We start from the raw sequence: 109,065 nt of genomic DNA on the forward strand, positions 1-109,065 counted from the left end.
TTACGCTTTCCCGCTTCAGAGTCAAGTGATTAATTTCGCTTTTCTCTGCTGACCCGGCGGCGTGTGTGCCGTTGTTCCGTGTCAGTGGAGGCGCATTATAGGGAGTTATTCCGACGTGACAAGAGGAAATTTAAAAAAAGTTTCCATCCGCGTTTTTTTTCACCAATAGAGGTGAAATCAAGCTACAAATTGTTCTATTTGATGTATCTGCAACCACAATCACATTCGAGGTGGCATAATTATCAGCATGAATCTTTAAGGAATAAAAGCGATGCCATTAAGCGCACAACAGCTAGCCGCCCAAAAAAACCTGTCGTACGTGCTGGCAGAAAAGCTGGCTCAGCGGATTTTAGCGGGTAAATATGCCCCAGGTAGCATCCTGCCGGGTGAGATGGAGCTGGGTGAGCAGTTTGGGGTGAGCCGTACCGCCGTGCGCGAAGCGGTGAAAACCCTAACGGCAAAAGGTATGGTGCTTCCACGCCCTCGCATTGGCACACGCGTGATGCCACAGAGTAACTGGAATTTTCTCGATCAGGAGCTGCTCTCCTGGTGGATGACGGAAGATAACTTTCATCAGGTCGTCGATCACTTTCTGGTGATGCGCAGCAGCCTTGAACCTCAGGCATGTCTGCTTGCCGCCACGCTGGGAACAGCAGAGCAGAAAGCGCAGCTTAACGCGCTGATGGAAGAGATGGTGTTCCTGAAAAAAAACTTCAACCGCGAACGCTGGGTTGAGGTCGATATGGCCTGGCATGAACACATCTATATGATGAGCGCCAATCCGTTCCTCACCTCTTTTGCCTCTTTATTTCATTCGGTGTATCACACCTACTTTACCTCTATTACACAAAACGAAGTGGTAAAACTGGATTTGCACCAGGCGATAGTTGATGCCATCCAGGAAAGCGACGGGCAGCGAGCCCTGAGTGCGTGCCAGGCATTGCTGGCCGCGCCAACCCACCAGCAGGTAAATAAATGACAACGAAAAAAGCGCGCAGCATGGCCGGATTGCCGTGGATTGCAGCCATGGCGTTTTTTATGCAGGCACTGGATGCCACCATCCTCAACACAGCGCTTCCCGCTATAGCGCAAAGCCTTAACCGCTCCCCGCTGGCGATGCAGTCCGCCATCATCAGCTACACCCTGACGGTCGCAATGTTAATTCCGGTCAGCGGCTGGCTGGCCGACCGCTTTGGCACCCGCAGAGTTTTCATGCTGGCCGTAACGCTCTTTACGCTCGGTTCGCTGGCCTGTGCGCTCTCCTCATCCTTAACGGAGCTGGTTATCTTTCGCGTATTGCAGGGCATTGGCGGCGCGATGATGATGCCGGTGGCGCGCCTTGCCTTGCTGCGAGCCTACCCCAGGAGCGAACTGCTTCCCGTACTCAACTTCGTCACCATGCCGGGCCTGGTCGGCCCGATTCTTGGCCCGGTACTCGGTGGCGTGTTTGTCACCTGGGCAAGCTGGCACTGGATCTTCCTGATTAATATTCCAATTGGCGTTGCGGGGCTGCTGTATGCCCGCAAATATATGCCGAACTTCACCACGCCAAGGCGCAGCTTCGATATGGGCGGCTTTTTCCTGTTTGGCCTGAGCCTGGTGTTATTCTCCAGCGGGATGGAGCTGTTTGGCGAGAAGATCGTCGCGACGTGGTTAGCACTCTCCGTTATCCTCGGCGGTATTCTGTTATTCCTTCTTTATATACGTCACGCGCGCCGTCACCCGACGCCGTTAATCTCCCTGGGGCTCTTTAACACCCGAACGTTTTCCGTAGGGATTGCTGGGAACATTGCGTCTCGTCTGGGGACGGGTTGCGTACCGTTCCTGATGCCATTGATGCTGCAGGTGGGTTTCGGCTACCCGGCCCTGATTGCTGGCTGCATGATGGCGCCCACGGCAATGGGCTCGATTCTGGCAAAATCAACCGTGACACAGGTGCTGCGCTGGTTTGGCTATCGTAAGACGCTGGTTGGCGTGACGGTCTTTATCGGTCTGATGATTGCGCAGTTCTCGCTGCAATCCGCCGCGTTACCCGTCTGGATGCTGATCCTGCCGCTGTTTGTGTTGGGCATGGCGATGTCGACGCAGTTCACGTCGATGAACACCATCACCCTCGCCGACCTGACTGACGAGAACGCCAGCAGCGGCAACAGCGTGCTGGCGGTAACGCAACAGCTGTCGATCAGTTTAGGGGTTGCCGTGAGTGCAGCGGTGCTGAGGTTTTATGAGGGTTTTGACAGCGCGAATACCGTTGAGCAGTTCCACTATACCTTTATCACCATGGGCGCACTTACCGTGGTATCGGCGCTGGTCTTTATGCTGTTAAAACCAAAAGACGGCCGAAACCTGATTAAAGAGCGTCACAAAGAGAAAGCTAAACCGAACCGCGTTCCATCAGAACAGGAGTAAGCTGCAGCCGTTGCTGTTGCAGCGTGGGCTGCGCCATACGGTGGATCAACACATCGATGGCCAGCTCGCCCAGTTCATCCTTCGGCTGATGAATAGTGGTCAGCGGCGGCGTCATGTAGCTGGCCAGTTCGATATCGTCATAGCCAATCACCGCCATATCGTCCGGCACGCGTAGCCCCGCCTGATACAACGCCTGATAGGCACCAAACGCCATCGCGTCGTTACCAATAAAGACCGCCTGCGGACGCGGCTTTTGCGTTAGCAGTTTCTGCATTGCCTCGAAGCCGCCGTTAAACTCAAAGTCGCCTGTGATCCGGTAGCCATCAGGAATGGCAAGCCCCGCTCGTTCCATGGCGGAAAGATACCCTTCCAGACGCAAACGCGCCGGAGTTTTATCCAGCGGCCCCGTAATACAGGCAATGCGAGTGTGTCCTTTATCAATCAGGTACTGAGTCGCCATATCGCCGCCCAGCAGGGAGTTATCCTGAATGAGATCGCTGGTTCCGTCGAACGGCGCCCAGTCCATCATCACGGTGGGAATCGAAGGATAACGCTGGATGATCTCTTTCGAGGGCTGGTGCGTTTCGGTGCAGAGCAGCAGTAGCCCGTCGACGCGTTTTTGCATCAGCGTTTCCAGGTTACGATTCATGCGCTGCTCGTCTCCCTCGGTATTGCACAGCACCAGGCTGTAGCCACGCTCGAAGCAGCTGCGCTCCACGCCGCGAACCAGTTCTGAATAAAAGGGGTTGGTACTGGCGGTGATCAGCATACCGATGGTGCGCGTCTGGTTGAGCTTAAGACTGCGCGCCAGCGCAGACGGCGCATAGTTGAGTTCTTTTACCGCAGCTTCGACTTTCTCACGAATCGCCTCGCTGACGAAGCGATCGTTGTTTATAACGTGGGAGACCGTCGAGGTAGAAACGCCCGCCATGCGGGCGACATCTTTCATTGTGGCCAAGCGTTACCCCTGCTGACTTAAGAATTCATCGATCTCTTTACGCCACGGAACGGAAGGCTGGGCGCCTTTGCGCGTCACCGCAATCGCTGCAGCAGCGTGTGCGAAGCGAATAGCGTCATCCATTCTCTTGCCTTCCAGCAGCGCGGTGACCAGTGCACCGTTGAAGGTATCTCCCGCTGCGATGGTATCAATCGCTTTGACCTTAAAGCCCGGCACGCGACGGCCTTCGCCATTGACGCTTGCCCACACCCCACGGCTACCAAGTGTGATAATCACGGTACCGATGCCCTTATCATGCAGTGCACGCGCGGCTCGCGCGGCATCGTCATCATTTTCTACGCGGATGCCCGTCAGCTTTTCGGCTTCGGTTTCGTTCGGCGTAATGATGTCCACCAGCGCCAGCAGCTCGTCTGATAATACACGGGCCGGGGCCGGGTTAAGTACGACACTGGTATGATTTTCATGCGCAATTTTCGCGGCGGCCAGCACGCTTTCAACCGGTGACTCCAGTTGCATGAGCAGGGCTTCCGCTCCGGCGATGATGGCACGTTGCGCTTCTACGCGCTCCGTCGTCAGCGCAGCGTTAGCACCCGCATGAATACCGATGACATTCTCACCTTCAGCGTTGACGAAAATCAGCGCCACGCCGGTCGATTCCCCTGCAACCACGCTGACCGGTGCGACATCAATGTTGTCGCTCGCCAGCTGTTTGCGTACGCGCTCACCGGTATCGTCATCACCCGTGCAGGCGATAAACGCAATATTCGCCCCGCTGCGACCGGCGGCGACGGCCTGGTTGGCACCTTTACCGCCAAATGCCACCTGATACTGGTTACCCGTGACGGTTTCGCCCGGTGCAGGGAACGATTCAAGGTTAAGAATGTGATCGGCATTAATACTGCCAAGGACGACGAGGTTGCCTGCGGTTTTCATGGTTGGGTTGTCCATCTGAGAGCGCCACCGGTGTTACCCGGTGGCGTATGCCACACTTTTCTTTATTGGTGTCCCTCAGGCAGCCAGCGACTGCCTGATTCGCCTTTTACTGCTTGATGACCAGCTTCAGGTCAACTGGGTATTTAGCCTGAACTTTTTCGCCCTTCAGCACTTTGTCGGCAGTTTCAACGCCAGTGGCGCCAATCTGCTCAGGCAGCTGAGCGATGGTCGCAGCCAGTTTGCCATCGTTTACTGCTTTTTCACCATCCGGCGTGCCGTCAAATCCGACAACCATCACATCAGATTTACCTGCGGTCTGCAGGGCACGCAGCGCGCCCAGCGCCATTTCGTCGTTCTGCGCGAATACCGCCTGCACGTCAGGGTGTGCGGTCAGCAGGTTCTGCATAACGTTCAGACCTTTAGTACGGTCGAAGTCTGCCGGCTGGCTGGCCAGCACGTTGAATTTGTGTGCAGCCACAGCCTGCTGGAAGCCTTCACCACGCTCGCGGGCTGCGGACGTACCGGCAATCCCCTGCAGTTCGATAACTTTCGCGCCTTCGCCGGCTTTCTTCGCGATGTAATCACCCGCGATTTTGCCGCCCAGCACGTTATCAGACGCAATGTGGCTAACAACTTCGCCTTTCGTTGCCTGGCGGTCCAGAGTAATCACCGGAATTTTCGCCTGGTTTGCCATTTTAACAGCGTTACCTACGGCGTCAGAATCGGTTGGGTTGATCAGCAGAATTTTGGTGCCGCGAACGGTTAAGTCCTGAACGTTAGCCAGCTCTTTCGCCGGGTTGTTCTGTGAATCCAGTACCACCAGGTTGTAGCCCAGTTTGTCCGCTTCTTTCTGCGCACCGTCCTTCAGGGAGACGAAGAACGGGTTGTTCAGGGTAGAGACAACCAGCGCGATGGTATCTTTCGCCATGGCGTTAGCACTTACGGTTGCGCTCAGCGCGACAGCAGAAACCAGGGTAGCCAGTTTTTTCATGTTCATATCTAAGATGTCCTGTAGTGTCGTCAGTTACTGTTTTTTGTTGTCTACCAGTACCGCCAGCAAAATCACCACTGCCTTAACGATCATCTGGTAATAGGAGGAAACACCTAACAAATTCAAACCATTATTCAGGAAACCGAGAATCAGTGCGCCGATCAATGTCCCAACAATGCGACCTTTACCGCCCGCAAGACTCGTACCGCCCAGAACCACTGCTGCGATAGCATCCAGCTCATACCCCGTACCCGCCGTCGGCTGCGCAGAAGAGAGGCGCGCCACTTCGATGATACCTGCCAGCGATGCCAGCAGACCGCACAGGGAGTAAACGATAATTTTGACTTTATTAACGCTGATCCCGGACAGGCGCGTTGCCGCTTCGTTACCGCCCAGCGCGTAAATATAACGGCCCAGACGGGTGTGGTGCAGCATGTACCACGCCGCCAGGAAGACGATAGCCATGATCCAGACCGGGGTCGGAACACCCAGCGGGCGACCGATACCGAACCAGCCAAACAGATCCGCGTTATCGGTAAAGCCGGTATTAACCGGGCTACCGTTGGTGTATACCATGGTCACACCGCGCAGCAGCAGCATCATCACCAGCGTGGCGATAAACGCCTGAACGCGGCCTTTTGCCACAATCACGCCTGTTACGGCGCCAATCGCCGCGCCTGCCGCCAGGGCAGCGGCCACGGCCACCAGCGCGTTGACTTCAATGCCGACAATCGAAGCGGCGATCGCGCCGGTGAGCGCCAGTAGGGAACCGACGGACAGATCGATACCTGAGGTCAAAATCACCAGCGTCATGCCGACCGCCATAATGGCGTTCACCGATGTTTGCTGCAGAATGTTGAACAGGTTATTAACGGTGAAAAAGTTCGGGCTCATGGTCGATACAATCGCGATCAGCACCAGCAGGGCAATCAGCGATTTTTGTTCCATCAGCCATGCCTTTGTGAAATAGCGGCGACCAGAAACAGCCTGGGTAGTCATCTTCTTACTCCTGATTCACGCGATTAAGCTTGCCCACAGCGGCAGCCATCAGAACTTCCTGGGTGGCCTGCTCGCGAGTGAATTCACCGCCGAGATGCCCTTCATGCATGACGATAATGCGATCGCTCATGCCTAATACTTCTGGCATCTCGGAAGAGACCAGAATGATGCTCAGACCGTCGGCCTTGAACTGGTTAATCAGCTGATAGATCTCTTTCTTCGCGCCCACGTCTACGCCGCGGGTTGGCTCGTCGAGGATTAACACTTTCGGGCGCGTCATCAGCCCGCGCGCAATCGCCACTTTCTGCTGATTACCGCCGGACAACAGGCCAATCGCCTGCTCCATCGACGGGGTTTTGACGTTAAAGAGACGGATAAAATCGCTGACCGCCTGCTGCTCATCTTTATGCTTCAGGCTACCGCCGCTATGGCTGAAATAGCGCAGCGCCGTCAGGGACATGTTCTCTTTAACCGACATCCCCAGCACCAGGCCGTCGCGTTTGCGGTCTTCGGAGATATAAACGATGCCGTTAGCCAGACCATCCTGCGGAGAGCGGGTGACCACTTCATGACCGTCGAGGGTGACATAACCGCTGGTGCGCGGCAGTGCGCCGTACAACACTTTCATCAGCTCGGTACGCCCGGCCCCCATCAGGCCCGCCACGCCCAGGATCTCGCCCTGGCGCAGGGTAAAGGTCACGTCGTTCACACCCGGACCGCAGAGGTTGTCCACCTTCAGGCGGATCTCACCCGGCGCTTTCTCCAGATGCGGATACTGATCTTCGAGCTTGCGTCCCACCATCATTTCGATGAGCGTATCTTCGGTCAGCGTGGCGACTTCGCGCTCGGCAATAAACTGCCCGTCGCGGAAGACGGTAACGTCATCGCAGATTTCGAAGATCTCTTTCATGCGGTGAGAGATATAGACAATCCCGCGCCCCTGCGACTTCAGCTCGCGGATCACGCGGAACAGGGATTCCGTTTCGGTATCGGTCAGGGCGTCGGTCGGTTCATCCATAATGATGACCTTCGACTCAAAGCTCAGCACCTTCGCGATTTCCACCATCTGCTGATCGCCAATGGACAGATCGCCTACCAGGCGGTCGCTCTTAAAGCGCAGGTTCAGCTTCGCCAGCAGCTTGTCCGCTTCGGCGTACATGGTTTTCCAGTCGATTTTGCCGAACCGGTTAACAAACTCGCGGCCGAGGAAGATGTTTTCCGCAATGGTGAGCTGCGGGATCAGGTTCAGCTCCTGGTGAATAATGCCGATGCCCGCCTCCTGAGAGGATTTTGGGCCATTGAAGGTGGTCTCTTTACCCAGCCAGACGAGTGAACCGGCATCGCGTTGATAGATACCGGTCAGCACTTTCATCATGGTGGATTTGCCGGCACCGTTTTCGCCAACCAGCGCCATCACGCGCCCGGGGTAGACGTTCAGCGCCGCGCCGGAGAGGGCTTTTACGCCCGGGAACGACTTATCGATCCCTTTGAGTTGCAGTAATGCGTCCATGATGGCCTCAGAATGTGACGCCAGCACAGAGAATGATATTCGCATACGGGGAACACTCCCCGCTGCGAATCACCGCCTGACTGTCTGCGGTTTGTTGTTTGAACTGTTCGTGCGTCGTGTAACGAATTTCTATGGTGTTTCCCTGGTGTTGTTGCAGTTGCTCAATATGGCTGAGCAACGTTTCGTGGAGTTGCGGATTATGTTGTTTGATTTCCGCCGCGAGAATGGCCGCCTCAACCTGCATCTCCGCGGTCACCACATCCAGTACCTGCATAAACGAGGGTACACCCTGCGTTAACGCCATATCGATACGGGTTGTGCTGCGCGGAACCGGTAAGCCTGCATCGCAAACCACCAGCGTATCGGTATGCCCAAGACGGGAAATAACCGATGAGATTTCTGAGTTGAGTACCGTGCCTTTCTTCATTTTCTTGCTCCACTAGCGAAACGTTTCGCTGACATCAGTTTAATCTCAAGAATGTTCAGAAAACCATCATGACGTAACAGATTTGTGATCGACGTCGAAACGTTTCGCTAAGTGAAATGCAGAGACAATTATTGAGGGTTGGCGAGGGGTTTGGTAGGCCGGGTAAGCGAAGCGCCACCCGGCATTTTCAGAAGGGATTAGATCTCGACCTGCGTTCCAAGCTCAATCACGCGGTTAGGCGGGATCTCAAACTGGTCAGGCGCGCGCAGGGCGTTACGCTGCAGGATGAGGTATAGCTTGCCGCGCAGGCGCAGATACCACGGGCGCTTGCCGATGATCAGTGACTCGTGCGACATAAAGAACGACGTCTCCATCATCCGGCAGCTCAGCCCTTCCAGGCCGCAGCGATGGAACACCTCTTCCACGTTTGGCGTTTCGCGCCAGCCGTAGCTTGCCACCACGCGCCAGAAGGTCGGCGACAGCTGCTCGATCTGCACGCGACGCACGTTGTGAACATACGGCGCATCTTCGGTGCGCAGCGTCAGCAGGATCACCCGCTCGTGCAGCACCTTGTTGTGCTTGAGGTTATGCATCAGCGCGAACGGAATGACGTTCAGCGCGCGAGACATATATACCGCAGTACCCGGCACGCGGACCGGCGGGGATTTCTCCAGAGAAGCGATCATCGCCTCCAGAGAATTGCCGTGCTCGTGCATGCGGCGCAGCAGGCGGAAACGCTCGCTTTTCCAGGTGGTCATGACGATGAACATCACCAGACCCAGCGTCAGCGGCAGCCAGCCACCGGAGACAATTTTATCGAGGTTCGCAGAGAACAGCGGCACGTCGATACACAGGAAGCCCACCAGAATCATCGCCACGAGGAATTTATTCCAGTGCCAGTTTCGGTACGCCACCGTGGTGGAGAGAAGTGATGTCAGCACCATCGTACCGGTTACCGCAATACCGTACGCTGCAGCCAGGTTACTGGAGTGCTCGAAGCTGACGATAACAATAACAACAGCGAAATAGAGGAGCCAGTTAACGAACGGGATGTAGATCTGGCCCGACTCCATCTCTGAGGTATGAATGATGCGCATCGGTGACAGATACCCCAGACGCACGGCCTGGCGCGTCAGAGAAAACACGCCGGAAATCACCGCCTGGGAGGCAATGACGGTCGCCAGCGTCGCCAGGATCAGCATCGGCACCAGCGCCCAGTCAGGCGCCAGCAGGAAGAACGGGTTCTTGATCGCTTCCGGGTTTTTAAGCAACAGCGCGCCCTGACCAAAATAGTTCAGCACCAGCGACGGCAGCACCACAATAAACCATGCCACGCGGATAGGCAGTTTCCCGAAGTGGCCCATGTCAGCATACAACGCTTCCACACCGGTGATGGAGAGCACGACGGCCCCCAGCGCCACGAAGGAAACCACTTTGTATTCGAGGAAGAAATGCACCGCCCAGTAAGGGTTCAGCGCATGCAGCACTTCAGGGTTCGCAATAATGCTGCGCAAGCCAAGCGCCGCCAGGATCAGGAACCAGGCCAGCATAATCGGCGCGAACAGTTTGCCCACCAGCCCTGTACCGTGCTTCTGGATCATGAATAGCAGCGTCAGGACAATAATGGCCAGCGGAACCACCCATGAATCGAGCTGCGGAGCGATAATCTCCAGCCCCTCAATCGCCGACAGCACCGAGATAGCCGGCGTTATCACCACTTCCCCGTAGAAGAAACTGCCGCCAATCAGGCCGATAATGACCAGCACAGAGGTCATCCTGGCCGAGGTATTCCGCCCGGCAAGAGACATCAGGGTCAGGATCCCACCTTCACCTGCGTTATCAGCACGCATAACGAAGGAGAGATATTTAACGGAAACCACCAGGATCAGCAGCCAGAAAATGAGGGACAGGAAGCCAAACACGGCATCGCGTTCAACACCAAAACCAAACTGGCCGGACAGACATTCACGAAGCGTATAAAGCGGGCTGGTGCCGATATCACCGTAGACAACCCCGATCGCCGCAAGCGTTATTGCGGGTAATGATTGCTTATTATCAGTGCTCATAGACTAGTCTTTTCGTTTAAATAACAAATGTGTTCCCGGTCCCTTGGCCCACAAAAAGCGCACAGTATGCACGATTCATTGCAAAATCGTACCCCTAAATGCAACCGCATTAATGTAGCGCAAAGAAAATTGCGCCGCACTTCAGTCTATTACCAGCCCTGACTGAAACGTCTATACTCGCTTCAATTGGCCGCCACGACGGCGAAAGGATGCAAAACTATTATGGCTCACTCACATTTATTAGCAGAAAGAATTTCCCGCCTCAGCAGCGCGCTGGAAAAAGGCCTTTTCGAGCGTAGCCACGCCATCCGCCTCTGCTTACTGGCGGCGTTGAGCGGTGAAAGCGTGTTTTTGCTGGGACCGCCGGGCATTGCCAAAAGCCTGATTGCCCGCAGGCTGAAATTTGCTTTTCAGAACGCCCGCGCCTTCGAATATCTCATGACCCGGTTTTCCACCCCAGAAGAAGTTTTTGGTCCGCTCTCCATTCAGGCATTGAAAGATGAGGGGCGCTATCAGCGTCTGACAGAAGGGTATCTTCCGGAGGCTGAGATTGTTTTTCTCGATGAGATCTGGAAAGCGGGGCCGGCTATTCTGAACACCCTGCTCACGGCGATAAACGAACGTCGGTTCCGTAACGGCGCCAGTGAAGAGAAAATCCCGATGCGCCTGCTGGTGGCCGCCTCTAACGAACTGCCTGAAGCCGACAGCAGTCTGGAAGCGCTGTATGACCGTATGCTTATCCGCCTGTGGCTGGACAAAGTGCAGGATAAATCCAACTTCCGCTCCATGCTGGTCAGCCAGCAGGATGAAAGTGAAAACCCGGTATCCGCTTCGCTGCAGGTGACGGATGAGGAGTATCACCAGTGGCAGCAGGACATCGGCAAAATCAAACTGCCAGACGCCGTCTTCGAGCTAATTTATCTGCTGCGCCAGCAGCTTGATCTCATCCCTTCAGCGCCCTATGTCTCCGATCGCCGGTGGAAAAAAGCGATCCGCCTGCTGCAGGCGAGCGCCCTGTTCAGCGGGCGTGATGCCGTTGCGCCAATCGATCTGATCCTGCTGAAAGACTGCCTCTGGCACGATGCAGAAGGCATGAACCTGATGCAGCAGCAGCTTGACGTTTTGATGACCGGACACGCCTGGGGGCAGCAGGCAATGCTCAACCAGCTGGGGGCGATTGCCCAGCGGCGCATCCAGCTCCAGCAGCAGCAAAGTGATAAAACCGCGCTGAAAGTGAATCGCCTTGGGGGCATGTTCGCCCGCAAACCGCACTACGAGCTTCCCGCAGATCTGACCGGCGCAACGCTAACGTTGCTGCTCCAGCAGCCGCTTAAACTGCATGATATGCAGGTGGTGCACATTACGATTGAGCGCGAGGCGCTGGCGCAGTGGCTGGATAAGGGCGGAGAGATCCGAGGAAAACTCAACGGCATTGGTTTCGCGCAGCCGCTGAATATGGAAGTGGACAGCAGCCAGCACCTGGTGATCCGCGACGTCAGCCTCCAGGGATCGCGTCTTGCGCTTCCGGGCACCGCCTCTGACAGCGTCCCCGAAGAGATTAAGCAGCAGCTGGAAGCGCTGGATACCGAATGGCATCAGCAGCACACCCGCTTTAGCGAGCAGCAAAAATGCCTCTTTATTCATAGCGACTGGTTAGGCCGCATCGAAGCCAGCCTGCAGGACGTCAGCGCGCAGATCAAACAGGCGCGTCAATGCTAACGCTGGATACGCTTAACGTCATGCTGGCCGTCAGCGAGGAGGGGTTGATCGAAGAAGTGGTCATTACCCTTCTGGCGTCGCCGCAGCTGGCGGCGTTTTTTGAAAAATTTCCAAAGCTTAAAAAGGCGATGACGGACGATCTTCCGCGCTGGCGGGAAAATTTGCGTCAGCGGTTCAGGGAGACCGAAGTTCCCCCTGAGTTAACGGAAGAGGTGTCCTGCTATCAGCAGTGCCAGCGGCTCTCCACGTCGCAGTTTATCGTCCAGCTCCCGCAAACCCTGACGTTGCTCGATAACGTCCACTCTCCGTTTGCCAGCCAGGCCCGGGCGCTGGTCACGGATAACGCCACCTTTACCCCCGCACTACATACCCTTTTCTTACAGCGCTGGCGCCTCAGCCTGGTGGTTCAGGCCACAACGCTGAACCAGCAGCTGCTGGACGAAGAGCGTGAACAGCTGCTCAGTGAAGTTCAGGAACGGATGACGCTGAGCGGCCAGCTAGAACAGGTGCTGGTGGAGAATGAAAACGCCGCAGGGCGTCTGTGGGATATGAGCGCCGGCCAGCTCCGGCGCGGGGATTATCAGCTGATCGTCAAATACGGCGATTTTCTGGCGCAGCAGCCCGAGCTGATGAAGCTTGCAGAACAGCTGGGTCGCTCAAGGGAGGCAAAGTCGGTCCCAAAGAAAGATGCCCCGATGGAAACCTTCCGCACACTGGTGCGCGAACCGGCTACCGTGCCGGAGCAGGTCGACGGGCTCCAGCAGAGCGATGACATTTTACGCCTGCTGCCCACGGAACTGAGCACGCTGGGGATGACCGAGCTGGAGTATGAGTTCTATCGTCGGCTGGTGGAAAAACAGCTTCTCACCTACCGACTGCACGGCGAAGCCTGGCGTGAGAAAGTCAGCCAACGGCCGGTCGTCCATCAGGATTTTGATGAACAGCCGCGCGGGCCATTCATTGTTTGCGTGGATACGTCCGGTTCGATGGGCGGGTTTAACGAGCAGTGCGCGAAGGCGTTCTGTCTGGCACTGATGCGCGTGGCGCTGGCCGATCGTCGTCGCTGCTTCATCATGCTCTTCTCCAGCGAGGTGGTGGGCTATGAGCTGACGAATCAGCAGGGTATCGAGCAGGCAATCCGCTTCCTGAGCCAGCGTTTTCGCGGCGGCACGGATCTGGCCAGCTGCTTTCGCAGCATTGTGGAGCGTATGCAGGGAGGCGACTGGTATGACGCTGACGCGGTGGTGATTTCCGATTTTATTGCCCAGCGGCTGCCGGATGACGTGGTGAATAAGGTGAAGGAGTTACAGCGGGTGCACCAGCACCGATTTCATGCGGTGGCGATGTCAGCCCATGGAAAACCCGGCATCATGCGCATCTTCGATCATATCTGGCGCTTTGATACCGGGCTGCGTAGCCGCCTGCTCAGACGCTGGCAGCGTTAATTACAGAAGAGAACCGACGCTTTCACGTACCTGCTGCGGCCAGACGCCACACTGAACCTGACCGATATGGGGTAATTGCAGCAGCAGCATGGTCAGACGGGACTGGCCGATACCACCGCCGATAGTCTGAGGCATTTCACCGCGCAGCAGCGCCTGGTGCCACTCGAGTTTGAGACGATCTTCATCGCCGGTGACCGCCAGCTGGCGCTTCAGCGCGTCAGCATCCACGCGGATCCCCATAGAAGAGAGCTCGAAGGCGTCTTCCAGTACCGGGTTCCACACCAGAATATCGCCGTTCAGCCCGGCAAATTCGCCCTCACCCTCAGTACTCCAGTCATCATAATCCGGCGCGCGAACGTCGTGGCGTTTGCCATCAGACAGTTTGCCGCCGATACCGATCAGGAATACTGCACCTAATTCTTTGGCGATCGCACGCTCCCGGCCTTTAGCATCGAGATCCGGGAAGCGGCTCAGCAGCGCCTGGCTGTGAACAAAGTGGATCGTATCCGGCAGGAACGGCGCCAGACCAAACTCTTTGCTCACGGCCGCTTCGGTTGCTTTGATCCCGGCGTAGATCGCCTCAACGGTGGATTTCAGCGTGCCGACGTGACGTTCACCATCACCCATTACGCGCTCCCAGTCCCACTGGTCAACGTAAACGGAATGAATCGGTGAAAGGCGATCTTCATCGGGACGAAGGGCTTTCATGTGCGTGTAAAGCCCTTCGCCCGCGCTGAAGTCGTGTTGTCCCAGGGTTTGACGCTTCCACTTCGCCAGTGAATGAACCACTTCGAACTGAGCGTCTGGCAGTGTTTTCACTTTCACCTGTACCGCTTTTTCGCATCCAGAGAGGTTATCCTGCGTCCCGTCACCCACGCGGCTCAGAATCGGCGCCTGAACTTCAATAAGGCCAAGCTTCTCTTCCAGCTGGCGGGAAAAATGGGATTTTACGAAACTGATCTGGCGTTGTTTTGCGATGTAAGCGGTTTTCATTATTTATACTCCTGCGTCCTGTTGATATTGATTAAGCAACAGAAATGGCATCATACTCAATAAGTCATCAACAAAAAGCCACCTTCACTTTTGATTCGATAAAATTAAACGCTAGAATAGAATGATTCATTAATCTTCATAAGAAAAAGCTATGGAAAATTATCAGATCGACAATCTCGACCGCGGCATTCTGGAGGCGTTAATGGCCAATGCCCGTACCGCCTACGCCGAGCTGGCGAAACAGTTTGGCGTCAGCCCGGGGACCATTCATGTTCGCGTAGAGAAGATGAAACAGGCGGGGATCATTACCGGCGCACGCATCGACGTCAGTCCTAAACATCTGGGTTACGACGTCTGCTGCTTCATCGGCATCATTCTTAAAAGCGCCAAAGACTACCCTTCAGCCCTGGCGAAGCTGAACGCGCTGGATGAAGTCACCGAGGCGTATTACACCACCGGGCATTACAGCATCTTTATTAAAGTCATGTGCCGATCCATCGACGCCCTCCAGCAGGTACTTATCAACAAGATCCAAACAATCGATGAAATTCAGTCCACCGAGACGCTGATCTCCCTGCAAAACCCGATCATGCGTACCATCCGCCCGTGATCGGGCAAATTCATTCCCACATTTTCCACAGGTAGATCCCAGCTCGTTCACAGCGTACAATGGCCGTCTCTTTATCTGGGCGAGCGATCAATGGCGGACATTACCCTTATCAGCGGCAGCACCCTTGGTGGTGCGGAATACGTAGCGGAACACCTGGCTGAAAAGCTGGAAGATGCGGGCTTTTCTACTGAAACCCTGCACGGTCCGTTGCTTGAAGATCTCCCGACTGACGGGGTCTGGCTGCTGATCACCTCCACGCACGGCGCGGGCGATCTGCCGGATAACCTGCAACCTTTATATGACGAACTGCTGGAACAGCAGCCCGACCTGTCAAACGTCCGTTTTGGCGCGGTGGGGATCGGCAGTCGTGAATATGACACCTTTTGCGGGGCAATAGAGAAAGTTGAAGCCGCTGTTACCTCTTGTGGAGCAAAACAGCTGGGTGAAACGCTCAAGATCAACATCCTCGATCATGACATTCCGGAGGATCCAGCCGAGATCTGGCTCGCGGAATGGAAAAATTTACTCAAAAACGATTAAAGATCGCGCGAACAGATGTGGATAACTCTGGTTAAAAGCTCGTATTAACCCGTAGTTATCCAAAGAACAACTGTTGTATCGTTTTTGACCTGTGCATAAAGTCGCGATCTGATCCCAGCTTATACTGTCCAGGATCACCGATCATTCACAGCAAACGATCCTTTCTAACTGCATGATCTTCTTTATGAGATCGGACTTATCCACACAGGTTCGCGATCCTAATAAGAGATCACAATAGAACAGATCTCTAAATAAAAAGATCTTCTTTTTAATAGCCCAGGATCCCAATGCTTTCTCGAAAGACTAAAGTTGAGTAGAATCCACGGCCCGGGCTTCAATCCATTTTCATACCGCTTTACGCGAGGCAGACCACCATGTTTTATCAGGATCCTTTTGACGTCATCATCATTGGCGGGGGTCATGCAGGCACTGAGGCCGCAATGGCCGCAGCGCGTATGGGTCAGCAGACCCTGCTTTTGACACACAATATCGACACGCTGGGACAAATGTCCTGTAATCCGGCGATTGGCGGCATTGGGAAAGGACACCTGGTAAAAGAAGTGGATGCACTTGGCGGCCTGATGGCGAAAGCGATCGATCATGCTGGCATCCAGTTTAGGATACTAAACGCGAGTAAAGGTCCCGCTGTGCGTGCGACCCGAGCTCAGGCAGACCGCGTGCTTTACCGTCAGGCTGTACGCACCGCGCTGGAGAACCAGCCGAACCTGATGATCTTCCAGCAGGCGGTTGAAGATCTTATCGTTGAGAACGATCGCGTTGTGGGTGCCGTGACCCAGATGGGCCTCAAATTCCGCGCGAAAGCCGTGGTGCTGACCGTGGGCACCTTCCTGGACGGTAAAATTCATATCGGTCTGGATAACTACAGCGGTGGCCGTGCCGGCGATCCGCCGTCTATTCCACTGTCTCGCCGTCTGCGTGAACTGCCGCTGCGCGTCAGCCGCCTGAAAACCGGCACGCCGCCGCGTATTGATGCGCGCACCATTGATTTCAGCGTGCTGGCGCAACAGCACGGTGATAACCCCATGCCGGTTTTCTCGTTCATGGGCAATGCGGCACAGCATCCTCAGCAGGTACCGTGCTACATCACGCATACCAACGAGAAAACCCATGACGTGATCCGCAATAACCTCGATCGCAGCCCCATGTATGCCGGCGTGATCGAAGGGATCGGCCCACGCTACTGCCCGTCGATCGAAGACAAAGTGATGCGCTTTGCCGATCGTAACCAGCACCAGATCTTCCTGGAGCCGGAAGGGCTGACCTCAAACGAAATTTACCCGAACGGCATCTCCACAAGCCTGCCGTTCGATGTACAGATGCAAATTGTTCGCTCAATGCAGGGGATGGAGAATGCGAAAATCGTTCGTCCCGGCTACGCTATTGAGTACGATTTCTTCGATCCGCGTGACCTGAAGCCAACCCTGGAAAGCAAATTCATCCACGGTCTGTTCTTCGCGGGGCAGATTAACGGCACTACCGGCTACGAAGAAGCGGCTGCACAGGGCCTGCTTGCCGGTCTGAACGCCGCGCGCTTCTCTGCTGAGAAAGAGGGCTGGGCACCAGGCCGTTCTCAGGCGTATCTGGGGGTGCTGGTTGACGATCTCTGCACGCTGGGTACCAAAGAGCCGTACCGTATGTTTACCTCTCGCGCGGAATATCGCCTGATGCTGCGCGAAGATAACGCCGACCTGCGTCTGACCGAAATGGGCCGCGAGCTGGGTCTGGTCGATGACGAGCGCTGGGCGCGGTTTAACGAGAAGCTGGAACGCATTGAACAGGAACGTCAGCGCCTGAAAACCACCTGGGTGAATCCGCAGGCGGAAACCGCTGCCGAAGTAAACGCTCACTTAACAGCGCCGCTGTCGCGTGAAGCCAGCGGGGAAGATCTGCTGCGCCGTCCTGAAGTCACCTACGAGAATCTGGTCAAACTGACCGCGTTCGCGCCTGGCCTGGAAGACGCTGAAGCAGCAGAGCAGGTTGAGATCCAGGTGAAGTACGAAGGTTACATCGCGCGTCAGCAGGATGAGATCGAAAAACAGCAGCGTAACGAAAACACGCTGCTGCCGGAAATGCTGGACTACCGCCAGGTGACGGGCCTTTCCAACGAAGTGATCGCCAAGCTGAACGATCACAAACCGGTATCGATCGGCCAGGCATCCCGTATCTCCGGCGTCACGCCTGCGGCGATTTCGATTCTGCTGGTCTGGCTGAAAAAGCAGGGCATGCTGCGCCGCAGCGCGTAATGCCCAGAACATTGCCCGGTGGCGCTGCGCTTACCGGGCCAGATGAACCCGTAGGGCGGGTAAGCGAAGCGCCACCCGCCATCTAAGTTTTCCAACAGGTATTCACCGTGCTCAACAAACTCTCTCGTCTGCTGGATCAGGCAGGTATTTCGCTCACCGATCACCAGAAAAATCAGCTGGTGGCCTATGTCGATATGCTGAACAAATGGAACAAAGCGTACAACCTGACCTCAGTACGTGACCCCAACGAGATGCTGGTACGCCATATTCTCGATAGCATCGTGGTCGCCCCCTGGCTGAAAGGTGAGCGTTTTATCGACGTGGGGACGGGACCAGGTTTACCGGGCGTTCCGCTGTCGATTGTTCGCCCTGAGAGCCACTTCACGCTACTGGACAGCCTCGGCAAGCGCGTGCGCTTTTTACGTCAGGTACAGCATGAGCTGAAGCTTGAGAACATCACGCCCGTGCAGAGCAGGGTAGAGGAGTTCCCGGCAGAGCCGCCGTTTGACGGGGTTATCAGCCGCGCGTTTGCTTCACTCAATGACATGGTGAGCTGGTGTAAGCACTTGCCTGCAGAGAATGGCCGCTTTTATGCGCTGAAAGGGCAGTTGCCAGGCGATGAGATTGAACAGCTCCCGGACGGTTTTGCTGTTGAATCCATCGAGAAATTACACATTCCTCAGCTCGATGGGGAGCGTCATCTGGTGATAATTAAGCCAAACAATTTTTAAAAAATTAATAAAAAATGTGGAATTTGTGCTGTTCTTCGCATGTTAAAAAACAGCACAAAGACAGAGGATTTACCGGCGGGCTTTTAACCTCTTTTTCACTAAGGTTTTTCTTATGGTTAACCTGGCGACTTTTATTCACCGCAAAGATAGTCATCTGTGAAAATATAAGTCTGCTAAAAGTGGAAGGCAGTAACCAGAACGCAATGTTAATTATTTATTAAGAATGTCAATAAAACGTTTTTATTGTGTACTGGGCTGTTTTGAAAATAGTTACGGCATTTTGCGTTTAATTTCATAAAGATAAATTTGCGCGATTTGCGCCTTTGATAAATACAACCTTATCGCAAATGTGTGTTTTGTGATCTCGTGCACGCTTTATCGCCAACGTTTTCGCGCTGTTTGCAGTTTTGGTCGAAGGTTGACGCTTTCAGCGAAAGTTAAAAAATAGCGGTGGGGAAAAATATTTAAACATTTATTCACCTTTTCGCTACTTAATGTTTGAAATCACGGGTGCGCACCGTATAATTTGACCGCTTTTTGATGCTTGACTCTGAGCCTTAAAGGACGTTTTATACGACACGCGGCATACCTCGAAGGGAGCAGGAGTAAAAACGTGATGTCTGTGTCGCTCTTGAGTAGAAACGTTGCTCGTAAGCTTCTGTTCATTCAGTTTCTGGCTGTGATAGCAAGTGGACTGCTGTTTAGCCTCAAAGACCCCTTCTGGGGCATCTCCGCCGTGTGCGGGGGTTTGGCGGTTGTGCTGCCAAACGTGTTGTTTATGATTTTTGCCTGGCGTCATCAGGCGCATACACCTGCCAAAGGCCGCGTGGCCTGGTCCTTCGCCCTCGGCGAAGTGTGTAAGGTGTTGCTGACCTTTGCTCTACTGGTGATGGCGCTGGCGGTTTTGAAAGTGGTCTTCATGCCGCTGATAGCAACGTGGGTTTTGGTGCTGGTGGTACAAGTTCTGGCTCCAGCTGTAATCAATAACAAAGGGTAAAAGGCATCATGGCTTCAGAAAATATGACGCCGCAGGATTACATAGGTCACCATCTGAATAACCTTCAGCTGGACCTGCGTACATTCTCGCTGGTGGATCCACATAACCCCCCGGCCACCTTCTGGACGATCAACATCGACTCCATGTTCTTCTCGGTGGTTTTGGGTCTTCTGTTCCTGGCCATGTTCCGCGGTGTTGCTAAACGAGCGACCAGCGGTGTACCAGGGAAATTCCAGACTTTCATCGAAATGATCATCGGCTTCGTCCATGGCAGCGTCAAAGACATGTACCATGGTAAGAGCAAGCTGATTGCTCCGCTGGCCCTGACCGTGTTCGTTTGGGTCTTCCTGATGAACCTGATGGACCTGCTGCCAATCGATCTGCTGCCGTTTATCGGCGAGCACATCTTCGGCCTGCCTGCGCTGCGTGTTGTACCGTCTGCGGACGTGAACATCACCCTGTCGATGGCGCTGGGCGTATTTATCCTGATTCTTTTCTACAGCATCAAAATGAAAGGCGTAAGCGGCTTTGTGAAAGAGCTTACCTTGCAGCCGTTCAACCACTGGGCGTTTATTCCGGTCAACCTGATCCTGGAAGGCGTTAGCCTGCTGTCCAAACCTGTTTCACTGGGTCTGCGACTGTTCGGCAACATGTATGCGGGTGAGCTGATTTTCATTCTGATCGCGGGTCTTCTGCCGTGGTGGTCACAGTGGATTCTGAATGTGCCATGGGCCATTTTCCACATACTGATCATTACGCTGCAAGCCTTTATCTTCATGGTTCTGACGATCGTCTATCTGTCGATGGCGTCTGAAGAGCACTGATTTTTTACCAACACTACTACGTTTTAATTGAAACAAACTGGAGACTGTCATGGAAAACCTGAATATGGATCTGCTGTACATGGCTGCCGCTGTGATGATGGGTCTGGCGGCTATCGGTGCTGCGATCGGTATCGGCATCCTCGGGGGCAAATTCCTGGAAGGCGCAGCGCGTCAACCTGATCTGATTCCTCTGCTGCGTACTCAGTTCTTTATCGTTATGGGTCTGGTGGATGCTATCCCAATGATCGCTGTAGGTCTGGGTCTGTACGTGATGTTTGCTGTCGCGTAGTAGTAGTTTTAAAACCCTAAGCCACAGAAATTAAAGAGGTATTGTGCTGTGAACATGAACGCAACAATCCTCGGCCAGGCCATCGCGTTTATTCTCTTTGTCTGGTTCTGCATGAAGTATGTATGGCCGCCTTTAATGGCTGCCATCGAAAAACGTCAGAAAGAAATTGCTGACGGTCTGGCTTCCGCAGAACGCGCTAAGAAAGATTTGGACCTTGCACAGGCCAACGCGACAGACCAGCTGAAAAAAGCGAAAGCTGAAGCTCAGGTAATCATTGAACAGGCTAACAAACGCCGTTCTCAGATCCTGGACGAAGCCAAAGCTGAAGCAGAACAGGAACGTACTAAGATCGTGACACAGGCTCAGGCAGAAATTGATGCTGAGCGTAAACGTGCTCGTGAAGAACTGCGTAAGCAGGTTGCGATTCTGGCTGTTGCTGGCGCCGAGAAGATCATCGAACGTTCCGTGGATGAAGCTGCTAACAGCGACATCGTGGACAAACTTGTCGCTGAACTGTAAGGAGGGAGGGGCTGATGTCTGAATTTGTTACGGTAGCTCGCCCCTACGCCAAAGCAGCTTTTGACTTTGCTGTCGAACACCAAAATGTCGATCGCTGGCAGGATATGCTGGCGTTTGCCGCTGAGGTGACGAAAAACGAACAAATGGCTGAGTTGCTTTCCGGTGCGTTAGCACCTGAAACTCTCGCCGCGTCGTTTATCGCCGTGTGCGGAGAGCAACTGGATGCCAACGGCCAGAACCTGATTAAGGTGATGGCAGAAAATGGTCGTCTCCGTGTGCTCCCGGATGTTCTCGAGCAGTTTGAGCACTTACGTGCCCTTAGTGAAGCAACCGCTGAAGTCGAAGTGACTTCTGCGACTGAACTGAGTAATGAACAGCTTGCGAAAATCACCGCCGCGATGGAAAAACGTCTGTCACGCAAAGTTAAGCTGAATTGCAAAATCGATAAGTCTGTAATGGCAGGCGTAATCATCCGTTCGGGTGATATGGTCATTGATGGCAGCGTACGCGGCCGTCTTGAACGCCTTGCAGACGTCTTGCAGTCTTAAGGGGACTGGAGCATGCAACTGAATTCCACCGAAATCAGCGAACTGATCAAGCAGCGCATTGCTCAGTTCAGTGTTGTGAGTGAAGCTCACAACGAAGGTACTATTGTTTCTGTAAGTGACGGTGTTATCCGCATCCACGGCCTGGCCGATTGTATGCAGGGTGAGATGATTTCCCTGCCGGGTAACCGTTACGCTATCGCACTGAACCTGGAGCGCGACTCCGTAGGTGCAGTTGTGATGGGTCCATACGCTGACCTCGCCGAAGGCATGAAGGTTAAGTGTACTGGCCGTATTCTGGAAGTGCCGGTTGGCCGTGGCCTGCTGGGTCGCGTTGTTAACACCCTGGGTGCGCCAATCGACGGTAAAGGTCCGGTTGAGCACGATGGCTTCTCCCCAATCGAAGTTATCGCACCAGGCGTTATCGACCGTCAGTCCGTAGATCAGCCTGTTCAGACAGGTTATAAGTCCGTTGATGCCATGATCCCAATCGGTCGTGGTCAGCGTGAACTGATCATCGGTGACCGTCAGACCGGTAAAACCGCGATGGCTATCGACGCCATCATCAACCAGCGTGACTCCGGCATCAAATGTGTGTACGTGGCCATCGGCCAGAAAGCGTCCACCATTTCTAACGTGGTTCGTAAACTGGAAGAGCACGGCGCACTGTCTAACACCATCGTTGTGGTAGCAACTGCGTCTGAATCTGCTGCACTGCAATACCTGGCGCCATATGCCGGTTGCGCAATGGGCGAATACTTCCGTGACCGCGGTGAAGATGCACTGATCGTATACGATGACCTGTCTAAACAGGCTGTTGCTTATCGTCAGGTTTCCCTGCTGCTCCGTCGTCCACCTGGACGTGAAGCGTTCCCAGGCGACGTATTCTACCTCCACTCTCGTCTGCTGGAGCGTGCTTCCCGCGTTAACGCGGAATACGTCGAGAACTTCACCAAAGGTGAAGTGAAGGGTAAAACGGGCTCTCTGACCGCTCTGCCGATCATTGAAACCCAGGCGGGCGACGTTTCTGCGTTCGTTCCGACCAACGTAATCTCCATTACCGATGGTCAGATCTTCCTGGAAACCAACCTGTTTAACTCCGGTATTCGTCCGGCGGTTAACCCGGGTATCTCCGTATCCCGTGTTGGTGGTGCTGCTCAGACCAAGATCATCAAGAAACTGTCCGGTGGTATCCGTACCGCGCTGGCACAGTATCGTGAACTGGCTGCGTTCTCTCAGTTCGCATCCGATCTGGACGAAGCAACCCGTAAACAGCTGAGCCACGGTCAGAAAGTGACCGAGCTGCTGAAGCAGAAACAGTACGCACCAATGTCTGTTGCTCAGCAGGGCCTGGTACTGTTCGCGGCAGAACGCGGTTACCTCGAAGATGTGGAACTGGCGAAAATCGGTAGCTTCGAAGCCGCTCTGCTGGCTTACGTTGACCGTGATCACGCTCCGCTGATGCAAGAGATCAACCAGACCGGTGGCTATAACGACGAAATCGAAGGCAAGCTGAAAGCTATCCTCGATTCCTTCAAAGCAACCCAATCCTGGTAATCGTCCGGCGGCTTGTCTCAGGACAAGCCGCCTGGCATTGAGGAGAAGCTCATGGCCGGCGCAAAAGAGATACGTAGTAAGATCGCAAGCGTCCAGAACACGCAAAAGATCACTAAAGCGATGGAGATGGTCGCCGCTTCCAAAATGCGTAAATCGCAGGATCGCATGGCGGCCAGCCGTCCTTATGCAGAAACCATGCGCAAAGTGATTGGTCACCTTGCGAACGGTAATCTGGAATATAAGCACCCTTACCTGGAAGAACGCGACGTTAAGCGCGTGGGCTACCTGGTGGTGTCGACCGACCGTGGTCTGTGTGGCGGCTTGAACATTAACCTGTTCAAAAAACTGCTGGCGGATATGAAAGCATGGTCTGAAAAAGGCGTTCAGTGCGATATCGCAATGATCGGCTCTAAAGGCGTCTCTTTCTTTAACTCCGTTGGTGGCAACATTGTCGCTCAGGTGACCGGTATGGGTGATAACCCGTCCCTGTCCGAACTGATCGGCCCGGTTAAAGTGATGTTGCAGGCCTATGATGAAGGCCGTCTGGACAGACTGTACGTTGTCAGCAACAAATTCATTAACACCATGTCTCAGGTTCCAACGCTCACTCAGATGCTGCCGTTACCGGCATCAGAAGATGACGAGCTGAAGCAAAAAGCCTGGGATTACCTGTATGAACCCGATCCGAAACCGCTGCTGGATACCCTGCTGCGTCGTTACGTTGAATCTCAGGTTTATCAGGGCGTTGTAGAAAACCTGGCCAGCGAGCAGGCCGCACGAATGGTGGCGATGAAAGCCGCGACCGATAATGGCGGCAGCCTGATTAAAGAGCTGCAGTTGGTTTACAACAAAGCTCGTCAGGCCAGCATTACTCAGGAACTCACCGAGATCGTCTCGGGGGCCGCCGCGGTTTAACCAGGTTTACGAATTACGTAGAGGATTCAAGATGGCTACTGGAAAGATTGTCCAGGTAATCGGCGCCGTGGTGGACGTCGAGTTCCCTCAGGACGCCGTACCACGCGTGTACGACGCGCTTGAGGTACAGAATGGTAACGAGAGCCTGGTGCTGGAAGTTCAGCAGCAGCTCGGCGGCGGTATCGTGCGTACCATCGCTATGGGTTCTTCCGACGGTCTGCGTCGTGGTCTGGAAGTAAAAGACCTTGAGCACCCGATCGAAGTCCCGGTAGGTAAAGCAACACTGGGTCGTATCATGAACGTATTGGGTCAGCCAATCGACATGAAAGGCGACATCGGTGAAGAAGAGCGTTGGGCTATCCACCGTGCAGCACCTTCCTACGAAGAGCTGTCAAGCTCTCAGGAACTGCTGGAAACCGGTATCAAAGTTATCGACCTGATGTGTCCGTTCGCGAAGGGCGGTAAAGTCGGTCTGTTCGGTGGTGCGGGTGTTGGTAAAACCGTAAACATGATGGAGCTGATCCGTAACATCGCGATCGAGCACTCCGGTTACTCCGTGTTTGCGGGCGTAGGTGAACGTACTCGTGAGGGTAACGACTTCTACCACGAAATGACCGACTCCAACGTTCTGGACAAAGTATCCCTGGTTTACGGCCAGATGAACGAGCCACCAGGAAACCGTCTGCGCGTTGCGCTGACCGGTCTGACGATGGCTGAGAAGTTCCGTGATGAAGGCCGTGACGTTCTGCTGTTCGTTGATAACATCTACCGTTACACCCTGGCCGGTACGGAAGTATCTGCACTGCTGGGTCGTATGCCTTCAGCGGTAGGTTATCAGCCTACGCTGGCGGAAGAGATGGGTGTTCTTCAGGAACGTATCACCTCTACCAAAACCGGTTCTATCACCTCCGTTCAGGCGGTATACGTACCTGCGGATGACTTGACTGACCCATCTCCAGCAACCACCTTTGCGCACTTAGATGCAACCGTGGTACTGAGCCGTCAGATCGCGTCTCTGGGTATCTACCCAGCCGTTGACCCGCTGGACTCCACCAGCCGTCAGCTGGATCCACTGGTTGTTGGTCAGGAACACTACGACACCGCGCGTGGCGTACAGTCCCTGCTGCAGCGTTACCAGGAACTGAAAGACATCATCGCCATCCTGGGTATGGATGAACTGTCTGAAGAAGACAAACTGGTGGTAGCACGTGCGCGTAAGATCCAGCGCTTCCTGTCCCAGCCGTTCTTCGTTGCGGAAGTATTCACCGGTTCTCCGGGTAAATACGTTTCCCTGAAAGACACCATCCGTGGCTTTAAAGGCATCATGGAAGGCGAATACGATCACCTGCCGGAGCAGGCGTTCTACATGGTTGGTTCCATCGACGAAGCCGTGGAAAAAGCCAAAAAACTTTAACGCCTTAATCGGAGGGTGATATGGCAATGACTTACCACCTGGACGTCGTCAGCGCAGAGCAACAAATGTTCTCTGGTCTGGTCGAGAAAATCCAGGTAACGGGTAGTGAAGGTGAACTGGGTATTTTCCCGGGTCACGCACCGCTGCTCACCGCCATTAAGCCTGGTATGATCCGCATCGTTAAACAGTTCGGTCACGAAGAGTTTATCTATCTGTCCGGCGGCATTCTTGAAGTGCAGCCTGGCAGTGTGACCGTTCTGGCCGATACCGCTATCCGTGGACAGGATCTCGACGAAGCGCGAGCCCTGGAATCGAAGCGTAAGGCTGAAGAGCACATTAGCAGCTCTCATGGTGACGTGGATTACGCTCAGGCGTCTGCGGAGCTGGCCAAAGCGATCGCGAAACTGCGCGTTATCGAGTTGACCAAAAAAGCGATGTAACACCGGCTTGAAAAGCACAAAAGCCAGTCTGGATACCAGGCTGGCTTTTTTTTTCGGCCTTAATTCATGATGAAAAAGATGTAGAATTTTAAGCATCAAACGTTTTTACTTCACACTCAAACTACCGTCAGGATGCGTATGTCAAACAGTGCGATGAGCGTGGTGATCCTTGCCGCTGGCAAAGGGACCCGCATGTATTCCGATCTGCCTAAGGTGCTCCACACGCTTGCAGGAAAGCCAATGGTGCAGCATGTCATTGATGCAGCGAACGAACTGGGTGCCGGTCAGGTCCACCTGGTCTACGGCCACGGCGGCGATCTGCTTAAAAAGACGCTGAGCGATGACAAGCTCAACTGGGTGCTTCAGGCCGAACAGCTGGGCACAGGCCATGCGATGCAGCAGGCTGCGCCTTTCTTTGCGGATGACGAAGACATTTTGATGCTCTACGGCGATGTCCCGCTGATCTCCGTTGAAACCCTGACTCGCCTTCGTGAAGCCAAACCGCAGGGCGGTATCGGTTTGTTGACCGTCGTGCTGGACGATCCAAGCGGTTATGGCCGCATCACCCGTGAAAACGGCAACGTCACGGGTATTGTTGAGCATAAAGATGCCAGCGACGAACAGCGCCAGATTCAGGAGATCAACACCGGTATTCTGATTGCCAATGGCGCGGACATGAAGCGCTGGCTGTCTCAGCTCAACAACAACAACGCGCAGGGTGAATTCTACATCACCGACATCATTGCGATGGCGTACCAGGAAGGACGTGAGATTGCGGCGGTTCATCCGGCGCGCATCAGCGAAACCGAAGGGGTGAATAACCGTCTTCAGCTTTCCCGCCTGGAGCGCGTTTATCAGTCCGAGCAGGCCGAAAAACTGCTGCTGGCGGGCGTGATGCTGCGCGATCCGGCGCGTTTCGATCTGCGTGGTTCGTTATCTCACGGTCGTGACGTTGAAATTGATACGAACGTTATCCTCGAAGGTCACGTCACGCTGGGCAATCGCGTTAAAATTGGCGCCGGCTGCGTGATTAAAAACAGCGTCATCGGCGACGATTGCGAAATCAGCCCGTACAGCGTGGTAGAAGATGCTCGTCTGGATGCGGCCTGTACCATCGGCCCGTTTGCGCGTCTGCGCCCGGGCGCTGAGCTGCTGGAAGGCGCTCACGTGGGTAACTTCGTGGAGATGAAAAAAGCGCGTCTGGGTAAAGGCTCGAAAGCCGGTCATCTGACCTATCTGGGCGACGCGGAAATTGGCAATAACGTGAATATTGGTGCAGGGACTATTACCTGTAACTATGACGGTGCGAATAAGTTTAAAACCATCATCGGTGACGACGTGTTCGTTGGCTCCGATACGCAGCTGGTGGCGCCTGTTACCGTGGGTAACGGGGTGACTATCGCCGCCGGAACAACCGTTACGCGCGATGTGGCCGAGAACGAGCTGGTGTTAAGCCGCGTGCCGCAGGTCAGCAAGCAGGGCTGGAAACGCCCGGTGAAGAAAAAGTAACGGATTTACCCCTCACCCTAACCCTCTCCCCACAGGGGAGAGGGGATCGTTCGGTGCGGTGTTTTTCTCCCTCGCCCCTTTGGGGAGAGGGCCGGGGTGAGGGGATAATATAATCCTCCCCCCACAAGCAGTACCCATAAAAATAACCCCACTCTCTACAAGGCTCGGGGTGCCCGGAAAGGGCGTTACCCAAAGGATTTCGCGTTGTGGCAAGGCGGCAAGCGTATGAGTCCATGGGAGCTTACTTAAGTAAGTGACCGTGGCGAGTACGAGAAGCCAACGCAGCCGCAGCGTGAAAGACGCAGGGAAAATACAGGTCAGCGACAACGCAGGCATAATGCCTAAATTCGGAATCTAAAATTATGTGTGGAATTGTTGGCGCAGTTGCGCAGCGTGATATTGCTGAAATCCTTCTCGAAGGTTTACGTCGTCTGGAATACCGTGGTTACGACTCTGCCGGTCTGGCTGTCGTCGATGCAGAAGGTCATATGACCCGTCTGCGTCGTCTCGGTAAAGTGCAGATGCTGGCCCAGGCCGCGGAAGAACATCCGCTGCACGGTGGGACCGGTATTGCGCACACCCGCTGGGCGACGCACGGCGAACCGTCTGAAGGTAACGCGCACCCGCATGTGTCTGAACACATCGTGGTCGTGCACAACGGCATTATCGAAAACCACGAACCGCTGCGCGAAGAACTGAAAGCGCGCGGCTACACCTTCGTCTCTGAAACTGACACCGAAGTGATTGCTCACCTGGTGCACTGGGAGCTGGAGCAGGGCGGTACACTGCGTGATGCGGTGCTGCGTGCTATCCCTCAGCTGCGCGGTGCGTACGGTACGGTGATCATGGATTCCCGCGATCCGTCCACATTGCTGGCCGCGCGTTCCGGTAGCCCGATGGTTATCGGTCTGGGCATGGGCGAAAACTTCATCGCTTCTGACCAGCTGGCGCTCCTGCCGGTCACCCGTCGCTTTATCTTCCTCGAAGAGGGTGATATCGCGGACGTGACCCGTCGCAGCGTGACCGTCTTCGATACCAAAGGCGAGCAGGTGAAACGTCAGGAGATCGAATCGAATCTGCAGTACGACGCGGGCGACAAAGGCGCTTACCGTCACTACATGCAGAAAGAGATTTACGAGCAGCCAAACGCCATCAAAAACACGCTGACCGGGCGTATCAGCCACGGTGAGGTTGACCTGAGCGAGCTGGGCGCAAACGCGAACGAACTGCTCGGCAAGGTCGAGCATATTCAGATCGTGGCCTGCGGCACCTCTTACAACTCCGGTATGGTTTCTCGCTACTGGTTTGAATCCCTGGCGGGCGTGCCGTGCGATGTGGAAATCGCGTCTGAATTCCGCTATCGCAAATCCGCGGTGCGTCGTAACAGCCTGATGATCACCCTTTCCCAGTCCGGCGAAACGGCGGATACGCTGGCAGCTCTGCGTCTGTCTAAAGAGCTGGGTTACCTGGGCTCTCTGGCCATCTGTAACGTTCCTGGCTCCTCGCTGGTGCGTGAATCCGATCTGGCGCTAATGACCAAAGCGGGCACAGAAATCGGTGTGGCCTCCACCAAAGCGTTTACCACTCAGCTGACCGTTCTGCTGATGCTGGTGGCGAAGCTTGCGCGTCTGAAAGGTGAAGATGCGTCCGTTGAGCACGACATCGTTCACGGCCTGCAGGCGCTGCCGAGCCGTATTGAGCAGATGCTGTCTCAGGACAAACGCATTGAAGCGCTGGCTGAAGATTTCTCTGACAAACATCACGCCCTGTTCCTGGGTCGTGGCGATCAGTATCCGATTGCGCTGGAAGGCGCGCTGAAGCTGAAAGAGATCTCCTACATTCACGCTGAAGCCTATGCGGCTGGCGAGCTGAAGCACGGCCCGCTGGCGCTGATTGACGCGGATATGCCGGTCATCGTTGTGGCACCAAACAACGAACTGCTGGAAAAACTGAAGTCTAACATCGAAGAAGTGCGTGCCCGCGGCGGCGTTCTATACGTCTTCGCCGACAAAGATGCCGGTTTCGTCAGCAACGACAACATGCACATTATCGAGATGCCGCATGTGGAAGAGGTGATTGCACCAATCTTCTACACCGTTCCGCTGCAGCTGCTGGCTTATCACGTTGCGCTGATCAAAGGCACCGACGTTGACCAGCCGCGTAACCTGGCGAAATCGGTTACCGTAGAATAATCCCTTCAGGCTCCACCTTCGGGTGGAGCCTTTTTATCCTGCCCGGCTTGTTTTTAATCAATCCTTTCTCGTTTTTAATAATGACATTTTGTCATCTTCAGCTACTTTTTTCAGTGTCACATAAAGAAAACATTTCAGAAAACGTCTTGTCATAAAAGCGGCTAACGCGATGAAAAATAAGGTTTCTTTTGCTTGTTTTTAAGTGAAATTTACGTTGTCATAAAACTGTCATAATTCGTACATTTATCTGTCACCTGTTTGTCCTATTTTGCTCATCGTAGCCACTAAACAACGATTTACGAAAATCTTGCAGGAGACATTATGAAAGTTATGCGTACCACTGTCGCAACTGTTGTCGCCGCGACCTTATCTCTGAGCGCGTTCTCTGTATTTGCAGAAGCAAGCCTGACTGGCGCTGGTGCAACCTTCCCTGCGCCGGTGTATGCCAAATGGGCGGATACCTACCAGAAAGAAACCGGTAACAAGGTTAACTATCAGGGTATCGGCTCCTCCGGTGGCGTTAAACAAATTACCGCGAACACTGTTGATTTCGGCGCATCAGACGCTCCGCTGTCTGATGACAAGCTGGCTCAGGAAGGCCTGTTCCAGTTCCCTACCGTGATCGGTGGTGTGGTTCTGGCCATCAACCTGCCGGGCGTGAAGTCGGGTGAGCTGGTGCTGGACGGCAAAACGCTGGGTGACATCTACCTGGGCAAAATCAAAAAATGGGATGACGAAGCGATCGCTAAACTCAACCCAGGCCTGAAGCTGCCTTCTCAGAACATCGCCGTGGTTCGCCGCGCGGATGGTTCCGGTACCTCTTTCGTGTTCACCAGCTACCTGGCTAAAGTGAACGAAGAGTGGAAATCTAAAGTCGGCTCCGGCTCTACCGTTAACTGGCCAACCGGTCTGGGCGGTAAGGGTAACGACGGTATCGCCGCGTTCGTACAGCGTCTGCCTGGCTCAATTGGTTACGTAGAGTATGCGTACGCTAAGCAGAACAACCTGTCCTACACCAAACTGGTTTCAGCCGACGGCAAACCGGTTAGCCCAACCGAAGAGAACTTTGCTAACGCGGCGAAAGGTGCTGACTGGAGCAAATCCTTCGCGCAGGATCTGACTAACCAGAAAGGCGAAGGTGCATGGCCAATCACCTCTACCACCTTCATCCTGGTTCACAAAGAGCAGAAGAAACCTGAGCAGGGCGCCGAAGTGCTGAAGTTCTTCGACTGGGCGTACAAAAACGGCGGCAAACAGGCTAACGCCCTGGATTACGCCACCCTGCCGGACAACGTGGTTGAGCAGATTCGCGCTGCATGGAAAACCAACGTGAAAGACAGCAGCGGTAAAGCGCTGTACTAACAGGATATATTTAACGAAGATGGCGGGTGGCGCTATGCTTACCCGCCCTACGGTTTAAGCTGTAGGCCCGGTAAGCGTCAGCGCCACCGGGCATATTCGTAAAAACGTCTCAAACAGAAGAGTAATTTATGGCTGCAACCAAGCCTGCATTTAACCCTCCGGGTAAAAAAGGTGACATGATTTTCAGCGCGCTGGTGAAACTGGCTGCGCTGATTGTGCTATTGCTGCTGGGCGGCATTATCGTGTCTCTGATTTTCTCCTCATGGCCGAGCATCCAGAAATTCGGTTTTTCCTTCCTGTGGACCAAAGAGTGGGACGCGCCGAACGACATCTACGGTGCCCTGGTACCGATTTACGGCACGCTGATGACCTCGTTCATCGCCCTGCTGATTGCGGTTCCGGTGAGCTTTGGTATTGCCCTGTTCCTGACGGAGCTGGCGCCGGGCTGGCTGCGGCGCCCGCTGGGTATTGCTATCGAACTGCTGGCGGCCATTCCAAGTATCGTTTACGGCATGTGGGGTCTGTTCATCTTTGCTCCGCTGTTCGCCACGTATTTCCAGGAACCGGTCGGTAACGTGCTTTCTGCCATTCCGTTTGTGGGTGCCCTTTTCTCTGGCCCGGCTTTCGGTATCGGCATTCTGGCGGCAGGTGTGATCCTCGCCATCATGATTATTCCGTACATTGCGGCGGTTATGCGCGATGTCTTCGAACAAACGCCGGTGATGATGAAAGAGTCGGCCTACGGCATCGGCTGCACCACCTGGGAAGTTATCTGGCGCATTGTCCTTCCGTTCACCAAAAATGGGGTGATCGGGGGCGTGATGCTGGGTCTGGGGCGTGCGCTGGGTGAAACCATGGCGGTCACCTTTATCATCGGTAACACCTACCAGCTCGACAGCGCGTCGCTCTACATGCCGGGTAACAGTATTACCTCGGCGCTGGCGAATGAATTTGCGGAAGCGGAATCCGGGCTGCACGTGGCGGCGCTGATGGAGCTGGGTCTGATTCTGTTCGTTATCACCTTCATTGTTCTGGCGATTTCCAAGCTGATGATTATGCGCCTCGCTAAAAATGAGGGGGCACGCTAATGGCAACTCTCGAAATGCAAGCTACCGCTGAACTGGCGGAATCCCGCCGCAAAATGCAGGCCAGACGCCGCATGAAAAACCGTATTGCCCTGTCGCTCTCTATGGCGACAATGGCGTTCGGCCTGTTCTGGCTGGTCTGGATCCTCTTCTCGACGGTCGTTCGCGGGATTGACGGGATGTCACTGTCGCTTTTCACCGAAATGACGCCGCCGCCGAACACTGCGGGTGGTGGCCTGGCGAATGCCCTGGCGGGCAGCGGCTTGCTGATCCTCTGGGCGACGGTCTTCGGCACGCCGCTGGGCATCATGGCGGGTATCTACCTGGCTGAATACGGTCGTAAATCCTGGCTGGCGGAAGTCATTCGCTTCATCAACGACATTCTGCTGTCTGCACCTTCTATCGTCGTGGGTCTGTTTGTTTACACCGTGGTGGTGGCGCAGATGGAACACTTCTCCGGTTGGGCGGGTGTTATTGCCCTGGCGCTGCTGCAGGTGCCGATTGTTATTCGTACCACCGAGAACATGCTGAAACTGGTGCCGGACAGCCTGCGCGAAGCGGCTTATGCGCTGGGTACGCCGAAATGGAAGATGATCTCTGCAATTACGCTGAAGGCGTCTGTTTCCGGGATCATGACCGGTATCCTGCTGGCGGTTGCGCGTATCGCGGGTGAAACGGCGCCGCTGCTGTTTACGTCTCTCTCCAACCAGTTCTGGAGCACGGACATGATGCAGCCGATCGCCAACCTGCCGGTGACGATCTTTAAATTTGCGATGAGCCCATTCGCGGAATGGCAGCAGCTGGCCTGGGCCGGAGTGCTGATCATTACCCTTTGCGTACTGTTGCTGAACATTCTGGCGCGCGTCATTTTCGCGAAGAAGAAACACGGTTAATTTTTTACGGCGCGGCAGCTCGCGGCGCCGAATGAGGAAATGAGTCAATGAGTATGGTTGATACTGCCCCGGGTAAGATTCAGGTTCGTGATTTGAACTTCTACTACGGCAAATTCCATGCCCTGAAGAACATCAACCTGGATATCGCGAAGAACCAGGTCACGGCATTTATCGGTCCGTCCGGCTGTGGGAAATCCACGCTGCTGCGCACCTTTAACAAAATGTATTCGCTCTATCCGGAGCAGCGCGCTGAGGGTGAAATCATCCTGGACGGTGAAAACATTCTGACCCAGGCGCAGGATATCGCCCTGCTGCGCGCCAAAGTGGGGATGGTGTTCCAGAAACCAACGCCGTTCCCGATGTCGATTTACGACAACATCGCGTTTGGCGTGCGTCTGTTTGAAAAACTCTCCCGTGCCGATATGGACGAGCGCGTGCAGTGGGCTTTGACCAAGGCCGCATTATGGAACGAAACCAAAGATAAGTTACACCAGAGCGGTTACTCTCTCTCCGGTGGTCAGCAGCAGCGTCTGTGCATTGCGCGCGGTATTGCTATTCGCCCGGAAGTGTTGCTGCTGGATGAGCCATGTTCAGCGCTGGACCCGATCTCAACCGGCCGTATTGAAGAGCTGATCACCGAGCTGAAGCAGGATTACACCGTGGTTATCGTGACCCATAACATGCAGCAGGCTGCGCGTTGTTCCGATCATACGGCGTTTATGTACCTGGGCGAGTTGATTGAGTTCAGCGATACGGACGCGCTGTTCACCAGGCCCGCGAAGAAACAAACCGAAGATTATATTACTGGCCGCTACGGTTGATTTGCCTTAGTGCATGTGGAGAAACCATGGACAACCTCAATCTTAATAAACACATTTCCGGCCAGTTCAACGCAGAGCTGGAAAGCATTCGCACCCAGGTAATGACCATGGGCGGCATGGTCGAGCAGCAGCTTTCTGATGCGATTACGGCAATGCACAACCAGGACAGCGAGCTGGCGAAGCGCGTCATTGAAGGCGATAAAAACGTCAACATGATGGAAGTCGCTATCGACGAGGCCTGCGTGCGCATTATCGCGAAACGTCAGCCGACGGCGAGCGACCTGCGTCTGGTGATGGCGATCATCAAAACCATCGCCGAGCTGGAGCGTATTGGTGACGTTGCGGATAAAATCTGCCGTACCGCGCTGGAGAAGTTTTCTCAGCAGCACCAGCCGCTGCTGGTGAGCCTGGAGTCGCTGGGCCGCCACACCGTGCAGATGCTGCACGATGTGCTGGATGCTTTTGCGCGTATGGACCTGGACGAAGCGGTGCGTATCTACCGTGAAGACAAGAAGGTCGACCAGGAGTATGAAGGCATCGTGCGTCAGCTGATGACCTACATGATGGAAGATTCACGTACGATCCCAAGCGTACTGACCGCCCTGTTCTGCGCGCGTTCCATCGAGCGTATCGGCGACCGCTGTCAGAACATTTGCGAATACATCTTCTACTTCGTGAAAGGTCAGGACTTCCGTCACGTGGGCGGCGACGAGCTGGACAAGCTGCTGGCGGGTAAAGATCCGAAAGAGTGATTTTTACCCTCACCCTAACCCTCTCCCAAAGGGAGAGGGGACAATTCGGTTTTCTCCCTCTCCCCTGGGGAGAGGGTCGGGGTGAGGGGAAAACTCAGCGAGTAATATCCCACCCGCGCGCCTTCCACAGCGCTGGCAGCTGCGCCAGATCGGTAAAGGTCGTCACGTTGGGATGATCGATCGGCTTGTTGTGCGGGTCGGCGCAGAAGTAAAACACCTCCATCCCCGCATCAATCCCCGACTGCGCGCCCGCAGACGAGTCATCCACCAGAATACAGTTCTCTACGTTGACGTTCATCGCTTTTGCCGCATGGAACATCAGCGCCGGGTCTGGCTTCCAGCGCTGGATATCGTAGCCGCTGAACAGTTTTTCCGGGAAATGGTGCAACATCTCAAGCTTGCCCAGCGAGTGCTGCATTTTGCTGACCGGGCCGTTAGAGACGACGCAGACTGGCACCGTCATCGCATCCAGCAACGCGTTAGCTCCGGAGATAACCTCCAGCTCGGAGTCGAACAGGCGTGCGACCTCGGTGCGGTACACCGGTTCCAGATCGGCTTTCGCCAGATCTACACCGTGTTCTTCGTTAATGATGTCGATGATCTCGTAGAGCTTTACGCCCTTAAAGCGTTTAAACACCTCTTCGAGTTCCAGCGTAATGCCAAATTCCTGGAACATGGTGACATACGCGCGGGAACAAATGACCTCACTGTCGACCAGCGTACCGTCGCAGTCGAAAAATACCGCTTCAATTCCGGACATGCCTTTCCCTTTTAACAAGTTTAACGTTTACGTACGGCAGTTCGCCGGCACGCAATCGTTGCCGTATAAGCAAAATCAATGAAAAAAGTATCACGTAACCGCCACTATTGTCGCATTTTGGTATAGGATAGCGACGAATTTTCCCTCCTTGTTCGGAATTGATGATGAGTCAACAACACACTACCCAGACATCTGGTCAGGGTCTGCTTGAGCGCGTTTTTAAACTGCGCGAGCACGGCACAACGGCACGCACCGAAGTGATCGCTGGTTTCACCACCTTCCTGACGATGGTCTATATCGTTTTTGTGAACCCTCAAATTCTGGGCGTTGCTGGCATGGATACCAGCGCCGTCTTCGTTACAACCTGTCTGATCGCGGCCCTTGGCAGCATCCTGATGGGTGTATTCGCTAACCTGCCGGTTGCGCTGGCACCGGCGATGGGCCTGAATGCGTTCTTCGCGTTCGTGGTTGTTCAGGCGATGGGGCTGCCGTGGCAGGTTGGCATGGGCGCCATCTTCTGGGGCGCGGTTGGCCTGCTGCTGCTGACCATTTTCCGCGTACGTTACTGGATGATTGCGAACATTCCCGTGAGCCTGCGCGTGGGCATCACCAGCGGTATCGGTCTGTTCATCGGTATGATGGGGCTGAAAAACGCCGGCGTTATCGTGGCGAACCCGGACACGCTGGTGAGCATCGGTCACCTGACCTCTCATAACGTGCTGCTGGGCGTGCTGGGCTTCTTTATCATCGCTATCCTGGCTTCCCGTAATATTCACGCGGCGGTGCTGGTGTCCATCGTGGTCACCACCCTGCTGGGCTGGATGCTGGGCGATGTTCACTATAACGGTATCGTCTCCGCGCCACCGAGCGTCTCTACCGTGATTGGTCACGTCGATCTGGCGGGTTCCCTGAACCTGGGCCTGGCGGGCGTGATTTTCTCCTTCATGCTGGTCAACCTGTTTGACTCCTCCGGCACGCTGATTGGCGTGACCGATAAAGCGGGCCTGGCGGATGAAAAAGGGAAATTCCCGCGCATGAAGCAGGCGCTGTTTGTGGACAGCGTCTCCTCTGTGACCGGTGCTTTTATCGGAACCTCGTCCGTTACCGCGTACATTGAATCGTCTTCCGGCGTGTCCGTGGGCGGCCGTACCGGCCTGACGGCGGTGGTTGTGGGTATTCTGTTCCTGCTGGTGATCTTCCTCTCTCCGCTGGCGGGTATGGTTCCTCCGTATGCGGCAGCCGGCGCGCTGATCTATGTGGGGGTGCTGATGACCTCCAGCCTGTCACGCGTGAAGTGGGATGATTTAACCGAAGCGGTGCCGGCGTTTATTACCGCCGTGATGATGCCGTTCAGCTTCTCGATTACCGAAGGTATCGCGCTGGGCTTTATCTCTTACTGCGTAATGAAGATCGGTACCGGCCGCTTCCGCGACCTCAGCCCTTGCGTCATCGTTGTGGCGCTGCTGTTTGTGCTGAAGATTGTGTTTATTGACGCCAAATAAACAGCAAGCCCTTTTCTTCGAAAAGGGCTTTAATGTTTGTTCCCTCTCCCTGTGGGAGAGGGCCAGGGTAAGGGCATCAGGCTGCAATAAGCTTACGCCTTCACCCGCTTAATATAATCCCCAAACGCCGTCAGCTGGCCAGACAGATGATCGCGCGTGCTCTGATCCACCACTTCACCCGTTTGTGGGTCGACCTTGTTCTGAATCACACCACCCATAAATTCCGGCTTGTTCATGACCATCGCATCCAGGAACACCAGGATCTGGCGCAGATGATACTGGCAGCGCGCGCCGCCAATCGCGCCCATTGAGCTGGTCTGGATCAGCACCGGCTTGCCTGCCAGCGGCTGCTCAGGTAAGCGGGACAGCCAGTCGATGGCATTCTTCAGGCCACCCGGAACCGAATAGTTGTACTCCGGCGTGACGATGACCACGCCGTCGGCCTGGCGGATCTGCTCTGCCAGCGCCTCAACGCTCTGCGGAAAACCCTCTTCTTGCTGTACGTCAGCGTCATACAGCGGAATATCGCCAATAGACGGCAGGGCGCTAATTTCCATTCCTGCCGGTGCCAGCTGTGGCAGCGTGCGGGCAACCATCCCGTTAAATGAACCTTTGCGCAGGCTTCCCAGTAACGTAACTACTTTCAACGTATCAGACATGATTACTCCTGTTTCATCATGATGACCCTGATTGGATCAGCTAAGGGTGAATGCTTTTTCTGCCGGTAAACTGGTTAAACGCATCAGGCGTGCGGCGGGCTCGTTGGCGCGCTCGGGCACATCAGGAAGGCTACGCCATCCCTGTTGGCTGTCAAATTCCCAGATTTTCATGCGTTCGATGGCGGGGGTAACCGCAATGGACCAAATGAGCACATCCTCTGCGTCACTGAGCGCCTCTACCAGCGTGGCCTGAGTGGCACGCAGACGTCCGGAGCCTGGCAGCAGCTGCAGCAGGCTGGCGTCGTCTGAGGCGCATCCACAGAGCTTGCGGATGCTCTGGCGCAGGGTAATGAGCTGGGCTCGGGCTTCGACAGGATCGTTCTGGTTGCGTACCCACAGCTTCTCATTGCTGGAGAGCGGATAGTCTTCATGCGCATTACCGCCATGGAAGCTACGCGTCGCGCGCTGAAGTTCCATATCCAGCCCACAATCCCCTTCGGTGGTCAGCGCGACGCCAATGATATTGCCCGCGTAGGCAATCGAAAAACGAGGGAGATCCGGGTCGGCAAAGACCGGGCGACCTTCGGGTTGGGTAATGATGTCCGGCAGCTCGCTGGTGCCGTACAGCATAAACAGCAGTTCTGCGAGAAGCGCCCGGGAAGCTAAAAACCGCGTTCTGCGGTGTTCCGGGAGAGTGAGTGCTTCATTGTGACAGGCTGAAGAAATTCTTGCCGATACGAGACGTCCTTCCGTAAGTATCCCTCTTGCAAAGTGCGTAGCCATTTTTCGCTCCTTGATAATGGTCGTAATCGGTTAAACGGTTACATGATTATCGCTTAACTTGACTCCTGTTTTAATCAGTAAATGGGAGTAAGAGAAGCCTCAGGACCGAACTTTACATTTTCTTAGGCAAAAATTGGATCGCTGGCACCGTACAGCGCCTTGATGGTTTCCCGCAGCCAGAGGATTTTCGGATTATGGCTGTTTCGTTTATGCCAGATCAGCGTGAAGGGAACGGTAAGCTTTTCAGCCTGCGCTTCGTCAATGGGAATGGGCAGCGCGATCAGCTTCCGCTGGTGGAGTTGATTGTAGTGATGGCAGTAGTGCGGAGCGGTAGCGATATAGTTATGGCCGGGCTGGGCCGCCATAAACATCGACTGCTCAAAGCCCGGCACGCTCATGGCAATGTTTCTCTCCCGACCCATCTCCTTTAGCACTTCGTCCAGTGCCCAGGTGTCGCTGCGTTCCCAGAAGATGCTGATGTGCGGGTAGCGCAGGAAGGTCTCGAGGTTCCATTCATCCTGTAGCGCGGGGTGATCCTCACGCAGATACACGCACGGACGGTCGCTGAACAGAATCTCATAGTCGATGAACCACGGCATTAGCTTCAGCAATTCACGCGAGCGCGGGTGCGTTTCGCGTCCGGTGAATCCCAGATCCACCTCTCCACGCGTAATGGCGTCCAGCGAGTCGTAATCCCAGTGACGCATCTTCACCGTAGCCTGCGGATAGCGCTGGTTCACCTGCTCCAGCAGGGCGTTAAAGCGGATCAGCATCAACGGCGTTTCGGCGGCCAGCACGAACGTTAGCCCGCCCGGGGAATCATGGTGGAATTTATCGAGGATCTGGTTGCCGATTTGCATCCAGTCAGCCAGATCCTGCTCCAGGCTTACCGTCAGCGGGGTCGGCAGCAGCCCCAACGGCGTTTTGACAAATAGCGGGTCGTCAAACCAGTCACGCAGCTTGGCCAGCGATTTACTCACCGCAGACGGCGTCACGTTCATCCGTTTCGCCGCTTTGGTGACGCTGCGCTCCTGCAGCAAAAGCTGCAGGCACAGCAACAGGTTAAGATCGAGACTGCTGATGGGCTTCTTCATAATGCGCCGCGGGCTGGATGACCATAAGTAAGGTGATGCACAGTATGCTACAGCCAATCAGAACCCCGATCAGCATATTCAGCGCGTTAAGCCCGATGACCGCCGCCAGCCAAATCCACAGCGACGAGCCGCAGACCTGCGCAATTCCCAGCACCGAGCTTGCTACGCCTGCCCGCAGCGAGAAGGGACCAAGCGCCTGACTCATCGCCACGCCAAAGCCAACCGAGAACCCGGCGCAAATGAGGGTAATGCCGGCCAGCATTACCGCATGCGAGCTGGCGGTTGCCAGGATCGCGCCTGCCGTGAGGAATAAAACCTGTGAGGTCAGCATCAACGTACGCTGGCTAAAAACATTTAGCGCAAACGGGGTAGAAAACGACACTGCCATACTGACCATGGCGGTTAATGCCATCACCGTTGAATACTCACCCCGATCGAAGCCCATGGTTTCCATCAGTAAAACCGGGGAAACGTTTACATAGGTCAGGATCACCGCCACGCTTAACGTGGTCACGGCCAGACGACTGAGAAAAAAGCGGTTAAGCAGCTTCTCGGCTGGGTGAATGGCTGCGGTATGACTGGTATTCTGCGAGCCCGGGTGGGTCTCTTTCAGCACGGCGATGGACAGGACAAACACCAGCGCGCCCATCGCCGCCATGGTCCAGAACAGGCTCTGCCACGGGAATTTCAGCATGATCAGATATCCCACGACCGGGGCCAGCACCGGGATGATGCAGGTAATACCGTTCAGCATCGAAAGCACTTTGGCGCGACGCTGGGCGCTTAAGGTGTCGCGCAAAATGGCAAACGCGACGACGTAGCAGCCACCGGCTCCAATGCCCTGAATAAACCGTCCGGCCAGGAACAAGGTGCTGTTTTGCGCCTGTGAGCAGAGAAGAGAGGCCAGGGCAAAAATGATGGCGCCGGTTATCGCGACGGGCTGACGGCCAGCCTTATCCGCGATCTTCCCGGCAAAGACCATCGACGACGCCATCCCCGCGAGGTAGGCCGAAAACGCGATGTGCAGCTGCGCTTCGCTGGCGCCCAGATCGCTGGCGATGTGCGGCAATCCCACCAGATACATATCAATGCCGGACGGATAAAGCAGAACTAATGCGAAACTACAAAACAGAAAACGCGCCATAAACCCCCCATAAATGCAGGCAAGCAGAATAGGGGGTGGAAAGGGATTAGGCGAGTTGCCATTTGGACAATGGTGATTTCCTGAAAGGAAAACACCATTGGTTAGCGGAAATTATTTGCCGATGGAGAATGTAAAGAATCTATTGGCTTCAATACGTTAGTGATTTTCCGGGGGCCGCCCGGGGTAAAGGTAACTAAAACAGCATCTTGAGAGGCCTATCACGGGTTTCTGCTATCGTGCAGCGTTCCCATATAGCCCATCCTCGATCGTGCAGCCTTCCCATATGAGGCAATGAGAGGTCATCTCATGCAATCAAAACCGCTTTTTTGGGGGGTTGTGAACATATTTTGAGCCGGCTATAGCCTGCTTGGTGCCAGGTAGACTGCTTTTACGCATCGAACTGTGCAAGGTTCCCAGATATTAGTCCTGGGAATTCGTGCAACTGCCCCATATGCGGTAATCGGACACCTGCCTTAATCCCAACCCGTTATCAGCCTAGCTGAGCGGGCTTTTAGACCCTCTAAAATGGCGCTGATGATGGTTGCAGGGAAGTCTGCCGGTAACTGCTGGCTCACGCGCACAATAACGGCATCAACGGCGCCGGCCAGTTCTGTCAGGATCTCTTCCATAGCAGAACGCTCAAATCCCACAGCTTTCGCCGTTTGGAAGAAATGACACGGGAATATCTGCTCAATGGCGTACTTCTTCCCCTTGCTGCTTGCCAGACCCATAGCGAGCTTGGCGTCCCTTCGATTGAGGCCTCGGCCACCAAACACTGGATAGACAGATAGAATATCGTAAAAAGGGGTCAGGCGAAAACGCCCTTCCGGTTCAATAAAGACCGAGAAGTTCTTTGCATGGCCATTGGTAGCCGCCAGTAGCCAGAACAGGACCTGAGATTTTATGAACAGGTAGCGATCCTGTTCTGGTGTCGCAGAGCCCAGCAAGGTTTTCATTATGTCAGTGATCCTTGGTCCTCCATGGCTCTCGTATTTCCGTGCTGACGGAACATTCAATACCTGACAGAAATCTTCTTGGGGAAAGCGCATGATCCAACTGCGATCGGCAGCGTAACGTCTGCCGAAGCGTTCCACAGCCAGTGCTTTGATCTGGCCAACCTGCATCATGAAGCAGTGAGGTACGGGTAGACCAAACGCCTTGGCAATCAGAGTGCAGAGATATTCGTTTTCTACGCTCTGGGAGAAGTCTATCGAGTAGGAGTGGCTTTCAATCTTGCCGATAGGGAGTTTGATTATGTGGGTTGTCGGTTGAGTGGCAAGTACCAACGGCCATCGAGATAGAGCAGCGCAGTCTTTTCTTGCGCCCCGGCGATAGAGATCCGGAACTCCTCTTGCTCCCTGACCATCCCCAAAGGGATTCCTGATTTTTAGCTGGTCAGGATCTGCTCGAGCTCGTCATCGGAAAGTGCCTTGTAGTCGATTCGTCTGACATCTGGAATCGTGCCCTTCGGTAACCAGCTATAATGCCCCTACGCTATCCTGGCCAATCCCTGTCCAGTTCCCCTCCACATAACTATCTATCTGGAATAATGGTTTGTTCTTTCACACGGTGAGCAGCTAATGTGCCATCCCATCCAGCCTGGATTTCGTCTTCTCCCCCCCAGGCATGATTTGCCCCATGAGCCGGTAGATGCACTCGCTATGGTTGTGCTCTCATGGCTAATAGGCCAACTGGGCGTTGTTGATTAAATCAGAGCCTGGAAAGCCCGCTCCTAAAGAGCTTGCTGCCCTTAGCTGACCTGGCGAACAGGCATGCAAAGGCCTAGCATTTTGTTCATCACCTTCACCCCAGCCAAAGCCTCTGCAACCTGACCGTTATAGTCGCGTAGACTCAGCGTTGGGCTGATGAGCTGCTTGTATCGCAACATCGCCGTTTCCGCTTTTGAGCGCTGGTGATAACCGCTTTCCCTTTTACATTCGGGCAATTGCCCGACCTTGAGTGCCGCTAACGCCTCGTTTCTCGAATGCCCTTGCTCCCAGTATCCCGCTGGTTTGCGGGGGGGATACTGGCTTTGGCCTCTTTTCTTTGGGCAGGCTTTGCTGTGATAAGCCCCATCAGCACTGACCTGAGCGATACGGCGGCGCAGAGGATTAAGCCATCCTGGCAATACCTCGCTGCCGCCAACGTTTTCCAGGCTCACTTCGGCAGCGATAGCCTCATGGGTTCGGGCATCTACAACCAGGTGCAGGTTGCGCCACACCCGGCGCTCCTCCTTACCGTACTTACGTTGCTTCCATTCGCCTTCGCCATAGAGCTTCAGCCCGGTAGCATCAATAACCAGGTGGGTAATAGGGCCCTTGCTGGGCAAGCGGTAGTGGATATTGACCGTCTTGGCGCGCTTGCTGATAGAGCTGTAACTGGGCGAAGTGAGCGGCAGTGCCATCAACTGAAAGAGAGTTGATAAAGCCTTCCAAGGCTCGCAGAGGCAGACCGAACAGGCCCTTGAGCATCAGCGCGGTTTCGATGGCAGTGTCGCTGTATTCAAAGCCACTCCCCCGGCCGCCGTGGTGCTGTTGGCAGTACCAGTGGCGAATAGCGGCGTCATCTATCCAGAAGGTCAATGAGCCTCGATTGACCAAGGCCCGGTTGTACTCTGCCCAGTTACTGATATTGTGCTTGGCCTTGCCCATCTGCTGCTCTCCTCCGATACGTCGGGGGATCGGCTCACAGCCAAGAAGAATGGTTCAATGTATTTGGGAAACAACGCCATTGTTGCAGTTCACAAGAAAATACACACAAAATTAAGCACAAATTAGCTAATTTTGCTAAGTTAGCTATCAGTTCAGGTAAAAGCTGAGAAATAGGAATGAAAGAGCAGATTTTTCTGGCGATACGTCAGGCATTAAGTGGAGCTCCACGCAACCAGTACATGGCTGAGTTACACCTGCAAATGATCAAGTATGCTGACGATCTTCAAGACATCACAGCGAGAGAGTTTTGCGAAGAGGTCGGCTTAAAGCCCAGCTATGGCACCGAATTTAGCAAAATGAGAAACCTTACCAGCCGATTGAAACAAGCTGGCTTAGACGTAGATAAAATTTGAGGATCTAAGATGCCAATTTTGAACTGGCTTAACAAAGACGAAGCTATAACAACGTCTAAAAAATGCACTTATAGGCTACTGGAAGAAGTTCCAGAACTCTCCTATGGCGATGCCGATAATGAAAACCTGCTGATTCAAGGTGATAACCTTGAAGCGCTTAAGGCTTTAATCCCTTACTATGCTGGTAAAGTGAAATGTATTTTCATTGACCCTCCATATAATACCAAAAGCGCGTTTGATCACTATGATGATAACCTAGAGCATAGTAAATGGCTTTCTCTGATATACCCAAGGTTGGAGCTTTTGAGAGAGCTTCTTTCAGAGCAGGGTAGCATCTTCGTAACTATCGATGACAACGAAAGCCACTACCTTAAAGTTGTAATGGATGAGTTATTCGGGAGATGCAATTTTGTTACATCATTTATTTGGAGAAAAGTGGATAGCCCAAATGATAATAAGGTAACAATCACTCCGGATCATGAATATGTCTTTTGCTATGCGAAGAATATAGAAAAGGCAGTTTTTGAGCGAAAATCAGATAGCTCTATTTTAGACTCCTATCGTTCACCTGATGACTCTTCAGAAAAACCATATAGAGATAGATTATTGAAAAAAAATGGAAAGGCTAGTTTGCGAGAAGATCGACCATCTATGTACTTTCCAATATCAGACCCGGATGGCAATTTAATTTATCCAGTCCATGATGATGGACGAGATGCTCGTTGGGCTCTTGGCAAAAAAGCTGTCGACGAGCTAATTTCACAAGATAAGTTGGTGTGGAAAAAGCGTGGTGATAGTTGGATTCCTTATACGCGGGAATTTGCACCAGATAATCCTACTCGTCCTTGGCCTACAATTTGGAATGATTTACACACAACAAGGCAAACGAAAGCTCATTTGACAGCTTTATTGGGATCATCATTGTCATTTGATACACCTAAACCTGAAGATTTAGTCGCACGTATTATTACTATGACGACAAAGCCAGGGGAGCTTGTTTTAGATTCTTTTGCTGGTACAGGAACAACGGGCAGTACCGCTCACAAGCTTGGCCGAAAGTGGATATTGGTTGAAATTGGAAATCATAGCCAATCCCATATCAAACCGCGTTTACAAAAAGTTATCGAAGGTAAAGATACTGGCGGTATAACTATGGATTCAAACTGGGAAAGTGGTGGCGGTTTTCGCTTCTACAAATTAGGCGAAGCTGTATTCGATGAATACGGCTGCCTCAATACCGACATTAAGTTTCCCACCTTAGCATCACATATCTGGTATTTAGAAACGAAAACACCACTTGGCAACAAAGCCGATACTCCGTTGCTGGGTGTTCATAACGATACCGCATACTACTTGCTCTACAACGGCATACTGGGTGATCGTCGTCCAGTAGGTGGCAATGTGCTGACAAGCAAAGTACTCAACAACTTACCCGACATTAACAAACATGAACGTATCGTGATCTACGGTGAATCAAGCCGTTTGGGTGAGGCTCGCTTGAAACAAGCGAACATCACGTTCAAGCAGATCCCATACGACGTCGGCACTCTTTGATAAGGAATCCACAGAATGTTTAAGTTAAAAGGTTATCAACAACGTGCCGTTGATGTGATGCAATCTTTCCTATCAAACTGCCTCAGTAGTGACAATGTTGAAGATGCGTATAAGTTAGCTCTGAAAGAACAAGACCTCCCTTCACACGCTTACCGTGATTATGGTTTCGAGCAAGTTCCGTACTTTTGTATGCGTATTCCAACAGGCGGTGGTAAAACTGTTCTTGGCTCACATGCTGTTGAGGTTGCCGCACGTCATTACCTAGAGACTGAAGCCCCTATTGCATTATGGTTAGTCCCAAGCATTACAATTCGCGAGCAAACAGTAGAAGCACTGAAAACACCGGGTCATCCCTATCGTGAAAAGCTCGACGCAGCTTTTAATCGCCAAGTACTGGTGCTCGATATTGATGAAGTGACTCAAATTAGACCACAAGACTTAGGCAATAAGGCCATTGTGGTTGTATCTACCCTAGCTAACTTGAGAGTTTCTGACACCTCTGGACGCAAGGTTTACGCTTACCACGAAAACTTTGAGCCACACTTTGCCAAGATTCCAGCAAATCACCCTTCCTTGCCGCTGTTGGAGACGGTTTCAGAGGCTGATGTACAAGAGAACGGTTTGAGTAGTCGTGAAATTGGCAGCATCAAATTCTCTTTTGCCAACTTATTAGCCCTGTATCGGCCTGTTGTGATCGTGGATGAAGCTCATAATGCTCGTACCAACTTAACCTTTGATACGTTGCGACGAGTGCATCCAGCTGCTGTCATCGAGTTTACCGCTACACCAAACACCACTAGCGCAAACGGTAGTAACGTTCTGTTTCATGTTTCGGCTGCCGAGTTGAAAGCCGAAGAGATGATTAAATTGCCGATCGTTTGACGGAACATCAGAATTGGCAAGATGCAGTTCAGGATGCTGTGATCACTCGTAACAAACTTCAGACCGATGCTCAAAAAGACGAAGACTACATCCGCCCCATAGCCTTGTTCCAAGCTGAAAACAAAAATGGCGAGGTGTCTGTTGAGTTACTTAGAGATCATCTTATAAATCAGCTTAACATTGATGAAGATAAGATTGCGGTCGCAACAGGTAGCCTGCGAGAGCTAGATGGGATTAACCTGTTTGAACAAAACTGCCCGATTGAATACATCATTACTATCGAAGCCCTTAAAGAAGGCTGGGATTGCTCTTTTGCCTACGTATTCTGTTCGGTGAAGCAAGTGTCGTCTAGTAAAGATGCTGAACAGTTACTTGGCCGTGTACTGCGTATGCCTTACGCCCGCCGTCGAACTATTGAAGATTTGAACCGTGCTTATGCGCATCTTGCGACGTCGAAGTTTGCAAAAGCAGCTCAAGAGCTGACGGATAAGCTCATCGCTATGGGTTTTGAGGAAATGGAGATCGCAGCATTTTTACGTGAGCAAGCTCCGACGGGTGGTCAAAGGGATCTATTCGGTGGCGAGCAGGAGCAAACTCAAGTAAAACCGACACCACTTCCTGCTATTGTTGTAGAGGTTGAGGATTTACCAGATCTAACAGAGCTTTCCGAGTCAGAGAAGAAGCAGATCACGATGACTCGTGATGAGCAAACTGACACTGCGGTAGTCAAAGTGACAGGCGAAGTCTCACCAAGCATACAAAAAGTGCTAACGAAGCACATAAAAGCTGGTAAAAATAGAGAGTCCTTTGAACGTGATGTTCGAGTGCACAATCAGGCTATTGAAGCCACGAAGGCACCTTCAGAACGTGGGGAAAAATTCGGCTCACTTCCTTATCTGTGCATGCTGGAGCAAGGCGAGTTGGAGCTGGTTGAATCAGAAGTTTTCCTTCACGCACACAGCTGGAATCTGCTCGACTACCCAGCAGAATTGACTAACTTTGCAATGAACGAGACTAGCAATAGTTTTGCGATTGACATGGACGGTAAGTCTCTCACTTATAAGATTGCCGATCAGAAGGAAGTCATCGCTTTCAACCAAGGCTTTATTGACGTTACAGAGCAAGATCTCGTCCGCTGGCTAGACAGGGAGTTGCGACAACCAGATGTCCTTCAGCATCAACTTGTTGGCTTCTTGGGTCGTCTAGTCAAAAATTTGCTTCAAAAGCCTAACTTGAGCCTTACAGCTTTGGTTCGCAATAAGTTCCCATTGGCCCGTGCTATACGAGATCTTATCCGTTTGTACCGAAAAAAAGCTCAGCGAGCTGGATATCAAGCGTGTTTGTTCGGTGTTGAAAGTACAGCGTGTTTATCCGATGAATTCATGTACCACTTCGAGCCGAGCCACTACCCATCTCGTCCACCATACTATTCTGGTCGCTACAAATTCCAGAAACATTACTTTCCGCAGAACCTTATTGAGGATTTGAAAGCTACAGGTGAGGAATACGAGTGTGCCAAAGCCATAGATGGCCTACCGGAGGTAAAACACTGGATTCGTAACCTTGTACGCCGAGATCAAGCTTCATTCTGGCTGCCACTGGCTCATAACAAGTTTTACCCAGACTTTGTATGTGAGCTTAACGATGGGCGAATGCTAGTTGTTGAGTATAAAGGCGAAGCTTATGTAACTAATGACGACTCAGCGGAAAAACGTGCTATCGGTGATAAATGGGCCGAACTTAGTAATGGTAAGTGTTTATTTATTATGGCGGTTGAGCAAGATGGTCAAGGTCGAGATGCTCGTCAGCAGATTAAAGCGGTTGTTGATCAAATCCGTCGTTAGATAACAGTGCCCCAACTGTACAGATCTAGTTATCACCTGACACCGGCCTCAAACCGGTGTCTCTTTAGATCGCACTTCCTTAGGTATCAATTTGAGCCTCAAAAGTACCCCAAGAGGTTACTTCGGGGTACTCTCGGGGTAAATTCTCACGAAACAAGATCAGGCAAGAACAGCCAGTAAAAATAAAGACTAATATTTACAATATCTTATGATCTCACTAGCTGTTTTTATTGCTGATTTTTCACCACTTTACTTGCCAATACAGAAGCTCGAGAAGATCCGTCCCAGCAGATCGTCCGACGTAAACTCCCCGGTGATTTCGCTCAGATTCTGCTGCGCCAGACGCAGCTCTTCCGCCAGCAGTTCGCCCGCCCACGCGCCGATCAGCTGCGCTTTACCCTGAACAAGGTGGTTCGCCGCCTCTTCCAGCGCCTGCAGGTGACGACGACGCGCCAGGAAGCCGCCTTCCATGCTGGTGTCAAAGCCCATGCTCTGCTTGAGATGGTTGCGCAGGTCGTCAACGCCTTCACCGGTACGCGCCGACAGGCGAATCAGTGAGTGACCATTCACATCGCTGATGCCCAGCGTTTCGCCGGTGACGTCCGCTTTGTTGCGTACCACGGTGATGGGCAGTTTCGCCGGCAGACGGGCGATAAAGTCTGGCCAGATTTCTGCCGGGTCAACGGCGTCGGTCGTGGTGCCGTCCACCATAAACAGCACGCGGTCTGCCTGTTCGATCTCCTGCCAGGCGCGTTCGATACCGATGCGTTCAACCTCGTCGCTGGCATCGCGCAGGCCGGCGGTATCAATGATGTGCAGCGGCATGCCGTCTATGTGGATATGCTCGCGGAGCACGTCGCGGGTGGTGCCGGCAATGTCGGTGACGATTGCCGCTTCACGGCCCGCCAGGGCGTTCAGCAGGCTCGATTTCCCGGCGTTAGGACGTCCGGCGATAACGACCTTCATCCCTTCACGCAGCAGGCTGCCCTGGCGCGCTTCGGCGCGAACGGCGTCGAGATCGGCCATCACCTGGTTGAGCTGCGCTTCGATTTTACCGTCAGAGAGGAAGTCGATCTCCTCATCCGGGAAGTCGATAGCCGCTTCCACGTAGATCCGCAGGTGAGTAAGTGCTTCCACAAGGTGATTTACGCGGGCGGAGAATGCCCCCTGCAGCGAGTTCAGGGCGGAGCGGGCCGCCTGTTCAGAACTGGCGTCGATCAGGTCTGCAATCGCTTCTGCCTGCGCCAGGTCGAGCTTGTCGTTGAGGAAGGCACGCTCGGAGAACTCGCCCGGCTTCGCAATGCGCAGGCCAGGCAGGGTCAGGATACGTTTTAACAGCAGGTCGAGGATAACCGGGCCGCCGTGGCCCTGCAGCTCCAGCACGTCTTCGCCGGTGAAAGAGTTGGGGCCGGGGAACCACAGCGCAATGCCCTGGTCCAGCGGCGTGCCGTCGGTATCTTTAAACGGCAGGTAATCAGCGTAGCGCGGCTTTGGCAGTTTACCCAGCACCGCTTCGGCCACCTCGCGCGCCTTCAGGCCGGAGATACGCAGAATGCCTACACCACCGCGTCCCGGTGGGGTTGCCTGGGCGACGATAGTGTCGTTATGGCTCATGGTTGGTCTCGTTCAATACAAATAAAAAAGGCGGTCAATCGACCGCCCTTATTTTAGCGTTAACTTACCGAATCAGGACTTTTTCTTTTCGCGGCTATGAAGGCCACGTTTTTCCAGACCACGGTAAATCAGCTGCTGCTGGATGATGGTCACCAGGTTGCTGACGATATAGTACAGCACCAGACCTGACGGGAACCACAGGAAGAACACGGTGAAGATGACCGGCATAAAGGTCATGATCTTCTGCTGCATCGGGTCGGTCACGGTGGTCGGCGACATCTTCTGGATGAAGAACATCGTCACGCCCATCAGGATCGGCAGGATGTAGTACGGGTCCTGTGCGGACAGGTCGTGGATCCACAGGGCGAACGGCGCGTGGCGCAGCTCAACGGAACCCATCAGCATGTAGTACAGCGCAAGGAAGATTGGCATCTGAATCAGCAGCGGGAAGCAACCACCCAGTGGGTTTACTTTCTCTGCTTTATACAGGGCCATCATTTCCTGGCTCTGACGCTGTTTGTCATCGCCCAGACGCTCACGCATCGCCGCAATCTTCGGCTGCAGCATACGCATCTTCGCCATGGAGGTGTACTGCGCTTTAGTCAGCGGGTACATGATGCCACGAACGATGAAGGTAATAACGATGATGGAGAAGCCCCAGTTACCCAGGAAGCTGTGGATGAACTTCAGCAGCTTAAACAGCGGCTGAGAGATGAACCACAACCAACCGTAATCAACGGTCAGATCCAGGTGCGGCGCAACAGCGGCCATTTTGTCCTGAATTTCCGGGCCGACCCACAGGGTGCTTGCCATCTTACCGGTTTGACCCGGCTGAACCAGAACCGGCTGAGATTTGTAGCCGATGGCTGCAAGACCGTTACCCAGGTTCGCGGTATAGAAGTTATTCGTACCGTCGTTGTTTGGGATCCAGGCCGTTGCGAAATACTGTTGCAGCATCGCAACCCAACCGCCTTTGGAACTAACGTTCAGGTTTTCGTTATCGGCAATGGTGTCGAATTTGTATTTCTCATACTTCGCGTCTGGCGTGGAGTACGCCGCGCCACGGAAGGTATGCAGCGCAAAGTTGCTGCTTCCGGTGTCACGGTGAGACGGCAGATTGATGGACTGCTTCAGCTGGCCAAAGGTCGACAGCTCCAGCGGTTTCGCACTGGCGTTCTGTACGCTGTAGCCCACGTTCACCGCATATTCACCGCGTTTCAGGGTGAAGGTTTTAGTGAAGGTGTTGCCTGCGGCGTCGGTGTACGTCATCGGGATCGCGAGTTCGTTCTGACCATCAGCCAGTACAAAGGTGTCGCTCTCGACGTTATACAGTGGACGCGCACCGTTAGCCGGGTTATCCGGGCCATCACGACCGGTCAGGCCGCTCTGCGCCTGGTAGATAAACTCAGGCGTGGTTTCCAGTAACTGGAACGGTTCGTTAGACTTCAGCTCTTTCGGGTAGGTCAACAGCAGCGCCTGCTCAACATCACCACCACGGGTGTTGATTGTCAGCTCAAGCACATCGGTCTTAACCGTAATCTGTTTCCCCTGGCCACTGGCCGGTACGCCCTGGTCGGCGGCGCTACCCGCTGCGGTGGTCGTAGTCTGCGTGGTCTGCTGCTGGGGTTGAGGATTTTTATCCTGCTCCCATGCCTGCCAGATCATGAAAGACACGAACAACAAAGCGATGATAAGAAGATTGCGTTGCGAATCCATCGTTAGTGTTCTCTGGTATCAAAGGGTCCTGGGGGGACGGGGTCGTCTCCACCGGGGTGTAAAGGGTGGCATTTTAATACGCGTTTCACCGTCAACCAACTGCCTTTTATCACTCCAAACCTGCGCAATGCCTCAATTCCGTAGCTTGAGCATGTTGGTGTGAAACGGCAGTGCGGCCCGAGTAGCGGACTAATCAGGCGTTGATAGACCCGAATGAGGGCTATCAGGACCCGTGAGCCAGGCGACAGTGGCGGCGCCATAATTTTTCCAACGCTTCCGAGAGAGCACGGTTATCGAGGTCGGCAACCCCTTTCTTCGCCACCACCACGAAATCCATTGAAGGCAGTTCGTGCTGACGTAAACGGAAGCTTTCACGCGTCAGACGTTTAATCCGATTGCGTTCATGCGCACGCTTAACATTTTTCTTGGCGACTGTGAGACCGATGCGGGGATGCCCCAGCGAATTTTGGCGGCCGAGGATGGTGATTTGCGGCGTGCCAGCCCGTAGTGGCTGCTGGAAGACGAAAGTGAAATGAGCGGGAGTTAACAAACGTAACTCCCTGGGAAATGCTAGCTTAACCACTCAGGGGTTAGCTTTATTACTTGGAAACGGTCAGACGAGCGCGGCCTTTAGCACGACGACGTGCCAGAACCTGACGACCATTTTTAGTAGCCATACGAGCACGGAAGCCGTGAGAACGGTTGCGCTTCAGTACAGACGGTTGAAAAGTGCGTTTCATGGCGATTTCTACCTAAACTTGAATAAATTCACTGACTTTTGCGTATACCCGAACGAGTTTCGAACGACTAACGCCTCAGCGTGGGTGATTAAAGAGGCCGGATTGTAATAATTGTACACTCCGGAGTCAATTCTCTTTCCTTATTTCCCGCGTATTTCCGCACGTTTTCGCGTGGAAAATGAGCAACGGACGACGCAGGAAGATGAGCATCACGCGCCGGGTCGAGGATTATACGGCCTCGCCAACAAAGCGCAAGGATCGTCCCGGATCTTCGTTAGATCATTTAAGCAATAAATTGTCTGTGCTCATTAATTTTTCCAATATGCGGACTAAATCGTGGGGCACTGGCGCCAGGATCGTTTACACTTATCCGGTTCCGGATCTTCCTGTGGATAAATCGGGAAGAAACTGTGAGAAACAGAAGATCTCTGGCTCAGTTTAGGCTATGATCCGCGGTCCCGATCGGGATCCAGCGATCCTGGCCGGGTATAACCGCAGATAGCGGTTCGCACATCACCCTCATTGGGTCATGTCGATGTGCGCCAACAATCATGAATATTCAATAGTTTTCTTTTATTGTTCGAGTGGAGTCCGCCGTGTCACTTTCGCTTTGGCAGCAGTGTCTTGCCCGATTGCAGGATGAGTTACCAGCCACAGAATTCAGTATGTGGATCCGCCCGTTGCAGGCGGAACTGAGCGATAACACGCTGGCTTTGTATGCGCCAAACCGTTTTGTGCTCGATTGGGTAAGGGATAAGTACCTTAATAACATCAATGGACTGCTGAACGATTTCTGCGGGTCAGATGCTCCGCAGCTGCGCTTTGAAGTGGGCACAAAGCCGGTCACCCAAACCGTTCGTGAAACCGTGAACGTAGCAGCGCCCGCTCAGGCCGCGCCTGCTCCGGCCCCTCGCGTCGCACCCGCTCGTCAGGGCTGGGATAATGTCCCTGCACCGGCTGAGCCAACCTACCGCTCTAACGTTAACGTGAAACACACGTTCGATAACTTCGTTGAAGGTAAGTCGAACCAGCTGGCGCGCGCGGCGGCTCGTCAGGTTGCTGATAACCCTGGTGGGGCCTACAACCCGCTGTTCCTGTATGGCGGCACGGGTCTGGGTAAAACGCACCTGCTGCATGCGGTGGGTAACGGCATTATGGCGCGCAAGCCCAATGCCAAAGTGGTGTATATGCACTCCGAGCGCTTCGTTCAGGACATGGTAAAAGCCCTGCAAAACAATGCGATCGAAGAGTTTAAACGCTACTATCGTTCCGTTGACGCGCTGCTCATCGATGACATCCAGTTCTTTGCGAATAAAGAACGATCGCAGGAAGAGTTTTTCCACACCTTCAATGCCCTGCTGGAAGGCAATCAGCAGATCATTTTGACCTCGGATCGTTATCCAAAAGAGATCAACGGCGTTGAAGATCGTCTGAAATCCCGCTTCGGCTGGGGCCTGACCGTGGCGATCGAGCCACCGGAGCTGGAAACCCGCGTCGCGATCCTGATGAAGAAAGCCGATGAAAACGACATTCGCCTGCCGGGCGAAGTGGCGTTCTTTATTGCCAAGCGTCTGCGCTCCAACGTGCGTGAGCTGGAAGGGGCGCTGAACCGCGTTATCGCCAATGCCAACTTTACCGGTCGTGCGATCACCATCGATTTTGTGCGTGAAGCGCTGCGCGATTTGCTGGCATTGCAGGAAAAACTGGTCACTATCGATAATATTCAAAAGACGGTGGCTGAGTACTACAAGATCAAAGTGGCAGATTTACTGTCTAAACGTCGTTCCCGCTCGGTGGCGCGTCCGCGTCAGATGGCGATGGCGCTGGCAAAGGAGTTAACCAACCACAGTCTGCCGGAAATCGGGGATGCGTTTGGTGGCCGTGACCATACGACCGTGCTGCACGCTTGTCGTAAGATTGAGCAGTTACGCGAAGAAAGCCACGACATAAAAGAAGATTTTTCCAATTTAATCAGAACATTATCATCGTGACGCTATGAAATTTACCGTTGAACGTGAACATTTATTAAAACCGCTGCAACAGGTGAGTGGCCCATTAGGTGGCCGCCCAACGCTGCCTATTCTCGGAAACCTGCTGCTTCAGGTCGCGGACGGTACGCTGTCGCTGACCGGTACAGATCTGGAAATGGAAATGATCGCGCGCGTTACGCTGACGCAGCCGCACGACGCGGGCGCGACCACGGTTCCGGCACGTAAATTCTTTGATATCTGCCGCGGGCTGCCGGAAGGCGCTGAAATCGCCGTGCAGCTGGAAGGCGACCGTATGCTGGTGCGCTCTGGCCGCAGCCGTTTCTCGCTCTCCACGCTGCCTGCTGCGGACTTCCCGAACCTGGACGACTGGCAGAGCGAAGTTGAATTCACCCTGCCGCAGGCGACGATGAAGCGTCTGATTGAAGCCACGCAGTTCTCCATGGCGCATCAGGACGTCCGTTACTACTTAAACGGCATGCTGTTCGAAACCGAAGGTGAAGAGCTGCGTACCGTAGCCACCGACGGCCACCGTCTGGCGGTCTGTTCTATGCCGATTGGCGATTCACTGCCAAACCATTCGGTGATCGTGCCGCGTAAAGGGGTGATTGAGCTGATGCGTATGCTCGACGGCGGCGACACGCCGTTGCGCGTGCAGATCGGCAGCAACAATATCCGCGCACACGTGGGCGATTTTGTCTTCACGTCTAAGCTGGTTGACGGTCGTTTCCCGGATTATCGCCGCGTATTGCCGAAGAATCCGGACAAAACGCTGGAAGCGGGATGCGATAGCCTCAAGCAGGCCTTTGCCCGTGCGGCCATTCTCTCTAACGAGAAATTCCGCGGCGTGCGCCTGTATGTGAGTGAAAACCAGATCAAAATCACTGCTAACAACCCGGAGCAGGAAGAGGCAGAAGAAATTCTGGACGTCACCTACGCCGGAACCGAGATGGAAATCGGCTTTAACGTCAGCTACGTACTGGATGTGCTGAATGCGCTGAAATGCGAAAACGTGCGCATTCTGCTGACCGACTCCGTTTCAAGCGTACAGATTGAAGATGCCGCATCACAGTCGGCTGCCTATGTTGTTATGCCAATGAGACTGTAATGTCGCTCACCCGTCTGTTGATCCGCGACTTTCGCAATATCGAAAGCGCGGATCTCGCTTTATCCCCTGGCTTTAACTTCCTGGTTGGTGCAAACGGCAGTGGCAAAACCAGCGTGCTTGAGGCCATCTATACGCTCGGCCACGGTCGGGCGTTTCGCAGTTTGCAGATTGGTCGCGTCATTCGCCACGAGCAGGAATCCTTTGTTCTGCACGGGCGTTTGCAGGGGGCGGAGCGGGAAACTGCCATCGGCCTGACCAAAGACAAGCAGGGCGACAGCAAGGTGCGCATCGACGGCACCGACGGCCATAAAGTGGCGGAGCTGGCGCTGCTGATGCCAATGCAGCTGATTACGCCGGAGGGGTTTACTTTACTCAACGGCGGCCCCAAATACAGAAGAGCATTCCTCGACTGGGGATGCTTTCACAACGAAGCCGGTTTCTTTAACGCCTGGAGCAACCTGAAGCGTCTGCTCAAGCAGCGTAACGCTGCTCTGCGCCAGGTTACCCGTTACGCCCAGCTGCGTCCGTGGGATATGGAGTTAATCCCTCTCGCGGAACAAATCAGCAACTGGCGTGCCGAATACAGCGCAGGTATCGCCGAAGACATGGCCGACACCTGCAAACAGTTTTTACCCGAGTTCTCTCTCACCTTCTCCTTCCAGCGCGGCTGGGAGAAAGAGACGGATTATGCTGAGGTGTTAGAGAGAAGCTTCGAGCGTGACCGCATGTTGACCTACACCGCGCACGGCCCGCACAAGGCGGATTTCCGCATTCGTGCAGACGGTGCGCCGGTGGAAGACACGCTGTCGCGCGGGCAGCTCAAGCTCCTGATGTGCGCGCTGCGCCTGGCACAGGGAGAGTTTCTCACCCGTGAGAGCGGAAGACGCTGCCTGTACCTGATAGATGATTTTGCCTCGGAACTTGACGACGCGCGGCGCGGGCTGCTTGCCAGCCGCTTAAAAGCCACGCAGTCGCAGGTTTTCGTCAGCGCCATTAGCGCTGAACACGTTATAGACATGTCGGACGAAAATTCGAAGATGTTTACCGTGGAAAAGGGTAAAATAACGGATTAACCCAAGTTGAAATGAGCGAGAAACGTTGATGTCGAATTCTTATGACTCCTCCAGTATCAAAGTCCTGAAAGGGCTGGATGCGGTGCGTAAGCGCCCGGGTATGTATATCGGCGACACGGATGACGGCACCGGTCTGCACCACATGGTATTCGAGGTGGTAGATAACGCTATCGACGAAGCGCTCGCGGGTCACTGTAAAGACATCGTGGTCACCATCCATGCGGACAACTCTGTCTCCGTCACCGATGATGGTCGTGGCATCCCAACCGGTATTCACCCGGAAGAGGGCGTCTCTGCTGCGGAAGTGATCATGACCGTGCTGCACGCAGGCGGTAAGTTCGACGATAACTCCTATAAAGTTTCCGGCGGCCTGCACGGCGTAGGCGTTTCCGTGGTTAACGCCCTGTCGCAGAAGCTGGAGCTGGTTATCCAGCGCGAAGGCAAAATTCACCGTCAGCTCTATACGCACGGCGTGCCGCAGGCACCGCTGGCCGTTACCGGCGATACCGACAAAACCGGTACCATGGTGCGTTTCTGGCCGAGCCATGAAACCTTCACCAACGTCACCGAATTCGAGTACGACATCCTGGCGAAACGCCTGCGCGAACTGTCGTTCCTGAACTCCGGCGTCTCTATCCGCCTGAAAGATAAGCGTGACGGCAAAGAAGACCACTTCCATTACGAAGGTGGTATCAAAGCGTTCGTTGAGTATCTGAACAAGAACAAAACGCCTATTCACCCGAATATCTTCTACTTCTCCACCGAAAAAGACGGTATCGGCGTGGAAGTGGCGCTGCAGTGGAACGACGGTTTCCAGGAAAACATCTACTGCTTCACCAACAACATTCCACAGCGTGACGGCGGTACGCACCTTGCAGGCTTCCGTGCGGCGATGACCCGTACCCTGAACGCCTACATGGACAAAGAAGGCTACAGCAAGAAAGCGAAAGTCAGCGCCACCGGTGATGACGCCCGTGAAGGCCTGATTGCCGTTGTCTCCGTGAAGGTGCCGGATCCGAAGTTCTCCTCACAGACCAAAGACAAGCTGGTCTCTTCCGAGGTGAAATCGGCGGTTGAACAGCAGATGAACGAACTGCTGAGCGAATACCTGCTGGAAAACCCGTCCGACGCGAAAATCGTGGTGGGTAAAATTATCGATGCGGCGCGTGCCCGTGAAGCGGCGCGTAAAGCCCGTGAAATGACCCGTCGTAAAGGCGCGCTGGACTTAGCAGGCCTGCCGGGCAAACTGGCTGACTGCCAGGAACGTGACCCGGCGCTGTCCGAACTGTACCTCGTGGAAGGGGACTCCGCGGGCGGTTCTGCGAAGCAGGGCCGTAACCGTAAGAACCAGGCTATCCTGCCGCTGAAGGGTAAAATCCTCAACGTTGAGAAAGCCCGTTTCGACAAGATGCTCTCTTCTCAGGAAGTGGCGACGCTCATTACCGCGCTGGGCTGCGGCATCGGCCGTGATGAGTACAACCCGGACAAACTGCGCTACCACAGCATCATCATCATGACCGATGCGGACGTCGACGGCTCGCACATTCGTACGCTGCTGTTGACCTTCTTCTATCGTCAGATGCCTGAAATCGTTGAGCGTGGCCACGTCTACATTGCACAGCCGCCGCTGTACAAGGTGAAGAAAGGCAAGCAGGAACAGTACATTAAAGACGACGAAGCGATGGATCAGTACCAAATCGCAATCGCCCTTGATGGCGCGACCCTGCACGCGAACTCGCACGCCCCTGCACTGGCCGGTGAGCCGCTGGAGCGTCTGGTGTCCGAGTTCAACGCCACGCAGAAAATGATTACGCGTATGGAACGCCGTTATCCGAAAACGCTGCTGAAGGAGCTGGTTTATCAGCCGACCCTGACCGAAGCCGATCTGAGCGACGAGCAGACCGTGACCCGCTGGGTGAATGCCCTGGTGACCGATCTGAACGAAAAAGAGCAGCACGGCAGCATGTGGAAATGCGATATCCAGCAGAACGCCGATAAGCAGTTCGAGCCTATTATTCGCGTGCGTACCCACGGCGTTGACACCGACTATCCGCTGGAGCACGAGTTTGTGACCGGTCCGGAATACCGTCGTATCTGCACGCTCGGCGAGACGCTGCGCGGCCTGATCGAAGACGATGCGTTCATCGAGCGTGGCGAACGTCGTCAGCCGGTAGCCAGCTTCGAGCAGGCGCTGGACTGGCTGGTGAAAGAGTCTCGTCGTGGTCTTGCGATCCAGCGCTATAAAGGTCTGGGCGAAATGAACCCGGACCAGCTGTGGGAAACCACCATGGATCCGGAAAGCCGCCGCATGCTGCGCGTGACCGTTAAGGACGCGATTGCCGCGGACCAGCTGTTCACGACCCTGATGGGCGATGCGGTTGAACCACGTCGTGCCTTCATCGAAGAGAACGCCCTGAAAGCGGCAAATATCGATATTTAATCGTCGTTATACCGCACGATAACTGGCCGCGCTTTTAGCGCGGCTTTTTTATGGACGCTGGAAGGTCCAGTGACATCGCTGCCGGTAAACGGCTCGCCAGCGTATCTATCGCGATTCTTACCCTCAGCGGCAGATGCGGCGTCTGCTGCCACACGGCATGAACGTTGAAATGCACATCCGGTGCCTGCTTCAGGAGCGGGACGAGTTTACCCTGGTGAATATCTTTGACGACCATCCAGCAGGGCAGCCATGCAATGCCGTGCCCGGCCAGCGCAGCGTCGCAGATCGCCTGCAAATCATCCATATTGAGCGACGATCGGGGCGTAAAGGTGTGCGACGTTCCTTCGTTATCCATCAGCTGCCAGGACAACACTCTGCCTGCGCTCAAATAGTTGATGGCCGTATGCTGGGATAAATCATTAACACTTTGTGGCTGGCCTTTCTTCAGCAGATACTCCGGCGCGGCGCACAGCACCATGCGGTGTTCTCCCAGCTTTCTGGCGACCAGCACGCTGCTGTCCTGAAGCGTGCCGTTACGCACCGCCATATCAAACCCTTCCTCGACCAGATCCACCACGCGGTCGCTGAATGACATTTCCAGCTCAAGCCCGGGGTGTTCCTGCGCCAGCGCTATCAGCAAGGGGGCGACGCACTGGCGACCAAACAGCACCGGCATGGCAACGCGCAGGCGGCCGCTGACCTGCTGTTTCCCCGTTTCAAGTAGCGATTCCGCACCCCGAATCTCCTCCAGCGCGCGCAGACAGCGTTCATAAAAAAGGGCGCCGTTATCGGTCAGACTCTGGCTGCGGGTGGTGCGCTGAAAAAGACGTACCCCCAGCCGCTGTTCGAGGCGAGCGATGCTTTTTCCGACCGCCGAGCGTGACAAATGCAGGCGAATCGCGGCCTGCGCGAAACTTCCCGCCTCAACGGCGGCCACGAAAACAGGAATATCCTTCAGCGTATCGGTCATGGATTGTATCTATTCTGGCGTCAATAAAGAGAAAACTTATCGCCACTGGCGACCTTTAGTCAACGGTAGACTGTCAGGACTAAAGCTCATCTGATGGCAGGAGAAATAAAATGACAGAGACAATGCAACGCTGGTCCATGGATGCCCTCGGGCGCGAGAACCTCAAGCTGACTCAGGCGCCCGTTCCACAGCCAGGTCCGGGTGAAGTGCGCGTAAGGGTAAATGCCGTTGCGCTTAACTATCGCGATAAAATGGTTGTTGAAGGCACAATGCCGATCCCGCTTTCCTTCCCGTTTACCCCGGCGTCTGACATGGCGGGCGTGGTGGACAGCATTGGTGAAGGCGTTACGCGCTTCCAGTCCGGCGCGCGCGTCATCTCAACCTTCTTCCCGGAGTGGATCGACGGTAAGCCGCAGGCGGACGCGCGCAATCTGCCCTATAAAACGTCCGGTGGATACTTCCAGGGCATGCTGTCCGAGTATGTGATTGTGAAGGAAGACGCGCTGGTGGCCTCTCCGGAGACCCTGGATGACGCCGAGGCCAGCACCTTACCCTGCGCAGGGCTTACCGCCTGGTTTGCGCTGGTGGAGCGCGGCCAGCTGCGCGCCGGGCAATCGGTGCTGGTGCAGGGCACGGGCGGCGTGGCGATATTCGCCCTTCAGATTGCAAAAGCGCACGGCGCGGAGGTGTTTGTCACCTCGGGGAGCGATGAGAAACTGGCGCTGGCCAAAACGCTGGGGGCCAGCCACGGCATCAACCGGCTGAAAGGCGACTGGGCTGAAAATACGCTGACGCTCACGCAGGATCGCGGTATCGACCATATTATCGAAACCGTCGGTGGAGAGAACCTGAAGCATTCCCTGCGCGCCGTTGCCGTTCACGGACGTATCTCCGTCATTGGCGTGCTCGCCGGGACGGAGATTACCCTCTCTGCTGGCGAACTGCTGCTGAAATCCCCCGTCATTCAGGGGATTGGCGTGGGGCATCGCCGGGCGCTGGAAGATTTTGTCCGCGCTGTTGACGTCACGGGGCTGAAGCCGGTGATTGAGCATCGCTATCGTTTTAACGAGCTTGAACAGGCGTTTGAACATCTGGATCGCGGCGCGTTCGGTAAAATTGTGCTCACCCGCGAGTAAGCCTTCGTTCCCCGGAATAAGCGTAAAAGGGGCATTCCTGTTGCGCAATATAGCTCTATTTTTGTGTGCTTAATCGCGTTAGCATGAGGCAGCACTCATTTATTCCGGGGAACTCATGGCTATCAAACTCATTGCAATCGACATGGACGGCACGCTGCTGCTGCCAGACCACACCATCTCTCCAGCCGTTAAAAACGCGATCGCCGCGGCGCGCGCTAAGGGCGTGAATGTGGTCCTGACCACGGGGCGTCCGTATGCGGGTGTACACAGCTACCTGAAAGAGCTGCACATGAATCAGCCGGGCGACTACTGCATCACCTATAACGGCGCGCTGGTGCAAAAAGCCGCAGATGGCAGTACGGTTGCGCAAACCGCGCTGAGCTACGATGACTATCTGTTCCTGGAAAAACTGTCCCGTGAAGTGGGTTCCCACTTCCACGCGCTCGATCGCAATACGCTCTATACCGCCAACCGCGATATCAGCTACTACACGGTACATGAATCCTACGTTGCGACCATTCCGCTGGTGTTCTGTGAAGCGGAGAAAATGGACCCGGCGACGCAGTTCCTGAAAGTGATGATGATCGACGAGCCGGAGATCCTGGATAAAGCGATTGCGCGCATTCCGGCGGAAGTGAAAGAGAAGTACACCGTGCTGAAAAGTGCGCCGTACTTCCTCGAAATACTCGATAAACGCGTCAATAAAGGCACCGGTGTCAAATCACTGGCCGATGCGTTGGGCATTAAACAGGAAGAGATCATGGCGCTGGGCGACCAGGAAAATGACATCGCGATGATCGAATTCGCCGGTATGGGCGTGGCGATGGATAACGCGATCCCATCGGTGAAAGAAGTGGCTAACTTCGTGACCAAATCCAACCTCGAAGACGGCGTGGCTTATGCCATCGAGAAGTTTGTGCTGAACTAAAAACCCGCTTGCGATACCCTGATGCGATAACTGCGCATCAGGGTATCCTCATGAAACAAATCACCTTCGCTTCCCGCAACCACCAGCTGACCAACATCAATACCTGGACGCCGGACAGCCAGTGGCTGGTCTACGACGTGCGCCCGTCCGGTGCGTCGTTCTCCGGTGAAACCATCGAGCGGGTCAATGTCGCGACGGGTGAGGTAGAGGTGGTATATCGCGCCACTGACGGCGCGCATGTCGGCGTGGTGACCGTTCATCCTGCAGAAGAGAAATATGTCTTTATCCACGGCCCGAAAAACCCGGATGCCGACTGGCGCTACGATTTTCATCATCGCCAGGGAGTGATTGCGCAAAACGGTCAGGTGAGCAACCTGGACGCGATGGATATCACCGCGCCTTACACCGCAGGCGCGCTGCGCGGCGGCAGCCACGTCCATGTCTTCAGCCCGAACGGGCAGCTCGTCAGCTTTACCTATAACGACCATGTCCTGCACGAGCGCGATCCTAAACTCGATTTACGCAACGTCGGCGTGGCTGTGCCTTACGGCCCGGTGAACCCGCAGGGGAACCATCCCCGTGAATATTCGGGAACCTTCTGGAGCGTGCTGGTTAGCCGCACCACGCCCAACCCACGGCCGGGCAGCGATGAAATCAACCGCGCTTACGAAGAGGGCTGGGTGGGCAACGGCAGACTGGCGTTTATCGGCGATACCCTCTCCGCGCAGGGCGAAAAAGTACCCGAACTGTTTATCGTAAATTTGCCGGAAGACGAGCAGGGCTGGAAGCGTGCGGGCGATGCGCCGCTACAGGGCACGACGGAGACCCTGCCAGCGCCGCCTGCGGGTGTGAACCAGCGTCGTTTGACCTTTACGCATCAGAGGGCGTACCCGGGCCTGGTGAACGTGCCGCGTCACTGGGTTCGCAGCAACCCGCAGGGGACGCAGATTGCGTTTCTGATGCGGGATGATAACGGCATTGTGCAGCTGTGGCTGATCTCTCCTGAGGGCGGCGAGCCGCGCCAGTTGACGCGTACCGGGAGCGATATTCAGTCAGCATTTAACTGGCATCCTGAGGGCGACAGTCTGGGGTTTGTGCTCGAAAATCGGATCGCCTGCTGCGACGCCCAGACCGGAGAGGTGACGTTTTTGACGTCCGATCATGGCAACCCACCGTCTGCTGATGCGGTCGTGTTTTCCCCTGACGGGCGCGTTATTGCGTGGATGGAGGAGACAGCCGGTTTCCGTCAGCTTTGGGTAACGGAAACCGCGCAGTACTAGCGTGGAGGCATGTCAGCGGGCGGGATGACGGCGTTTGTCGCCAGATTTTCCTGCTCGCTTTTCTCTACCCGCGAGCGCACGGAGTTGTCCTTACGAAACATATCCCACGGCAGCAGAAGCGTATCCGCCACGGCCGTAAACGGCATATCCAGGATAACCAGGGATTTGGTGCCCCAGTTTGTATCGTCATCGGAGAGCATCGCCGCGCTGGCGCGCGTCCCCGGATATGTTCCTTCTTTACCGCCGGTGTGAGACATCACGCTCGAACACCCGCAAAGTAAAACTACCCCGCTGAACGTCGTCAGCTTTATCAGAACATTTTTCATCATCACTCAGTCATCGTTAATGGCACTGCATAGACCTGCAACTCAGGGTTATAGCGAGCCTTATCCAAAATGGATAGCCCGATAACCCCGCACTGTGGCAGCCATCGCAATTTAACCCTTTGTGCTGTTGTCCCAGTCTAAGCGAGATGCAGGAAAGTGCAAAAAAAAGTGCAGCTGTCGTTCTTGAAAAGCCCGATTGCAGACCCATTTTAAGAATGTGGCCCGATAACGAACTCGCCTGATGGGTGTTCGGGGGTGCAAAGGCCTGTCCATGGTGGAAGGCTACAATTTCTCGCTGATTTCAGGAGTTTTATTTATGCGTAACTTCGATCTTTCTCCGCTATACCGTTCTGCAATTGGTTTTGACCGCCTGTTTAACCATTTAGAAAATAACCAAAGCCAGAGCAACGGCTACCCTCCATACAATGTTGAGCTGGTGGACGAAAACCACTACCGCATCGCTATTGCCGTCGCCGGTTTTGCAGAAAATGAACTGGAGATCACCGCGCAGGACAACCTGCTGGTGGTGAAAGGTTCCCATACGGCCGAGCAGAAAGAACGTACCTATCTTTATCAGGGCATCGCCGAGCGCAACTTTGAACGCAAGTTCCAGTTAGCCGAGAACATTCACGTTAAAGGCGCGAACCTGGTTAACGGCCTGCTGTTTATCGAACTGGAACGTGTGATTCCGGAAGAGAAAAAACCGCGTCGTATCGAAATTAACTAATTACGCGGGTCGCGTAAGCGGCCCACCCAGACTTGCTTGCCGTAACGGGAGCATATGCGAATCCATCAGGATTTGCAGGAACAACTGCGCACAAAATTACACTGTGCCGAACTCGCTTCTCAGAAGGAGATTTAGTATGCGTAACTATGATTTATCCCCTCTTCTGCGTCAGTGGATTGGTTTTGACAAACTGGCTAACGCCCTGCAAAGCACCACCGAGCAACAGACGTTTCCGCCGTACAACATCGAAAAAAGCGACGATAACCACTATCGCATTACCCTTGCGCTTGCCGGTTTCCGCCAGGACGATCTGGACATCCAGCTTGAAGGCACTCGCCTGACCGTGAAAGGTACGCCGGAAAAACAAGAGACCGAGACCAAATGGCTGCATCAGGGGCTGGTTAATCAGCCGTTTAGCCTGAGCTTTACCCTGGCAGACCATATGGAAGTGTCCGGCGCAACGTTTACCAACGGTCTGCTGCATATCGACCTGATCCGCAACGTGCCGGAAGCCATCGCGCCGCAGCGTATCGCCATTAGCGAGCGGCCTGCGTTGAATAGCTAATAGTGTGCGGGCTGATGCCATCACCCCGGCCCTCTCCTGTAGGGAGAGGGTGAAAAGATAAAGCCCTGCCCCGGCAGGGCTTTTTTGTGCGCCATCACCCATACAACCACCTCCGGCTCTGAGAGAATCCTTAGCATAACTAAGGTTATGATAAGGAAGTGGGTCATGAGTGATATCGCGTTAACCGTCAGCGTGTTGGCCCTGGTCGCTGTTGTTGGCCTGTGGATAGGTAATATCAAAATCCGTGGCGTCGGGTTTGGGATAGGCGGGGTACTGTTTGGCGGCATTTTTGTCGGGCACTTCGCCGACAAGCTCGGGCTGGTCCTCAGCGCCGAAATGCTCCACTTTACCCAGGAGTTCGGCCTGATCCTCTTCGTTTATACCATCGGTATTCAGGTGGGACCGGGCTTTTTCGCCTCACTTCGGGTTTCCGGATTGCGGCTCAACCTGTTTGCCCTCGGCATAGTGGTGATGGGCGGGCTGGTTACCGCAATTCTGCATAAAATCTTCGATATCCCGCTCCCCGTGGTGCTGGGCATTTTCTCCGGGGCGGTCACCAACACGCCTGCGCTCGGTGCCGGGCAGCAAATCCTTCGCGATTTGGGCATCGAACCCGGCATCGTCGACCAGATGGGGATGAGCTACGCCATGGCCTATCCGTTTGGGATTTGCGGCATTCTGCTTTCCATGTGGCTGGTACGCGTCCTGTTTCGCATTAACGTCGACAAAGAGGCGAAGGACCACGAAACCACGCTCACCAACGGCCATATGCCAATTAAAACCATCAACATTCGGGTCGATAACCCCAACCTGAACAATATGGCGATTCAGGACGTGCCGATCCTCAACAGCGCCAATATCATCTGCTCCCGCCTCAAGCGTGACGATATGCTGATGGTGCCCGCGCCCGGCACCGTCATTCAGCAGGGCGATCTGCTGCACCTGGTCGGGCAGCCCGGGGATTTAAACAACGCGCGGCTGGTGATTGGCCAGGAAGTGGATACCTCGCTCTCAACCCGCGGCACCGATATGCGCGTGGAACGCGTTGTGGTGACTAACGAGCACGTTCTTGGCAAGAAAATACGCGATCTGCAGGTAAAAGAGCGCTATGACGTGGTGATCTCTCGCCTTAACCGTGCGGGTGTTGAACTGGTCGCCAGCCCGGAGGCCAGCCTGCAGTTCGGGGATATCCTCAACCTGGTCGGGCGCCCGTCGTCCATCGACGCCGTGGCGGATATGGTGGGTAACGCCCAGCAAAAGCTGCAGCAGGTGCAGATGCTGCCGGTGTTTATCGGTATCGGACTCGGCGTGCTGCTCGGTTCTATTCCTGTGTACGTGCCGGGCTTCCCGGTGGCGCTCAAGCTGGGCCTGGCGGGCGGGCCGCTGATAATGGCGCTGATCCTCGGGCGTATCGGCTGTATCGGCAAGCTCTACTGGTTTATGCCGCCGAGCGCCAACCTGGCGCTGCGCGAACTGGGCATCGTGCTGTTCCTGGCGGTGGTCGGCCTGAAATCCGGAGGGGATTTTGTCGATACCCTGGTCAAGGGCGAAGGGATGAGCTGGGTTGGATACGGCATCTTTATCACGGCGATCCCGCTGCTGACGGTGGGAATACTGGCGCGTATGTTCGCCAAAATGAACTACCTGACGCTGTGCGGGATGCTGGCGGGCTCCATGACCGATCCGCCCGCGCTGGCTTTTGCCAACAACCTGCACGCCACCAGCGGTGCGGCCGCGCTCTCCTATGCCACCGTCTATCCGCTGGTGATGTTCTTGCGCATCATCACCCCGCAGCTACTGGCGGTGCTGTTCTGGGGGATGAGCTAGCAGGTCATCCGGGTGGATGCGCCGCAGATGGTAGTCCACCTGGTAATCACTGGTATTTCGAAACATCACGGAATAATTGAGGAACTCGCCACTGTCGCTGTAGGAGAGAGAGGTAATTCGCAGCAGCGGCGTCTGTTCCGGCAGGTTCATATAACCGGCCAGCGTTTTATCTGCCAGCACCGGCGTCAGGCTCTCGTAGTTGCCGCTGATGGTGATCCCGCACTCCTTCTCGATGTAATCAAACTTAGACCCCTCAAGATGCGCCAGCGACAGATTGCGGAACAGCTTCACCGGCATAAAGCTGTCCTCCAGCATCAGCGGCTTCCCGTCCACGTAGCGCACCCGCCGGGAAAAGTAGATCCGCTCATCCACCTGAATCCGCAGCTGGCTGGCGATGGCGGGCGGGGCGGGCATCACTTCAAACTGTAAGACCTTACTCTGCACCTCTTTTCCCTGCTGACGCAGCACCTCCACCAGCCCGGTCAGGTTGGTGGTTTCGTGGTGAACGTCTTTGCGTGAGACAAAGGTTCCGCTGCCGTGCCGACGCTCAACCAGCCCCCAGCTCACCAGCAGATCCAGCGCCTTGCGGATGGTCATTCGCGCCACGCCGAACTCCTGCGCCAGCGCTTTTTCGCCGGGCAGCGGGCTGCCGACGTTGTAGTCCGACGAATTCAGCCGCAGCCGCAATCTGTCAGCAATAGATTTGTAGATCACCAGTAGACCTCTCTGCCGTTATCAGGGCGTGGATTGCATTCTGACATGTCCATATTTACCGCAAAAAGTAGACCTGATTGGTCAAAATAAAACCATGAATGCGATCACGAATCGCAGCGGCACGCCATGTTCGCGCATCAGTAACTTCTTATGCTCACCTCAGGCCAGCAAAAAACCATAAAGGCCTCTACCCCTACAGGTTGTTTCATGAGGATTTAAAAATGCTCAGTCAAATACAACGTTTTGGCGGTGCCATGTTTACCCCGGTGTTGCTGTTTCCGTTCGCCGGGATCGTGGTGGGAATCGCCATCATGCTTCGCAACCCGCTGTTTGTCGGCGAAGCCTTAACCGCCCCCGATCATCTTTTCGCGCAGATTGTCCACATCATTGAAGAGGGCGGCTGGGCGGTGTTTCGCAATATGCCGCTGATTTTTGCCGTTGGCTTACCGATTGGCCTGGCGAAGCAGGCGCAGGGCCGCGCCTGTCTTGCGGTGCTGATTAGCTTCCTGACCTGGAACTACTTCATCAACGCGATGGGGATGACCTGGGGCCACTTCTTCGGCGTCGACTTCTCCGCCGAACCGACGGCCGGAAGCGGGCTGGCGATGATTGCCGGTATCAAAACGCTCGATACCAGCATCATCGGTGCCATTGTGATCTCAGGCATCGTCACCGCCATCCACAACCGCTATTTCGACAAGCCGCTGCCGGTGTTTCTGGGGATTTTCCAGGGCAGCTCGTTTGTCGTTATCCTCGCGTTCTTCGTCATGATCCCCTGCGCCTGGCTGACGCTGCTGGGCTGGCCGAAAGTGCAGATGGGCATCGAGTCCCTGCAGGCGTTCCTGCGCTCCGCCGGTGCGCTGGGCGTGTGGGTGTATACCTTCCTGGAACGCATTCTGATCCCAACCGGATTGCACCACTTCGTCTACGGTCCGTTCATCTTCGGCCCGGCGGCGGTGGAAGGCGGCATTCAGGTCTACTGGGCACAGCATCTGCAGGAATTCAGCCAGAGCACCCTGCCGCTGAAAACCCTCTTCCCGGAAGGCGGATTCGCGCTGCACGGCAACTCAAAAGTGTTTGGCTCGGTCGGGATTGCGCTGGCGATCTGGTATACCGCGTCGCCGGAAAACCGCGTCAAGGTGGCGGGGCTGCTGGTCCCGGCCACGCTCACCGCCGTGCTGGTGGGCATCACTGAACCGCTTGAGTTCACCTTCCTGTTTATCTCGCCGCTGCTGTTTGCCGTGCACGCCGTGCTGGCGGCCACCATGGCAACGGTGATGTACGCCTTTGGCGTCGTGGGGAACATGGGCGGCGGCCTGCTGGACCAGTTCCTGCCGCAAAACTGGATCCCAATGTTCCACAACCACGCCTCGACGGTATTCACCCAGATCGGCATTGGCGTCTGCTTCACCGGGATTTACTTCGTGGTCTTCAAAACGCTGATCGAACGTCTGAACCTGAAAACGCCGGGCCGGGAAGAGAGCGAAATCAAACTCTACAGCAAGGCCGACTATAAGGCGGCGCGCGGGCAAACCACCGCCCCGGCGGCGGCCAGCCAGCAGGTAGGGCAGGCCGCCGGATTCCTGCAGGCGCTCGGCGGCGCGGCCAACATCGAAAGCATCAACAACTGCGCCACCCGCTTGCGCATTGCGCTGGTGGATATGGCGAAAACCCAAAGCGATGACGTCTTCAAAGCCCTCGGCGCCCACGGCGTGGTGCGACGCGGCAACGGCATTCAGGTGATTGTCGGCCTGCACGTTCCTCAGGTGCGCGACCAGCTGGAATCGCTGATGAAAACCCCTTTAACAAATGAACAAACCACCCTGACAGAGGCTATATCATGAAAAAATTCTCAGTTGTTATTGCAGGCGGCGGCAGCACCTTTACGCCTGGTATCGTCCTGATGCTGTTAGCCAACCGTGACCGTTTCCCGCTGCGCGCGCTGAAGTTCTATGACAACGACGGCGCACGTCAGGAGACCATCGCCGAAGCGTGCAAAATCATCCTCAGGGAGCAGGCGCCGGAGATTGAATTCAGCTACACCACCGATCCTAAAGCGGCGTTTACCGATGTGGATTTTGTGATGGCGCATATCCGCGTGGGCAAATACCCGATGCGTGAAAAAGATGAAAAAATCCCGCTGCGCCACGGCGTGCTGGGCCAGGAAACCTGCGGACCGGGCGGCATCTCCTACGGCATGCGCTCTATCGGCGGCGTGCTGGAGCTGGTTGATTATATGCAGCAGTACTCCCCGAACGCGTGGATGCTGAACTATTCCAACCCGGCGGCGATTGTCGCGGAAGCCACGCGTCGCCTGCGTCCGAACGCCAAAATCCTCAACATCTGCGATATGCCGATCGGCATTGAAGGGCGCATGGCGCAGATTGTCGGCCTGAAAAACCGCAAAGAGATGCGCGTGCGCTACTACGGCCTGAACCACTTCGGCTGGTGGACGTCGATTGAAGATCTCAACGGCAACGATCTGATGCCGAAACTGCGCGAATACGTGGCGAAAAACGGCTATGTTCCGCCTTCGGAAGATGCGCATACCGAAGCGAGCTGGAACGATACCTTTGCCAAAGCCAGAGACGTACAGGCGCTGGATCCTGATACCATGCCGAACACCTACCTGAAGTATTATCTGTTCCCGGACTACGTGGTCGCGCACTCCAACCCGGAACGCACCCGCGCCAATGAGGTCATGGATCACCGTGAGAAGCACGTATTCAGCGCCTGCCGGGCGATTATTGAAGCCGGTCACTCCGCCGCCGGTGAGCTGGAAATCGACGAACATGCGTCGTACATCGTCGATCTGGCGACGGCGATTGCCTTCAACACCCAGGAGAGGATGCTGCTGATTGTGCCAAACAACGGGGCCATCCATAACTTTGATGCCGACGCGATGGTGGAGATCCCGTGCCTGGTAGGCCATAACGGCCCTGAGCCGCTTACGGTGGGCGATATTCCACACTTCCAGAAAGGGCTGATGAGCCAGCAGGTGGCGGTGGAAAAACTGGTGGTGGATGCCTGGGAGCAGCGCTCGTACCAGAAACTCTGGCAGGCGATCACACTGTCGAAAACCGTGCCGAGCGCGTCCGTCGCGAAAGCGATTCTGGATGACCTGATCGAGGCCAATAAGGACTTCTGGCCAGCGCTGCACTAATCGTCCTGACCGGCATCGCCCGATGCCGGTCTCCTTGTCCTTGTCGATTTACGCTATGCTGAAGCCTGCCTGGAGCACGACAAGGAACCTTCATGAAAATTTCCCGCCTCGGCGAAGCGCCGGACTACCGCTTTTCTCTGGCCAATGAACGCACTTTTTTAGCGTGGATCCGCACCGCGCTGGGCTTTCTTGCCGCAGGGGTCGGTCTCGATCAGCTCGCGCCCGATTTCGCCACGCCGCTGATCCGTGAAGTGCTGGCGCTGCTGCTGTGCCTGTGCGCGGGCGTGCTGGCGATTTACGGCTACCTGCGCTGGCTGCGCAATGAGAAGGCGATGCGCCTGAAGCAGGATCTGCCCTATACGCGCGGGCTGCTGATCGTCAGCACGATTCTGCTGACGGTGGCGGGCGTGGTGATGGTGCTGGTGTTCTATGGCGGATAGCCGCAAAGCGCGGCGCGAGGCGGACCCCGGCCTGCAGCCGGAGCGGACGTCGCTGGCCTGGCTTCGCACGCTGCTGGGGTATGGCGCGCTGATTGCCCTGGCGATTAAGCACAACTGGCACCGCACGGGGGTGCCATTCTGGATTTCTATTGTTGTGCTGGCGCTGGTGGCCATCATTTTATGGCGCTATACCCGCAGCCGTAACCTGATGGACGTGGCGCAGAACGATTTTGTACAGCCGAAAGCGGTTCGGGATAAGTTCCTGATCGCGCTCGCTGTTCTCTCGCTGTCGCTGCTGTTTGCAGTAACCCATATTCAGCAAATTTTGAGCCTGTAAGCCCGGTGGCGGCTACGCCTTACCGGGCCTACGATTAACGGCCTTTTGCTAAATACTTCGCCATCTCGTCTTCCGGCACCATCCCGCCGCCGGTCGCCCACACCAGGTGGGTAACGTTGGTATGCGAATGAACGCGCACCGGCCCGGCCATCCCCGCCAGCGCCGACGGCTCCAGGCGGATCCCTTCCTCCTGCGCCAGCCAACCGAGCATGTCGTACATGCTCTGGTCGGAAAGGGTGTAGAACCCGTCGAGCAGGCGCTCCATCGCGCGGCCCACGAAGCCGGAGGCGCGTCCTACCGCCAGCCCGTCCGCCGCCGTGACGTTATCAATGCCCAGGTCCTGCACCGCGATCTCATCGTGCAGGCCGGTGTAGACGCCCAGCAGCATGCACGGGGAGTGCGTTGGCTCCGCGAAGAAGCAGTGGACGTTATCGCCAAAGGCCAGCTTCAGGCCAAACGCCACGCCGCCGGGGCCGCCGCCGACGCCGCACGGCAGGTAAACGTACAGAGGATGGTCCGCATCCACCACGCGGCCCTGTTCGGCAAACTGCGCCTTCAGCCGCTCGCCTGCAACGGCGTAGCCCAGGAAAAGGGTGCGGGAGTTTTCATCGTCAATGAAGAAACAGTTCGGATCGCTTTCCGCCGCTTTTCGTCCCTGCTCCACCGCCACGCCGTAATCCTGCTCATATTCCACGACGATGACGCCGTGGCTGCGCAGTTTGGCTTTCTTCCACTCTCGGGCGTCGGCGGACATATGCACCGTCACCTTAAAGCCGATGCGTGCGCTCATAATGCCGATGGACATCCCGAGGTTGCCGGTTGAGCCTACCGCAATGCTGTACTGGCTGAAGAAGTCCTTAAAGCGCGGCTCCAGCAGAATGCTGTAGTCGTCTTCAACGCTCAGCAACCCGGCTTCCAGCGCCAGTTTTTCCGCATGGGTCAGCACCTCATAGATGCCGCCGCGCGCTTTAATCGAGCCGGAAATCGGCAGATGGCTGTCTTTTTTCAGCAGCAGCGTGCCGGGAATGGCCTTGCCGGATGCTTTCGCCAGCCGCGCCTGCATTGCCGGAATGGCGACCAGTTCGGATTCGATAATCCCGCCCGTTGCGGCCGTCTCCGGGAAGGCTTTCGCCAGATACGGCGCGAAGCGGTTGAGGCGCGCGTGCGCGTCGTCCACGTCGGCTTTGGTCAGCCCGACATAGGGCAACCCTTCCGCAAGCGTCGTGGCGCGCGGGTTAAGCCAGGTCGTTTCTTTCAGGGCAATCAGATCCTCAACCAGAGGAAACTGTGCGGTTAAAGTAGTGATAGTTGCGTTTTCCATAATACGTCTCTTCGCGCTCAGATAATGAAGGAAAGCAGGAATGTGCCGCCAAGTGCAAGCACCGAGGCGATAAACGTCGCCGTCGTATAGTATTTGAAGGTCTCATTCAGGGTCGCGCCGCAGTATTGCTTCACCAGCCAGAAGAGGGAATCGGTCACGATCGTGCAGCCAATGGCGCCGGAACCGATGGCAATGGTGATGATCTCCGGGCTCACGTTCGGATAGAGCGGCAGCATCGGCGCGACGATCGCCGTCGCGCCCATCATCGCCACCGTCGCGGAGCCGACGGCGGCATGCAGCACTAGCGCTACCAGCCAGGCGAGCAGGATAGGGTGCATGTGCAGGTTCGAGAGAATATGCGCCAGCGTGTCCGCCAGCCCGCTGGTTTTCAGGATGGCGTTGAACGCCCCGCCCGCGCCGATAATCAGCAAAATGTTGGCGATAGAGCCGAAGCCGTGCTCGGTGTGCGTCAGCATCGCGGCCATGCCCATATGCTGGCGGATCCCCAGCAGGTAGTAGGCGACAAACACGGCGATAAACATGGCGGTGATGGGGTTACCGATAAACTCCAGCAGCGTATACAGCGTGCCTTCTTTTGCCATATTCAGCTCGGCAATGGTTTTCACCAGCATCAGGGCTATCGGCAGCAGCACCGTGAACAGCGTGGCGCCCAGCGACGGCAGGGTGTGATCTTCCCGCACCTTCAGGTCTGAAAATTCCGCCGGAACCGGTTTAAACGGCAGACGGTTGCCGAGCAGTTTCAGGAACAGCGGGCCGCCGACCAGCGAGGCCATCAGGCCCACCATCAAACCGTAGACAATGACCGTTCCGACGTCCGCGCCTAATTTATTGGTCACAAACAGCGCGGCCGGATGCGGCGGCACCACGCAGTGCACCGCCATCAGCGCGGTACAGAGCGGAATGGCCAGCTTGAGCAGCGACGTGTTGGTCTTTTTGGCGATGGAAAACGCCAGCGGGATCAGCAGTACCACGCCCACTTCCACAAACAGCGTGATCCCGCAGATAAGACCCACCAGCACCATAATCACGTCCGCCGAGAGCCAGCGGCAGCGCTGCAACGCGATCCCGATGCGCTCTGCCGCGCCGGAGACTTCCATCATCTTGCCGAGAATGGTGCCCAGACCAATCACCGCCGCCAGGAAGCCCAGCGTACCGCCAATTCCGCTCTCAATGGCATTCACCATATCCAGCGGGCTCATCCCCATCATCGCGCCGACGAAAAAGCTCGCCAGCAGCAGCGCGAGGAACGGGTGAAACTTCAGCTTAACGATGGTTAAAACAATTAACACAATGCTGACCAGCAGCGTTGCCACAACCCAGACCTGAGATCCCATATCTCACCTCACCCTTATGTCATCTGTGGGTATTGGACGAAAAAACGGCGTGGGCTGACAAACGATATAAATTGGCGTTCAGATGAGCCAGATTGGATCAACTGAGTGACTGCGGTCTAAAAAGCGCACTTAATTCGTATTAGGTTCACATAAATTCACCCTTGAGCGGTATGCTGAGCGCAGAAAACCCGCGTGAGAATTGTGATGACCGATGCGAATGAAGCCAGAAACCGGCTGTTAAACGGCTGGCAGCTGTCGAAAATGTACACCTTTGAAGTGGCCGCCCGGTATGAGTCTTTCGCCCTGGCGGCGGAGGAGCTGTCGCTCAGCCCAAGCGCGGTGAGCCACCGCATCAACCTGCTGGAAGAGGAGCTGGGCATTCAGCTGTTCGTCCGCTCACACCGTAAAGTCGAGCTGACGCAGGAGGGAAAGCGCGTTTACTGGACGCTTAAGTCGTCCCTCGACACCCTGAATCAGGAGATCCTGGACATCAAAAACCAGGCACTGTCCGGCACGCTGACGGTCTACTCCCGGCCGTCGATCGCTCAGTGCTGGCTGGTGCCCATGCTGGGGGACTTTACCCGCCGCTATCCGTCGATTTCACTCACCATCCTGACCGGCAATGATTACGTTAATATGCAGCGAACGGGCGTCGATCTGGCGCTCTATTTCGACGATACGCCGCCAAACCACCTCTCTCATCACTTCCTGATGGACGAGGAGATTTTGCCCGTCTGCTCGCCGCAGTATGCCCGCGAGCATGAGCTGCTGAAAAACCCCGATAACCTCAGCCACTGCACGCTGCTGCACGACCGTCAGGCCTGGAGTAACGATTCCGGTACGGATGAGTGGCTGAGCTGGGCGCAACATTTTGCGGTGAATATGCCGCCATCGTCGGGTATTGGTTTTGATCGTTCCGATTTAGCGATTATTGCGGCCATCAACCACGTCGGCGTCGCGATGGGCAGAAAGCGGCTGGTGCAGAAACGGCTCGAACGGGGCGAGCTTATCGCCCCGTTTGGTGAAAAGACCCTGAAATGCCATCAGCACTACTATATCTCGACGCTCTCTGGCCGACAGTGGCCGAAAATAGACGCCTTTATCGGCTGGCTGAGAGAACTGGCAGGTTGAAGAATTATTACGCTTTCGCTCTACACGAAATGTGAAAAAGCGTGCTAAATACAGGTAATGCTTTCGATTTATCCAGGGTAAACCGTGTTAAAGCCTTTTATTGCCTGTGCATTACTGATCTCTTCCGGCTGGGCGATTGCCGCTGAGCCGCCGCTGACGGCTGCCCGTTATGCGCAGCAGCTGGGCGTCGGGATGGATGTGGACTGGGCGCGCACCGAGCGCGGCATACGCGAATTCGACCCGCTGGTGGTGCGCGATTTTCGTGCAAAAGGCATTACCCACGTGCGCATTCGCGTCGCCGATGAGCCGACGGAAGCGCGGCTAATTCACCTGCGCAAGCTGGTGGAAGCCTGCGAGCAGTATGGCGTGATCCCGATTATCGCTTATCAGGCTGATGAGTATAAAAACGACCCGAAAGCCGATAACGAGAAAGAGACGGTCAACTGGTGGATTGCCGTGGCGCACTATTTCGGTCAGAGCTATCCGCTGCTGGGTTTTGATCTCATTTATGAGCCCGCCGACAAGCTTAACCACAACCTCGCGTCGCTAAACCGCGTGTATGAAAAAACCATTAAAGCTATCCACGACATGGACCCGCAGCGCATGATCTTTATTGCGCCACGCCTGCGCGCCGCGCCGGAGGATTTATCCAGCCTGAAGCTGCCCGCGCACAGCCAAAACTACCTGCTGGCAGAGTGGCATATTTTCCCGTGGGGGCCGCTGAAAAATAGCGGTAAATACCCGTGGACGTCCGGCACGGCGACGGAGAAAGCGGCTATCCATAATCGCATCACTACCGCGCTGCGCTGGCAGCAAAAAACCGGGCACGTGAGCTGGGTCGGGGGCTGGGGAGTGGGAGAGTCAAACCATCTCACGCCAACCGCTTCGCAAATGGCGTTCTCCACCTTTATGGCCTGCGAGCTGCAAAAGGCGAAAATCCCGTATGCGCTGAACGCGGATTTCCAGTTTTACGACGGGGAAGAGGGGGCCTGGCGGCCCGCGCCGGAGCCGTTACTGCAGGCGATGATTGCGCCCGTCTGTGAAAAGCCCGGCGAAAAGCCGGGCCATCATGCGGTTAAACCGGCTGCTCGTGATGCGGAACACGCGACGCCAGCGGCAGCCAGCACAGTAAAATCAGCAGCCCCATCAGCGTCATCAGCAGGCCCAAACTAGCCTGCCCGGTCTGCGGCATCATCGCCGAGAGCCAGGCCAGCGCGCCGGAGCCGATATTCTGCAAACCGCCTACCAGCGCGCCAGCCGTGCCTGCGAGAAACGGGAACGGCTCCATCGCGCCGCTGGTCGCCAGCGGGAACAGCATCCCCGCGCCGAAGAAGAATAGCGCTGCCGGGATGAGCAGCGTCCAGACCGTCATCACGCCAAACAGCCCCGGTATCCACATCATCAGACCCGCCAGCAGACAGCTGATCACCGACTGCCACATCAGGGTGGAGAAGCGTTTATTTGGGCGTCCGGCAAACCACGCGCCGAAGAACGCCGCCGGGATCGGCAGAATAAACAGAATACTCACGACCATGCTGCTCAGGCCCAACCCCGCGCCCAGCAGCACGCCGGAACAGGCTTCAAACACCGCAATGCCCGCCAGGCCGCCGATCAGCATCAGCAGGTAGCAGGTAAACGACCCGTTGCCGAACAGCGTTTTATAGCTGGTGATAAGCTTCGTGCGCGGCGCATCCTGCGGGCGCGTTTCCGGCATCCAGCGCGCCATGCTGAAGGTGACAATGACGCACAGCACCAGCAGGAAGGCGTAGCAGGCGCGCCAGGACCACATCGTGTCCAGCAGGCCGCCAATCAGCGGGGCGAGAAGCGGGCTGACCAGAATACCCATATTCAACAAGCTGTTGGCATGACGGAGCTGGGTGCCCTGATACATATCGCGCGGTAAGGTTCGCGCCATCACCCCACCGACGCCGGTTCCGACGCCCTGCAGGGCGCTGGCGGCAATCAGTACGGTCAGGCTGTGCGTGGTAATGGCAATCACCGTCGCCACCATGAAAATGCTCATGCCCACCAGGATCACCGGGCGACGCCCGATTCGGTCAGACAGCGGGCCGTAGAAGAGCTGCGAAACGCCATAGGTCAGCAGGTAGGCTGCCATCACGCTCTGCACCGCGCCCTCGCGGACGTTCAATTCCTTTGCCATGTCGGCAATCGCCGGAATGTAGATGGTTTGCGCCATCTGACCGACGGCCACCAGTAACACCAGCATCAACAATAAGTTAACGTTCCTTTGTTTTTTCATGTCGCTGAATACTTTTGCCAAAATAGAAAAATGAAGAATAAGTGACTGCGCATTCCCATAAATGCGCGAGGAATCTACCACAGAGAGATGACAATTTAAGCATTGTCGTGGTGAATGAAAAAACCGGGAAAGGCAGGATTTGTAAACAAGAACGGCAACTAATGTTGCCAGTGATTTACGCCAGGCGCAGCAGAATGGCGCCGCCGGCAATACCCAGCGCCGCCGCGCTGCGCAGGCCCGCAACCTTCTCTTTTAAAAGGACAAACGCGATCAGCGCCCCGAAAAGAATCGAGGTTTCACGCAGCGCCGCGACCACCGCCAGCGGTGCCTGCGTCATGGCCCAAAGCGCCAGACCGTAAGAGCCCATGGTGCCCACCCCGCCGAGTAACCCTTTTTTCCAGTGCAGGCGCAGGTAGCCGGACGCCTCGCGCCGACGCGCCACCATCGCCCAGCTCAGCAGGCAGAAGCCGTTCATAAAGAAGGTCCACAGCGTGTAGCCCAGCGCGGTGTCCGACAGCCGCACGCCGGTGCCGTCCACCAGCGTATACCCGGCAATGAAGCAGGCGTTCAGCAGCGCCAGCCAGATCCCTTTGCGTGACTGCATGCGGCCATGCATCGCCATCGCCAGAATCGAAAGGCAAATTACCCCGATGCCGGACCAGGCGAGCCAGGAGAGACGATCGCCGAGCGCCAGCACGCCGATCAGCGCCACCAGCAGCGGGGCGGTGCCGCGCATCAGCGGATAGGTCTGGCTCATATCGGAGACCTGATAGGTTTTCGCTACCAGCACGGTGTACACCACCTGTAAGGCACAGGAGACGATCAAAAACGGCCAGCTTGCAGCAGATGGCTGTGGGGAAAACGGCAGTAAGACCAGAGCGATAAGCGTGGCGGATCCGCTGACGCTTATCGCGGAATAAAGCTTGTCCGTTCCGGCCTTAACGATGGCGTTCCAGCTGGCATGCAGCAGCGCGGCGAAGAGCAAAATGCAAAAAACGGTGGTGGTCATGGCGTATCGGGTGATGAATTGTCACTCAACTGTAACATTCACACCCTGATGCTGCCAGCCGGTTACACGGCACAAAAAAGGCGGTGCGTCACCCGCGGCTCGTCCGAGACCAGCGTAAAACCCGCCTGGCGATAGAAGCCATACGCGGTGTCCGGCGCGTGGGTATTCAGAAAATCAAACCAGATGCTGGCATCGGCCATCACCACGGTTAAAAGCTGTTTGCCAATGCCCAGCCCGCGGCACTTCTCGCTGACGTAGAGATGGCGAATACGCCCGGCGCGCGGCTGCTGGCTGAACGGATCGCGGTTGAGGCCGCATACGCCGACCAGCTTGCCGTTAAGAAACGCGCCCAGCAGCTTTTCTCCCGGCGCGTTAAAGCGGTTCTCGCCGCGCTGCCAGTTCTCTTCCAGCCTGCGCAGCATGTTGAAATTCAGTGCGATACTTTCAGCCTTCAGGGCGATATACCCCGGCTCATCCGGTGTGACAGGCTCAATTAACAGACGCGACATAGCATTCCCTCGTTATTAAAGAGGGGCGGTTGCCCGCCCCTCTCAGGTGCGACTTGAACCTGAATTACCGAAGGAATTTCAGGACAGCATCAAGCAGTTGCAGTACTGCAACAATGAGTTTGAGGATAAGTATCACCATATCCACTACGCTCATACGCGTCTCCTTTTGGTTAAAAGGAGCACGATGCTGGCGTACCTTTCCGCCGCCTGTTGCCAGCACCTGGATTGACGTAACACAGTGTGCTCACTTCAGGGGTTAAGGCACTGACGGCACCACCCGTTTCAGCCAGGACTTCGTTGCGCCGGTAAAACTGCGGCCCCCTCGCTCACTGCGAACACCCTCAGTATAGATAAATACTGTATGCATGAACAGTATTTTTTGGACAAAATCAGGAAGGCGATCCATACTCAAAAACGTCAAAATCCGTGCCGGAATTGCGCGTTCGTCTTCGATCGCGTATACTTTTTGCGTTGACGTAACACAGTGTGTTCTGCGGCGACCAACCGCAAACCCTGATAAAAACCTCGCTCCGGCGGGGTTTTTTGTTTTCTGATCTGCCTCATAAAAAACTGCTGGATGAGCGAGGGTTCTGCTGTTTGGCTTCGATGTGGGCTAGCCGGATTGCTTAAGCCGCTCTGTTTAATGGAGAGGTATTAGATTCATTTTGTAAGATAACACCACTTAATATGTAAACTAATATAACTTACTAATACCTCTCAAGTAATTTAATTACTTCGTGTATAACACTAATTAATAAAAGTGAGCCAACTTATTTTATACGTGAATGTTTAGTTGAAATAATTTCACTTGTTTGAAACTCAGCGCTTTCCAATGTATATTTTCAGAGTCGCAAATATTGTATGGATACATTATGCAAGCATCTGATTGTTTAAAGATGAAGTTCCAGAGTGACAGGCAGTTGGCTATTTATGGACAGCAAGGCGTTGCAGGGACATGGAGAGCATTAAAGGGGAACGGTTCTGATATTTACTCAGGAATGGAACGCGTAAGCTGGTACTCATCATGCTTAATCCCCAGCTATCATGATGTGTGTGATGAGCTTCTCTCAGAAGAAAAGAGGATGTATCTCTCAATTCTCTCGCTTTACCGTTATCGCGATGTAATAGAACACATGCTCTATCTTTATTTTGAACGTGTTATTACCGATTCTGAAAATGGAAATGAACAAAATCGCGTTCGTAAGATGGATTCAAAAGTCACCGGGCTTGTTAAAAACATACCAACAAACAAGGCCGCGCGTTTAGCGATAGCATTGGGGCTGGCCAAATCCCTTTCCGAATCTGGCCTGCTCTCTGAAATCGTCGTCGAACGGCTTGCACGCCGCGTACCTAACGTTGTCATGGCGCTTCAATTGATTGGAACGGAACAGAAGTGCGCTTTTGCTGCCCGTCGCCTGAAAACGTTGGACCCCAGGTATTACGCGACCCTGTATGCCGCACAACTGGAGATGCTTTACTACTTTTTTGAGCCTTTCCTGTCTGAACTCATTAAGAAGGTGCAAATGGGATTCTATAAGGATTTCGATGCAATTTATGACGACTTAAAGGACAAGGAGCATGTTTAAGAGTCTGCTATCAATTCTGTTTTCGGATGTTTTATTCCCCGTTTATATTTTTGCGTGCGCCTCTTTGTTCCTGTGGTTGATGCCTGACCACTGGGTATTACTAACATTCATTTCTATTGTTGTATTTATTATTGTGCATCCGATAATTTTCGGCCGCTTTGATAAGTACGATTAAATTTTATAAAAAGGATTTTATATGTCAAACCCAGCTTATTTGTTTCTAACAGATGAAAATGGTTCTCCCATGGTTGGACCTTGCCTTGTGTCAGGGCGTGAAGGTGCAATTGAACTCAAATCGTTCACTCATAATGTTAACATTCCAGTCGACGGGAATACCGGAAAATTGACGGGGACGCGCATACACATGCCCGTCATGTTTCAGAAGGAATTTGATCGTGTAACCCCGATTTTATTTCGGGCGCTGAGTACAGGAAGAACGCTCCAGTCAGCCACCATTAAGATGTACCAGATTAATGAGGCGGGTTTAGAACAGGAATATTTTAATATCCTCCTCGAGAATGTGAAAATCACCTCAATCACACCAGACCTGTACCCAGGCGCAAACACCGGAACACACCTTGAGACGGTTCTCATCCGCTACGAGAAAATCACCTGGAAGCATTGCGACGGCAATGTCATCTATAGTGACTCCTGGAATGAGCGAGCAACTTACTGAAACGTGATCCCTGGCGCATTTTTGCGCAGATGAAAATATTTCCATTGTCACGCCCGAAAACCTGTGTTTGTATAAATTCCATCAATGATTCCAAACACAGGTCCCCAATGACTTCATCCATCTTCACTTCGACCCTACTAAAAACTGCGCAACCAGCCGCAGTGGTCGTCGTGCGTGTGGTGGTGGTCGTCGGCAATGCGCCGTAGGGACTGGATCAACACACGAATCCAAAACCCCGCCGGCGCAAACCGGGCGGGGTTTTTCGTTTAGGACCCTCCCCGGAACGTCGGCCCAGAAGAAAAGGACTGGAGCATGGCAAGTTCGGGCACAACATCCACCACGACGCGTTTTACTGGCGCGCAGCTGATCGTTCATCTGCTGGAACGGCAGGGCATCACCACGGTTGCGGGTATCCCTGGCGGCACGGTACTGCCGCTGTACGATGCGTTAAGCCAAAGCACGCAGATCCGCCACGTGCTGGCGCGCCACGAGCAGGGGGCAGGCTTTATTGCTCAGGGCATGGCGCGTACGCAGGGCAAACCGGCGGTCTGTATGGCCTGCAGCGGCCCTGGCGCAACCAACCTGGTGACCGCCATCGCCGACGCGCGTCTCGACTCCATTCCGCTGATCTGCATTACCGGCCAGGTACCGTCCTCGATGATCGGCACCGATGCGTTCCAGGAAGTGGACACCTACGGCATCTCTATCCCCATCACCAAACATAACTATTTAGTTCGCGATATCAGCGAGCTTCCTCAGGTTATCAGCGATGCGTTCCGCATTGCGCAGTCTGGCCGCCCGGGCCCGGTGTGGATAGACATTCCTAAGGATGTCCAGACCGCTGAGATCGAAATCGACGTCCTGCCGGAGCCGGGCGAGCGTGCCCCCGCGCCGGAATTCAGCGCTGAGAGCGTGAGCGATGCCGCCGCCATGATTAACGCCGCCAAACGCCCGGTGCTCTATCTGGGCGGCGGAGCGATTAACGCTGCGGATGAAATCCGCCAGTTTGCAGAGAAAGCCAACCTGCCGACCACCATGACCCTGATGGCGCTGGGCATGCTGCCTAAAGCGCACCCGCTCTCTCTCGGCATGCTGGGCATGCACGGCGCGCGGAGCACCAACTACATCCTGCAAGAGGCTGATTTGCTGATTGTTATGGGCGCGCGTTTTGATGACCGGGCGATCGGCAAAACCGAGCAGTTCTGCCCGAACGCCAAAATCATTCACGTGGATATCGACCGCGCCGAGCTGGGTAAAATCAAGCAGCCGCACGTGGCGATTCAGGGCGACGTGGCCGAGGTTCTGGCGCAGCTGATCCCGCAGACGGACGCAGCCGACCGCGCCGACTGGCGCCAGCTGGTGGCCGATCTGCAGCGCGAGTTCCCGGGCGCCATCCCAACCGAAGGCGACCCGCTGAGCCACTACGGTCTTATCAACGCCGTGGCCGCCTGCGTGGACGACAGCGCAATTATCACCACCGACGTCGGCCAGCATCAGATGTGGACCGCCCAGGCCTACCCGCTGAACCGTCCGCGCCAGTGGCTGACCTCCGGCGGTCTGGGAACCATGGGCTTTGGTCTGCCCGCAGCCGTGGGTGCGGCGCTCGCCAACCCGGACCGCAAGGTCATCTGCTTCTCCGGCGACGGCAGCCTGATGATGAACATTCAGGAAATGGCCACCGCGGCCGAAAACCAGTTAGACGTGAAAATCATCCTGATGAACAACGAGGCGCTGGGGCTGGTGCACCAGCAGCAGAGCCTGTTCTACAAGCAGGGCGTGTTTGCCGCGACCTACCCGGGGATGATTAACTTTATGCAGATTGCCGCCGGCTTTGGCCTGCACACCTGCGATCTGAACGCCGAAGAGGATGCCCACGCGGCGCTGCAGGAGGCGATTTCTCGCCCCGGCCCGGCGCTGATCCACGTGCGTATCGATCCTGAACAAAAAGTGTATCCGATGGTGCCGCCGGGAGCGGCAAATACTGAGATGGTGGGAGAATAAGCCATGCAGAAACAACATGATAACGTCATTCTGGAACTCACCGTCCGCAACCACCCTGGCGTCATGACCCACGTCTGCGGGCTCTTTGCCCGCCGGGCGTTTAACGTGGAAGGCATTCTCTGTCTGCCGATTCAGGGCAGCGAGCACAGCCGCATCTGGCTGCTGGTCAACGACGACCAGCGTCTGGAGCAGATGATGGCGCAGATCGACAAGCTGGAAGACGTCACCAGAGTGGCGCGCAACCAGTCCGATCCCACCATGTTTAACAAAATTGCGGTGTTTTTCGAATAAATCGCTTAAGGTAAGCGCCCTGGTCGGCCTGCAGGCGTCGCGCTTGCAGGCCGGATAAGCGCAGCGCCATCCGGCGCTTTCAGACCGCAGGAAGACACATGACCACCATCGCTCTCATCGACGACCACCTTATCGTCCGCTCCGGCTTTGCCCAGCTTTTAAACCTCGAACCGGATTTTCAGGTCGTGGCCGAGTTTGGCTCCGGTCGCGAGGCGCTGGCGGGCCTGCCGGGGCGCGGGGTGCAGGTCTGTATCTGCGACATCTCGATGCCGGATCTCTCCGGGCTGGAGCTGCTAAGCCAGCTGCCGAAAGGGATGGCGACGATCATGCTGTCGGTCCACGACAGCCCGGCGCTGGTCGAGCAGGCCCTCAACGCGGGCGCGCGCGGCTTTCTCTCCAAGCGCTGTAGCCCCGACGAACTGATCGCCGCCGTGCGAACCGTCTCCACCGGCGGCTGCTATTTAACGCCGGATATCGCAATCAAGCTGGCGGCCGGACGTCAGGATCCGCTCACCCGGCGCGAGCGCCAGGTGGCTGAGAAGCTCGCGCAGGGGATGTCGGTGAAAGAGATTGCCGCCGAGCTGGAGCTGTCCCCGAAAACCGTGCACGTCCACCGCGCCAACCTGATGGAAAAACTCAACGTCAGCAACGACGTCGAACTGGCGCGCCGCATGTTTGACAGCTGGCAATGAGTTCCGCTTTTTCACGGCTGATCGCCGTTGTCGCCAGCTTTTTTATCTTCTCCGCCGCCTGGTTTTGCCTGTGGAGCATCAGCCTGCACCTGGTGGAACGCCCGGAGCTGGCGGTGCTGCTGTTTCCCTTCGGCCTGCGTCTGGGGTTAATGCTCCAGTGTCCGCGCGCCTACTGGCCCGTTTTGCTCGGTGCTGAATGGCTGATGCTGGTCTGGCTGGCGCAGGAGGTTGCCCTCGCGCACCTGCCCTTATTGATGACCGGAAGCCTGCTGACGCTTCTCCCGGTTGCCCTCATTTCCCGCTACCGCCACCAGCGCGACTGGCGCACGCTGCTGCGTCAGGGGGCGGCGCTGATGGCCGCCGCGCTGCTGCAGTCGCTTCCGTGGATCGGCGAGAAGGAGATGCTCAACGCCCTGCTGCTGACCCTGACCGGCGGCCTTACGCTCGCGCCAACCTGTCTGGTGATCTGGCACTACCTCACCAGCACCGTCTGGCAGCCGCTCGGCCCGGCGCTGGTTTCCCAGCCGGTGAACTGGCGCGCCCGGCACCTCATCTGGTATCTGCTGCTGTTTGTGGTGAGCCTGTGGCTCCAGCTTGGCCTGCCCGCCGAGCTTTCACGCTTCACGCCGTTCTGCCTGGCGCTGCCGATTATCGCCCTGGCCTGGCACTACGGCTGGCAGGGGGCGCTGATCGCCACGCTGATGAACGCCATCGCGCTGATCGCCAGCCAGACCTGGCACGATCATCCGGTGGACCTGCTGCTTTCCCTGCTGGCTCAAAGCCTGACCGGGCTGCTGCTGGGAGCGGGTATTCAGCGCCTGCGCGAGCTGAACCAGTCCCTGCAAACCGAGCTGGCGCGCAACCGCCGTCTGGCGGAGCGTCTGCTGGAAACCGAAGAGAGCGTGCGGCAGGAGGTCGCCCGCGAGCTGCACGACGATATCGGCCAGACCATCACCGCTATCCGCACCCAGGCGGGCATTGTCCAGCGCCTGGCGGCAGAAAACGCGAACGTGAAGCAGGGCGGAGCGCATATCGAACAGCTTTCGCTGGGCGTCTATGACTCCGTTCGTCGCCTGTTAGGACGACTGCGCCCGCGCCAGCTTGACGACCTGTCGCTGGAGCAGGCGGTGCGTTCCCTGATGCGCGAGATGGAGCTGGAAAGCCGCGGAATAGTCAGCCATCTCGACTGGCGCATTAACGAATCTACGCTCAGCGAAGGCCAGCGCGTGACGCTGTTCCGCGTCTGTCAGGAAGGGCTGAACAACATCGTCAAGCACGCCAGCGCCAGCGCGGTCACGATCCAGGGCTGGCAGCAGGACGACAGCCTGAAGCTGATAATTGAAGACGATGGCTGCGGCCTGCCGCCGGGCTCCGGCCAGCAGGGTTTTGGCCTGGCGGGCATGCGCGAGCGCGTCAAGGCGCTGGGCGGCACGCTGAACCTCTCCTGCACCCACGGGACGCGCGTCAGCGTCAGCCTGCCGCTACGGAGTTATCATGTTTAAAACCCCTGCCAGCGCCGCGCCGATTGGCGATAAAGCGGAAATCGACGCCCGCTACCGCTACTGGCGTCGCCATATCCTGATGACCATCTGGCTCGGCTACGCGCTGTTCTACTTCACCCGCAAAAGCTTCAACGCCGCCGCGCCGGAAATCCTCGCCAGCGGCGTGATGACGCGCACCGATATCGGCCTGCTGGCGACGCTGTTTTACATCACCTATGGCCTGTCGAAGTTCTTCTCCGGCATCGTCAGCGACCGCTCCAACGCGCGCTATTTCATGGGCGTTGGGCTGATCGCCACCGGGGTGGTGAATATCCTGTTTGGCTTCTCGACGTCGCTTTGGGCCTTTGCCCTGCTGTGGGCGCTGAACGCCTTTTTCCAGGGCTGGGGCGCGCCGGTCTGCGCCCGCCTGCTCACCGCCTGGTATTCGCGCAACGAGCGCGGCGGCTGGTGGGCAATCTGGAACACCGCGCATAACGTCGGCGGGGCGCTGATTCCGATGGTGGTGGGGGCGGCGGCGCTGCACTACGGCTGGCGCGCGGGGATGATGATTGCCGGTGGCCTGGCGATAATTGCCGGGCTGTTTCTCTGCTGGCGCCTGCGCGACAGGCCGCAAACCGTCGGCCTGCCTGCGGTGGGCGACTGGCGGCACGACGAAATGGAGATTGCCCAGCAGCAGGAGGGCGCGGGGCTGACCCGCAGGGAGATCCTCACCAAATACGTGCTGAAAAACCCGTACATCTGGCTGCTGTCGCTCTGCTACGTGCTGGTCTACGTGGTGCGCGCGGCGATCAACGACTGGGGCAATCTCTACATGTCCGAGACGCTCGGCGTGGATCTGGTGACCGCCAACTCGGCGGTGACGATGTTCGAGCTGGGCGGGTTTATCGGCGCGCTGGTGGCGGGCTGGGGCTCGGACAAGCTGTTCAACGGCAACCGTGGTCCGATGAACCTGATTTTCGCCGCCGGGATTTTGCTCTCCGTCGGCTCGCTGTGGCTGATGCCGTTCGCCAGCTACGTGATGCAGGCGGCGTGCTTCTTCACCACCGGCTTCTTCGTGTTTGGCCCGCAGATGCTGATCGGCATGGCGGCGGCGGAATGTTCCCACAAAGAGGCGGCAGGCGCGGCGACGGGCTTTGTCGGGCTGTTTGCCTACCTCGGCGCATCGCTCTCCGGCTGGCCGCTGGCGCGGGTGATCGACGTCTGGCACTGGAGCGGTTTCTTCGCGGTGATCGCCATCGCGGCGGGGATTTCCGCGCTGCTGCTGCTGCCCTTCCTGCACGCGCAGGCCCCGCGCGAGGTGAGCGAAGCGTGATGCGTCTCACCTTTTCACCCCGAATGGCGCAAAACCAGGAAATTTTCCCGGTTTTACCTGGACGCTGTCTCAGGCATCTCTCCCGGCTGATTTTTACAATGCCTGCCATTCGCAGGTAAAAATCAGCTCAGGAGCAAACCATGCTGGCCTTCCTCAACCAGGTGCGCAAGCCGACCCTGGATCTGCCGCTCGACGTGCGGCGCAAGATGTGGTTCAAACCGTTCATGCAGTCCTATCTGGTGGTCTTCATCGGCTACCTGACCATGTACCTGATCCGCAAAAACTTTAACATCGCGCAGAACGACATGATCTCAACCTACGGGCTGAGCATGACGCAGCTGGGGATGATTGGCCTGGGCTTCTCCATCACCTACGGCGTGGGTAAAACCGTTGTGTCCTACTACGCGGACGGCAAAAACACCAAGCAGTTCCTGCCGTTTATGCTGATCCTCTCCGCCATCTGTATGCTCGGCTTCAGCGCCAGCATGGGCGCGGGCTCCGTCAGCCTGTTCATGATGATCGCCTTCTACGCCCTGAGCGGCTTCTTCCAGAGTACCGGCGGGTCGTGCAGCTATTCCACCATCACCAAATGGACCCCGCGCCGCAAGCGTGGTTCGTACCTCGGCATGTGGAACATCTCCCATAACCTCGGCGGGGCGGGTGCGGCAGGCGTGGCGCTGTTTGGCGCAAACTACCTGTTCGACGGCCACGTGATCGGCATGTTTATCTTCCCGTCGATTATCGCCCTGATCGTCGGCTTTATCGGCCTGCGCTACGGCAGCGACTCCCCGGAATCTTACGGCCTTGGCAAAGCCGAAGAGCTGTTCGGCGAGGAGATCAGCGAAGAGGATAAAGAGACCGAAGCAAACGAGATGTCCAAATGGCAGATCTTTGTTGAGTACGTGCTGAAAAACAAAGTGATCTGGCTGCTGTGCTTCTCAAACATCTTCCTGTACGTGGTGCGTATCGGCATCGACCAGTGGTCGACCGTGTATGCCTTCCAGGAGCTGAAGCTCTCTAAAGAAGTGGCGATTCAGGGCTTCACCCTGTTCGAAGTGGGCGCCCTGGTCGGCACGCTGCTGTGGGGCTGGCTCTCGGATCTCGCCAACGGCCGTCGTGCGCTGGTGGCCTGCGTCGCGCTGGCGCTGATTATCGCCACGCTCGGCGTCTACCAGCACGCCAGCAACCAGTACGTTTACCTGGCGTCCCTGTTCGCGCTCGGCTTCCTGGTGTTTGGCCCGCAGCTGCTGATCGGCGTGGCGGCAGTGGGCTTCGTCCCGAAAAAAGCGATCGGCGCCGCCGATGGGATTAAAGGCACCTTCGCCTACCTGATCGGCGACAGCTTCGCCAAGCTGGGTCTGGGGATGATCGCCGACGGCACGCCGATTTTCGGCCTCACCGGCTGGGCGGGCACCTTCGCGGCGCTGGATGCCGCAGCGATCGGCTGTATCGTCCTGATGGCGATGGTCGCGGTGCTGGAAGAACGTAAGATTCGCCGTGAAAATCGTGCGCAGAAATTAAAAACAGCCTGAGTGTGCAGGTAACTTCTTTGCCCGGTGTGTGATGCCGGGCTTTTTTATGCCTGTCGCTGTCGACGCCCTGCGTTTCCCGCTATGATGAGCGGCTATTCATAGGAGAACGCATGGTCTGGATAATGCTGGCAACGCTTGCCGTGGTGTTTGTGGTGGGATTTCGCGTCCTGACCTCAGATTCCCGCCGCGCCATCAAACGTTTGAGCGAGCGTCTGGGGATCACCCCGATGCCGGTTGAGTCGATGATCGACCAGTTCGGAAAAACGCCCGGCAATGAGTTTATCCGCTACCTTGAGCGACCCGACGAGGCGCATCTGCAAAACGCTGCGCAGGTGCTGCTGATCTGGCAGGTTTGCATCGTCGACGGCAGCGAGGAGAACCTGCACGCCTGGCACCGCATGCTGCGTAAAGCCCGCCTTGCCGCACCCATTACCGATGCGCAAATTCGTCTGGCGCTTGGCTTCATGCGCGAGATGGAGCCCGATCCGCAGGAGCTAAACGCTTTCCAGCTTCGCTATAACCAGCTCTTCCTGCCGGAAGAGGGCGTGTTTTACCTGCACTGATCCCCTGTAAAAACGACAAAAGTTGTCAAATCGTTAAATCCGTCACACTTTTGATGATAAACTGCGCGACTTTTCCGCACGTTTTTATCTTCAGGTGACGCCATGACAGAACATATCCAGCCCACGACCAGACCGCAGACCAAAGAGGTTTCTCGCCCCAACTGGTCGGCCGTTTTCGCCGTGGCGTTCTGCGTCGCCTGCCTGATTACCGTTGAGTTTCTGCCGGTGAGCCTGCTGACGCCGATGGCGCAGGATCTGGGCATTTCCGAAGGCGTGGCGGGGCAGTCCGTTACCGTTACCGCCTTCGTGGCGATGTTCGCCAGCCTGTTTATCACCCAGGTGATTGGCACCATCGACCGTCGCAAGGTGGTCATTCTGTTCAGCGTGCTGCTGACGCTCTCCTGCCTGCTGGTCTCCTTCGCGGAAAGCTTCACCCTGCTGCTGCTGGGGCGCGCCTGCCTGGGGCTGGGATTAGGCGGTTTCTGGGCGATGTCGGCCTCGCTGACCATGCGCCTGGTGCCCGCGCGGACGGTGCCAAAAGCGCTTTCCGTTATCTTCGGTGCGGTCTCTATCGCGCTGGTGATCGCCGCGCCGTTAGGCAGTTTCCTCGGCGGGATTATCGGCTGGCGTAACGTCTTTAACGCGGCGGCGGTGATGGGCCTGCTCTGCATCATTTGGGTGTGGAAAGCGCTGCCGTCCCTGCCGGGCGAAGCGGCGCACCACAAACAGAACATGTTCGCGCTGCTGAAGCGCCCCGGCGTGCTGGCGGGGATGACCGCCATCTTTATGTCCTTTGCCGGGCAGTTTGCCTTCTTTACCTATATCCGCCCGGTGTTTATGACCATGGCGGGCTTTGACGTGGACGGCCTGACGCTGGTGCTGCTGAGCTTTGGTATCGCCAGCTTTGTCGGCACCTCGCTGTCTTCCCAGTTCCTGAAACGCTCCCTGAAGGTGGCGCTGGCGGGTGCGCCGCTGGTGCTGGCAGCGAGCGCGGCGGTGCTGGTGCTGTGGGGCAGCGATAAGTGGGTGGCGTCTGCCATCGCGATTATCTGGGGGTTGGCCTTTGCGCTGGTACCGGTGGGCTGGTCGACGTGGATCACCCGCTCGCTTGCCGATCAGGCGGAAAAAGCCGGGTCGATTCAGGTGGCGGTGATCCAGCTGGCGAACACCTGCGGCGCGGCCATTGGCGGCGTGGCGCTCGACCATTTGGGGCTGACGTCACCGCTGGTGATCTCCGGCACGCTGATGCTGCTGACCGCGCTGCTGGTGGCGGGGAAGGTGAAGGCGAAGTAGTGTTTTTCTCCCTCTCCCGTGGGAGAGGGTTGGGGGGAGGGCATCAGGCTACGCCGATGTCTGAACCCGTCTTCTCGAATCCATTGAAATCAACACTACCGACGACACGATCAATAGCGTCCCCAGCCAGTCCGGCAGGGTGAACGCCACCCCCAGCAACACCACCGACAGCAGCGCGCTGCTCAAGGGTTCGGCGCAGCTCAGAATGCTCGCCTTCGGCCCGCCAATCATCTGCGCGCCTTTCAGATACAGGCTGAACGTCAGCGCCGTGCCAATCACCACCAGGTAGAAAAACGCCAGCAGCAGGCTGCCGTCAATCACAAAGGTGGTCCCGCGTCCGGCGTAGAACGGCGTCAGCATTAACCCGGCAATCAACATGCTCCAGCCGACAATCGGCAGCGTGCCGTAGCGGGCGATCAGCGTTGACGGATACGTCGTGTAAAACGCGGCGGCAAACGCCGAGGCGATGCCGAAGAACAGCGCGGCAGGCGAGATGGAGAGCGAGGTTGGGTCGCCGTGGGTGACCAGCAGAAACGTACCGACAAGCGACGTCATGATGGCCGACAGCACAAACACGCCGGGGCGCTTTTTCCGCGCCAGGGCGAACCAGGCCACGATAATGGTCGGCGAGAGAAACTGCAGCACGGTAGCGGTCGCCGCGTTGGATTTCTCAATCGTCAGCAGGAAGGTGAGCTGCACGGTGAGCGCGCCGACGAGTGAGAAAATCAGCAGGCTGAGGGCGTCTTTGCGATGTTTGATGACCGAGAAAATCTTGTCGCCGTGAACGAAGGAGAGCGTCAGCAGGATCACGCCGGTAAACAGCAGGCGAACCATGGTCAGGTAAGGCGAAGAAATGTGGCTTTTCTCCATGATGTACTGCGCGCAAACGCCGGAACTGCCCCATAAAACGGCGGCGATCAGGACGTTTAGCATCCCTTTACGTGTGGAACCCATGTTCTCCCCTGCGATGTTGTCGTTAATTCGGTCAACAGCATAGCATGGTTGCGTGCGGCCTGATGCCCTCACCCCGGCCCTCTCCCACGTGGAGAGGGAGCAAACACTAAAAACGGCAACTCTCGTTGCCGTTTTGCTTCTACCTTGCCTAGAACCACGCCTCCCACATCGCGCCGACGTTGAAGTCGTCGAGCGTTTCGTCTTTGGTGTTGTTCACGCGCGCGGTGCGTTCGTTATCCACCTTGCCGCCGGTCACGTAGAAGCGCAGCATCGGGCGGAACTCCGGCCCCATGGCGATAGACATGTTCTGGGACAGGGTCAGCTTCCAGCCCTTGTTGTCGCCGCCGTTGTCGTAATCAACATGCTGCCAGCCCGCTTCCAGCCAGGTGGAGTGAACATCGTTCCACCAGTGCATCGGGCGCACGATGGCGTTGTAGTTCTTGCGGTTGTCGGTCTTATCGCGGCTGTTGTCGTAGTCGTGGAATGCGAGGATGTACTCCACCTGCGTGGCCTGGGTGAATTTGTACAGCCCTTCGAAGCTGGCGTAGACCGTGGTCAGATCCTCGGTTTTGTTGAACACGCTGTTGTCCGCGTTATCGGAGTAGCGGGCGATCACCTTGTTCACGCCGCTGTCGTTGGTGTGGCTCAACACCACGCCGCCCTGCCACGCGTTCAGACGCTCGTCGCTCTCCACCGCCTTGGAGTCAAAGCCGTAGTTGGCGTACAGCTCCATGTCGATCGGGCCAAGCTTCATGCCGTGGATTTTTGAGGTCGCGGCGTAGTTGCCTTTGTCGCCCGTGCCGGAACCGCCGGTACAGGTGATGCGCGACGGGTTGGCTTCATCTTCCATCACTTCCGGGCTACAGGATTCCACCGCCGCCACGGCGGCGACGTCAAACTGCACGCCGCCGATGTCGAAGTTCTTCACCCCGGCGCCCTGGCCGTCGTGGTTCATCCAGAAGTAATCGTTGATGCCCTGCTGCGGACGCTGGTGGAAGTCACGGCCTGCCCAGAAATAGGCGTTCGGGTTGGAGGCCATAATGTTGGTCACCCCCGCGTAGGCTTTTTTCAGGTTAACTTCGTCGCCCCAGTGGTCGATCATCACGTTAACGTCCCAGATGGCGCCGTTTTCACCCTTGAAGGCCTTGGATAGCTGGAATTCCCCGCCGTTGCCTTCGTTGCCCAGACGACCAATGGCGGACGCGCCGTTGTACGAGCCGTCCACCGCGACGTATTTCTGATCGGCAGCCTGGAAGTGCGCGCCGTAGCGGGCGTAGCCGGTAAATTTAATTCCGAACGGGATCGCCATATCCGGAGATTGCGCCGCGCTTTGCGGCTCGGTCACCACGTCCGCTTTTTTCGCGACCGCCGCATCCATTTTGGCCTGACGTTCGGCGAGGGCTTTATCCACCGCTTTCGCCACAATGGCGTCGATTTGCTCCTGGGTGAATTCCTGTGCGAGCACGGAAATTGGGCAAAGCGCGGCGATAACCGCCATGGTTAATGGAAGTTTTTTAATCGTATTCATGGTTATCTCAATATAGTTTAATTTTATTCAGACAATAACCATCCCGCTCCGATCTGACAGAGTATGTCGCTATCATCAGAACAAGTGGATCTCTATTTAGGGTACAGAGGTATTACAATAATTATTTCGCCATAGACTATCTCTGATATAAATGAATAATTTCTTCGGACAGTTCACGCGCTAATAAGGAGTTCATTAAATGATCCTGCGCGTGCACCATAATTAACGTCATCGGCTGGCGGCCTTCGCCCGCATCCTGCTCGATCAGTTTGGTCTGCATCTTGTGCGCCTGGCGCGCGTAGCCGTCGGCTTCGCGCAGCAGGCTTTTGGCTTCGTCAATGTTGCCCTGACGCGCCGCGTGCAGCGCTTCAAAGCACAGGCTGCGGGACTGTCCGGCATTGACGATAATTTCCATTACGGCTTCTTCTAATGCGATCATCATCATTACTCTTTTTCAAAACTATTATTTAACGCGGTAGCGGCAAACCACTCTCCGCTTTTCTTAATGGTGCGTTTCTGCGTCTCTAAATCGAGCTGGATAAATCCGTAGCGATTTTTATACGCGTTGCACCACGACCAGTTATCAATAAACGTCCACATATGGTAGCCGAGACAATTGCACCCTTCGCTAATACCCTTATGCAGCCAGGCTAAATGTTCGGAAATAAACTCGATGCGGTATTGATCGTTAATCTGGCCATTTTCAATAAAACGCTGCTCGTTTTCGACGCCCATGCCGTTTTCAGAAATAAAGCAGCGTGGGTTGCCGTAATTGTCGCGCAGGTTGACCAGAATATCGTAAATACCCGGCTCGTAGATTTCCCAGCCGCGGTACGGGTTCATCTTGCGGCCCGGCATCTCGTAATTATCGAAGAACCACTCCGGCATAAACGGCGCCTGCGGGTTCACCGCGCTGTCGCGACACTTCACGCGACGCGGCTGATAGTAGTTCACGCCGAGCAGGTCGATTTTCCCTTCCGCTATCAGGAAACCGTCTTCCGGTTTACAGGCGGGTAATTGATCGCAGGATTTCAGCAGCGCTACGAGATCTGCCGGGTATTCGCCGCGCAGGACCGGGTCAAGGAAGCTGCGGTTAAACATCAGATCCGCGATGTGCGCCGCCTTCACGTCTGCCGGGTTCTGCGAACGCGGGTACGACGGCGTCAGGTTCAGCACGATGCCAATCTCCCCCGCGTAATGCCCGGCGCGGTAGGCCTGAACCGCCTTCGCATGGGCCAGCACGGTGTGATACGCCACGGTGGCTGCCCGACGAAAATCCACCACGTTCGGGTAGTGGAAATCGTAGAGATAACCGCCTTCCACCGGCACGATCGGCTCGTTGAAGGTAAACCAGTGCAGCACGCGATCGCCGAACAGCTCAAAGCAAATCTGCGCATAGCGGGCGTAGGCGTCCACCACGTCGCGGTTTTCCCAGCCGCCGATCTCCTGCATCGCCATCGGCATGTCGAAATGGAACAGGGTCATAAACGGCGTGATGCCCTGTTCATTCAGCTCATCAATGACCTGATTGTAAAAATCGACCGCTTCCGGGTTCACTTCACCGATACCGTCGGGGATCAGGCGCGCCCAGCTAATCGAGGTGCGAAAGCTGTTGTGGTTCAGCTGCTTTAACAGCTGAATGTCCGTCTTCCAGTGCTGATAAAACGTGGAGGTCTGCTGCGGCCCCACGCCGCTGTGAAAACGGTTTGGCTCGCGGGCAAACCAGTAATCCCACGTGGTTTCCCCCTCTCTTGCCCCTTCCGTCTGGAGAGCGGAGCTTGCGCTGCCCCACCAGAAGTTATCGGGAAATGCGTATTTCATGACTCTTCCTCTTTGACTTAATTGCTGGCGGTCTCGGCGGCGCCGACGGTTGCCTGGGCCTTCTGCTCTTCGTTTTTGATGAGCGTACGCTCATAGGCGCGCAGGAACGGCAGGTACATCAGCGCGGACATCACCATACAGACCAGGCACATCACCACCGGGCTCAGCGCCCAGTTTGCCGCCCACGAGGCGCCAATCGGTGCAGGGGTGGTCCACGGGGTCAACGAGACGACCTGCGCCAACCAGCCGAGTTTGGTTGCCGCGTACGCCAGGCAGGCGTTGACCAGCGGAACGAACACGAACGGGATAAACAGCATCGGGTTCATGATGATCGGCGCGCCGAACAGAATCGGTTCGTTGATGTTGAAGAAGCTTGGCACCACGCCCATTTTGCCGATGGTGCGCAGGTGGGTAACGCGGCTGCGCAGCAGCAGGAACGCCAGCGGCAGCGTGGAGCCTACGCCGCCAATCAGCAGGTAGTGATCCCAGAAGCCCTGGAGGTAAACGTGCGGCAGCGCCGCGCCGGCCGCCAGCGCCGCCTGGTTTGCGGAGAGGTTCGCCATCCAGAACGGGTTCATGATGCCGGTGACGATCAGCGAGCCGTGAATACCGGCGAACCAGAAGATCTGACACAGCAGCACGGAGAGCAGAATGGCGGGCAGGGAGTCAGACGCGGACACCAGCGGCTCCAGCAGGTGCATGATCGCCTGCGGGATAATCATCCCGGTCTGCGCTTCAATGAACAGGTTCAGCGGGTGAAGCGTGCCGATCACCACCATCACCGGGATCAGGATCTCAAACGAGCGCGCCACGCCGGTTGGCACTTCCTTCGGCAGGCGAATGGTCACGTTGTTCTGCTTCAGCCACGCGTAAACGCGGGTGGCGTAAATGGCGGTGATCAGGGCGGTGAAGATGCCCTGGCCGGAGAGATACTGGGTCGAAATTTTGCCGTCGGCATACGGCGCGGCGACCAGCAGGAAGGCCATAAAGGCCAGCAGGCCGGACATCACCGGGTCGAGGTTGAACTGACGCCCCAGGCTCGCCCCAATTCCCACCGAAATGAAGAAGGTCATCACGCCCATGCTGAGGTTAAACGGCAGCATCAGCTGTTCGCGATAGGTCTGGGAGAAATCCAGCCAGCCGCGGGCAAAGCTGTTGGTGGTATCCGCCGAGAAAGGCGGGAAGATGAACACCAGCATAAACGAGCCGATGATCATAAACGGCAGCGCGGCGGTAAAGCCGTCGCGGATGGCAATCACATACTTTTGCTGGCCCAGCTTGGCGGCCAGCGGGGTAATTGACTGCTCAATCACCGCGACCATGGATTGATATAACGAACTCATGTGAACACCTTTTAGTGTGCCGCTTCGATGAGCGACAGAGCATAGTCCAGTACTTTATCGCCACGCTGCATGCCGTAGTCCATCATGTCGATGGGCTGCACCGGAATGCCTTTCGTAGCCGCCTTGTCTGAGAGTGTCTTTAACATGTATTTCACTTGCGGTCCGAGAAGGACAACCTGGTATTGCGGAAACTGCGTATCAAATTCGGAAACACCGTACGCATCAATCTTCACCGGCAAACCACGTTCTTTCGCGACATCGACCATTTTGCTGACCAACAGGCTGGTGGACATCCCGGCAGAGCAGCACAGCATAATCTTGAACATCGACAACCATCCTCTAAATGTAAAAAGTTATTGCGAGAATGATTGGACATTATACGGAAACCGGTTTCCATTCATAAAAGACAGAAGTGTGACAACCATCAAGATCCGTTACTTATGAGGCTAATTAACCGGATGTGGGTCACATAATTTGGCTGTTTTGACATCATTTTGAGTGGAAACGGAAAATCGGTTTCCATGGAAAACGGAAACGGATATACTCCGTTCTGGCTATAATGTGAGCCGAAGCGGTGATGGAATTTGCAGGCGCGAGGTAAGCCTGCCAGGGGAAAGAGATGTCGACAATCAATGATGTATCACGTCTTGCCGGGGTGTCTAAAGCCACGGTATCGCGAGTGTTGAGCGGGTCGCGTGGCGTTAAGGAAGCCAGCCGTCAGGCCGTTCTGAAGGCCGTGGATGAGCTAAACTATCGTCCCAACGTGATTGCCCAGTCGCTGCTGAGCCAGTCGACGGGCTGCATTGGAGTCATTTGCGCGCAGGAAAACATTAACCAGACCACCGGCTATCTCTACGCGCTGGAAAAACAGCTCAGCCAGCATCAAAAACACCTCCTGCTGCGCTTCGCGCACAGCAAGGCGGAAGTGATGCACGCCCTTGAAGAACTCTCCTGCGGGCTTTGCGATGACATCCTGGTGATTGGCGCCCGTTTCCCGCTGGACGTGGATATGGATAACGTCATTCTGGTGGACTGCATGGAGTCTGATAATTCCAACAGCATCCAGTTCGATCACGCCTTTGCCGCCGAAACCGCCTGTAACTACCTCACCAGCCAGGGGCGTCGCCAGATTGCGCTGATCCACCCCCACGGCAGCGGTTTTGCTGACCAGGTGCTGCTCGGCTACAAGCACGCGCTGGAGAAAAATTTCCTCCCCTTTAATCGCAGCCTGGTCTTTATGGACGCGACTTCTTCGTCCGTTGCGCTGCAGGAGCTGCTTAACAACGCCAGCACGCTGAACTTCAACGCGCTGCTGGTGGCGGACGAGCAGGAAGCCCAGCGGGTGATCCCGCAGCTGCAGGCGTTTAATAAATCGGTGCCGGACGACATTATGGTCTTCAGCCTTGCCGGATCGCTGCACCTGCCGGGCATTCCGGTGATCCCGGCGATTGAATATTCCATGGACGCGATGGCGGCGCGCATTGTGAGCTGGCTGACGGAGAAAACGCAGATGCTCGGGTCCTATGTTCTGCGCGGGGATCTCATCATTCCGGATATGCGGAAGCGTTAAACATGTTTTCCAGGCCGGGTAAGCGCAGCGCCACCCGGCGGGAATTCAATAATCCTCCATACAATCCACCTGACCAATCGCCCCCCAGTAGGCATCCAGGTTGTCGCGCTTCACGGCGGTGATGGCATTTTTAATCAGCAGCTGATTGGCCTCGGACGACAAAATCATCTCCTGCCAGGCTTTATCGCTCTGCTTTTTCTGTGGCGTACAGGTTTTCTTAATATCTTTAAGGACCTGCTGCTTTATTTGCGCCTCTTTCGCGGGGTCATCCTTTTCCTGAGCATGGACAAACGCGGCGAAGAGCAGACAAACCAGCAGGCAGACCAGGTGCGCAGCTTTCATCAACAACCCCCTTTAGAAGTCACATGCTTCCCATGAAATATATCGTTACATTCAGTGTAGCGACGCCAGCCGAAAGTATGAATTTTCTCTTCACCGCCTGTCATGAACTTCCCGGCAAGCGCTACTGAAGACCGCCCCCCAGCGACTGCCACAGCGTGATGCGGTTTTCCAGGTCGGTTTGCTGCAGCGCGATCAGCGATTCCTGCGCCGACCACAGCGACCGCTGCGCGGTCAGTACCGTCAGATAATCCCCCGCGCCCGCCTTATAGCTGCGCGTTGCCACGTCCAGCGTTTTTTGCTCCGCCGCGACGTATTCGCGCTGGGCGTCGAGCTGCTCGCTCAGGGTTTCACGCCGCGCCAGCGCGTCGGCCACGTCCTTAAACGCGCTCTGGATGGCTTTCTCATAGGTGGCGATCAGCCCCTTCTTCTCCGCTTCCGCGTAGCGCAACTGCGCCAGATTGTTCCCGCCGCTGAACAGCGGCAGGGTGATGGACGGCGCGAACGACCAGACCTTCATCCCGTGGCTGAACAGGGAGGAGAGCGAGTCGCTGCCGACGCCCGCGCTGGCGGTCAGTGAAATGGTCGGGAAGAAGTTGGCCCGCGCCGCGCCGATGTTGGCGTTGGCGCTCAGCAGGTTATGCTCCGCCTCCTGAATATCCGGACGACGCAGCAGCGTGCTGGAGCTGACGCCCGCCGGGATCAGCGTGATGGCGTTATCGCTCAGGCTCTCCAGCGTGCCGGGGAGTAGGTTGTCCGGCACCGTATCGCCCGCCAGCAGATTGAGGGCATTTTTGTCCTGCATCACCAAAGTCCGATAGCTCGCGACGCTGGCGCGCGCCTGCTGATAGACCGCCATCGCTTCACTGACGTCCGTCGCCGCCGCCACGCCCACTTCCTGCTGGCGCTTCACAATCTTCAGCGAGTTCGCGGCGCTCTCCATCGTGGATTTCGCCAGCGCCAGGTTGCTGTTATCCGCCGCCAGCGTCACCCAGGCCGTGGTCAGCTCGCTGACCATCGTCAGGCGCGTGTTCTGCGCGGTGAACTCGCTGGCAAGCCAGGTTTCACGCGCGGCGCGGGAGAGGCTCTGGTTGCGGCCAAACAGATCCAGCTCGAAGCTGGAGACCGCGCCGTTGGCTTCGTCGCTTGTCGCGACGCCGCTTGCCAGCGTGCGGCTGCGGGTATGGCTCAGCTCGGCGTCCACCGTCGGGAACAGGGACGAGCGCGTTTCACCGTACTGGGCGCGGGCGGCGTCGATANTATGGCTCAGCTCGGCGTCCACCGTCGGGAACAGGGACGAGCGCGTTTCACCGTACTGGGCGCGGGCGGCGTCGATATCGGCAATCGCTTTTTGCACGTCGCGGTTGCTGTTCAGCGCCATCGTCACCACGCTTTTCAGCCGCGCGTCGTTCATCACCTGCTGCCACTGGCTCACCACGGCGGTGGCTTCGCCGTGCGCGCCGGGCAAGGTTGCCGGGACGGGGGCGTCCGGGCGTTGATACGTTGGATCTAACGACACACAGCCTGCGCTCAGCAGGGCTAACGCTAAAATAGATACACGAAACATTATGACCTCCGGTTCGCGTGTTTACCGGAGAACAGACGTTTCACCAGTACAAAGAATAAGGGAACGAAGAAGATCGCCAGCAGCGTCGCGGCCAGCGTACCGCCGATAATGCCGGTACCAATCGCCACGCGGCTGTTGGCGCCTGCCCCGGTTGCCACGGCCAGCGGCGTCACCCCTGCGATAAACGCCAGCGAGGTCATGATGATCGGGCGCAGACGCGTCTGGGCGGCACGCAGGGCGGCGCGCGTCAGAGAGTACCCTTCAGCGACTTTGGCTTCGGCAAACTCGACAATCAGGATCGCGTTCTTCGACGACAGGCCGATGGTGGTGAGCAGCGCCACCTGGAAGTAGACGTCGTTGTTCAGGCCGCGCAGGGAGGCGGCGACGGCCGCGCCCAGCACGCCAAGCGGGATCACCAGGATGACCGAAATCGGCACCGACCAGCTCTCATACAGCGCCGCCAGGCACAGGAACACGACCAGAATAGAGAGGGCATACAGGCTCATCGCCTGACCGCTCGCCAGTTTTTCCTGCAACGACAAACCGCTCCACGCCCAGGTGCTGCCGGACGGCAGGCTGTTTGCCAGCTGCTCCATTTTGCCCATCGCCGTGCCGGAACTGGCGCCGCTGGCGTTTTCGCCCTGTATCTCATACGCCGCCGAGCCGTTGTAGCGCACCAGGCTTTCCGGGCCGTACTCCCAGCGGGTGGTGGCGAAGGCGGAGAACGGCGTCATGGTGCTGTCGCTGCCGCGCACAAACCATTTGTTGAGATCCGACGGTACGGCGCGGGTGTCGCTGTCGCCCTGGATGTAGACCTTTTTCACGCGGCCGCGGTCGATAAAATCGTTCACGTAGGTCCCGCCCCAGGCGCTGGAGAGGGTGTCGGTAACGTCGCTCAGGGACAGCCCCAGCGACACGGCCTTGTTGTTGTCGATATCCACCTGAAGCTGCGGCATCTGCGGCAGATCGTTGGCGCGCACGGCGTGCAGCGAGCTGTCCTGATTGGCTTCGCCAATCAGCTGGTTACGCAGCTTCAGCAGCGCGTCGCGGTCGGTGCCGCCGCTTGCCATCAGCTCAAAGGTAAAGCCGTTGCTCTGGCCCAGGCCGTCCACCGCGGGCGGCGTCATGGCAAAGATCGTCGCATCGCGGATGGTGCTCAGCTCCTGCGTGGCGCGCAGGGCGATGGCCTGCGCGGTATTCTCATCGCCTTTACGTTCGGACCAGTTTTTCAGGGAGACAAACGCCATCCCGGCGTTCTGGCCGCTGCCGCTGAAGCTGAAGCCTTCAATGGTGAAGATCACGTTGGTGTTGGCTTTTTCTTTCGTGAGGAACCACTCGCGCACCTGGCGGCTGACTTCGGCGGTACGTACCGTCGTCGCGCCGGCGGGCAGGGTGTACTGCACCATGATTTCGCCCTGATCTTCCGTTGGCAGGAAGCTGCCCGGCAGCTTAAGCATGGCGAAGCCCATCGCGCCGCAGAGCAGGGCATAGATGACCAGCATGCCGCCGGAACGGCGCAGGGCGCGCAGCACCTTGTTTTGATAGCCGCGCTCGGTCCTGCTGTAGAAGCGGTTAAACGCGCCGAAGAAGCCCTTTTTGTGCGGCGCCGTGTGGCTCAGGATCGAGCCGCAGAGCGCGGGCGTCAGGGTCAACGCCACCACCACGGAGAGGAACATCGCCGAAATAATGGTGACCGAGAACTGACGGTAAATCACCCCGGTGGAGCCGCCGAAGAAGGCCATCGGCAGGAATACCGCAGAGAGCACCAGCGCAATGGCAACCAGCGCGCCGGAGATTTCGCCCATCGATTTTTCGGTGGCTTCGCGGGCGGGCAGGCCTTCGTCGCGCATAATACGCTCGACGTTTTCCACCACCACGATCGCGTCATCCACCAAAAGCCCGATCGCCAGCACCATCGCAAACAGCGTCAGGGTATTGATGGAGTAGCCGAACAGCGCCAGCACGCCGAAGGTGCCCAGCAGAACGACAGGTACCGCCAGCGCCGGGATCAGCGTCGCGCGGATGTTTTGCAGGAACAGGTACATCACCACCACCACGAGGATAATGGCTTCGAACAGGGTCTGAATCACGTCCTCAACGGAGATCTTGATGAACTCGGTGCTGTCTTTCGGGTAGGCCACGTCGTAGCCTTCCGGCATCGACTTTTTGAACTCGGCAATCTTGTCTTTTACCGCCGTGGCGGTGTTGAGCGCGTTCGCGCCCGGTGAGAGCATTACCGCCATACCCGCCGCCGGGTGGCCGTTGAGCTTCGCGGTGGCGGTATAATCTTCGCTGCCCATCTCCACGCGGGCGACGTCGCTGATGCGCACGACCGCGCCGCTGGACTGGCTCTTCACAATGATTTTTTTGAACTGATCCACCGTCTGCAGGCGCGACTGGGCGCGCACGGTGGCGGTCAGCTGCTGGGCGTTCGACGAGGGCAGCGCGCCGATTTTACCGGCGGAAACCTGCACGTTCTGGGCTTCAATCGCGCTTTGCACGTCGGACGGCATCAGAGAGTAGGACGCCAGCTTCGCCGGGTCGAGCCAGATGCGCATCGCGTATTCCGCCCCGAACACCTGCAGGCTGCCGACGCCCTCCACGCGCGCCAGCGGGTCCTGCATATTGCTCACCAGCCAGTCAGCGATGTCCGAGCTGCTGGCGGTGTCGGTTTTATCGTACACGCCCATGATCAGCAGGAAGTTGCTCTGCGATTTCTCGACGGTAATGCCGGACTGCTGCACCTCGGTCGGCAGGCGCGATTCCGCCTGCTGAACTTTGTTCTGCACCTGCACCTGGGCGGTGTCCGGGTCGGTTCCCTGCTCGAAGGTGACGGTAATGCTCACCGACCCGTCCGAGCTGCTGGTGGAGGTGAAGTAGAGCAGGTTATCCAGGCCGGTCAGCTGCTGCTCGATCACCTGCGTCACGCTATTTTCCAGCGTCTGCGCGGAGGCACCGGTGTAGGTGGCGGAGATTTTGATCGACGGCGGGGCGACGTCCGGGTACTGCGCGACCGGCAGCGTACGGATCGCCAGCATCCCGGCGAGCATGATAAGAATGGCGATAACCCAGGCAAAGACCGGGCGACGCACGAAGAAGCGGGAAAACATCAGGCTTTTCCTCCCGCAGCTTTCATCTCTTCGGCCTTCACTTCCTGCCCGGGAGTCACTTTGTCGGTACCTTCCACAATCAGCCTGTCGCCCGCCTTCAGGCCGCTCAGCACCAGCCATTTGTCGCCGTAGGTGTCGCCCGTCTCCAGCTGACGCTGCTCGACCTTATTGCTGGCATTCACCACCAGCGCGGTGGCGGTGCCTTTGGCGTCGCGGGTGATGCCCTGCTGCGGGGCGAGGATCGCGTCGTTCATGATGCCTTCATCTACCCTGGCGCGAACGAACATCCCCGGCAGGAGCTGATGCTGCGGATTCGGGAAGACGGCGCGCAGCGTGACCGAGCCGGTTGATTCATCCACCGCCACTTCGGTTAACGCCAGACGGCCTTTCTCACCGTAGGTGCTGCCGTCTTCGAGGACTAAGGACACGCTTAGCGTATCGCTATTTGTGGCAAGGGTTTGCCTGCGTAAACGCAGCAGATCGGCGCTGGAACGGGTTAAGTCGACGTACATACTGTCCAGTCCGCGAACGGTGGCAAGCGCGGTATCCTGCTGGGCGGTCACCAGCGCGCCGGGCGTGACGGAGGAGATGCCGATGCGTCCGGCAATCGGCGCGGTAACGGTGGTCCAGTTGAGGTTAATGCGCGCGCTCTCCTGCGCGGCCTTCTTTGACTCGACGCTGGCCTTGTCCTGCGCGCAGGTGGACTGTGCGTCCTCTGCGTCCTGGCGCGACACGCCGTCGTCTTTCACCAGCTGCGCATAGCGCCGGGCCTTCTGGCAGTCGGCCGCTACCAGCGCCTGAGCCTGCTTCAGCGCCGCGGCGGCTTCATCAAACGCCGCGCGGTAGCTGGAAGGGTCAATTTGATACAGCGCCTGCCCGGCTTTCACGGTATCGCCTTCGGTGAACAGCCGCTTCTGGATAATGCCGCCCACCTGCGGGCGCACTTCGGCGCTCATGGCGGCGGTGGTGCGGCCGGTCAGCTCGCTGACGACGGACACCGGCTGGCTCAAGAGGGTGACAATCCCTACATCCGGAAGAGGACGCTGGGGAGCAGATGTTTGCGCATTATCGCACCCGGTCAGGAGAAATAATGCCGCGATGGAGGTTGTTATGTTTTTCATAATCTTTTTCCAGGGTGAACGACGCCAGCCCCGTTAATGGCTTAACAGGGAGGAGGACAATTTAAAGGCACAGCGATACCGCATCTCCGGCTGAGCCAGAGATGTAAAAAAGGGGAATTAATTATTCCCGCTAATTATTCATATGCGATTACTTCGCAGAGAAAAGCATATTTAAAATATCCTGATAAAGGGGTTCTAATTGTTCTGACGGGACTTTTAAGGGGGTTAATCGACGATAAATCGTCCCCTCAATCATCACGGCGGTAATCTCCACGCAGCAGCGAATATGCTCGTCGCTCAGGTGGGGAAACTGCTTTTTCAGGTGCGCGCAGGCGTTGGCGAACATGCGCGATTCGGCTTCGATCAGCATCGTCGCCACCTGCGGATTACGCGTGGCCTCAGCGGACATTTCCAGCATCAGCGCATCGTCATCTTCGTTGAGGGTCTGTCGCCAGGCGAGCGCCTGCGGCATCCCTTCCACCAGGGTTTTACCCTGCATCTCCTCAATGCGCGAGTCGATGATGCGGCGGATCATCTCTTCGATAATCGCGTCTTTGTTGCTGAAATAACGGTAAATTTGCCCGACGCTGAGCTTCGCCTCGCTGGCGATCTGCGACATGCTGGCGGCGTGAAATCCGCTGGCGCGAAAGCAACGACGCGCGGCGGTGATGATTTCGTCCTGACGTTGTTTTTGTCGTTCTTCCAGTTTCGTACTCATCGTCGGCTACCGTGTAAAAGTGAGAATGATCGTTCTCAGTATACGTTTTGGGTGCGTATTGGAAAGGCTTTTTTTATTTAGATATTGAGGGAATGTTTCCGTATTTAAAAAATGGAGGGAATGAGGAGTTTTTGTGGAGGTTAAGCTGTGAGATATTCAGATTGCATAGAAAATAAGGAGAGAAAAATGCACCTGAGCATAACAAATAATGTAACGCTCGCTGAAAAAGAAGAGTTATTTGTGGGGTTAAGAGCCTATAACGGGCAATTTTTGGATATGGCGACCTTTAGCGGCGACATTGGCGTTTACGTACGAGACGATAAAGGTATCATGCTCGGCGGGCTAATTGGGGTGCGTAAAGGCGACTGGCTGAATATCGACTATCTCTGGGTCTGCGAGACCGTGCGCGGATCCGGCGTGGGCAGCCAGCTCATCAAAACGGCCGAAGAGGAAGCCAGACGCAAAGGCTGCAAGCACGCGCTGGTCGATACCGCCAGCTTCCAGGCGCGCCCGTTCTATGAAAAACAGGGGTACCAGCTGCAAATGTCTTTGCAGGATTATCCTTATCCGGGCATGCAGCGGCATTATCTGGCGAAAGCGCTTTAAATCCTTTTCTGTGATTAGGGATTCAGCTATTTATTGCGAGTCGCATTCCTAATTTGAAGCGTGTTGCTTGTCTTCTTTTCAGGCCCTGGCGCATGCTTTGGCCTGGTCAAGTAAACCATGGAGATGGCAATGGAACGCACAGCAAAACTCTTTAAAAAGGGGCGGAATCAGGCCGTAATGATACCTGCTGAATTCGCGTTTGATACGGAGAGCGTCTACATCCGGCGGGATGAGGAGGGGAATGTCGTTTTGACTGCGAGATCGGAGAAAGAGCGGCATCGAGATAACTTTTTACGTTTATTGAAGCAGACCCATGTTCCTGATTCATTCCTCAGCAAAGAGGAACGTAATCAGAGCTATACAACAAGAGATCCCTTTGAAGGACTCTAGAATATGCTGCATATGTTGGATACAAACATGGTAAGCCATCTCGTGAGACAACATCCTGGGGTGTTGGAACAATATTCTCGCACCCCAACTGAAAAAATGTGTATTTCAAGCGTAACGGAGGCTGAATTGCTTTATGGGATAGCCAAAAAGCAAAACGACACATTACAAAAAACCATACTGGAATTTCTTAAAACCATTACGATTTGCGACTGGGACAGTGACGCCGCCGCAACGTACGGCGAACTCCGCGCAGCAATGGAGAAGAGAGGAAAAGTGATGGGCGATCTCGATCAACTGATCGCTGCGCATGCTATCAGTCGGAGAACAACGATTGTGACTAACGATCGTGCATTCAGAATGGTGCAGGAGCTTACCGTAGAGGACTGGACGACAACGTCGTGATCCCTCATGCCGGGTAAGCGCAGCGCCACCCGGCAAAACCCGCATATAACTTATCCTTCTTATTGATTCTTTTTCGGTTTTTATTTCACCGCCTCGTTGTCGATATAGTCACTACAACATTTAGCAAAAGGAACTGTCTTGTGAAACGTCGATTGGGTGCTCTGGTACTTGCTGGCCTGCTGCTAGCAGGGTGCGATCAAAGTGGCAGCGATGCCAAACACATTAAAGTGGGCGTCATCAACGGCGCTGAACAGGACGTGGCGGAAGTCGCCAAAAAGGTGGCAAAAGAGAAATATGGCCTGGACGTTGAGCTGGTCGGCTTCAGCGGCTCGCTGTTGCCCAACGATGCCACCAACCAGGGAGAACTGGATGCCAACGTCTTCCAGCATCGCCCGTTTCTCGCTGAGGATAACAAGGCGCATGGCTACAAGCTGGTGGTCGTGGCGAACACCTTTGTTTTTCCGATGGCCGGCTATTCCCGCAAAATTAAATCCGTCTCTGACCTGAAGGACGGGGCGACGATTGCCATTCCAAACGACCCGACCAATCTTGGCCGCGCGCTGTTGCTGCTGCAAAAGGAGAAGCTCATTACCCTGAAGCCGGGCACCGGGCTGCTGCCGACGGCGCTGGATATTACCGCCAACCCTAAACAGCTGAAAATTATGGAGCTGGAAGGGGCGCAGCTGCCGCGCGTGCTGGACGACCCGAAAGTGGATGTCGCCATCATCAGCACTACCTATATTCAGCAAACCGGGCTGTCGCCGGTGCATGACAGCGTCTTTATTGAAGACAAAAACTCGCCGTACGTGAACATCGTGGTGACGCGCGAAGACAACAAAGACGCGGAGAACGTGAAGGAATTTATCCAGTCGTATCAGTCGCCTGAGGTAGCGAAAGCGGCGGAGACGATCTTTAACGGCGGGGCGGTGCCGGGCTGGTAAACGATCTGACAGAAAACGGGTTGCTTAAATTGGCCCGATTCCATCGGTAATCGCCCTTTAACCCACTGCGGCAAGTGCGACGGCTGGCTATCCTCCTTATCACACCCACCGGAGGATAGTCCATGAACATTACCCACATTCGCAACGCCACCCAGCTGATTTCCTACGCCGGAAAACGTCTTTTAATCGACCCGATGCTGGCCCCGAAGGGGGCTTATCCGGGCTTTCCCGGCACGGCGTATGCCGAACGCCGTAACCCGACGGTCGAACTCCCCGTTGACGTCAACACGCTGCTGGACGCCGACGCGGTGATCGTTACCCATACCCATGACGATCACTGGGATCGCACTGCGGCGGAGCTGATCGCCAAAGACAAACCGATCTACGTGCAAAACGATCGTGACGCCGCGCTGCTGCGAAGCCAGGGATTCAGCAACCTGACGGTCATGACCGACGCGACCTTCTTCGGCGATATTCAGATTACGAAAACCCACGGCGGGCAGCACGGCACCGATCGCGCTTACGCCGTGCCCGAGCTGGCGGAGCGTCTGGGTGAGGCCTGCGGCGTGGTGCTGCGTCATCCCGATGAGAAGACGCTCTATCTTGCCGGGGATACCGTCTGGCGTGACGAGGTGGCGGCCGATCTGCAAAAGCACCAGCCGGACGTGGTGGTGCTGAACGCGGGCTATGCCCACGTTATTGGTTTTGGGCCCATTATTATGGGGCAGGAGGACGTGCTCAACGTTCATTTCCTGCTGCCGCAGGCCAGCATTGTGGCGATCCATATGGAGGCGATTAACCACTGCCTGTTGACCCGCAGCGCGCTGCGTGAGTACGTTGAAGCCAATCAGGTGAGTGACGCAGTGAGCATTCCCCAGGATGGCGAAACCGTTATATTCTGAGTGCGTTAAAGGGAAAGGAGGAACTGATGTCGCTAATCAACGTCGCGATTGTCGCGGTAGACGGGTTCAGCCCGTTCCACTACTCCGTTCCCTGCATTCTGTTTGGCGATTCGGTCTCCGGCGAAAAGCGCTTTAGCGTGACGATCTGCGCCGAAATGCCGGGTTTTCTCACCTCAAAAGACGGATTTGCCCTCAACGCCACGCAGGACTACACCGCCATTGGTCAGGCCGATATTGTCGTCGTTCCCTACTGGCAGCACGTCCTTGAACGCCCGCCCCAGACGCTGCTCGACAGCCTGGTGCAGGCGAGAGACAACGGCGCGGAAATCGTCGGGCTGTGTCTGGGGTCGTTTGTGCTGGCCTGGGCGGGGCTCCTCGACGGCAAACGTGCGGCCACCCACTGGGAGTTCGAGCATCAGTTCCAGTCCCTTTTCCCGCACGTTCAGCTGGATATCAATGCGCTCTACGTGGATGACGGCAATATCATCACCTCCGCCGGAACCGCGGCGGCGCTGGACTGCTGCCTGTATATCATTCGTCAGCGCTTTGGCAGCGTGGTCGCCAACCAGATTGCCCGTCGGATGATTGTTCCGCCCCACCGCGAGGGCGGTCAGGCGCAGTTCATCGCCCAGCCGGTACCCAAAGATACCCGCGACGGACGCATTAACTGCCTGATCGATTATCTTCAGCAGCACATTACCGAACCGCATAGCCTGGACTCACTGGCGGAGGTGGTTTCGATGAGCCGCCGCACCCTGACCCGTCATTTTATTCAAGCCACGGGGATGAGCGTCGCCGACTGGCTTACCGCCGAACGCCTGCGGCGCAGCCAGCTCCTGCTTGAAGCCGGAAATATGCCGATTGAGCGCGTGGCCGAACTGGTGGGATTTAATTCCGCCGTCACCTGGCGGCAGCAGTTTAAGGCGCGTTTTGGGGTGAGCCCTGCGGAATGGAGAAAAACGTTCCGTCTTCACAGCTAGTGTATTACGGCTAACTCAAGATTTAAGGGTTAGTTAAATCACTTCTTAATTTTTCTTAATCCACCTCTCATTTTTCTGAAAAAATATTTTATTTGCTTCGCCTTAACGCAAATTAGATATACTCGCATTAAGAATGCTCTTATATTTCGAAAATATTAATTGCGAATAAATTTTGTGGCATGGATGAATAGCAATAAAATAGAAAGAAGAATAATTTCATTAGCAAATTATATTATTTTTATCTTATCGGGTGCGCTTTTTTCAGCAAGCGTTAACGCTGCACCCTTGTCGCCAGCCGATCGCGATACTATTCAGCAGCAACAGCAGCAGCTTTTATTACAGAACCAGCAACAGCGTGAAGAGCTGGAGCGGAGTATTCCTCGCCCGGCGCCTGACAGGCCTCTGCCTGCAGCCGGCACCGGGCCCTGCTTCACCATTGATACCATTACCCTTTCCGGCACGACCCTCATTTCCCCGAAAACGCAGCAGGCCCTGGTTGCGCCGTGGCAGGGCCGGTGTCTGGATATGGAGAAAATAACGGAGCTTCTCGCCCGTATTTCTGACTGGTATATCAGCCGGGGATATATCACCAGCCGCGCCTTTCTTACCGAGCAGGATCTCTCCGGCGGTCAGCTGAATATTGTGGTGCTGGA

The 109,065-nt window shown here is 55.9% G+C and carries 103 protein-coding genes, 2 pseudogenes and 1 other annotated feature; of the genes and pseudogenes, 64 read left to right on the forward strand and 41 right to left on the reverse strand.

Annotated features, from left to right (window positions below; genetic code table 11):
• Nucleotides 1-271 precede the first annotated feature (271 nt).
• A complete protein-coding gene (locus SPH27_RS20015) occupies nt 272-979 on the forward strand; it encodes a FadR/GntR family transcriptional regulator (RefSeq protein WP_143347729.1) in 708 nt (235 codons plus the stop codon).
• Complete coding sequence (gene mdtD, locus SPH27_RS20020; RefSeq protein WP_033144368.1) at nt 976-2,409, forward strand: multidrug transporter subunit MdtD; 1,434 nt, start codon at nt 976-978, stop codon at nt 2,407-2,409. The genes SPH27_RS20015 and mdtD overlap by 4 nt, the downstream gene beginning before the upstream one ends.
• On the opposite strand, the gene rbsR is transcribed toward mdtD, so the two are convergent.
• From rbsR to kup, 7 genes are all read right to left on the reverse strand, one after another.
• Nucleotides 2,375-3,367, reverse strand: coding sequence for a ribose operon transcriptional repressor RbsR (rbsR, locus tag SPH27_RS20025; protein WP_073001901.1), 993 nt, complete (start codon nt 3,365-3,367; stop codon nt 2,375-2,377). The two genes, mdtD and rbsR, sit on opposite strands and share 35 nt — an antisense overlap.
• A gap of 3 nt (nt 3,368-3,370) precedes the next feature.
• The gene (gene rbsK, locus SPH27_RS20030; RefSeq protein ID WP_048981420.1) at nt 3,371-4,300 is read right to left on the reverse strand and encodes a ribokinase; all 930 of its coding nucleotides are present in this window, start codon (nt 4,298-4,300) and stop codon (nt 3,371-3,373) included.
• Between the two features lie 106 nt (nt 4,301-4,406).
• The gene (gene rbsB / locus SPH27_RS20035) at nt 4,407-5,297 is read right to left on the reverse strand and encodes a ribose ABC transporter substrate-binding protein RbsB (RefSeq protein WP_010426610.1); all 891 of its coding nucleotides are present in this window, start codon (nt 5,295-5,297) and stop codon (nt 4,407-4,409) included.
• A gap of 27 nt (nt 5,298-5,324) precedes the next feature.
• The gene (gene rbsC, locus SPH27_RS20040) at nt 5,325-6,290 is read right to left on the reverse strand and encodes a ribose ABC transporter permease (protein WP_006808742.1); all 966 of its coding nucleotides are present in this window, start codon (nt 6,288-6,290) and stop codon (nt 5,325-5,327) included.
• A 4-nt stretch (nt 6,291-6,294) separates the two neighbouring features.
• Nucleotides 6,295-7,800: a ribose ABC transporter ATP-binding protein RbsA gene (rbsA, locus tag SPH27_RS20045; RefSeq protein WP_023309779.1), complete on the reverse strand. Its 1,506-nt coding sequence runs from the start codon at nt 7,798-7,800 to the stop codon at nt 6,295-6,297.
• A 7-nt stretch (nt 7,801-7,807) separates the two neighbouring features.
• Entirely contained in the window at nt 7,808-8,227 is a 420-nt protein-coding gene (gene rbsD, locus SPH27_RS20050) for a D-ribose pyranase (protein ID WP_032662094.1), read from the reverse strand.
• A 197-nt stretch (nt 8,228-8,424) separates the two neighbouring features.
• Nucleotides 8,425-10,293, reverse strand: a complete 1,869-nt coding sequence (kup, locus tag SPH27_RS20055; protein WP_023309781.1) for a low affinity potassium transporter Kup — start codon at nt 10,291-10,293, stop codon at nt 8,425-8,427.
• Between the two features lie 222 nt (nt 10,294-10,515).
• On the opposite strand from kup, the gene ravA reads away from it, so the two are divergent.
• Both ravA and viaA read left to right on the forward strand, forming a co-directional pair.
• Nucleotides 10,516-12,012, forward strand: coding sequence for an ATPase RavA (ravA, locus tag SPH27_RS20060; RefSeq protein WP_023309782.1), 1,497 nt, complete (start codon nt 10,516-10,518; stop codon nt 12,010-12,012).
• A complete protein-coding gene (viaA, locus tag SPH27_RS20065; RefSeq protein WP_064673014.1) occupies nt 12,006-13,457 on the forward strand; it encodes an ATPase RavA stimulator ViaA in 1,452 nt (483 codons plus the stop codon). Before ravA ends, viaA begins: the two co-directional genes overlap by 7 nt.
• Here viaA and asnA read toward each other — a convergent pair whose 3' ends face one another.
• Nucleotides 13,458-14,450: an aspartate--ammonia ligase gene (gene asnA, locus SPH27_RS20070; protein WP_047059253.1), complete on the reverse strand. Its 993-nt coding sequence runs from the start codon at nt 14,448-14,450 to the stop codon at nt 13,458-13,460.
• A gap of 151 nt (nt 14,451-14,601) precedes the next feature.
• Between asnA and asnC the strand changes: the two genes are divergently transcribed.
• From asnC to phoU, 20 genes are all read left to right on the forward strand, one after another.
• A complete protein-coding gene (gene asnC / locus SPH27_RS20075; RefSeq protein ID WP_023333916.1) occupies nt 14,602-15,060 on the forward strand; it encodes a transcriptional regulator AsnC in 459 nt (152 codons plus the stop codon).
• A gap of 90 nt (nt 15,061-15,150) precedes the next feature.
• The gene (gene mioC, locus SPH27_RS20080; protein ID WP_023309786.1) at nt 15,151-15,600 is read left to right on the forward strand and encodes an FMN-binding protein MioC; all 450 of its coding nucleotides are present in this window, start codon (nt 15,151-15,153) and stop codon (nt 15,598-15,600) included.
• A 374-nt stretch (nt 15,601-15,974) separates the two neighbouring features.
• On the forward strand, nt 15,975-17,864 hold the full coding sequence (gene mnmG / locus SPH27_RS20085; protein ID WP_014072433.1) for a tRNA uridine-5-carboxymethylaminomethyl(34) synthesis enzyme MnmG: 1,890 nt from the start codon (nt 15,975-15,977) through the stop codon (nt 17,862-17,864).
• Between the two features lie 107 nt (nt 17,865-17,971).
• Nucleotides 17,972-18,595, forward strand: coding sequence for a 16S rRNA (guanine(527)-N(7))-methyltransferase RsmG (gene rsmG, locus SPH27_RS20090; RefSeq protein ID WP_023309787.1), 624 nt, complete (start codon nt 17,972-17,974; stop codon nt 18,593-18,595).
• 616 nt (nt 18,596-19,211) lie between these two features.
• Complete coding sequence (gene atpI, locus SPH27_RS20095; RefSeq protein ID WP_008500194.1) at nt 19,212-19,592, forward strand: F0F1 ATP synthase subunit I; 381 nt, start codon at nt 19,212-19,214, stop codon at nt 19,590-19,592.
• Between the two features lie 8 nt (nt 19,593-19,600).
• A complete protein-coding gene (gene atpB, locus SPH27_RS20100) occupies nt 19,601-20,416 on the forward strand; it encodes a F0F1 ATP synthase subunit A (RefSeq protein WP_023309789.1) in 816 nt (271 codons plus the stop codon).
• Nucleotides 20,417-20,465: 49 nt separating this feature from the next.
• Complete coding sequence (gene atpE, locus SPH27_RS20105) at nt 20,466-20,705, forward strand: F0F1 ATP synthase subunit C (RefSeq protein WP_000429386.1); 240 nt, start codon at nt 20,466-20,468, stop codon at nt 20,703-20,705.
• A gap of 48 nt (nt 20,706-20,753) precedes the next feature.
• A complete protein-coding gene (atpF, locus tag SPH27_RS20110; protein ID WP_014072436.1) occupies nt 20,754-21,224 on the forward strand; it encodes a F0F1 ATP synthase subunit B in 471 nt (156 codons plus the stop codon).
• Between the two features lie 14 nt (nt 21,225-21,238).
• Nucleotides 21,239-21,772 (forward strand): F0F1 ATP synthase subunit delta, encoded by a 534-nt coding sequence (atpH, locus tag SPH27_RS20115; RefSeq protein WP_023309790.1) that lies wholly within the window; start codon nt 21,239-21,241, stop codon nt 21,770-21,772.
• A gap of 12 nt (nt 21,773-21,784) precedes the next feature.
• Nucleotides 21,785-23,326, forward strand: a complete 1,542-nt coding sequence (gene atpA / locus SPH27_RS20120) for a F0F1 ATP synthase subunit alpha (protein WP_006808751.1) — start codon at nt 21,785-21,787, stop codon at nt 23,324-23,326.
• A 51-nt stretch (nt 23,327-23,377) separates the two neighbouring features.
• Nucleotides 23,378-24,241, forward strand: a complete 864-nt coding sequence (gene atpG / locus SPH27_RS20125) for a F0F1 ATP synthase subunit gamma (RefSeq protein WP_008500191.1) — start codon at nt 23,378-23,380, stop codon at nt 24,239-24,241.
• A 31-nt stretch (nt 24,242-24,272) separates the two neighbouring features.
• Nucleotides 24,273-25,655 carry a F0F1 ATP synthase subunit beta gene (gene atpD / locus SPH27_RS20130; RefSeq protein ID WP_006177559.1) on the forward strand — a complete coding sequence of 461 codons (1,383 nt, stop codon included), beginning with the start codon at nt 24,273-24,275 and terminating at the stop codon, nt 25,653-25,655.
• Nucleotides 25,656-25,675: 20 nt separating this feature from the next.
• Complete coding sequence (locus SPH27_RS20135) at nt 25,676-26,095, forward strand: F0F1 ATP synthase subunit epsilon (RefSeq protein ID WP_006177560.1); 420 nt, start codon at nt 25,676-25,678, stop codon at nt 26,093-26,095.
• A gap of 138 nt (nt 26,096-26,233) precedes the next feature.
• Nucleotides 26,234-27,604: a bifunctional UDP-N-acetylglucosamine diphosphorylase/glucosamine-1-phosphate N-acetyltransferase GlmU gene (gene glmU, locus SPH27_RS20140; protein WP_048976513.1), complete on the forward strand. Its 1,371-nt coding sequence runs from the start codon at nt 26,234-26,236 to the stop codon at nt 27,602-27,604.
• A 362-nt stretch (nt 27,605-27,966) separates the two neighbouring features.
• Nucleotides 27,967-29,796: a glutamine--fructose-6-phosphate transaminase (isomerizing) gene (gene glmS, locus SPH27_RS20145; RefSeq protein ID WP_182072063.1), complete on the forward strand. Its 1,830-nt coding sequence runs from the start codon at nt 27,967-27,969 to the stop codon at nt 29,794-29,796.
• Between the two features lie 321 nt (nt 29,797-30,117).
• Nucleotides 30,118-31,158 (forward strand): phosphate ABC transporter substrate-binding protein PstS, encoded by a 1,041-nt coding sequence (gene pstS, locus SPH27_RS20150; RefSeq protein ID WP_008500186.1) that lies wholly within the window; start codon nt 30,118-30,120, stop codon nt 31,156-31,158.
• 128 nt (nt 31,159-31,286) lie between these two features.
• A complete protein-coding gene (gene pstC, locus SPH27_RS20155; RefSeq protein WP_024907883.1) occupies nt 31,287-32,246 on the forward strand; it encodes a phosphate ABC transporter permease PstC in 960 nt (319 codons plus the stop codon).
• Nucleotides 32,246-33,136, forward strand: a complete 891-nt coding sequence (pstA, locus tag SPH27_RS20160; protein ID WP_023309794.1) for a phosphate ABC transporter permease PstA — start codon at nt 32,246-32,248, stop codon at nt 33,134-33,136. Before pstC ends, pstA begins: the two co-directional genes overlap by 1 nt.
• Nucleotides 33,137-33,183: 47 nt before the next feature.
• On the forward strand, nt 33,184-33,957 hold the full coding sequence (pstB, locus tag SPH27_RS20165; RefSeq protein ID WP_010426574.1) for a phosphate ABC transporter ATP-binding protein PstB: 774 nt from the start codon (nt 33,184-33,186) through the stop codon (nt 33,955-33,957).
• A gap of 26 nt (nt 33,958-33,983) precedes the next feature.
• Complete coding sequence (phoU, locus tag SPH27_RS20170; RefSeq protein ID WP_008500182.1) at nt 33,984-34,709, forward strand: phosphate signaling complex protein PhoU; 726 nt, start codon at nt 33,984-33,986, stop codon at nt 34,707-34,709.
• 94 nt (nt 34,710-34,803) lie between these two features.
• Here phoU and yieH read toward each other — a convergent pair whose 3' ends face one another.
• On the reverse strand, nt 34,804-35,469 hold the full coding sequence (yieH, locus tag SPH27_RS20175) for a 6-phosphogluconate phosphatase (protein ID WP_182072065.1): 666 nt from the start codon (nt 35,467-35,469) through the stop codon (nt 34,804-34,806).
• Between the two features lie 164 nt (nt 35,470-35,633).
• Between yieH and adeP the strand changes: the two genes are divergently transcribed.
• The gene (gene adeP / locus SPH27_RS20180; protein WP_023309797.1) at nt 35,634-36,971 is read left to right on the forward strand and encodes an adenine permease AdeP; all 1,338 of its coding nucleotides are present in this window, start codon (nt 35,634-35,636) and stop codon (nt 36,969-36,971) included.
• Between the two features lie 92 nt (nt 36,972-37,063).
• On the opposite strand, the gene SPH27_RS20185 is transcribed toward adeP, so the two are convergent.
• From SPH27_RS20185 to SPH27_RS20215, 7 genes and pseudogenes are all read right to left on the reverse strand, one after another.
• On the reverse strand, nt 37,064-37,630 hold the full coding sequence (locus SPH27_RS20185; protein ID WP_023309798.1) for an NADPH-dependent FMN reductase: 567 nt from the start codon (nt 37,628-37,630) through the stop codon (nt 37,064-37,066).
• 36 nt (nt 37,631-37,666) lie between these two features.
• Complete coding sequence (locus SPH27_RS20190) at nt 37,667-38,413, reverse strand: 4'-phosphopantetheinyl transferase family protein (RefSeq protein ID WP_048981398.1); 747 nt, start codon at nt 38,411-38,413, stop codon at nt 37,667-37,669.
• Between the two features lie 122 nt (nt 38,414-38,535).
• Nucleotides 38,536-39,507, reverse strand: coding sequence for an HTH-type transcriptional regulator YidZ (yidZ, locus tag SPH27_RS20195; RefSeq protein WP_029741480.1), 972 nt, complete (start codon nt 39,505-39,507; stop codon nt 38,536-38,538).
• Nucleotides 39,476-40,651: an MFS transporter gene (locus SPH27_RS20200; RefSeq protein WP_182072067.1), complete on the reverse strand. Its 1,176-nt coding sequence runs from the start codon at nt 40,649-40,651 to the stop codon at nt 39,476-39,478. Before SPH27_RS20200 ends, yidZ begins: the two co-directional genes overlap by 32 nt.
• A 473-nt stretch (nt 40,652-41,124) precedes the next feature.
• A complete protein-coding gene (locus tag SPH27_RS20205) occupies nt 41,125-41,937 on the reverse strand; it encodes a HipA domain-containing protein (protein WP_233475011.1) in 813 nt (270 codons plus the stop codon).
• A 291-nt stretch (nt 41,938-42,228) separates the two neighbouring features.
• Nucleotides 42,229-42,324: pseudogene (locus SPH27_RS20210) on the reverse strand (metal-dependent hydrolase); the annotation flags it as partial.
• Between the two features lie 77 nt (nt 42,325-42,401).
• A pseudogene (locus SPH27_RS20215) lies at nt 42,402-43,302 on the reverse strand (IS5 family transposase).
• Between the two features lie 176 nt (nt 43,303-43,478).
• Here SPH27_RS20215 and SPH27_RS20220 point away from each other — a divergent pair.
• The 4 genes from SPH27_RS20220 to SPH27_RS20235 are packed head-to-tail and all read left to right on the forward strand — an operon-like array spanning nt 43,479 to nt 47,995.
• Entirely contained in the window at nt 43,479-43,715 is a 237-nt protein-coding gene (locus SPH27_RS20220) for a transcription factor (RefSeq protein WP_182072069.1), read from the forward strand.
• 9 nt (nt 43,716-43,724) lie between these two features.
• On the forward strand, nt 43,725-45,269 hold the full coding sequence (locus SPH27_RS20225) for a site-specific DNA-methyltransferase (protein ID WP_182072072.1): 1,545 nt from the start codon (nt 43,725-43,727) through the stop codon (nt 45,267-45,269).
• Between the two features lie 15 nt (nt 45,270-45,284).
• Nucleotides 45,285-46,151, forward strand: coding sequence for a DEAD/DEAH box helicase family protein (locus tag SPH27_RS20230; protein ID WP_322435787.1), 867 nt, complete (start codon nt 45,285-45,287; stop codon nt 46,149-46,151).
• Between the two features lie 38 nt (nt 46,152-46,189).
• On the forward strand, nt 46,190-47,995 hold the full coding sequence (locus SPH27_RS20235; protein WP_322435788.1) for a hypothetical protein: 1,806 nt from the start codon (nt 46,190-46,192) through the stop codon (nt 47,993-47,995).
• A 249-nt stretch (nt 47,996-48,244) separates the two neighbouring features.
• Here SPH27_RS20235 and mnmE read toward each other — a convergent pair whose 3' ends face one another.
• From mnmE to rpmH, 5 genes are all read right to left on the reverse strand, one after another.
• Entirely contained in the window at nt 48,245-49,609 is a 1,365-nt protein-coding gene (mnmE, locus tag SPH27_RS20240) for a tRNA uridine-5-carboxymethylaminomethyl(34) synthesis GTPase MnmE (protein WP_021242672.1), read from the reverse strand.
• A 72-nt stretch (nt 49,610-49,681) separates the two neighbouring features.
• Nucleotides 49,682-51,325: a membrane protein insertase YidC gene (gene yidC / locus SPH27_RS20245; RefSeq protein WP_033144356.1), complete on the reverse strand. Its 1,644-nt coding sequence runs from the start codon at nt 51,323-51,325 to the stop codon at nt 49,682-49,684.
• A gap of 2 nt (nt 51,326-51,327) precedes the next feature.
• A complete protein-coding gene (yidD, locus tag SPH27_RS20250) occupies nt 51,328-51,585 on the reverse strand; it encodes a membrane protein insertion efficiency factor YidD (protein WP_001307474.1) in 258 nt (85 codons plus the stop codon).
• Nucleotides 51,549-51,908, reverse strand: a complete 360-nt coding sequence (gene rnpA, locus SPH27_RS20255; protein WP_032640303.1) for a ribonuclease P protein component — start codon at nt 51,906-51,908, stop codon at nt 51,549-51,551. The genes yidD and rnpA overlap by 37 nt, the downstream gene beginning before the upstream one ends.
• A gap of 16 nt (nt 51,909-51,924) precedes the next feature.
• Nucleotides 51,925-52,065 (reverse strand): 50S ribosomal protein L34, encoded by a 141-nt coding sequence (gene rpmH, locus SPH27_RS20260; RefSeq protein ID WP_000831330.1) that lies wholly within the window; start codon nt 52,063-52,065, stop codon nt 51,925-51,927.
• A 596-nt stretch (nt 52,066-52,661) separates the two neighbouring features.
• Between rpmH and dnaA the strand changes: the two genes are divergently transcribed.
• Genes dnaA through gyrB form a run of 4 tightly spaced genes read left to right on the forward strand, consistent with a single transcriptional unit; the run spans nt 52,662 to nt 58,674 of the window.
• Nucleotides 52,662-54,056: a chromosomal replication initiator protein DnaA gene (dnaA, locus tag SPH27_RS20265; protein ID WP_010426558.1), complete on the forward strand. Its 1,395-nt coding sequence runs from the start codon at nt 52,662-52,664 to the stop codon at nt 54,054-54,056.
• A 4-nt stretch (nt 54,057-54,060) separates the two neighbouring features.
• A complete protein-coding gene (gene dnaN / locus SPH27_RS20270) occupies nt 54,061-55,161 on the forward strand; it encodes a DNA polymerase III subunit beta (protein ID WP_010426557.1) in 1,101 nt (366 codons plus the stop codon).
• Nucleotides 55,161-56,234 (forward strand): DNA replication/repair protein RecF, encoded by a 1,074-nt coding sequence (gene recF, locus SPH27_RS20275; RefSeq protein ID WP_023309805.1) that lies wholly within the window; start codon nt 55,161-55,163, stop codon nt 56,232-56,234. The genes dnaN and recF overlap by 1 nt, the downstream gene beginning before the upstream one ends.
• A 28-nt stretch (nt 56,235-56,262) precedes the next feature.
• On the forward strand, nt 56,263-58,674 hold the full coding sequence (gyrB, locus tag SPH27_RS20280; protein ID WP_029741443.1) for a DNA topoisomerase (ATP-hydrolyzing) subunit B: 2,412 nt from the start codon (nt 56,263-56,265) through the stop codon (nt 58,672-58,674).
• A 34-nt stretch (nt 58,675-58,708) separates the two neighbouring features.
• Here gyrB and SPH27_RS20285 read toward each other — a convergent pair whose 3' ends face one another.
• Nucleotides 58,709-59,644, reverse strand: coding sequence for a LysR family transcriptional regulator (locus SPH27_RS20285; RefSeq protein ID WP_039260360.1), 936 nt, complete (start codon nt 59,642-59,644; stop codon nt 58,709-58,711).
• 110 nt (nt 59,645-59,754) lie between these two features.
• Between SPH27_RS20285 and SPH27_RS20290 the strand changes: the two genes are divergently transcribed.
• The 3 genes from SPH27_RS20290 to SPH27_RS20300 all read left to right on the forward strand — a co-directional run bounded on the left by SPH27_RS20290 (nt 59,755) and on the right by SPH27_RS20300 (nt 62,988).
• Nucleotides 59,755-60,780, forward strand: a complete 1,026-nt coding sequence (locus SPH27_RS20290; RefSeq protein WP_182072076.1) for a zinc-dependent alcohol dehydrogenase family protein — start codon at nt 59,755-59,757, stop codon at nt 60,778-60,780.
• 115 nt (nt 60,781-60,895) lie between these two features.
• On the forward strand, nt 60,896-61,708 hold the full coding sequence (gene yidA / locus SPH27_RS20295) for a sugar-phosphatase (protein ID WP_032662059.1): 813 nt from the start codon (nt 60,896-60,898) through the stop codon (nt 61,706-61,708).
• Nucleotides 61,709-61,758: 50 nt separating this feature from the next.
• Nucleotides 61,759-62,988, forward strand: a complete 1,230-nt coding sequence (locus tag SPH27_RS20300; RefSeq protein ID WP_182072078.1) for a DUF3748 domain-containing protein — start codon at nt 61,759-61,761, stop codon at nt 62,986-62,988.
• On the opposite strand, the gene SPH27_RS20305 is transcribed toward SPH27_RS20300, so the two are convergent.
• Nucleotides 62,985-63,317, reverse strand: a complete 333-nt coding sequence (locus tag SPH27_RS20305) for a YceK/YidQ family lipoprotein (protein ID WP_039260364.1) — start codon at nt 63,315-63,317, stop codon at nt 62,985-62,987. The genes SPH27_RS20300 and SPH27_RS20305 overlap by 4 nt on opposite strands.
• A 247-nt stretch (nt 63,318-63,564) precedes the next feature.
• Nucleotides 63,565-63,637 (forward strand) — a sequence feature (ROSE (Repression Of Heat Shock gene Expression) occurs in the 5'-region of heat shock genes and acts as an RNA thermometer to modulate expression.).
• Here SPH27_RS20305 and ibpA point away from each other — a divergent pair.
• The 3 genes from ibpA to SPH27_RS20320 all read left to right on the forward strand — a co-directional run bounded on the left by ibpA (nt 63,631) and on the right by SPH27_RS20320 (nt 66,433).
• The gene (gene ibpA, locus SPH27_RS20310) at nt 63,631-64,041 is read left to right on the forward strand and encodes a small heat shock chaperone IbpA (protein ID WP_008500162.1); all 411 of its coding nucleotides are present in this window, start codon (nt 63,631-63,633) and stop codon (nt 64,039-64,041) included. (Overlaps the previous feature by 7 nt.)
• Before the next feature lie 136 nt (nt 64,042-64,177).
• Complete coding sequence (gene ibpB / locus SPH27_RS20315; RefSeq protein WP_032662053.1) at nt 64,178-64,606, forward strand: small heat shock chaperone IbpB; 429 nt, start codon at nt 64,178-64,180, stop codon at nt 64,604-64,606.
• Nucleotides 64,607-64,771: 165 nt separating this feature from the next.
• On the forward strand, nt 64,772-66,433 hold the full coding sequence (locus tag SPH27_RS20320; RefSeq protein ID WP_032662051.1) for a putative transporter: 1,662 nt from the start codon (nt 64,772-64,774) through the stop codon (nt 66,431-66,433).
• Here the strand turns inward: SPH27_RS20320 and SPH27_RS20325 are convergent.
• Nucleotides 66,401-67,147: a GntR family transcriptional regulator gene (locus tag SPH27_RS20325; RefSeq protein WP_033144348.1), complete on the reverse strand. Its 747-nt coding sequence runs from the start codon at nt 67,145-67,147 to the stop codon at nt 66,401-66,403. The genes SPH27_RS20320 and SPH27_RS20325 overlap by 33 nt on opposite strands.
• A gap of 221 nt (nt 67,148-67,368) precedes the next feature.
• Between SPH27_RS20325 and SPH27_RS20330 the strand changes: the two genes are divergently transcribed.
• The 4 genes from SPH27_RS20330 to SPH27_RS20345 all read left to right on the forward strand — a co-directional run bounded on the left by SPH27_RS20330 (nt 67,369) and on the right by SPH27_RS20345 (nt 71,087).
• The gene (locus tag SPH27_RS20330; protein WP_033144347.1) at nt 67,369-68,991 is read left to right on the forward strand and encodes an alpha-glucoside-specific PTS transporter subunit IIBC; all 1,623 of its coding nucleotides are present in this window, start codon (nt 67,369-67,371) and stop codon (nt 68,989-68,991) included.
• Complete coding sequence (locus tag SPH27_RS20335) at nt 68,988-70,310, forward strand: 6-phospho-alpha-glucosidase (RefSeq protein ID WP_033144346.1); 1,323 nt, start codon at nt 68,988-68,990, stop codon at nt 70,308-70,310. The genes SPH27_RS20330 and SPH27_RS20335 overlap by 4 nt, the downstream gene beginning before the upstream one ends.
• 92 nt (nt 70,311-70,402) lie before the next feature.
• On the forward strand, nt 70,403-70,750 hold the full coding sequence (locus SPH27_RS20340) for a YidH family protein (protein ID WP_039260367.1): 348 nt from the start codon (nt 70,403-70,405) through the stop codon (nt 70,748-70,750).
• On the forward strand, nt 70,740-71,087 hold the full coding sequence (locus SPH27_RS20345; RefSeq protein ID WP_047059222.1) for a DUF202 domain-containing protein: 348 nt from the start codon (nt 70,740-70,742) through the stop codon (nt 71,085-71,087). The genes SPH27_RS20340 and SPH27_RS20345 overlap by 11 nt, the downstream gene beginning before the upstream one ends.
• Before the next feature lie 34 nt (nt 71,088-71,121).
• On the opposite strand, the gene dsdA is transcribed toward SPH27_RS20345, so the two are convergent.
• Entirely contained in the window at nt 71,122-72,408 is a 1,287-nt protein-coding gene (dsdA, locus tag SPH27_RS20350; protein ID WP_182072080.1) for a D-serine ammonia-lyase, read from the reverse strand.
• Nucleotides 72,409-72,425: 17 nt separating this feature from the next.
• Entirely contained in the window at nt 72,426-73,763 is a 1,338-nt protein-coding gene (gene dsdX / locus SPH27_RS20355; RefSeq protein ID WP_182072082.1) for a D-serine transporter DsdX, read from the reverse strand.
• Nucleotides 73,764-73,967: 204 nt separating this feature from the next.
• Here dsdX and dsdC point away from each other — a divergent pair, with 204 nt between their 5' ends.
• On the forward strand, nt 73,968-74,894 hold the full coding sequence (gene dsdC / locus SPH27_RS20360; RefSeq protein ID WP_182072084.1) for a DNA-binding transcriptional regulator DsdC: 927 nt from the start codon (nt 73,968-73,970) through the stop codon (nt 74,892-74,894).
• 84 nt (nt 74,895-74,978) lie between these two features.
• Entirely contained in the window at nt 74,979-76,067 is a 1,089-nt protein-coding gene (locus SPH27_RS20365) for a cellulase family glycosylhydrolase (protein WP_064673030.1), read from the forward strand.
• On the opposite strand, the gene emrD is transcribed toward SPH27_RS20365, so the two are convergent.
• The 4 genes from emrD to tisB form a co-directional block, all read right to left on the reverse strand.
• Nucleotides 75,970-77,154 carry a multidrug efflux MFS transporter EmrD gene (gene emrD / locus SPH27_RS20370; RefSeq protein WP_033146466.1) on the reverse strand — a complete coding sequence of 395 codons (1,185 nt, stop codon included), beginning with the start codon at nt 77,152-77,154 and terminating at the stop codon, nt 75,970-75,972. The two genes, SPH27_RS20365 and emrD, sit on opposite strands and share 98 nt — an antisense overlap.
• A 175-nt stretch (nt 77,155-77,329) precedes the next feature.
• Nucleotides 77,330-78,163, reverse strand: a complete 834-nt coding sequence (locus SPH27_RS20375) for an EamA family transporter (RefSeq protein ID WP_182072086.1) — start codon at nt 78,161-78,163, stop codon at nt 77,330-77,332.
• 62 nt (nt 78,164-78,225) lie between these two features.
• Nucleotides 78,226-78,672 (reverse strand): GNAT family N-acetyltransferase, encoded by a 447-nt coding sequence (locus SPH27_RS20380; protein WP_096150935.1) that lies wholly within the window; start codon nt 78,670-78,672, stop codon nt 78,226-78,228.
• Nucleotides 78,673-78,736: 64 nt separating this feature from the next.
• The gene (gene tisB / locus SPH27_RS20385; protein WP_023309830.1) at nt 78,737-78,826 is read right to left on the reverse strand and encodes a type I toxin-antitoxin system toxin TisB; all 90 of its coding nucleotides are present in this window, start codon (nt 78,824-78,826) and stop codon (nt 78,737-78,739) included.
• Between the two features lie 718 nt (nt 78,827-79,544).
• Between tisB and SPH27_RS20390 the strand changes: the two genes are divergently transcribed.
• The 11 genes from SPH27_RS20390 (at nt 79,545) to nepI (ending at nt 90,120) form a co-directional block, all read left to right on the forward strand.
• A complete protein-coding gene (locus SPH27_RS20390; protein WP_182072088.1) occupies nt 79,545-80,258 on the forward strand; it encodes a hypothetical protein in 714 nt (237 codons plus the stop codon).
• A gap of 196 nt (nt 80,259-80,454) precedes the next feature.
• Entirely contained in the window at nt 80,455-80,934 is a 480-nt protein-coding gene (locus SPH27_RS20395; RefSeq protein ID WP_033144336.1) for an Hcp family type VI secretion system effector, read from the forward strand.
• Between the two features lie 107 nt (nt 80,935-81,041).
• Nucleotides 81,042-81,140, forward strand: a complete 99-nt coding sequence (gene ivbL, locus SPH27_RS20400) for an ilvB operon leader peptide IvbL (protein ID WP_057979964.1) — start codon at nt 81,042-81,044, stop codon at nt 81,138-81,140.
• 106 nt (nt 81,141-81,246) lie between these two features.
• Nucleotides 81,247-82,935 carry an acetolactate synthase large subunit gene (gene ilvB / locus SPH27_RS20405; protein WP_182072090.1) on the forward strand — a complete coding sequence of 563 codons (1,689 nt, stop codon included), beginning with the start codon at nt 81,247-81,249 and terminating at the stop codon, nt 82,933-82,935.
• 3 nt (nt 82,936-82,938) lie between these two features.
• Nucleotides 82,939-83,226: an acetolactate synthase small subunit gene (gene ilvN / locus SPH27_RS20410; protein WP_033144334.1), complete on the forward strand. Its 288-nt coding sequence runs from the start codon at nt 82,939-82,941 to the stop codon at nt 83,224-83,226.
• 98 nt (nt 83,227-83,324) lie between these two features.
• Nucleotides 83,325-83,918: a transcriptional regulator UhpA gene (uhpA, locus tag SPH27_RS20415; RefSeq protein ID WP_032626676.1), complete on the forward strand. Its 594-nt coding sequence runs from the start codon at nt 83,325-83,327 to the stop codon at nt 83,916-83,918.
• Nucleotides 83,915-85,420, forward strand: coding sequence for a signal transduction histidine-protein kinase/phosphatase UhpB (uhpB, locus tag SPH27_RS20420; RefSeq protein ID WP_182072092.1), 1,506 nt, complete (start codon nt 83,915-83,917; stop codon nt 85,418-85,420). The genes uhpA and uhpB overlap by 4 nt, the downstream gene beginning before the upstream one ends.
• Complete coding sequence (locus SPH27_RS20425) at nt 85,413-86,732, forward strand: MFS transporter (protein ID WP_033144332.1); 1,320 nt, start codon at nt 85,413-85,415, stop codon at nt 86,730-86,732. The genes uhpB and SPH27_RS20425 overlap by 8 nt, the downstream gene beginning before the upstream one ends.
• A gap of 140 nt (nt 86,733-86,872) precedes the next feature.
• Nucleotides 86,873-88,264, forward strand: coding sequence for a hexose-6-phosphate:phosphate antiporter (gene uhpT / locus SPH27_RS20430; protein WP_182072094.1), 1,392 nt, complete (start codon nt 86,873-86,875; stop codon nt 88,262-88,264).
• 110 nt (nt 88,265-88,374) lie between these two features.
• Nucleotides 88,375-88,827, forward strand: coding sequence for a DUF1198 domain-containing protein (locus SPH27_RS20435; protein WP_021242696.1), 453 nt, complete (start codon nt 88,375-88,377; stop codon nt 88,825-88,827).
• Between the two features lie 102 nt (nt 88,828-88,929).
• Nucleotides 88,930-90,120, forward strand: coding sequence for a purine ribonucleoside efflux pump NepI (nepI, locus tag SPH27_RS20440; RefSeq protein WP_039260374.1), 1,191 nt, complete (start codon nt 88,930-88,932; stop codon nt 90,118-90,120).
• A gap of 48 nt (nt 90,121-90,168) precedes the next feature.
• Here the strand turns inward: nepI and SPH27_RS20445 are convergent, their stop codons facing one another.
• From SPH27_RS20445 to SPH27_RS20470, 6 genes are all read right to left on the reverse strand, one after another.
• A complete protein-coding gene (locus SPH27_RS20445) occupies nt 90,169-91,074 on the reverse strand; it encodes a DMT family transporter (RefSeq protein WP_048981411.1) in 906 nt (301 codons plus the stop codon).
• Nucleotides 91,075-91,222: 148 nt separating this feature from the next.
• Nucleotides 91,223-92,602, reverse strand: a complete 1,380-nt coding sequence (locus SPH27_RS20450) for a carbohydrate porin (protein ID WP_033144328.1) — start codon at nt 92,600-92,602, stop codon at nt 91,223-91,225.
• Between the two features lie 136 nt (nt 92,603-92,738).
• On the reverse strand, nt 92,739-93,041 hold the full coding sequence (locus tag SPH27_RS20455) for a PTS lactose/cellobiose transporter subunit IIA (RefSeq protein WP_029741865.1): 303 nt from the start codon (nt 93,039-93,041) through the stop codon (nt 92,739-92,741).
• A 5-nt stretch (nt 93,042-93,046) separates the two neighbouring features.
• Nucleotides 93,047-94,423: a glycoside hydrolase family 1 protein gene (locus tag SPH27_RS20460; protein WP_064673037.1), complete on the reverse strand. Its 1,377-nt coding sequence runs from the start codon at nt 94,421-94,423 to the stop codon at nt 93,047-93,049.
• Nucleotides 94,424-94,440: 17 nt separating this feature from the next.
• Nucleotides 94,441-95,766, reverse strand: coding sequence for a PTS sugar transporter subunit IIC (locus SPH27_RS20465; protein WP_023309840.1), 1,326 nt, complete (start codon nt 95,764-95,766; stop codon nt 94,441-94,443).
• A gap of 11 nt (nt 95,767-95,777) precedes the next feature.
• Nucleotides 95,778-96,092, reverse strand: a complete 315-nt coding sequence (locus SPH27_RS20470; RefSeq protein ID WP_039260376.1) for a PTS sugar transporter subunit IIB — start codon at nt 96,090-96,092, stop codon at nt 95,778-95,780.
• Nucleotides 96,093-96,385: 293 nt separating this feature from the next.
• Between SPH27_RS20470 and SPH27_RS20475 the strand changes: the two genes are divergently transcribed.
• Complete coding sequence (locus SPH27_RS20475) at nt 96,386-97,336, forward strand: LacI family DNA-binding transcriptional regulator (protein ID WP_047646737.1); 951 nt, start codon at nt 96,386-96,388, stop codon at nt 97,334-97,336.
• 45 nt (nt 97,337-97,381) lie between these two features.
• Here SPH27_RS20475 and SPH27_RS20480 read toward each other — a convergent pair whose 3' ends face one another.
• The 5 genes from SPH27_RS20480 to SPH27_RS20500 all read right to left on the reverse strand — a co-directional run bounded on the left by SPH27_RS20480 (nt 97,382) and on the right by SPH27_RS20500 (nt 104,191).
• Entirely contained in the window at nt 97,382-97,678 is a 297-nt protein-coding gene (locus SPH27_RS20480) for a YicS family protein (RefSeq protein WP_023309843.1), read from the reverse strand.
• Nucleotides 97,679-97,799: 121 nt separating this feature from the next.
• On the reverse strand, nt 97,800-99,242 hold the full coding sequence (locus SPH27_RS20485; protein ID WP_322435789.1) for an efflux transporter outer membrane subunit: 1,443 nt from the start codon (nt 99,240-99,242) through the stop codon (nt 97,800-97,802).
• On the reverse strand, nt 99,242-102,352 hold the full coding sequence (locus tag SPH27_RS20490; RefSeq protein WP_182072098.1) for an efflux RND transporter permease subunit: 3,111 nt from the start codon (nt 102,350-102,352) through the stop codon (nt 99,242-99,244). Before SPH27_RS20490 ends, SPH27_RS20485 begins: the two co-directional genes overlap by 1 nt.
• A complete protein-coding gene (locus tag SPH27_RS20495; RefSeq protein WP_182072100.1) occupies nt 102,352-103,473 on the reverse strand; it encodes an efflux RND transporter periplasmic adaptor subunit in 1,122 nt (373 codons plus the stop codon). Before SPH27_RS20495 ends, SPH27_RS20490 begins: the two co-directional genes overlap by 1 nt.
• A gap of 148 nt (nt 103,474-103,621) precedes the next feature.
• Nucleotides 103,622-104,191: a TetR/AcrR family transcriptional regulator gene (locus tag SPH27_RS20500; RefSeq protein ID WP_033144322.1), complete on the reverse strand. Its 570-nt coding sequence runs from the start codon at nt 104,189-104,191 to the stop codon at nt 103,622-103,624.
• A gap of 186 nt (nt 104,192-104,377) precedes the next feature.
• Between SPH27_RS20500 and SPH27_RS20505 the strand changes: the two genes are divergently transcribed.
• From SPH27_RS20505 to SPH27_RS20535, 7 genes are all read left to right on the forward strand, one after another.
• On the forward strand, nt 104,378-104,797 hold the full coding sequence (locus SPH27_RS20505; protein WP_182072102.1) for a GNAT family N-acetyltransferase: 420 nt from the start codon (nt 104,378-104,380) through the stop codon (nt 104,795-104,797).
• 129 nt (nt 104,798-104,926) lie between these two features.
• Complete coding sequence (locus SPH27_RS20510) at nt 104,927-105,187, forward strand: antitoxin (protein WP_182072104.1); 261 nt, start codon at nt 104,927-104,929, stop codon at nt 105,185-105,187.
• 3 nt (nt 105,188-105,190) lie between these two features.
• Complete coding sequence (locus SPH27_RS20515; RefSeq protein ID WP_176686521.1) at nt 105,191-105,589, forward strand: type II toxin-antitoxin system VapC family toxin; 399 nt, start codon at nt 105,191-105,193, stop codon at nt 105,587-105,589.
• A gap of 140 nt (nt 105,590-105,729) precedes the next feature.
• The gene (nlpA, locus tag SPH27_RS20520; protein WP_182072106.1) at nt 105,730-106,530 is read left to right on the forward strand and encodes a lipoprotein NlpA; all 801 of its coding nucleotides are present in this window, start codon (nt 105,730-105,732) and stop codon (nt 106,528-106,530) included.
• 122 nt (nt 106,531-106,652) lie between these two features.
• The gene (locus tag SPH27_RS20525; protein WP_182072108.1) at nt 106,653-107,432 is read left to right on the forward strand and encodes an MBL fold metallo-hydrolase; all 780 of its coding nucleotides are present in this window, start codon (nt 106,653-106,655) and stop codon (nt 107,430-107,432) included.
• 26 nt (nt 107,433-107,458) lie between these two features.
• Nucleotides 107,459-108,412, forward strand: a complete 954-nt coding sequence (locus tag SPH27_RS20530) for a GlxA family transcriptional regulator (protein WP_182072110.1) — start codon at nt 107,459-107,461, stop codon at nt 108,410-108,412.
• A gap of 183 nt (nt 108,413-108,595) precedes the next feature.
• Nucleotides 108,596-109,065: POTRA domain-containing protein (locus tag SPH27_RS20535; RefSeq protein WP_322435790.1), on the forward strand; the 470-nt coding region annotated here is incomplete at its 3' end.

Origin of the sequence: Enterobacter sp. A103, from assembly GCF_034427535.1 — a bacterium.
Taxonomy (GTDB): domain Bacteria; phylum Pseudomonadota; class Gammaproteobacteria; order Enterobacterales; family Enterobacteriaceae; genus Enterobacter; species Enterobacter asburiae_B.

What these genes read in the sequence shown, in the direction of transcription:
- SPH27_RS20015 (WP_143347729.1), top strand. Translation starts at nt 272, where the DNA reads ATGCCATTAAGCGCACAACAGCTAGCCGCCCAAAAAAACCTGTCGTAC.
- mdtD (WP_033144368.1), top strand. Translation starts at nt 976, where the DNA reads ATGACAACGAAAAAAGCGCGCAGCATGGCCGGATTGCCGTGGATTGCA.
- rbsK (WP_048981420.1), bottom strand. Translation starts at nt 4,300, where the DNA reads ATGAAAACCGCAGGCAACCTCGTCGTCCTTGGCAGTATTAATGCCGAT.
- rbsB (WP_010426610.1), bottom strand. Translation starts at nt 5,297, where the DNA reads ATGAACATGAAAAAACTGGCTACCCTGGTTTCTGCTGTCGCGCTGAGC.
- rbsC (WP_006808742.1), bottom strand. Translation starts at nt 6,290, where the DNA reads ATGACTACCCAGGCTGTTTCTGGTCGCCGCTATTTCACAAAGGCATGG.
- rbsA (WP_023309779.1), bottom strand. Translation starts at nt 7,800, where the DNA reads ATGGACGCATTACTGCAACTCAAAGGGATCGATAAGTCGTTCCCGGGC.
- rbsD (WP_032662094.1), bottom strand. Translation starts at nt 8,227, where the DNA reads ATGAAGAAAGGCACGGTACTCAACTCAGAAATCTCATCGGTTATTTCC.
- kup (WP_023309781.1), bottom strand. Translation starts at nt 10,293, where the DNA reads ATGAGCACTGATAATAAGCAATCATTACCCGCAATAACGCTTGCGGCG.
- ravA (WP_023309782.1), top strand. Translation starts at nt 10,516, where the DNA reads ATGGCTCACTCACATTTATTAGCAGAAAGAATTTCCCGCCTCAGCAGC.
- viaA (WP_064673014.1), top strand. Translation starts at nt 12,006, where the DNA reads ATGCTAACGCTGGATACGCTTAACGTCATGCTGGCCGTCAGCGAGGAG.
- asnA (WP_047059253.1), bottom strand. Translation starts at nt 14,450, where the DNA reads ATGAAAACCGCTTACATCGCAAAACAACGCCAGATCAGTTTCGTAAAA.
- asnC (WP_023333916.1), top strand. Translation starts at nt 14,602, where the DNA reads ATGGAAAATTATCAGATCGACAATCTCGACCGCGGCATTCTGGAGGCG.
- mioC (WP_023309786.1), top strand. Translation starts at nt 15,151, where the DNA reads ATGGCGGACATTACCCTTATCAGCGGCAGCACCCTTGGTGGTGCGGAA.
- mnmG (WP_014072433.1), top strand. Translation starts at nt 15,975, where the DNA reads ATGTTTTATCAGGATCCTTTTGACGTCATCATCATTGGCGGGGGTCAT.
- atpI (WP_008500194.1), top strand. Translation starts at nt 19,212, where the DNA reads ATGTCTGTGTCGCTCTTGAGTAGAAACGTTGCTCGTAAGCTTCTGTTC.
- atpB (WP_023309789.1), top strand. Translation starts at nt 19,601, where the DNA reads ATGGCTTCAGAAAATATGACGCCGCAGGATTACATAGGTCACCATCTG.
- atpE (WP_000429386.1), top strand. Translation starts at nt 20,466, where the DNA reads ATGGAAAACCTGAATATGGATCTGCTGTACATGGCTGCCGCTGTGATG.
- atpH (WP_023309790.1), top strand. Translation starts at nt 21,239, where the DNA reads ATGTCTGAATTTGTTACGGTAGCTCGCCCCTACGCCAAAGCAGCTTTT.
- atpA (WP_006808751.1), top strand. Translation starts at nt 21,785, where the DNA reads ATGCAACTGAATTCCACCGAAATCAGCGAACTGATCAAGCAGCGCATT.
- atpG (WP_008500191.1), top strand. Translation starts at nt 23,378, where the DNA reads ATGGCCGGCGCAAAAGAGATACGTAGTAAGATCGCAAGCGTCCAGAAC.
- atpD (WP_006177559.1), top strand. Translation starts at nt 24,273, where the DNA reads ATGGCTACTGGAAAGATTGTCCAGGTAATCGGCGCCGTGGTGGACGTC.
- SPH27_RS20135 (WP_006177560.1), top strand. Translation starts at nt 25,676, where the DNA reads ATGGCAATGACTTACCACCTGGACGTCGTCAGCGCAGAGCAACAAATG.
- glmU (WP_048976513.1), top strand. Translation starts at nt 26,234, where the DNA reads ATGTCAAACAGTGCGATGAGCGTGGTGATCCTTGCCGCTGGCAAAGGG.
- glmS (WP_182072063.1), top strand. Translation starts at nt 27,967, where the DNA reads ATGTGTGGAATTGTTGGCGCAGTTGCGCAGCGTGATATTGCTGAAATC.
- pstS (WP_008500186.1), top strand. Translation starts at nt 30,118, where the DNA reads ATGAAAGTTATGCGTACCACTGTCGCAACTGTTGTCGCCGCGACCTTA.
- pstC (WP_024907883.1), top strand. Translation starts at nt 31,287, where the DNA reads ATGGCTGCAACCAAGCCTGCATTTAACCCTCCGGGTAAAAAAGGTGAC.
- pstA (WP_023309794.1), top strand. Translation starts at nt 32,246, where the DNA reads ATGGCAACTCTCGAAATGCAAGCTACCGCTGAACTGGCGGAATCCCGC.
- pstB (WP_010426574.1), top strand. Translation starts at nt 33,184, where the DNA reads ATGAGTATGGTTGATACTGCCCCGGGTAAGATTCAGGTTCGTGATTTG.
- phoU (WP_008500182.1), top strand. Translation starts at nt 33,984, where the DNA reads ATGGACAACCTCAATCTTAATAAACACATTTCCGGCCAGTTCAACGCA.
- yieH (WP_182072065.1), bottom strand. Translation starts at nt 35,469, where the DNA reads ATGTCCGGAATTGAAGCGGTATTTTTCGACTGCGACGGTACGCTGGTC.
- adeP (WP_023309797.1), top strand. Translation starts at nt 35,634, where the DNA reads ATGAGTCAACAACACACTACCCAGACATCTGGTCAGGGTCTGCTTGAG.
- SPH27_RS20185 (WP_023309798.1), bottom strand. Translation starts at nt 37,630, where the DNA reads ATGTCTGATACGTTGAAAGTAGTTACGTTACTGGGAAGCCTGCGCAAA.
- SPH27_RS20190 (WP_048981398.1), bottom strand. Translation starts at nt 38,413, where the DNA reads ATGGCTACGCACTTTGCAAGAGGGATACTTACGGAAGGACGTCTCGTA.
- yidZ (WP_029741480.1), bottom strand. Translation starts at nt 39,507, where the DNA reads ATGAAGAAGCCCATCAGCAGTCTCGATCTTAACCTGTTGCTGTGCCTG.
- SPH27_RS20200 (WP_182072067.1), bottom strand. Translation starts at nt 40,651, where the DNA reads ATGGCGCGTTTTCTGTTTTGTAGTTTCGCATTAGTTCTGCTTTATCCG.
- SPH27_RS20220 (WP_182072069.1), top strand. Translation starts at nt 43,479, where the DNA reads ATGAAAGAGCAGATTTTTCTGGCGATACGTCAGGCATTAAGTGGAGCT.
- SPH27_RS20225 (WP_182072072.1), top strand. Translation starts at nt 43,725, where the DNA reads ATGCCAATTTTGAACTGGCTTAACAAAGACGAAGCTATAACAACGTCT.
- SPH27_RS20230 (WP_322435787.1), top strand. Translation starts at nt 45,285, where the DNA reads ATGTTTAAGTTAAAAGGTTATCAACAACGTGCCGTTGATGTGATGCAA.
- mnmE (WP_021242672.1), bottom strand. Translation starts at nt 49,609, where the DNA reads ATGAGCCATAACGACACTATCGTCGCCCAGGCAACCCCACCGGGACGC.
- yidC (WP_033144356.1), bottom strand. Translation starts at nt 51,325, where the DNA reads ATGGATTCGCAACGCAATCTTCTTATCATCGCTTTGTTGTTCGTGTCT.
- yidD (WP_001307474.1), bottom strand. Translation starts at nt 51,585, where the DNA reads ATGGCGCCGCCACTGTCGCCTGGCTCACGGGTCCTGATAGCCCTCATT.
- rpmH (WP_000831330.1), bottom strand. Translation starts at nt 52,065, where the DNA reads ATGAAACGCACTTTTCAACCGTCTGTACTGAAGCGCAACCGTTCTCAC.
- dnaN (WP_010426557.1), top strand. Translation starts at nt 54,061, where the DNA reads ATGAAATTTACCGTTGAACGTGAACATTTATTAAAACCGCTGCAACAG.
- recF (WP_023309805.1), top strand. Translation starts at nt 55,161, where the DNA reads ATGTCGCTCACCCGTCTGTTGATCCGCGACTTTCGCAATATCGAAAGC.
- gyrB (WP_029741443.1), top strand. Translation starts at nt 56,263, where the DNA reads ATGTCGAATTCTTATGACTCCTCCAGTATCAAAGTCCTGAAAGGGCTG.
- SPH27_RS20285 (WP_039260360.1), bottom strand. Translation starts at nt 59,644, where the DNA reads ATGACCGATACGCTGAAGGATATTCCTGTTTTCGTGGCCGCCGTTGAG.
- SPH27_RS20290 (WP_182072076.1), top strand. Translation starts at nt 59,755, where the DNA reads ATGACAGAGACAATGCAACGCTGGTCCATGGATGCCCTCGGGCGCGAG.
- yidA (WP_032662059.1), top strand. Translation starts at nt 60,896, where the DNA reads ATGGCTATCAAACTCATTGCAATCGACATGGACGGCACGCTGCTGCTG.
- SPH27_RS20300 (WP_182072078.1), top strand. Translation starts at nt 61,759, where the DNA reads ATGAAACAAATCACCTTCGCTTCCCGCAACCACCAGCTGACCAACATC.
- SPH27_RS20305 (WP_039260364.1), bottom strand. Translation starts at nt 63,317, where the DNA reads ATGATGAAAAATGTTCTGATAAAGCTGACGACGTTCAGCGGGGTAGTT.
- ibpA (WP_008500162.1), top strand. Translation starts at nt 63,631, where the DNA reads ATGCGTAACTTCGATCTTTCTCCGCTATACCGTTCTGCAATTGGTTTT.
- ibpB (WP_032662053.1), top strand. Translation starts at nt 64,178, where the DNA reads ATGCGTAACTATGATTTATCCCCTCTTCTGCGTCAGTGGATTGGTTTT.
- SPH27_RS20320 (WP_032662051.1), top strand. Translation starts at nt 64,772, where the DNA reads ATGAGTGATATCGCGTTAACCGTCAGCGTGTTGGCCCTGGTCGCTGTT.
- SPH27_RS20330 (WP_033144347.1), top strand. Translation starts at nt 67,369, where the DNA reads ATGCTCAGTCAAATACAACGTTTTGGCGGTGCCATGTTTACCCCGGTG.
- SPH27_RS20335 (WP_033144346.1), top strand. Translation starts at nt 68,988, where the DNA reads ATGAAAAAATTCTCAGTTGTTATTGCAGGCGGCGGCAGCACCTTTACG.
- SPH27_RS20340 (WP_039260367.1), top strand. Translation starts at nt 70,403, where the DNA reads ATGAAAATTTCCCGCCTCGGCGAAGCGCCGGACTACCGCTTTTCTCTG.
- SPH27_RS20345 (WP_047059222.1), top strand. Translation starts at nt 70,740, where the DNA reads ATGGCGGATAGCCGCAAAGCGCGGCGCGAGGCGGACCCCGGCCTGCAG.
- dsdA (WP_182072080.1), bottom strand. Translation starts at nt 72,408, where the DNA reads ATGGAAAACGCAACTATCACTACTTTAACCGCACAGTTTCCTCTGGTT.
- dsdX (WP_182072082.1), bottom strand. Translation starts at nt 73,763, where the DNA reads ATGGGATCTCAGGTCTGGGTTGTGGCAACGCTGCTGGTCAGCATTGTG.
- dsdC (WP_182072084.1), top strand. Translation starts at nt 73,968, where the DNA reads ATGACCGATGCGAATGAAGCCAGAAACCGGCTGTTAAACGGCTGGCAG.
- emrD (WP_033146466.1), bottom strand. Translation starts at nt 77,154, where the DNA reads ATGAAAAAACAAAGGAACGTTAACTTATTGTTGATGCTGGTGTTACTG.
- SPH27_RS20375 (WP_182072086.1), bottom strand. Translation starts at nt 78,163, where the DNA reads ATGACCACCACCGTTTTTTGCATTTTGCTCTTCGCCGCGCTGCTGCAT.
- SPH27_RS20380 (WP_096150935.1), bottom strand. Translation starts at nt 78,672, where the DNA reads ATGTCGCGTCTGTTAATTGAGCCTGTCACACCGGATGAGCCGGGGTAT.
- tisB (WP_023309830.1), bottom strand. Translation starts at nt 78,826, where the DNA reads ATGAGCGTAGTGGATATGGTGATACTTATCCTCAAACTCATTGTTGCA.
- SPH27_RS20390 (WP_182072088.1), top strand. Translation starts at nt 79,545, where the DNA reads ATGCAAGCATCTGATTGTTTAAAGATGAAGTTCCAGAGTGACAGGCAG.
- SPH27_RS20395 (WP_033144336.1), top strand. Translation starts at nt 80,455, where the DNA reads ATGTCAAACCCAGCTTATTTGTTTCTAACAGATGAAAATGGTTCTCCC.
- ivbL (WP_057979964.1), top strand. Translation starts at nt 81,042, where the DNA reads ATGACTTCATCCATCTTCACTTCGACCCTACTAAAAACTGCGCAACCA.
- ilvB (WP_182072090.1), top strand. Translation starts at nt 81,247, where the DNA reads ATGGCAAGTTCGGGCACAACATCCACCACGACGCGTTTTACTGGCGCG.
- ilvN (WP_033144334.1), top strand. Translation starts at nt 82,939, where the DNA reads ATGCAGAAACAACATGATAACGTCATTCTGGAACTCACCGTCCGCAAC.
- uhpA (WP_032626676.1), top strand. Translation starts at nt 83,325, where the DNA reads ATGACCACCATCGCTCTCATCGACGACCACCTTATCGTCCGCTCCGGC.
- uhpB (WP_182072092.1), top strand. Translation starts at nt 83,915, where the DNA reads ATGAGTTCCGCTTTTTCACGGCTGATCGCCGTTGTCGCCAGCTTTTTT.
- SPH27_RS20425 (WP_033144332.1), top strand. Translation starts at nt 85,413, where the DNA reads ATGTTTAAAACCCCTGCCAGCGCCGCGCCGATTGGCGATAAAGCGGAA.
- uhpT (WP_182072094.1), top strand. Translation starts at nt 86,873, where the DNA reads ATGCTGGCCTTCCTCAACCAGGTGCGCAAGCCGACCCTGGATCTGCCG.
- SPH27_RS20435 (WP_021242696.1), top strand. Translation starts at nt 88,375, where the DNA reads ATGGTCTGGATAATGCTGGCAACGCTTGCCGTGGTGTTTGTGGTGGGA.
- nepI (WP_039260374.1), top strand. Translation starts at nt 88,930, where the DNA reads ATGACAGAACATATCCAGCCCACGACCAGACCGCAGACCAAAGAGGTT.
- SPH27_RS20445 (WP_048981411.1), bottom strand. Translation starts at nt 91,074, where the DNA reads ATGGGTTCCACACGTAAAGGGATGCTAAACGTCCTGATCGCCGCCGTT.
- SPH27_RS20450 (WP_033144328.1), bottom strand. Translation starts at nt 92,602, where the DNA reads ATGAATACGATTAAAAAACTTCCATTAACCATGGCGGTTATCGCCGCG.
- SPH27_RS20455 (WP_029741865.1), bottom strand. Translation starts at nt 93,041, where the DNA reads ATGATCGCATTAGAAGAAGCCGTAATGGAAATTATCGTCAATGCCGGA.
- SPH27_RS20460 (WP_064673037.1), bottom strand. Translation starts at nt 94,423, where the DNA reads ATGAAATACGCATTTCCCGATAACTTCTGGTGGGGCAGCGCAAGCTCC.
- SPH27_RS20465 (WP_023309840.1), bottom strand. Translation starts at nt 95,766, where the DNA reads ATGAGTTCGTTATATCAATCCATGGTCGCGGTGATTGAGCAGTCAATT.
- SPH27_RS20470 (WP_039260376.1), bottom strand. Translation starts at nt 96,092, where the DNA reads ATGTTCAAGATTATGCTGTGCTGCTCTGCCGGGATGTCCACCAGCCTG.
- SPH27_RS20475 (WP_047646737.1), top strand. Translation starts at nt 96,386, where the DNA reads ATGTCGACAATCAATGATGTATCACGTCTTGCCGGGGTGTCTAAAGCC.
- SPH27_RS20480 (WP_023309843.1), bottom strand. Translation starts at nt 97,678, where the DNA reads ATGAAAGCTGCGCACCTGGTCTGCCTGCTGGTTTGTCTGCTCTTCGCC.
- SPH27_RS20490 (WP_182072098.1), bottom strand. Translation starts at nt 102,352, where the DNA reads ATGTTTTCCCGCTTCTTCGTGCGTCGCCCGGTCTTTGCCTGGGTTATC.
- SPH27_RS20495 (WP_182072100.1), bottom strand. Translation starts at nt 103,473, where the DNA reads ATGAAAAACATAACAACCTCCATCGCGGCATTATTTCTCCTGACCGGG.
- SPH27_RS20500 (WP_033144322.1), bottom strand. Translation starts at nt 104,191, where the DNA reads ATGAGTACGAAACTGGAAGAACGACAAAAACAACGTCAGGACGAAATC.
- SPH27_RS20505 (WP_182072102.1), top strand. Translation starts at nt 104,378, where the DNA reads ATGCACCTGAGCATAACAAATAATGTAACGCTCGCTGAAAAAGAAGAG.
- SPH27_RS20510 (WP_182072104.1), top strand. Translation starts at nt 104,927, where the DNA reads ATGGAACGCACAGCAAAACTCTTTAAAAAGGGGCGGAATCAGGCCGTA.
- SPH27_RS20515 (WP_176686521.1), top strand. Translation starts at nt 105,191, where the DNA reads ATGCTGCATATGTTGGATACAAACATGGTAAGCCATCTCGTGAGACAA.
- SPH27_RS20525 (WP_182072108.1), top strand. Translation starts at nt 106,653, where the DNA reads ATGAACATTACCCACATTCGCAACGCCACCCAGCTGATTTCCTACGCC.
- SPH27_RS20530 (WP_182072110.1), top strand. Translation starts at nt 107,459, where the DNA reads ATGTCGCTAATCAACGTCGCGATTGTCGCGGTAGACGGGTTCAGCCCG.